At 65.1% G+C, this 98,921-nt stretch carries 95 protein-coding genes, 2 tRNA genes and 3 pseudogenes (1 of these 100 running past the window's edge); 40 read left to right on the forward strand and 60 right to left on the reverse strand.

Going from position 1 to position 98,921, the window contains the following annotated elements; all coding sequences use genetic code 11:
• On the reverse strand, positions 1-347 hold the beginning of the coding sequence (locus AB0J47_RS08085; RefSeq protein ID WP_364342053.1) for a DAK2 domain-containing protein. It extends 2,113 nt beyond the left edge of the window; the window shows 347 of its 2,460 coding nt (coding positions 1-347); its start codon is at positions 345-347; the stop codon falls past the left edge of the window.
• 356 nt (positions 348-703) lie between these two features.
• Between AB0J47_RS08085 and rpmB the strand changes: the two genes are divergently transcribed.
• The 3 genes from rpmB to AB0J47_RS08100 all read left to right on the forward strand — a co-directional run bounded on the left by rpmB (position 704) and on the right by AB0J47_RS08100 (position 2,314).
• Positions 704-895 (forward strand): 50S ribosomal protein L28, encoded by a 192-nt coding sequence (gene rpmB, locus AB0J47_RS08090; protein ID WP_011210730.1) that lies wholly within the window; start codon positions 704-706, stop codon positions 893-895.
• A 105-nt stretch (positions 896-1,000) separates the two neighbouring features.
• The gene (locus tag AB0J47_RS08095; RefSeq protein WP_364341821.1) at positions 1,001-1,492 is read left to right on the forward strand and encodes a GNAT family N-acetyltransferase; all 492 of its coding nucleotides are present in this window, start codon (positions 1,001-1,003) and stop codon (positions 1,490-1,492) included.
• Positions 1,493-1,531: 39 nt separating this feature from the next.
• Complete coding sequence (locus AB0J47_RS08100) at positions 1,532-2,314, forward strand: enoyl-CoA hydratase-related protein (RefSeq protein ID WP_364341823.1); 783 nt, start codon at positions 1,532-1,534, stop codon at positions 2,312-2,314.
• Here the strand turns inward: AB0J47_RS08100 and AB0J47_RS08105 are convergent, their stop codons facing one another.
• From AB0J47_RS08105 to thiL, 4 genes are read right to left on the reverse strand one after another with little or no spacing between them, the layout of a single operon-like run.
• The gene (locus tag AB0J47_RS08105; RefSeq protein ID WP_364341825.1) at positions 2,315-3,178 is read right to left on the reverse strand and encodes an alpha/beta hydrolase; all 864 of its coding nucleotides are present in this window, start codon (positions 3,176-3,178) and stop codon (positions 2,315-2,317) included. It abuts the gene before it with no gap.
• Positions 3,179-3,235: 57 nt separating this feature from the next.
• Positions 3,236-3,502 (reverse strand): hypothetical protein, encoded by a 267-nt coding sequence (locus AB0J47_RS08110; protein ID WP_364341827.1) that lies wholly within the window; start codon positions 3,500-3,502, stop codon positions 3,236-3,238.
• Between the two features lie 44 nt (positions 3,503-3,546).
• Complete coding sequence (locus AB0J47_RS08115) at positions 3,547-4,230, reverse strand: uracil-DNA glycosylase (protein ID WP_364341828.1); 684 nt, start codon at positions 4,228-4,230, stop codon at positions 3,547-3,549.
• 11 nt (positions 4,231-4,241) lie between these two features.
• Positions 4,242-5,372, reverse strand: a complete 1,131-nt coding sequence (gene thiL, locus AB0J47_RS08120; protein WP_364341830.1) for a thiamine-phosphate kinase — start codon at positions 5,370-5,372, stop codon at positions 4,242-4,244.
• 158 nt (positions 5,373-5,530) lie between these two features.
• Between thiL and AB0J47_RS08125 the strand changes: the two genes are divergently transcribed.
• Complete coding sequence (locus tag AB0J47_RS08125) at positions 5,531-6,169, forward strand: DUF3515 domain-containing protein (RefSeq protein WP_364341832.1); 639 nt, start codon at positions 5,531-5,533, stop codon at positions 6,167-6,169.
• Between the two features lie 149 nt (positions 6,170-6,318).
• On the opposite strand, the gene AB0J47_RS08130 is transcribed toward AB0J47_RS08125, so the two are convergent.
• Both AB0J47_RS08130 and AB0J47_RS08135 read right to left on the reverse strand, forming a co-directional pair.
• Positions 6,319-7,416, reverse strand: coding sequence for a D-alanine--D-alanine ligase family protein (locus AB0J47_RS08130; RefSeq protein WP_364341834.1), 1,098 nt, complete (start codon positions 7,414-7,416; stop codon positions 6,319-6,321).
• A gap of 55 nt (positions 7,417-7,471) precedes the next feature.
• Positions 7,472-8,467 (reverse strand): NAD(P)H-dependent glycerol-3-phosphate dehydrogenase, encoded by a 996-nt coding sequence (locus AB0J47_RS08135; RefSeq protein WP_364341836.1) that lies wholly within the window; start codon positions 8,465-8,467, stop codon positions 7,472-7,474.
• A 43-nt stretch (positions 8,468-8,510) separates the two neighbouring features.
• Between AB0J47_RS08135 and cofC the strand changes: the two genes are divergently transcribed.
• From cofC to AB0J47_RS08150, 3 genes are all read left to right on the forward strand, one after another.
• Positions 8,511-9,203, forward strand: a complete 693-nt coding sequence (gene cofC, locus AB0J47_RS08140; RefSeq protein WP_364341838.1) for a 2-phospho-L-lactate guanylyltransferase — start codon at positions 8,511-8,513, stop codon at positions 9,201-9,203.
• A gap of 161 nt (positions 9,204-9,364) precedes the next feature.
• Positions 9,365-11,524: an RNA degradosome polyphosphate kinase gene (locus AB0J47_RS08145; protein WP_364341840.1), complete on the forward strand. Its 2,160-nt coding sequence runs from the start codon at positions 9,365-9,367 to the stop codon at positions 11,522-11,524.
• Positions 11,525-11,526: 2 nt separating this feature from the next.
• Positions 11,527-12,486, forward strand: coding sequence for a bifunctional NUDIX hydrolase/histidine phosphatase family protein (locus AB0J47_RS08150; protein ID WP_364341842.1), 960 nt, complete (start codon positions 11,527-11,529; stop codon positions 12,484-12,486).
• 170 nt (positions 12,487-12,656) lie between these two features.
• Here AB0J47_RS08150 and AB0J47_RS08155 read toward each other — a convergent pair whose 3' ends face one another.
• The 3 genes from AB0J47_RS08155 to leuC form a co-directional block, all read right to left on the reverse strand.
• The gene (locus AB0J47_RS08155; protein WP_364341844.1) at positions 12,657-13,307 is read right to left on the reverse strand and encodes an HU family DNA-binding protein; all 651 of its coding nucleotides are present in this window, start codon (positions 13,305-13,307) and stop codon (positions 12,657-12,659) included.
• Between the two features lie 156 nt (positions 13,308-13,463).
• Positions 13,464-14,072, reverse strand: coding sequence for a 3-isopropylmalate dehydratase small subunit (leuD, locus tag AB0J47_RS08160; protein WP_364341846.1), 609 nt, complete (start codon positions 14,070-14,072; stop codon positions 13,464-13,466).
• A 153-nt stretch (positions 14,073-14,225) separates the two neighbouring features.
• Complete coding sequence (leuC, locus tag AB0J47_RS08165) at positions 14,226-15,647, reverse strand: 3-isopropylmalate dehydratase large subunit (protein ID WP_364341848.1); 1,422 nt, start codon at positions 15,645-15,647, stop codon at positions 14,226-14,228.
• Between the two features lie 152 nt (positions 15,648-15,799).
• On the opposite strand from leuC, the gene AB0J47_RS08170 reads away from it, so the two are divergent.
• The 3 genes from AB0J47_RS08170 to AB0J47_RS08180 all read left to right on the forward strand — a co-directional run bounded on the left by AB0J47_RS08170 (position 15,800) and on the right by AB0J47_RS08180 (position 17,364).
• Entirely contained in the window at positions 15,800-16,501 is a 702-nt protein-coding gene (locus AB0J47_RS08170) for an IclR family transcriptional regulator (RefSeq protein ID WP_364341850.1), read from the forward strand.
• A gap of 35 nt (positions 16,502-16,536) precedes the next feature.
• Entirely contained in the window at positions 16,537-17,037 is a 501-nt protein-coding gene (locus AB0J47_RS08175) for a PPOX class F420-dependent oxidoreductase (RefSeq protein WP_364341852.1), read from the forward strand.
• Between the two features lie 132 nt (positions 17,038-17,169).
• Positions 17,170-17,364, forward strand: a complete 195-nt coding sequence (locus AB0J47_RS08180) for a DUF5302 domain-containing protein (RefSeq protein WP_364341854.1) — start codon at positions 17,170-17,172, stop codon at positions 17,362-17,364.
• 557 nt (positions 17,365-17,921) lie between these two features.
• Here the strand turns inward: AB0J47_RS08180 and AB0J47_RS08185 are convergent.
• The 4 genes from AB0J47_RS08185 to AB0J47_RS08200 form a co-directional block, all read right to left on the reverse strand.
• Positions 17,922-17,994, reverse strand: a tRNA-Glu gene (locus AB0J47_RS08185).
• A gap of 154 nt (positions 17,995-18,148) precedes the next feature.
• A tRNA-Gln gene (locus tag AB0J47_RS08190) sits at positions 18,149-18,220 on the reverse strand.
• Between the two features lie 134 nt (positions 18,221-18,354).
• The gene (gene gltX / locus AB0J47_RS08195; RefSeq protein ID WP_364341856.1) at positions 18,355-19,827 is read right to left on the reverse strand and encodes a glutamate--tRNA ligase; all 1,473 of its coding nucleotides are present in this window, start codon (positions 19,825-19,827) and stop codon (positions 18,355-18,357) included.
• A 13-nt stretch (positions 19,828-19,840) separates the two neighbouring features.
• Positions 19,841-20,614 carry a fumarylacetoacetate hydrolase family protein gene (locus AB0J47_RS08200; RefSeq protein ID WP_364341858.1) on the reverse strand — a complete coding sequence of 258 codons (774 nt, stop codon included), beginning with the start codon at positions 20,612-20,614 and terminating at the stop codon, positions 19,841-19,843.
• 210 nt (positions 20,615-20,824) lie between these two features.
• On the opposite strand from AB0J47_RS08200, the gene AB0J47_RS08205 reads away from it, so the two are divergent.
• Positions 20,825-22,006, forward strand: coding sequence for an MFS transporter (locus AB0J47_RS08205; protein WP_364341860.1), 1,182 nt, complete (start codon positions 20,825-20,827; stop codon positions 22,004-22,006).
• Between the two features lie 355 nt (positions 22,007-22,361).
• On the opposite strand, the gene AB0J47_RS08210 is transcribed toward AB0J47_RS08205, so the two are convergent.
• The 5 genes from AB0J47_RS08210 to AB0J47_RS08230 form a co-directional block, all read right to left on the reverse strand.
• Positions 22,362-22,943, reverse strand: a complete 582-nt coding sequence (locus AB0J47_RS08210; protein WP_364341862.1) for a Uma2 family endonuclease — start codon at positions 22,941-22,943, stop codon at positions 22,362-22,364.
• A 78-nt stretch (positions 22,944-23,021) separates the two neighbouring features.
• A complete protein-coding gene (locus tag AB0J47_RS08215; protein WP_364341864.1) occupies positions 23,022-24,029 on the reverse strand; it encodes a 3-isopropylmalate dehydrogenase in 1,008 nt (335 codons plus the stop codon).
• 198 nt (positions 24,030-24,227) lie between these two features.
• Positions 24,228-25,826 (reverse strand): phosphoglycerate dehydrogenase, encoded by a 1,599-nt coding sequence (gene serA / locus AB0J47_RS08220; protein WP_364341866.1) that lies wholly within the window; start codon positions 25,824-25,826, stop codon positions 24,228-24,230.
• A gap of 670 nt (positions 25,827-26,496) precedes the next feature.
• The gene (locus AB0J47_RS08225) at positions 26,497-26,679 is read right to left on the reverse strand and encodes a hypothetical protein (RefSeq protein ID WP_364341868.1); all 183 of its coding nucleotides are present in this window, start codon (positions 26,677-26,679) and stop codon (positions 26,497-26,499) included.
• A 699-nt stretch (positions 26,680-27,378) separates the two neighbouring features.
• Complete coding sequence (locus AB0J47_RS08230) at positions 27,379-27,873, reverse strand: helix-turn-helix domain-containing protein (protein ID WP_364341870.1); 495 nt, start codon at positions 27,871-27,873, stop codon at positions 27,379-27,381.
• A gap of 106 nt (positions 27,874-27,979) precedes the next feature.
• Here AB0J47_RS08230 and AB0J47_RS08235 point away from each other — a divergent pair, with 106 nt between their 5' ends.
• Positions 27,980-28,624, forward strand: a complete 645-nt coding sequence (locus tag AB0J47_RS08235; protein WP_364341872.1) for a dihydrofolate reductase family protein — start codon at positions 27,980-27,982, stop codon at positions 28,622-28,624.
• A gap of 66 nt (positions 28,625-28,690) precedes the next feature.
• Here the strand turns inward: AB0J47_RS08235 and AB0J47_RS08240 are convergent, their stop codons facing one another.
• The 6 genes from AB0J47_RS08240 to AB0J47_RS08265 all read right to left on the reverse strand — a co-directional run bounded on the left by AB0J47_RS08240 (position 28,691) and on the right by AB0J47_RS08265 (position 34,995).
• Complete coding sequence (locus tag AB0J47_RS08240) at positions 28,691-28,894, reverse strand: cold-shock protein (RefSeq protein ID WP_040693519.1); 204 nt, start codon at positions 28,892-28,894, stop codon at positions 28,691-28,693.
• A 437-nt stretch (positions 28,895-29,331) separates the two neighbouring features.
• Positions 29,332-31,188, reverse strand: coding sequence for a 3D-(3,5/4)-trihydroxycyclohexane-1,2-dione acylhydrolase (decyclizing) (gene iolD, locus AB0J47_RS08245; RefSeq protein ID WP_364341875.1), 1,857 nt, complete (start codon positions 31,186-31,188; stop codon positions 29,332-29,334).
• A complete protein-coding gene (locus tag AB0J47_RS08250; protein ID WP_364341877.1) occupies positions 31,185-32,012 on the reverse strand; it encodes an ATP-binding cassette domain-containing protein in 828 nt (275 codons plus the stop codon). Before AB0J47_RS08250 ends, iolD begins: the two co-directional genes overlap by 4 nt.
• On the reverse strand, positions 32,009-33,061 hold the full coding sequence (locus tag AB0J47_RS08255; protein WP_364341879.1) for an ABC transporter permease: 1,053 nt from the start codon (positions 33,059-33,061) through the stop codon (positions 32,009-32,011). The genes AB0J47_RS08250 and AB0J47_RS08255 overlap by 4 nt, the downstream gene beginning before the upstream one ends.
• Positions 33,062-33,074: 13 nt before the next feature.
• On the reverse strand, positions 33,075-34,082 hold the full coding sequence (locus AB0J47_RS08260) for a sugar ABC transporter substrate-binding protein (RefSeq protein WP_364341881.1): 1,008 nt from the start codon (positions 34,080-34,082) through the stop codon (positions 33,075-33,077).
• Between the two features lie 10 nt (positions 34,083-34,092).
• Positions 34,093-34,995 carry a TIM barrel protein gene (locus AB0J47_RS08265; protein WP_364341883.1) on the reverse strand — a complete coding sequence of 301 codons (903 nt, stop codon included), beginning with the start codon at positions 34,993-34,995 and terminating at the stop codon, positions 34,093-34,095.
• A 254-nt stretch (positions 34,996-35,249) separates the two neighbouring features.
• On the opposite strand from AB0J47_RS08265, the gene AB0J47_RS08270 reads away from it, so the two are divergent.
• Together AB0J47_RS08270 and AB0J47_RS08275 are read left to right on the forward strand one after the other, a co-directional pair.
• Positions 35,250-36,254: a LacI family DNA-binding transcriptional regulator gene (locus AB0J47_RS08270; RefSeq protein ID WP_364341885.1), complete on the forward strand. Its 1,005-nt coding sequence runs from the start codon at positions 35,250-35,252 to the stop codon at positions 36,252-36,254.
• 48 nt (positions 36,255-36,302) lie between these two features.
• Positions 36,303-37,322 carry a Gfo/Idh/MocA family oxidoreductase gene (locus AB0J47_RS08275; RefSeq protein WP_364341886.1) on the forward strand — a complete coding sequence of 340 codons (1,020 nt, stop codon included), beginning with the start codon at positions 36,303-36,305 and terminating at the stop codon, positions 37,320-37,322.
• Between the two features lie 43 nt (positions 37,323-37,365).
• Here AB0J47_RS08275 and AB0J47_RS08280 read toward each other — a convergent pair whose 3' ends face one another.
• Positions 37,366-37,785 carry a hypothetical protein gene (locus AB0J47_RS08280; protein WP_364341888.1) on the reverse strand — a complete coding sequence of 140 codons (420 nt, stop codon included), beginning with the start codon at positions 37,783-37,785 and terminating at the stop codon, positions 37,366-37,368.
• A 102-nt stretch (positions 37,786-37,887) separates the two neighbouring features.
• On the opposite strand from AB0J47_RS08280, the gene AB0J47_RS08285 reads away from it, so the two are divergent.
• Positions 37,888-38,178 (forward strand): hypothetical protein, encoded by a 291-nt coding sequence (locus tag AB0J47_RS08285; protein ID WP_364341890.1) that lies wholly within the window; start codon positions 37,888-37,890, stop codon positions 38,176-38,178.
• Positions 38,179-38,611: 433 nt separating this feature from the next.
• On the opposite strand, the gene AB0J47_RS08290 is transcribed toward AB0J47_RS08285, so the two are convergent.
• Together AB0J47_RS08290 and AB0J47_RS08295 are read right to left on the reverse strand one after the other, a co-directional pair.
• A complete protein-coding gene (locus tag AB0J47_RS08290; RefSeq protein ID WP_364341892.1) occupies positions 38,612-39,079 on the reverse strand; it encodes an NUDIX domain-containing protein in 468 nt (155 codons plus the stop codon).
• Positions 39,066-39,827 carry a DUF5919 domain-containing protein gene (locus AB0J47_RS08295; protein ID WP_364341894.1) on the reverse strand — a complete coding sequence of 254 codons (762 nt, stop codon included), beginning with the start codon at positions 39,825-39,827 and terminating at the stop codon, positions 39,066-39,068. The genes AB0J47_RS08290 and AB0J47_RS08295 overlap by 14 nt, the downstream gene beginning before the upstream one ends.
• 395 nt (positions 39,828-40,222) lie before the next feature.
• Here AB0J47_RS08295 and AB0J47_RS08300 point away from each other — a divergent pair, with 395 nt between their 5' ends.
• The gene (locus tag AB0J47_RS08300) at positions 40,223-40,537 is read left to right on the forward strand and encodes a hypothetical protein (protein WP_364341896.1); all 315 of its coding nucleotides are present in this window, start codon (positions 40,223-40,225) and stop codon (positions 40,535-40,537) included.
• A gap of 295 nt (positions 40,538-40,832) precedes the next feature.
• Positions 40,833-41,165 (forward strand): hypothetical protein, encoded by a 333-nt coding sequence (locus AB0J47_RS08305; protein ID WP_364341898.1) that lies wholly within the window; start codon positions 40,833-40,835, stop codon positions 41,163-41,165.
• Between the two features lie 146 nt (positions 41,166-41,311).
• Here AB0J47_RS08305 and AB0J47_RS08310 read toward each other — a convergent pair whose 3' ends face one another.
• The 3 genes from AB0J47_RS08310 to AB0J47_RS08320 form a co-directional block, all read right to left on the reverse strand.
• Positions 41,312-42,490 (reverse strand): restriction endonuclease, encoded by a 1,179-nt coding sequence (locus tag AB0J47_RS08310; protein ID WP_364341900.1) that lies wholly within the window; start codon positions 42,488-42,490, stop codon positions 41,312-41,314.
• Positions 42,487-43,677 (reverse strand): AAA family ATPase, encoded by a 1,191-nt coding sequence (locus AB0J47_RS08315; RefSeq protein WP_364341902.1) that lies wholly within the window; start codon positions 43,675-43,677, stop codon positions 42,487-42,489. Before AB0J47_RS08315 ends, AB0J47_RS08310 begins: the two co-directional genes overlap by 4 nt.
• 412 nt (positions 43,678-44,089) lie before the next feature.
• The gene (locus tag AB0J47_RS08320; protein ID WP_364341904.1) at positions 44,090-44,551 is read right to left on the reverse strand and encodes a nitroreductase/quinone reductase family protein; all 462 of its coding nucleotides are present in this window, start codon (positions 44,549-44,551) and stop codon (positions 44,090-44,092) included.
• Between the two features lie 103 nt (positions 44,552-44,654).
• On the opposite strand from AB0J47_RS08320, the gene AB0J47_RS08325 reads away from it, so the two are divergent.
• Positions 44,655-45,275 (forward strand): TetR/AcrR family transcriptional regulator, encoded by a 621-nt coding sequence (locus AB0J47_RS08325; protein WP_364341906.1) that lies wholly within the window; start codon positions 44,655-44,657, stop codon positions 45,273-45,275.
• Between the two features lie 143 nt (positions 45,276-45,418).
• Here AB0J47_RS08325 and AB0J47_RS08330 read toward each other — a convergent pair whose 3' ends face one another.
• Both AB0J47_RS08330 and AB0J47_RS08335 read right to left on the reverse strand, forming a co-directional pair.
• Positions 45,419-46,822, reverse strand: coding sequence for a VWA domain-containing protein (locus tag AB0J47_RS08330; protein WP_364341908.1), 1,404 nt, complete (start codon positions 46,820-46,822; stop codon positions 45,419-45,421).
• A gap of 364 nt (positions 46,823-47,186) precedes the next feature.
• Positions 47,187-48,077: a MoxR family ATPase gene (locus AB0J47_RS08335; RefSeq protein WP_364341910.1), complete on the reverse strand. Its 891-nt coding sequence runs from the start codon at positions 48,075-48,077 to the stop codon at positions 47,187-47,189.
• Between the two features lie 224 nt (positions 48,078-48,301).
• Between AB0J47_RS08335 and AB0J47_RS08340 the strand changes: the two genes are divergently transcribed.
• Together AB0J47_RS08340 and AB0J47_RS08345 are read left to right on the forward strand one after the other, a co-directional pair.
• Positions 48,302-48,601 carry a hypothetical protein gene (locus tag AB0J47_RS08340; RefSeq protein WP_364341912.1) on the forward strand — a complete coding sequence of 100 codons (300 nt, stop codon included), beginning with the start codon at positions 48,302-48,304 and terminating at the stop codon, positions 48,599-48,601.
• A 196-nt stretch (positions 48,602-48,797) separates the two neighbouring features.
• A complete protein-coding gene (locus tag AB0J47_RS08345; protein ID WP_364341914.1) occupies positions 48,798-49,229 on the forward strand; it encodes a hypothetical protein in 432 nt (143 codons plus the stop codon).
• Positions 49,230-49,352: 123 nt separating this feature from the next.
• Here AB0J47_RS08345 and AB0J47_RS08350 read toward each other — a convergent pair whose 3' ends face one another.
• The 6 genes from AB0J47_RS08350 to AB0J47_RS08375 form a co-directional block, all read right to left on the reverse strand.
• Complete coding sequence (locus tag AB0J47_RS08350) at positions 49,353-50,399, reverse strand: hotdog domain-containing protein (protein WP_364341916.1); 1,047 nt, start codon at positions 50,397-50,399, stop codon at positions 49,353-49,355.
• 67 nt (positions 50,400-50,466) lie between these two features.
• On the reverse strand, positions 50,467-51,672 hold the full coding sequence (locus tag AB0J47_RS08355) for an alkane 1-monooxygenase (RefSeq protein WP_364341918.1): 1,206 nt from the start codon (positions 51,670-51,672) through the stop codon (positions 50,467-50,469).
• Positions 51,673-51,939: 267 nt separating this feature from the next.
• Positions 51,940-53,265 (reverse strand): lipase family protein, encoded by a 1,326-nt coding sequence (locus AB0J47_RS08360; RefSeq protein WP_364341920.1) that lies wholly within the window; start codon positions 53,263-53,265, stop codon positions 51,940-51,942.
• A 309-nt stretch (positions 53,266-53,574) separates the two neighbouring features.
• The gene (gene ilvC / locus AB0J47_RS08365; RefSeq protein WP_174566238.1) at positions 53,575-54,576 is read right to left on the reverse strand and encodes a ketol-acid reductoisomerase; all 1,002 of its coding nucleotides are present in this window, start codon (positions 54,574-54,576) and stop codon (positions 53,575-53,577) included.
• 183 nt (positions 54,577-54,759) lie between these two features.
• A complete protein-coding gene (gene ilvN, locus AB0J47_RS08370; RefSeq protein WP_062984804.1) occupies positions 54,760-55,263 on the reverse strand; it encodes an acetolactate synthase small subunit in 504 nt (167 codons plus the stop codon).
• Positions 55,260-57,188 carry an acetolactate synthase large subunit gene (locus AB0J47_RS08375; protein WP_364341923.1) on the reverse strand — a complete coding sequence of 643 codons (1,929 nt, stop codon included), beginning with the start codon at positions 57,186-57,188 and terminating at the stop codon, positions 55,260-55,262. The genes ilvN and AB0J47_RS08375 overlap by 4 nt, the downstream gene beginning before the upstream one ends.
• Before the next feature lie 331 nt (positions 57,189-57,519).
• Here AB0J47_RS08375 and AB0J47_RS08380 point away from each other — a divergent pair, with 331 nt between their 5' ends.
• The gene (locus AB0J47_RS08380) at positions 57,520-58,206 is read left to right on the forward strand and encodes a PH domain-containing protein (protein WP_364341925.1); all 687 of its coding nucleotides are present in this window, start codon (positions 57,520-57,522) and stop codon (positions 58,204-58,206) included.
• A gap of 334 nt (positions 58,207-58,540) precedes the next feature.
• Positions 58,541-60,382: a dihydroxy-acid dehydratase gene (gene ilvD / locus AB0J47_RS08385; RefSeq protein WP_364341927.1), complete on the forward strand. Its 1,842-nt coding sequence runs from the start codon at positions 58,541-58,543 to the stop codon at positions 60,380-60,382.
• 211 nt (positions 60,383-60,593) lie between these two features.
• Here ilvD and AB0J47_RS08390 read toward each other — a convergent pair whose 3' ends face one another.
• Positions 60,594-61,481, reverse strand: a complete 888-nt coding sequence (locus tag AB0J47_RS08390) for a DoxX family protein (protein WP_364341929.1) — start codon at positions 61,479-61,481, stop codon at positions 60,594-60,596.
• Positions 61,482-61,592: 111 nt separating this feature from the next.
• Here AB0J47_RS08390 and AB0J47_RS08395 point away from each other — a divergent pair, with 111 nt between their 5' ends.
• A complete protein-coding gene (locus AB0J47_RS08395; protein WP_364341931.1) occupies positions 61,593-62,699 on the forward strand; it encodes a PQQ-dependent sugar dehydrogenase in 1,107 nt (368 codons plus the stop codon).
• A gap of 83 nt (positions 62,700-62,782) precedes the next feature.
• Here the strand turns inward: AB0J47_RS08395 and gatB are convergent, their stop codons facing one another.
• The 6 genes from gatB to AB0J47_RS08425 all read right to left on the reverse strand — a co-directional run bounded on the left by gatB (position 62,783) and on the right by AB0J47_RS08425 (position 70,886).
• Entirely contained in the window at positions 62,783-64,288 is a 1,506-nt protein-coding gene (gatB, locus tag AB0J47_RS08400; protein ID WP_364341933.1) for an Asp-tRNA(Asn)/Glu-tRNA(Gln) amidotransferase subunit GatB, read from the reverse strand.
• Positions 64,289-64,471: 183 nt separating this feature from the next.
• Positions 64,472-65,851, reverse strand: a complete 1,380-nt coding sequence (locus AB0J47_RS08405; RefSeq protein WP_364341935.1) for an alpha/beta fold hydrolase — start codon at positions 65,849-65,851, stop codon at positions 64,472-64,474.
• A gap of 326 nt (positions 65,852-66,177) precedes the next feature.
• The gene (locus AB0J47_RS08410; RefSeq protein ID WP_364341937.1) at positions 66,178-66,621 is read right to left on the reverse strand and encodes a hypothetical protein; all 444 of its coding nucleotides are present in this window, start codon (positions 66,619-66,621) and stop codon (positions 66,178-66,180) included.
• 64 nt (positions 66,622-66,685) lie between these two features.
• Positions 66,686-67,720, reverse strand: a complete 1,035-nt coding sequence (locus AB0J47_RS08415; RefSeq protein ID WP_364341939.1) for an ATP-dependent 6-phosphofructokinase — start codon at positions 67,718-67,720, stop codon at positions 66,686-66,688.
• Positions 67,721-67,791: 71 nt separating this feature from the next.
• Positions 67,792-69,855 carry a protein kinase gene (locus tag AB0J47_RS08420; RefSeq protein WP_364341940.1) on the reverse strand — a complete coding sequence of 688 codons (2,064 nt, stop codon included), beginning with the start codon at positions 69,853-69,855 and terminating at the stop codon, positions 67,792-67,794.
• 149 nt (positions 69,856-70,004) lie between these two features.
• Positions 70,005-70,886, reverse strand: a complete 882-nt coding sequence (locus tag AB0J47_RS08425) for a hypothetical protein (RefSeq protein WP_364341942.1) — start codon at positions 70,884-70,886, stop codon at positions 70,005-70,007.
• A 367-nt stretch (positions 70,887-71,253) separates the two neighbouring features.
• On the opposite strand from AB0J47_RS08425, the gene AB0J47_RS08430 reads away from it, so the two are divergent.
• Positions 71,254-71,736 carry an adenosine-specific kinase gene (locus AB0J47_RS08430; protein ID WP_364341944.1) on the forward strand — a complete coding sequence of 161 codons (483 nt, stop codon included), beginning with the start codon at positions 71,254-71,256 and terminating at the stop codon, positions 71,734-71,736.
• Positions 71,737-71,852: 116 nt separating this feature from the next.
• Here the strand turns inward: AB0J47_RS08430 and AB0J47_RS08435 are convergent, their stop codons facing one another.
• The 3 genes from AB0J47_RS08435 to hrpB all read right to left on the reverse strand — a co-directional run bounded on the left by AB0J47_RS08435 (position 71,853) and on the right by hrpB (position 76,167).
• On the reverse strand, positions 71,853-73,013 hold the full coding sequence (locus AB0J47_RS08435; protein ID WP_364341946.1) for an NADH:flavin oxidoreductase: 1,161 nt from the start codon (positions 73,011-73,013) through the stop codon (positions 71,853-71,855).
• The gene (locus AB0J47_RS08440; protein WP_364341948.1) at positions 73,010-73,585 is read right to left on the reverse strand and encodes a TetR family transcriptional regulator; all 576 of its coding nucleotides are present in this window, start codon (positions 73,583-73,585) and stop codon (positions 73,010-73,012) included. Before AB0J47_RS08440 ends, AB0J47_RS08435 begins: the two co-directional genes overlap by 4 nt.
• 164 nt (positions 73,586-73,749) lie before the next feature.
• Entirely contained in the window at positions 73,750-76,167 is a 2,418-nt protein-coding gene (gene hrpB, locus AB0J47_RS08445) for an ATP-dependent helicase HrpB (protein WP_364341950.1), read from the reverse strand.
• A gap of 357 nt (positions 76,168-76,524) precedes the next feature.
• Between hrpB and AB0J47_RS08450 the strand changes: the two genes are divergently transcribed.
• On the forward strand, positions 76,525-77,679 hold the full coding sequence (locus AB0J47_RS08450; RefSeq protein ID WP_364341952.1) for an FIST N-terminal domain-containing protein: 1,155 nt from the start codon (positions 76,525-76,527) through the stop codon (positions 77,677-77,679).
• Positions 77,676-78,422: a Mut7-C RNAse domain-containing protein gene (locus AB0J47_RS08455; RefSeq protein ID WP_364341955.1), complete on the forward strand. Its 747-nt coding sequence runs from the start codon at positions 77,676-77,678 to the stop codon at positions 78,420-78,422. The genes AB0J47_RS08450 and AB0J47_RS08455 overlap by 4 nt, the downstream gene beginning before the upstream one ends.
• A 237-nt stretch (positions 78,423-78,659) precedes the next feature.
• Here the strand turns inward: AB0J47_RS08455 and AB0J47_RS08460 are convergent, their stop codons facing one another.
• Together AB0J47_RS08460 and AB0J47_RS08465 are read right to left on the reverse strand one after the other, a co-directional pair.
• Entirely contained in the window at positions 78,660-79,685 is a 1,026-nt protein-coding gene (locus AB0J47_RS08460) for a MerR family transcriptional regulator (protein ID WP_364341957.1), read from the reverse strand.
• On the reverse strand, positions 79,679-80,326 hold the full coding sequence (locus tag AB0J47_RS08465; protein WP_364341959.1) for a HEAT repeat domain-containing protein: 648 nt from the start codon (positions 80,324-80,326) through the stop codon (positions 79,679-79,681). The genes AB0J47_RS08460 and AB0J47_RS08465 overlap by 7 nt, the downstream gene beginning before the upstream one ends.
• A gap of 300 nt (positions 80,327-80,626) precedes the next feature.
• On the opposite strand from AB0J47_RS08465, the gene AB0J47_RS08470 reads away from it, so the two are divergent.
• A complete protein-coding gene (locus AB0J47_RS08470) occupies positions 80,627-81,196 on the forward strand; it encodes a hemerythrin domain-containing protein (RefSeq protein ID WP_364341961.1) in 570 nt (189 codons plus the stop codon).
• Between the two features lie 138 nt (positions 81,197-81,334).
• Here AB0J47_RS08470 and AB0J47_RS08475 read toward each other — a convergent pair.
• A pseudogene (locus AB0J47_RS08475) lies at positions 81,335-81,673 on the reverse strand (transglycosylase family protein); the annotation flags it as partial.
• A gap of 689 nt (positions 81,674-82,362) precedes the next feature.
• Between AB0J47_RS08475 and AB0J47_RS08480 the strand changes: the two are divergent.
• Positions 82,363-82,578 (forward strand): MFS transporter, encoded by a 216-nt coding sequence (locus AB0J47_RS08480; protein WP_364341963.1) that lies wholly within the window; start codon positions 82,363-82,365, stop codon positions 82,576-82,578.
• 158 nt (positions 82,579-82,736) lie between these two features.
• Here AB0J47_RS08480 and sigJ read toward each other — a convergent pair whose 3' ends face one another.
• Complete coding sequence (gene sigJ / locus AB0J47_RS08485; RefSeq protein WP_364341965.1) at positions 82,737-83,627, reverse strand: RNA polymerase sigma factor SigJ; 891 nt, start codon at positions 83,625-83,627, stop codon at positions 82,737-82,739.
• A gap of 138 nt (positions 83,628-83,765) precedes the next feature.
• Here sigJ and AB0J47_RS08490 point away from each other — a divergent pair, with 138 nt between their 5' ends.
• Both AB0J47_RS08490 and AB0J47_RS08495 read left to right on the forward strand, forming a co-directional pair.
• The gene (locus AB0J47_RS08490) at positions 83,766-84,401 is read left to right on the forward strand and encodes an NAD(P)H-dependent oxidoreductase (protein WP_364341967.1); all 636 of its coding nucleotides are present in this window, start codon (positions 83,766-83,768) and stop codon (positions 84,399-84,401) included.
• Positions 84,367-84,858: a nuclear transport factor 2 family protein gene (locus AB0J47_RS08495; protein ID WP_364341969.1), complete on the forward strand. Its 492-nt coding sequence runs from the start codon at positions 84,367-84,369 to the stop codon at positions 84,856-84,858. Before AB0J47_RS08490 ends, AB0J47_RS08495 begins: the two co-directional genes overlap by 35 nt.
• A gap of 130 nt (positions 84,859-84,988) precedes the next feature.
• Here AB0J47_RS08495 and sigI read toward each other — a convergent pair whose 3' ends face one another.
• Entirely contained in the window at positions 84,989-85,858 is an 870-nt protein-coding gene (gene sigI, locus AB0J47_RS08500) for an RNA polymerase sigma factor SigI (RefSeq protein ID WP_364341970.1), read from the reverse strand.
• A 147-nt stretch (positions 85,859-86,005) separates the two neighbouring features.
• Here sigI and AB0J47_RS08505 point away from each other — a divergent pair, with 147 nt between their 5' ends.
• The 3 genes from AB0J47_RS08505 to AB0J47_RS08515 all read left to right on the forward strand — a co-directional run bounded on the left by AB0J47_RS08505 (position 86,006) and on the right by AB0J47_RS08515 (position 88,932).
• Positions 86,006-86,875 (forward strand): hypothetical protein, encoded by an 870-nt coding sequence (locus AB0J47_RS08505; protein WP_364341972.1) that lies wholly within the window; start codon positions 86,006-86,008, stop codon positions 86,873-86,875.
• Between the two features lie 177 nt (positions 86,876-87,052).
• Positions 87,053-88,480, forward strand: coding sequence for a rifampin monooxygenase (gene rox / locus AB0J47_RS08510; protein ID WP_364341974.1), 1,428 nt, complete (start codon positions 87,053-87,055; stop codon positions 88,478-88,480).
• A gap of 197 nt (positions 88,481-88,677) precedes the next feature.
• The gene (locus tag AB0J47_RS08515; protein WP_364341976.1) at positions 88,678-88,932 is read left to right on the forward strand and encodes a hypothetical protein; all 255 of its coding nucleotides are present in this window, start codon (positions 88,678-88,680) and stop codon (positions 88,930-88,932) included.
• A gap of 128 nt (positions 88,933-89,060) precedes the next feature.
• Here the strand turns inward: AB0J47_RS08515 and AB0J47_RS08520 are convergent.
• Positions 89,061-89,153 (reverse strand): annotated as a pseudogene (locus AB0J47_RS08520) (VOC family protein); the annotation flags it as partial.
• An 83-nt stretch (positions 89,154-89,236) separates the two neighbouring features.
• The gene (locus AB0J47_RS08525) at positions 89,237-89,893 is read right to left on the reverse strand and encodes a hypothetical protein (protein WP_364341978.1); all 657 of its coding nucleotides are present in this window, start codon (positions 89,891-89,893) and stop codon (positions 89,237-89,239) included.
• A gap of 530 nt (positions 89,894-90,423) precedes the next feature.
• Between AB0J47_RS08525 and AB0J47_RS08530 the strand changes: the two genes are divergently transcribed.
• A complete protein-coding gene (locus AB0J47_RS08530) occupies positions 90,424-91,329 on the forward strand; it encodes an aromatic prenyltransferase (protein ID WP_364341980.1) in 906 nt (301 codons plus the stop codon).
• A gap of 69 nt (positions 91,330-91,398) precedes the next feature.
• Here AB0J47_RS08530 and AB0J47_RS08535 read toward each other — a convergent pair whose 3' ends face one another.
• Positions 91,399-92,343: an aldo/keto reductase gene (locus AB0J47_RS08535; protein WP_364341982.1), complete on the reverse strand. Its 945-nt coding sequence runs from the start codon at positions 92,341-92,343 to the stop codon at positions 91,399-91,401.
• A 75-nt stretch (positions 92,344-92,418) separates the two neighbouring features.
• Between AB0J47_RS08535 and AB0J47_RS08540 the strand changes: the two genes are divergently transcribed.
• Positions 92,419-93,078 (forward strand): TetR/AcrR family transcriptional regulator, encoded by a 660-nt coding sequence (locus AB0J47_RS08540; RefSeq protein ID WP_364341984.1) that lies wholly within the window; start codon positions 92,419-92,421, stop codon positions 93,076-93,078.
• Positions 93,050-93,974: pseudogene (locus AB0J47_RS08545) on the forward strand (NADP-dependent oxidoreductase). Before AB0J47_RS08540 ends, AB0J47_RS08545 begins: the two are co-directional and overlap by 29 nt.
• 182 nt (positions 93,975-94,156) lie before the next feature.
• Here AB0J47_RS08545 and AB0J47_RS08550 read toward each other — a convergent pair.
• Complete coding sequence (locus AB0J47_RS08550; protein WP_364341986.1) at positions 94,157-94,642, reverse strand: DUF488 domain-containing protein; 486 nt, start codon at positions 94,640-94,642, stop codon at positions 94,157-94,159.
• A gap of 130 nt (positions 94,643-94,772) precedes the next feature.
• Entirely contained in the window at positions 94,773-95,126 is a 354-nt protein-coding gene (locus AB0J47_RS08555; RefSeq protein ID WP_364341988.1) for a nuclear transport factor 2 family protein, read from the reverse strand.
• A gap of 63 nt (positions 95,127-95,189) precedes the next feature.
• Between AB0J47_RS08555 and AB0J47_RS08560 the strand changes: the two genes are divergently transcribed.
• The 3 genes from AB0J47_RS08560 to AB0J47_RS08570 all read left to right on the forward strand — a co-directional run bounded on the left by AB0J47_RS08560 (position 95,190) and on the right by AB0J47_RS08570 (position 97,173).
• A complete protein-coding gene (locus AB0J47_RS08560; protein ID WP_364341990.1) occupies positions 95,190-96,164 on the forward strand; it encodes a WYL domain-containing protein in 975 nt (324 codons plus the stop codon).
• Positions 96,165-96,371: 207 nt separating this feature from the next.
• Positions 96,372-96,776 (forward strand): VOC family protein, encoded by a 405-nt coding sequence (locus tag AB0J47_RS08565; protein WP_364341992.1) that lies wholly within the window; start codon positions 96,372-96,374, stop codon positions 96,774-96,776.
• A 148-nt stretch (positions 96,777-96,924) separates the two neighbouring features.
• On the forward strand, positions 96,925-97,173 hold the full coding sequence (locus AB0J47_RS08570) for a DUF6400 family protein (RefSeq protein WP_364342056.1): 249 nt from the start codon (positions 96,925-96,927) through the stop codon (positions 97,171-97,173).
• Between the two features lie 231 nt (positions 97,174-97,404).
• Here the strand turns inward: AB0J47_RS08570 and AB0J47_RS08575 are convergent, their stop codons facing one another.
• Entirely contained in the window at positions 97,405-97,809 is a 405-nt protein-coding gene (locus AB0J47_RS08575) for a hypothetical protein (protein WP_364341994.1), read from the reverse strand.
• A 534-nt stretch (positions 97,810-98,343) separates the two neighbouring features.
• Here AB0J47_RS08575 and AB0J47_RS08580 point away from each other — a divergent pair.
• Positions 98,344-98,921, forward strand: a 578-nt coding sequence (locus tag AB0J47_RS08580) for an ADP-ribosylglycohydrolase family protein (RefSeq protein ID WP_364341996.1), incomplete at its 3' end; no start/stop codon positions are given.

Below are 98,921 nucleotides of genomic sequence, written 5' to 3' on the forward strand. Positions count from 1 at the left end.
CCGGCAACCGCCGCAAAACCACTGACCGCCCGGGCGTCCGACACCGCAGTACCGGCGACCGCGTCGCCGTCCGCAGCAACACCCTCGGTCGCGGCGCCATCCGATCGTTCGGACCCGCGCGCCGAGATCACGGCGGCATCCGCGGCCTGCATTGCCGCTCGCATGGTGGCGAGCATGTTGGTACCGGTGTCGGCGTCGGCGATGGGGAAGACGTTGAGGGCGTTGATCTCCTCGCGCCGCTGCTGCAGGCCTTCGAGGCAGATTCGGCCCCAGCGCAGTAGACCCGTGCCGTTCAGCTCATTCGGCCCGGCAACGGCAGGCAGTCCCGCGTCGGGGCCATCACCCATCATGTCCCGCACTCCGGGCACCGCCACCTCTCTCCGCGATCGTTCACACCGCCACCCGCACCCAAGCGACTGCTGGCAGATCGCTCGAAAGGTTCTGCCACCGTTGGCCAGGTTAGCTGGCGATACCGACAGTCGATCGGCGACACCGATCCACTACCATCGGGTGTGCCCACGGGTCGTCATTCCATGACCCGGTTTGGTGGATCCGGGCGCCGCCAGCTACCCTTGCAGGGTTGCCTAGCGCGGCCGAGAGGGTTTGCGCTGGCCGACGTCAGTCGGCAGGGCATTAAGACATTGTTTCCGGACATGCTGCCGACGTGCGGCGGTCCCCACATGACATGAAGGAGTTCGCGACTATGGCTGCCGTCTGCGACGTCTGCGCCAAGGGCCCCGGCTTCGGGAAGTCGGTCTCGCACTCGCACCGGCGTACCAACCGTCGTTGGAACCCGAACATCCAGACCGTGCGCGCCCAGGTCGCGCCGGGCAATACCCGCCGCATGAACGTGTGCACCTCCTGCCTGAAGGCGGGCAAGGTCGTTCGCGGCTGATTCACCCAGAGACCGACATACGCCCCGAAACACCATCAGGTGCTCGGGGCGTTGTCATCTGCGGCCCCTGGTCATCGACGACCTCACTCGACAACGATGGTCTGCATGACCCAGCCCGCCTGGCGCATAGCCCCACTCCCCGCCGAATACGTCCACGGCCTCGCCGAATGCCATATCGCCTGCTGGCGCGAGGCCTATCGCGGCCTGGTCCCCGACCACATATTGGATGCGTTCGAGGTAGAACGCCGCGCGGAGCAATGGGAACGCGTCCGGGTCCGCTATCCGGGCAGCACCTATGTCGCGCTCGTCGAGGATGAGGTGATCGGTTTCGCGAGCGTGGGCGCGGCACGCGACGAATCACCGGTCACCCCAACCGAACTCAACGCCCTCTATGTCCGCGCCACTTGGTACGGCACCGGCGTCGCCCACGATCTCATCCGCGCCGCCGTCCCACCCGACATCCCGTGCTCGCTCTGGGTCTTCGAGAAGAACCCACGCGCCCAGGCCTTTTACCGCAAACACCACTTCGAACTCGACGGCACCAGCCGCATCGAGGCCTTCACCCCCGCCGTCGAAGTCCGCATGGTGCGCCGCTGACCGGAAGTCGGCTCGAGGCGGGGAGCTAATGTGCTGGCCATGACTTCCACGCACACCGAGTACGTCACCGTTGTCGACGGCGTACTACAAATCACCATCTCGACCGCCGCGAACGGCACTTCGCTGGACTTCGCGGGTATCAACGCGGGCACCGAGGCACTGCGGGCCGCGGGCCGCGAGATCGGTGCCGTGCTGTTGACGGGCGCCGGACCGAATTTCTCCGCGGGTGGCAATGTGCGCGGCTTCGCGGCGGCCGAGGACCGGGCCGGTCATATCTACGGCCTCGCGACGGATCTGCACGATTTCGTGCGCGCGCTCGACGAGACCATAGTGCCCGTCGTCGCCGGGGTGCAGGGTTGGGCGGCCGGAGCCGGGATGAGCCTGGTGTGCGCGACGGATATCGCGATCGGCGGTCCGAGCACCAAGCTGCGCCCGGCGTATCCGGGCATTGCGTTGAGCCCGGACGGCGGCATGTCCTGGACGCTGCCGCGGATCGTCGGCGCTGGACGCGCCCGCGAAATCCTGCTCACCGATGCGATTCTCGACGCCGAAACGGCGGTGCGCCTCGGCATCCTGAGTCGGCTCGTCGCTGACGAGCAGGTGCGGGCCGAGGCACTGAATGTGGCCCGAACCCTCGCCGCCGGACCGCGATCGGCCTACGCGAGCATCAAATCGCTACTGGCACGGTCGAATTCGTCGACGCTGAGCGATCAGCTCGACTACGAGCGCGACGCCATCAGCGCCGCGGCGAACAGCCCGGCCGGGCGCGAGGGTGTGGATGCCTTCGTCGAGAAGCGCAAGCCCGACTACCAGAACCGGTAGCTAACCGCGCACCTGGAGCACGAATTTCGCGACCGCGTCGGTGAACGAATCATTGTCGTCACCGGCCGCGGTATGCGCCGCGCCGCCGATCTCGACCAGCTGCGCATGCGGCACCAATGCCTGGAATTCCGCGGCGCCTTCCGGCGTCACCACATCGGATTGCATGCCGCGTACCAGCAGCACCGGAATGGTGAGGGCGCGCGCGGCGGCCTCCAGCTGCGGGACCATTTCGCTCGCATCCTCGACGCGGTCGCCGAGCATATCCGGATCCCAATGCCAGTACCATCGGCCGTCGCGCTGGCGCAGATTGCGCAGCAGGCCGTCGGTGTTCTTGGGCCGTGGCCGATGCGGCATGTATTCCGCGACCGCGTCGGCTGCCTGCTCGAGGTTGTCGAAGCCGTCGCGATGTTTGCCGAGGAAGTCGATCACCCGCGCGACACCGGCGGGTTCGGGTCGGGTGACGATGTCGACGAGCACCAGTGCGGTGATCGGCGCGCCGCCCGGATCCGCGGTGGTGAGCAGGCCGGTGATCCCGCCCATGCTCGCACCGACCACGACCGCGGGGGCAGCCAGCTGTTCGAGGACCGCCACCAGGTCCGCGACCATCGTGTGACGCCGGTAATCAGCGGTCGACGACCAAGCGCTGTCGCCGTGGCCGCGCGCGTCCAGCGTGACGACCCGCATCCCGGCGGCGGCCAGCTTCGCACCGGTCTGCTTCCACGAGTGTCTGGTCTGACCACCACCGTGCAGGAACAGGACGAGCGGGCCGTCCGCCGGGCCGAACTGGTCGGCGGCCAGCTCGATCCCATCCGAACCGCGCAGTCGCAGCCGGATCGGATCGAGAAGGTTGTTCGCATTACTCACGATCCTACGATCGCACAGCTACCGCGGGGACTCATGCGAGCCCCGATAAATGGGACCTCAGCAGTCCCACTTGCCCTGCGCGCTGATGGTGTTCTGCAGCAGGCACGCGACCTTGGCATTCACCGAGGACGAGATGGTCGAGGAGCCATTGGAGGTGAATTCCTCGCCGACCGGAGCGGCGGTATTCGGCGCGGAGGTCTCCGTGGCGGGCTCGAGCGGCAACCCGGCCGCATTCGCCGCCGCACTGCCGCCGGCCAGGGCCGCGCACAGGGCCAGCGTGGCGGTGGTGCCGCGCAGTGCGCCGCGAACGGTCTTGTTCTGCATGAAATTATGCTCCTCTACTGTGTTTTAACCTCGACGCCCGAGATCTAGGGCAGGCGCCAGTCAACAGGTTCAGCACCCAATTCGTCGAGTAGTTCATTCACTCGTGAGAAGGGTCGCGAACCAAAAAAGCCGCGCGAGGCCGACAGGGGCGACGGGTGCACGGATTCGATATAGGGCACCTCGGCCGCGGTGAGCTGCGGTTTCAGTGTTTGCGCGTCACGACCCCACAGGATCGCGACCAGCGGCTCGTCCCGGGCCACCAGCGCGCGAATCGCCTGGTCGGTCACCGCTTCCCAGCCCTTGCCGCGGTGTGAGGCGGGTTGCCCCGGCGAAACCGTCAGAACTCGGTTCAGCAGCAGCACGCCCTGATCCGACCACGGGCTCAGGTCGCCATTGGATGGCGTCTGGTAGCCGAGGTCCTTACTGTATTCGGCGAAGATATTGGCCAGGCTGCGCGGAACCGGCGAAACATCCGGGGCGACAGAGAAACTCAGGCCCATCGGATGTCCCGGCGTCGGATACGGATCCTGGCCGACGATCAACACGCGCACCGCATCGAACGGACGCTGGAAGGCCCGCAGCACATTGTCACCGGCCGGTAGATAACCGCGGCCCGCCGCATTCTCCGCGCGCAGGAATTCGCCCATCGCCGAGATCTGTGCCGCAACCGGTTCGAGAGCCTTCGCCCAGCCCGGATCCATGATTTCCGTCAGTGGTTTCGCGCCCATGACCGCACAACCTATCGTGGCTCGGGCTCGGATGCCGAGTCCACCCCGCTGAACGATTCCCAGCCCCCATTGCCCGGATGCCGCACCCCGTCTACGGTGACGCCGTGACCTGCCAGCACCCGTCCGATCGGCAACCAGCCGGGCGGTAGCTCCCGGTGCGCGGGCCAGGTTCCGACGAAGGCGTGATCCTCACCGCCGGTCAGAATCCATTGCGTCGCATCGGCATCCAGACGCCGCGCGATATTCGCCAAAGCGGGATCGCGCAATGATTTCGAGTCGACGTCGATGGCGACAGCGGATGCCTCGGCGATGTGCCCCAGATCCGCGAGCAATCCGTCCGAGATATCGGTGAGCGCGGTGGGTATCGGCGGCCATTCGGTGGGAGATCCGATAATGCCTTCGGATCCGAACTCCGTCGCGTTCGACTGATCCGACACCCCGATGTGCTCCGAGCCGAGCAGTCCATCCGCCAAGGCGGCACCCGAGTTGCCGACTCCAGCAACGGAATCGGCGACCACGGCCAGCACCGCCGAATAGGGCGGCCGCGGGGCCCGATGGGCCGCGAGCACTTCGGCGAAGAGTTCGTCTGCCGGATCGAATCCGCCGGTCAACACCGCCAACCCAGCAGCAGACCAGCCGAGACGGCCAACCACCGCGACCGTATCCCCCACGCGCGCACCGGCTCTGGTGATCGGCGCGCGGCCGTCCAGATCGCCGAACGCGGTGACCGAGATGACCAACTGAGGGCTGCGCACCACATCGCCGCCCGCGATGGAGCCGCCCGCGCGCCGCGCCTCGGCCCACATTCCGTCGGTGAGTCCGTCCACCAGCTCGAGTGGCGTATCGGCCGGACAGCCGAACGCCACCACGAATGCGGTCGGGACAGCTCCCATCGCGACCACATCGGCGGCATTCTGCGCGATCGCCTTACGCCCGATATCGCGCGGATCGGACCAGTCGAGCCGGAAATGTCGATCCTGGATCAGCATGTCGGTGGTGACCACGAACCGGCCGTCCGGCGCGGCCACCACGGCGGCGTCGTCACCGGGGCCGAGCAGCACGCCGGGCGCCTGCACCCGTCCCGTGTTGATCCGCTCGATCAGTGCGAACTCCCCCAGCTCACGCACTGTCTTCGGCCGCATGCTGTCGCTGATGACCTGGCCCCTTCCCGGCGTCGTGCTGGCTGAAATCGCCCCGAGGGTACCCTTTCCAGGGCAATCGAGTACTACCAGGCCGGTGCGCGGCACCCATCCCGCAGGTGACCGGACCCCACCAGCGCGAGCAGGAAGGATCGGTGAGCATGGCGGCGGAGTCGTCGAACCGAGATTCGTCGGAGACGGAGTCGTCGAAGGCCGAGCTGTCGAAAGACGCCGAGGCCGTGAGCTCCGAATCCGCGGACGAATCCAGCGGCTACCCGCCCGCCCTGATCGCGACCGCAGTCGCACTCCCGGTGGTGCTGGTAGTCGCCGTTCTGGTCGCCGCAGTGCTGGCCCACCGCGCGCCGACCGAACGCGAACCCCTGGTCCTCGGTCCGGTACCGGCACCCGCCGCGGACGGGCCCGCGTGCACCGGCCTGCTGCCCGCACTGCCCGTCGATCTCGGCGACTACTCGAAATCCACGCTGGTGGAACCGGCTCCTCCCGCGACCCGCGCCTGGCAGCGCAAGGACGGCGGCGACCCCATCGTGCTGCGCTGCGGTCTGGAACGTCCGCTGGAGTTCAACCGCGCATCGCCGTTGCAGATCGTCAATGGGGTCCAGTGGTTCGAGGTCCGCGATGCGGCCGCCAAGGCAAGCACCTGGTTCGCCGTCGACCGCGAAACCTATATAGCGCTGACCGTCCCCGACGGCTCCGGTCCCACTCCGCTGCAAGGAGTTTCGGACACGATCACCGCCAAACTATCGGCCCAGCCGATCGATCCCGGGCCGCTGCCGAACTGACGTGCACACCCCGCATGGCCGCTCCACATCCGTATACGGGGTGTGTACTTACGACACCGAGTGTGCGAGTCGAGGACACATCCGCCGATTGCGAGCGGACACGCGACCGCGCCCATTCCCTGAGCCGGCTCCAAAAGATAGAGTGTCGCTCACCGCAACCCGGTACCCCGTGCGAGCGCGGTCTCGATCAGCGTGGAAACCAGTGCCCGGTAGTCGATTCCGGTCGCCTCCCACATCCGCGGATACATGGAAATCGAGGTGAACCCGGGCATCGTATTGATCTCATTGATCACCGGCCCCTCCGGCGTGACGAAGAAGTCCACCCGCGCCAACCCTTGGCAGTCAAGCGCTTTGAACGCCCGCACCGCGAGTTCCCTGACGCTGTCGGAAACTTCGTCGTCCAGCTTCGCCGGAACATCGAATTCGCAGACGTCGTCGAGGTATTTGGTGTCGAAGTCGTAGAACTCCGGTGCCGCGGCATCGGCCTCGGGCATCCGGATCTCGGCGACCACACTGGCTGCCACCCGTCCGTCCGGGAATTCCAGCACGCCGCATTCGACTTCGCGTCCGACGATGCCCGCCTCCACGATCACCTTCGGATCGTGTTCGCGCGCCGTCGCGATCGCCGCGTCCAACTCGCTCCAGTCGGTGACCTTGGTGATGCCGATCGAGGAACCACCGCGCGCCGGTTTGACGAACACCGGCAGGCCCAGCATCGCCCGATCGTCCGCGTGGATGGTGTCGGTCCCGCGCCGCAAGACCACCTGCCGCCCGATCGGCAGCCCCTCCGCGGCTAGCAGCTTCTTGGTGAATTCCTTATCCATGCCCGCCGCACTGGCCAGCACGCCCGGCCCGACATACGGCACCCCGGCCAATTCGAGCATGCCCTGCAGCGTGCCGTCCTCACCGAACGGACCGTGCAGGATCGGGAACACCACGTCCACCGACCCGAGCGCCGGTCGCGGGTCGTCGAGCGCGACCAACGAGCCGGACCGGCTCGGATCGGCAGCGAGTGTCAACGCCGTGCCGCTGCTGTCGACGGCGGGCAGCGCATTGTCCTTGAACCCGAGCACCGCGATCTCGGAGCCACCGAGCACCCAGGCGCCGTCGCGGGTGATACCGATGGGCACTGCCTCGTACTTCTCCGGATCGAGGTTGCGCAGCACGCTGCCGGCCGACACACACGAGACGGCGTGCTCGTTACTGCGCCCGCCGAACACCACAGCAACCCTGATCCGGTTCGTCATGCACCGAACCGTACCCGTTATGGATGCCGAACCAACCTAGCGCCCGCATTCGCCCCTATTCCGGTTTGATCCGCCGACCCAGCAGATTGTCGACCGCCTCGCGCACCGAAAGGCCCTCATGGCATACCTGGTGCACCGACGTAGTGAGCGGCATCTCGACATCGTGCGCCGCGGCGAGCGCCCGAACCGATGTGCACGACTTCACACCCTCGGCGACCTGACCATGGGTGGCCTCCTGAGCCGCCTCCATGGACCCGCCCGCCCCGAGCACATGCCCGAACGACCGGTTGCGCGACAGCGGCGAAGTACAGGTGGCGACCAGATCGCCGACCCCGGCCAGTCCCGCCAACGTGACCGGCTCCGCGCCGAGCGCGACCCCGAGCCGGATGATCTCGGCCAGCCCGCGGGTGATCAGGCTGGCAATCGAGTTGTCGCCCAACCCCATCCCCGAGGCGATTCCGCAGGCCAGCGCGATAACGTTCTTGCAGGCGCCGCCGATCTCGCAGCCGATCACATCGGTATTGGTGTAGGGCCGGAAGTAGCCGTTGGCGCAGGCCTGCTGCAGCGCGACCGCCCGCGCGGCGTCACTGCACGCGATCACGGTGGCCGCGGGTTGCTCGGCCGCGATCTCCTTGGCCAGATTCGGGCCGGACAGCACCGCGATGCGGCTCTCATCGGCACCGGTGACCGCACCGATGACCTGGCTCATCCGCAGCAGCGTTCCGGTCTCGATGCCCTTGGCCAGGCTCAGCAGCGCGGCATCCGGTCCGATCGAGTCCCGCCACGTTTCGAGGTTCGCGCGCAGGGATTGGGACGGGACCGCGAGCACGACGATATCGGCGCCGTCGAGCGCCTCGGCGTGATCGTGAGTAGCCGCCACGCTGGGTAGTTGCACATCGGGCAGATAGAACGGATTGCGATGTTCGGTGGCCAGGGCCTTGGCCACCTCGGGCCGCCTGGCCCAGATCGTGACGTCGGTTCCCGCGTCCGCCAACACCTTCGCGAACGCCGTCCCCCATGATCCCGCGCCCAGCACTGCCGCCCTCGTCATCTGCCCAATATGCCACGGAACCACTCATGGAAGGATCAACACCATGCATGCGTTGCACGCCGTGATCGCGGTGAAGAGCCTCGATAAGGCCAAGAGCCGCCTGGCCGATCGGCTGCGCCCGGAAAATCGGGCCCGGTTGGTGCTCGCGATGCTCGCCGACACCGTCGCCGCCGCCGTCGCGGTTCCGCGGATCGCGTCGGTCACCGTGGTGACCCCGGATCCGGTCGTCACCGAGCTGGCGCGCACGCTCGGCGCGGTGGTCCATCCCGAACCTCGCCGCGAGGTGATCGATGCGACAGATCCAGACGGCCTGAATACCGCACTCACCGACGCTGCCACCGCATTGCGGCACCGGCACGGTCCGATCGAACTGCTGGCCCTGCAAGCGGATCTGCCCGCGTTGCGCCCCGACGAACTCTCGGCCATGCTCACCGCCGCGCCGGTGGGCGTCCGGTCGGTCGTTGTCGACCACACGGGCAGCGGCACGGCCGCGCTTTTGCTCCGCGATACCGTCGCCCCGCTGGATCCGCGTTTCGGTCCCGACTCGGCGCGTCGGCATATCGCCGCGGGCGCGGTCGACCTTCCCGGTGACTGGCCCGGATTGCGGCTCGACGTCGATACCGCCGACGATCTGGACCGTGCCGTCGAACTCGGCGCGGGCGATTCGACAAGTGCTGTCCTGCACGACATCGGTTGGCCGATTCGCATTCACGAGCGGGTACGCCGGGTGTGCTAGCCGGTCGCCACATCCGGGGTGATACGCACGGCAAAGATGCTGTCGGGCTGCACATGGCCCGCTTCGTAGGGGATGATCGTTGTCGTGAGTGAGCGAAGCAAGCGATTCCGGAACCAGCGTGCGTCGCGCATGTCGGTGCCGCGTGCCAGCGAGGCGCGGGCATGAGCGATATCGAAACCGTCAAACAACAAGTGCTGCCGGCCGCACTGCCCGCCGCGACACCGCCGGCCGAGGATGCCGGCGCGCAACGGTTGCCACGTGATCGCTACCTGAACCGCGAACTCAGTTGGCTCGACTTCAACACCCGAGTGCTCGCGCTTGCCGAGGACGCGTCGCTGCCATTGTTGGAGCGCGCGAAGTTCCTGGCGATCTTCGCCTCCAATCTGGACGAGTTCTATATGGTCCGCGTCGCCGGCCTCAAACGCCGTGCGGAGACCGGGCTTTCGGTGCGTTCGGCCGACGGCCGCTCGCCCACCGAACAATTGGAGCTGATCACGGCGCGCGCCCAGGAGATCGCCGACCGGCATGCTCGCGTCTTCCTCGACTCGGTACTGCCCGCGCTGACCGCGGAGGGCATCGCGGTCATCGTCTGGTCCGATCTGGATGACGATGAGCGCCAACGCCTCTCGGCCTACTTTCAGGATCAGGTCTTTCCGGTACTCACCCCGCTCGCGGTGGATCCGGCGCACCCGTTCCCCTACATCAGCGGCCTGAGTCTCAACCTCGCGGTGACGGTGAAGGATGCCTCCACCGGCGGCGAGCATTTCGCCCGCGTCAAGGTGCCCGACAACGTCGACCGCTTCATTCGGGTGCGGCGCACCGACTCCGGCTCCCCGGTCGCGGCCTTCCTGCCGATGGAAGAACTGATTGCCGCGCACCTCGATCTGCTGTTCCCGGGTATGAAGGTGGTCGAACACCACTCGTTCCGAATCACCCGCAATGCCGATTTCGAGGTCGACGAGGATCGCGACGAGGATCTGCTGCAGGCGCTCGAGCGCGAACTCGCCCGTCGACGCTTCGGTTCGCCGGTTCGACTAGAGGTCTCCGACGATATGACCGAGCACATGCTCGATCTGCTGTTGCGCGAGCTCGAGGTCGATCCCGGCGATGTGATCCAGGTGCCCGGGCTGCTCGACCTGTCCTGCCTGTGGCAGGTGTGCGGCGTGGACCGGCCCAATCTCAAGGACGCACCGTATGTGCCCGCGACGCCGCCCGCGTTCGGCGAGCGCGAAACACCGCGCAATGTCTTCCAGGCACTGCGCGAGGGCGATGTGCTGGTGCACCACCCCTACGACTCCTTTTCCACCAGCGTGCAGCGCTTCATCGAACAGGCCGCCGCCGACCCGCAGGTGCTGGCGATCAAGCAGACCCTGTACCGCACTTCCGGTGACTCCCCGATTGTGAACGCGCTCATCGACGCGGCCGAGGCCGGTAAACAGGTCGTCGCGCTGGTCGAGATCAAGGCCCGCTTCGACGAACAGGCCAATATCAAATGGGCCCGCGCGCTGGAGCAGGCGGGCGTGCATGTGGTCTACGGCCTCATCGGACTCAAGACGCACTGCAAGACCTGCTTGGTGGTGCGCCGCGAGGGTTCGACCATCCGCCGCTACTGCCACATCGGCACCGGCAACTACAACCCGAAGACCGCGCGTCTCTACGAGGACGTCGGGTTACTCACCGCCGCACCCGAAATCGGTGCCGACCTGACCGATCTGTTCAATTCGCTGACCGGTTACTCGCGAAAGGCCAACTACCGCAACCTGCTTGTCGCACCGCAGGGTGTGCGCGCCGGAATCATCGAACGGATCCAGCGCGAGATCGAGCTGGCGCAGCAGGGCATCCCGGCCCGAATCCGGATGAAGGCCAATGCAATTGTCGACGAGCAAGTCATCGACGCGCTCTACCGAGCTTCTCAGGCCGGTGTACCGGTGCAGATCGTGGTGCGCGGCATCTGCGGTCTGCGACCCGGTGTCGAGGGAATGAGCGAGAACATCGAGGTGCGCTCGATTCTCGGACGCTTCCTGGAACATTCGCGGATCATGCACTTCCAGGCCCAAGACCAATACTGGATCGGCAGCGCCGACATGATGCACCGGAATCTGGACCGGCGCGTGGAAGTCATGGCGCAGGTGAAGGATCCGAAGCTGTGCGAGCAGTTGGGCTCGGTATTCGACTCGGCGCTGTATCCGACGACCCGCTGCTGGGTACTCCAAGCCGACGGCAGCTGGCATGCCTCGCCCGACGGCGCCGAACGCGACGGCGTCGAGGTGCGAGACCACCAGCAATTCATGATGCGAGTGCGGAGACCGGATCAGCAGTGAGTATGACGGGATACGAAATGGACGGGGGACCGTTCTGGGATCCCCGGGTAACAGCCAACATTCACGCCGCGGGTGCGGTGCTGTGGCGCAGAGCGGCCACTGACTCCGGTGGCATCGAGATCGCCGTGGTGCACCGTCCCAAGTACCAGGATTGGTCGCTGCCGAAAGGCAAACTCGATCCGGGCGAGACGCCGGTGCTCGCCGCTGTGCGTGAGGTCCGTGAGGAAACCGGCCTCGACTGCCGGCTCGGTCGCTACCTCGGGCACGTCACCTATCCGATTCCGGGGCATCGGAAACTCAAGCGGGTCGACTATTGGGCCGCCGAGGTTTGCGGCGGTGAATTCAGTGCCAATTCCGAGGTCGATGTGCTGTCCTGGCACACCTTGGACCGGGTGATGGACCAATTGTCGTATCCGATGGACCGACAGGTGATGCGCGCCTTCACCCGCCTGCCCGCCGCCACCAGCACGCTGCTTGTAGTGCGGCATGCCAAAGCGGGCAGCAGGGACCGATTCGACGGTCCGGACGAGCAGCGCCCGCTGGAGCGGGCCGGTCGGGCCCAAGCCGACGCGTTGGTCCCGAATCTACTGGCATTCGGTGCATCTGAGATCTATTCGGCCGATCCGGAGCGCTGCGTCCAGACGGTGCAACCGCTGGCCGAGAAACTCGGCGCACTCATCAACATCGAACCGGATTTTTCCGAAACCGCTTATGCCGCAGCGCCGGACAAGGCTCGACAGCGCGCCGTTGCTCTTGTGTCCGATCGTGCGGTGCGCGTTCTGTGCAGTCAGGGCAAGGTGATTCCCGATCTGCTGCGCTGGTGGGCCGATCGGGATGGCATCACGCTGCCGTCCGCGCGCAACCGCAAGGGCAGTGTGTGGGTGCTGTCGTTCGGCTCGGGTCGACTGGTCGCCGCCGACCACCTCGACCGGTCACTCTCGGACGCCATCGTCAAGTCCTGACGCCCGCAGGGACCACAACCGTCATACGGTCGCTTCTGCGGACCAAATCCAGACGTGGACAGCCGAAACGGCCCCGGGGCGAACCTCGGGGCCGTTTCGAGTCGGTTATGCCGGTGATTCCGCCTAGCGGAGCCGAATCACTCGGCGGCACTGCACCTTCAGCGTCAGCGTCAGCGCGCGCGGCGAGCCGGAGCCTTCTTGGCCGCAGACTTCTTCGCGGGTGCCTTCTTCGCGACCGTCTTCTTGGCGGCGGTGGTGGTGGTCTTCTTGGCCGCCGTAGTCGACTTCTTGGCCGCTGTCGCCTTCTTGGCGACGGTCTTCTTGGCGGGTGCCTTCTTCGCGGCAGTCTTGGTGGCAGTTGCCTTGCGCGCCGTCGTCTTTGCCGGGGCCTTCTTGGCCGCCGTCTTCTTCGCGGGCGCCTTGGTGGCGGTCGTCTTCTTGGCGGCGGCCTTCTTCGCCGCCGTCTTCTTTGCGGCCGCCTTCTTGGCTGCCACCGGTGCATTCGCGCCGCGCTTTACCGCAGGGCCGCTCGCGGTCAGCTTCTGCTTACCCGCAATTACGGCTTTGAACTGCGCGCCCGGACGGAACGCTGGCACCGAAGTGGGCTTCACCTTCACGGTTTCACCGGTACGCGGGTTCCGCGCGACGCGAGCCGCACGCTTACGCTGTTCGAACACACCGAATCCGGTGATTGTGACGCTCTGACCCTTGTGCACCGCGCGCACGATGGTGTCGACCACGTGCTCGACTGCCGCGGTGGCCGTGCGCCTGTCCGTACCCAACTTTTCGGTCAGAACGTCGATCAGTTCCGCCTTGTTCATTGAATCCTCCGCAGACTAATGGCCCGTCGTCGGACCGACTAGGTACCACGGTAAACCCACTTTGAGCAAGAGTCTATGTGCCACGCCAAAATTCATGTGGTTTAGCACACGTCCAGCTACCACCCCAAGGCTAACTCAGCTATCGCTACCGGGCGATTACACCTGCGAAATATGCGCCGGAAGGGTTGTGGGTTTCCAACTTGGCCTTGCCTTTTCGAACTCGCCGATGACGTCACTACGCCGTAGTGTCAGCCCGATGTCGTCCAATCCTTCGAGCAGACGCCACCGCGTGTAGTCATCAATATCGAACGGCAACACGACGGTTCCGGCCGTCACCGTGCGCGCCTCGAGGTCTACTACCAATTCGAGACCGGGCTGTTCCTCGAGCAACTTCCAGAGCATTTCGACATCGTTCTGTGACATCTGCGCGGCCAACAGTCCACCCTTACCCGCATTGCCGCGGAAGATGTCAGCGAAGCGCGCGGAGATGACGACTCGAAAGCCGTAGTCCGACAGCGCCCATACAGCGTGCTCGCGGGAGGATCCGGTACCGAAGTCCGGGCCGGCCACCAGCACACTGCCACGGTTATACGGTTCGGTGTTCAGAATGAAGTCCGGATCCGATCGCCATGCTGCGAACAGTCCGTCCTCGAATCCCGTTCGCGTCACCCGCTTCAGGTACACGGCCGGAATGATCTGATCGGTGTCGACATTGGATCGGCGCAGCGGCACTCCGATCCCCTTGTGCACAGTGAAGGCTTCCATTTGCTGATTCTCCTGGGTCATTAGACGATTTGGGCTGGCTGTTTCGAGTGACTTGCAAGCAGTCACTAGCGGCGCTGTTTCGAGTGACCTGCAAGCAGTCGCTGGCCGCCAGCAGAACGAATCGGCGCGGACACAACGGCGTCCGCGCGCCGATCAGTCCAGATCCGTAGGCGAGGACAGGGTGCCGCGGACTGCCGTAGCGGCCGCTACGAGCGGGGAAACCAGGTGTGTACGGCCACCTTTGCCCTGCCGACCCTCGAAGTTACGGTTCGAAGTCGAAGCACAACGCTGACCCGGCGCGAGCTGATCGGGATTCATTCCCAAGCACATCGAGCAGCCCGCCTGACGCCATTCGGCGCCCGCCGCGGTGAAAATCTCGCCCAATCCTTCTTTTTCCGCCTGAGCGCGCACCCGCATAGATCCCGGTACAACCAACATTCGCACCCCGTCGGCGACGCGGCGTCCCTTCAAAATCCCGGCGACCGCACGCAAATCCTCGATGCGTCCGTTGGTGCACGAACCGACGAATACGGCGTCGACCGATACATCACGAAGCGGAGTACCCGGCTCCAAATCCATGTATCGCAACGCTTTCTCCGCGGACTCGCGCGCCGTCTCGTCGGTAATCTGCGCGGGATCGGGTACCTGCGCACCCAGTGGCGCACCCTGCCCCGGGTTGGTACCCCAGGTTACGAACGGGGTCAGCGAGGCGGCGTCGATGTGCACCTCAGCGTCGAAAACCGCCCCCTCATCGGTCGCGAGCGCATCCCAGGCGGCCACTGCGGCATCCCAGTCGGCTCCCTGCGGCGCGTGCGGGCGGCCTTTGAGGAATTCGTAGGTGGTTTCGTCAGCAGCGATCATGCCGGCCCGCGCGCCCGCCTCGATCGACATGTTGCAGATCGTCATTCGCGCCTCCATGGACATGGCGCGAATGGCCTCGCCGCGATACTCGAGCACATAGCCCTGACCACCGCCGGTACCGATCTGGGCGATGACCGCCAGAATCAGGTCCTTGCTCGTCACACCGGGCGGCAATTGGCCGTCCACGGTGATCGCCATGGTCTTGAACGGGCGCAGCGAGAGTGTCTGCGTGGCAAGGACGTGCTCGACCTCGCTGGTACCGATGCCCATGGCCAGCGCGCCGAACGCGCCGTGCGTGGAGGTGTGGCTATCGCCGCACACCACCGTCATTCCGGGCTGGGTCAAACCCAATTGCGGCCCGACGACGTGCACGATGCCCTGATCCAGATCCCCCATCGGGTGCAGTCGCACACCGAATTCCGCGCAATTGCGGCGCAGCGTCTCGACCTGGGTGCGCGAAATAGGGTCCGCGATCGGCTTATCGATATCGATCGTCGGGACGTTGTGGTCCTCGGTCGCGATGGTGAGATCGGGACGGCGCACCGGACGCCCCGCGGCGCGAAGTCCGTCGAAGGCCTGCGGGCTGGTCACCTCGTGTACGAGGTGCAGATCGATGTAGATCAGATCGGGCTCCCGCGAGGCGCCCTCGCCCTGTCCGCGGGCGACGACATGCTGCTCCCACACCTTCTCGGCCAGTGTGCGACGCTCGGCCATTCTCGATCACCTTTCCGACGAGCAACCGGGGGTACGCGATCCGGGCTGAGACGCGCTCACGGCTGCACAAGTTTTCGACTGTTTCCGACGCGTCCGGAGCGAGCAGTCCACTAAAATGGCTTTCTCAGTATCCGAGACGCTAATATCGTTCTATGAGACAGCATAGCGGTATCGGCGTCCTCGATAAAGCGGTGTCAGTGTTATATGCCGTCGCCGAGCACCCATGCGGTCTCAACGAACTGTGCACCCGCACCGGCCTGCCCCGGGCCACCGCCCATCGCCTAGCCGTCGGGCTCGAGGTGCACCGGCTGCTGTCCCGCGACAACAACGGCCTGTGGCGGCCCGGACCCGCCCTGGCCGAACTCGCTGCCGGGGCCACCGATCCACTGCACGAGGCGGCTACGGCCATTCTCCCCCGCCTGCGCGAGATCACCGGCGAGAGCGTTCAGATCTACTGCCGGGACGGCAATGCGCGGGTCTGCATCGCGGCCCTCGAACCGCCAGTCGGCCTGCGCGACACCGTGCCGATCGGGGCGCGACTGCCGCTCACCGCGGGTTCGGCGGCCAAGGTGCTGGTCGCCTGGGCAGATCCGGAACTGCAGCGCATCATCCTGGCCGACGCGGTATTCGGCGAGCGGGCACTGGCCGAGGTCCGCAAGCGCGGCTGGGCCCAGAGCGCCGCCGAGCGGGCCAGCGGTGTGGCCAGCGTCTCCGCACCAGTGCGCGACGCTGCGGGCCACGTCATCGCGGCCGTCTCGGTATCCGGACCGATCGATCGCATGGGCCGCAGGCCGGGCGCGCGCTGGGCGGCCGACCTGGTCGCCGCCGCTGACGCACTTCACAAGCGACTGTAACGCGTTCTAGTTTCGGCCCTCTAAAGTTGGTGCGCATGGGAGTAAACCAACGGGCACAGATCGTCATGTCCGACGCCGAGATTTCCGAATTCCTGGAGCGCAGCCGCATCGCGACGCTGGCCACCATCGGCCCGAACGGTGCACCGCATCTGACCGCGATGTGGTACGCCCTGATCGACGGCGAGATCTGGTTCGAGACCAAAGCCAAATCGCAAAAAGCGGTGAACCTACGCCGCGACCCCCGCGTAACCTGCATGGTCGAGGCGGGCCAGACCTACGACCAGCTGCGCGGCGTCTCGATCGAAGGCCACGCCGAGATCATCGATGATGCGGACAAGCTCTTCGCCGTCGGCGTGAGCGTTTGGGAGCGCTACACCGGCCCCTACAGCGAAGAGGTCCGCCCGCTCGTCGAGCAGATGCTCAACAAGCGCATAGCGGTCCGCGTTATCCCAGATCGCCTGCGCAGCTGGGACCACCGCAAACTCGGCCTCCCCCAACTCCCGGTAGGCGGCACCACCGCCCAACCCCTCGACTGATCGCGCCACGCGGACAAAATCCGCCTGACACGCCGGGTGCGGCACAGTAGCGTCAACCCTGTTCGACCCGAATCGGCAGCGCGGCGACGCCCCGTGGCGCGCGCCACCCAGCCGCGACGACGAGGAGCAGACATGGCGGAAGCAGAAAGTTCCAACGGCAAGGCGGCACCAAGCACCGAAGAGGTAAAACGCAAGTTCAAGGAAGCCCTGGAGCGCAAAAACCAGCACCACGCCAAGTCGAACGACCACCTCGACGGCCGCTCCAAGGCCACCTCCGCCCAAGGCAACGCGAGCCATAAGCGGGAATTCCGCCGCAAGAGCGGATAGGAAGCCCAACCGATACGCAAGAGGCCCTCCAGCGGACCGCTGGAGGGCCTCTTGTGTATCGCGGCCCTGTCGAGACCCCAACTCCGGCGGATCACAAGGAACTCGGGTCACCTGCTCAACGGCACAATGCCGGCCCAGCCCCGACCAAGCAGCGCCATCCCGAGCCAGCCGTCCAGGAGGCGCAAGCCCCAAGCGGCAACCAACCGCCTCCCGGATAACGGCACCCTGAGCTGACGTTATCCCGGGCGCACCACCGTCCCGAGTAAGTGCCCTAGGAGCGCAGCCCTCTGGCTAGGGACATCGGCTCCCACTCACAACAACCTGATGATCCCACTCCCCACCACCGCGACAAACGCCCCCAGCAGCAGCGAGGAAACAGACCCCCACCCACCCAAATGACACCCATGACCTGCTGTTCCGGGGCGAAGCCTCCGGCCGAACTCGGGGGTCCGGGGGCAAAGCCCTCCGGGTGGGGGTGTGGGGGTTTCACCCCCACAAGACAATGCGAAGCAGAAAAAGGCCCATGCTCTCCATGAGCATGGGCCTCCCATTCTGCGTAGCCCCGACGGGATTCGAACCCGCGCTACCGCCTTGAGAGGGCGGCGTCCTAGGCCGCTAGACGACGGGGCCAGGACTGGATCTCCCACATTTCAGTGGGTGATCTTTCCGGTTGATCTTTCGATCAGTGGAAGCTCGGTTAGCTTAGCCGACCGGAGCTCGGCGACCAAATCGCCGGATGCTGAACAACTTTCGGTCGCGCGCCGAGAGGAGAACAACATTTCCGCTGGGGTACCAGGACTCGAACCTAGAATGGCTGAACCAGAATCAGCTGTGTTGCCAATTACACCATACCCCAATGACCAGGACGTTCGACCTCGTGTCCGGCTGACCCGAGGCCCTGTTCCGAGCCGAGAAGTAGAGTACCAAACCGCATACGGTTTACTACAAATCGCCTGTTCAACGCCCTGTTTTTTGGTCAGAGACAGATTTTCAGGCCGGTGCCGTCCAGTCCCGCGCCGAGCGCAGTCGAGCCAGGCTCGTCTCGCGGCCGAGCAGCTCCAGCGATTCGTACAGCGGCGGGCTGATATGCGAACCCGTCACTGCCACTCGCACTGGTGCGAACGCCTTGCGCGGTTTGAGCCCCAGATCATCGATGAGCGCCGTTTTGAGCGCATCCTCGATAGCGGGGGTGGTCCAGGCCGGCAGCGGCTCGAGCGCGGCAATGGCGGCATCCAATACCGGCGTCGCTTCGGAACCGAGATTCTTCGACCCCGCCGCAGGATCAATCGCGAACTGTTCCGCGGGCGCCAACAAGAAACGCAGCAGATCCCATGCGTCGGACAACACCACGATCCGGGTCTGCACCAGTTCGGCGGCCGCGGCGAACAACTTGTCGTCGATGTCGGCGCCGATGTGGCCGTGTTCGGTGAGGAACTCCCGCAAGCGGTGCGTGAAATCACCCGGCTCCAGCAATCGGATGTGTTCGGCGTTGAGTGCGTCGGCCTTCTTCTGATCGAAACGGGCCGGATTCGAATTCACCTTCGAGATATCGAAGGCTGCCACCATCTCTGCCAGCGAGAAAACATCGCGATCATCCGCGATGCCCCAGCCGAGTAGCGCCAGGTAATTCAGCAAACCCTCCGGGATGAATCCCCTATCCCGATGGACGAACAGATTCGACTCCGGATCGCGCTTGGACAACTTCTTGTTGCCCTGCCCCATCACGAACGGCAGATGACCGAACTCGGGAGTGAACTCGGCGACGCCGATCCGGCGCATAGCCGCATAGAGCGCGATTTGACGGGGAGTGGACGAGAGAATGTCCTCACCGCGCAACACATGGGTGATCTTCATCAATGCGTCGTCGACCGGGTTAACCAGCGTATAGAGCGGATCGCCATTACCGCGAGTGAGTGCGAAATCGGGCACGGTACCCGCTTTGAAGGTGGTTTCGCCGCGCACGAGATCGTGCCAGGTGATGTCTTCATCGGGCATTCGGAGTCGGATTACCGCCGGGCGTCCGGCGGCACGATGGGCCGCGATCTCCCCGGGGGTGAGATCGCGGTCATAGTTGTCGTAGCCGAGTTTCGGATCCCGGCCCGCGGCGCGATGGCGCTCTTCGACTTCCTCGGCCGTCGAAAAGGATTCGTAGGCTTCACCGGCGGCCAGCAAATTCCGCACGACCTCCATATGCAGCTCGCGTCGCTGCGATTGCCGATAGGGGGCATAGGGCCCGCCGACCTCCGGCCCCTCGTCCCAGGTGAGGCCGAGCCAGCGCAGCGCGTCCAGGATCGCACCGTAGGATTCTTCGGAATCGCGTGCGGCATCGGTATCTTCGATGCGAAAGACGAACTTGCCGCCGGTGTGGCGGGCGTACGCCCAATTGAACAGCGCCGTCCGGACCAGGCCGACATGCGGCGTTCCGGTCGGTGACGGGCAGAAGCGGACCCGTACTTCAGTCATGGCTCTCTTTCGACTAGCGCTTGGCGGCAACAGGATTGGTGAGGGTTCCGATGCCCTCGACGGTGACGGAGACGTTCTGTCCGGCCTGCAGTGGGCCGACGCCCTCCGGGGTGCCGGTGAGCAGCACATCGCCGGGCAGCAGTGTCATCACCGTGGTCACCCACTCGATGAACTTCGGAATATCATGCAGCAGAAGCGAAGTGCGGCTGCGCTGGCGGACCTCGCCGTCGACTTCGGTGACGATCTCCAGATCCGAAGGGTCGAGCGAGGTTTCGATCCACGGGCCGAGCGGGCAGAAGGTGTCGTAGCCCTTGCCCCGGGTCCACTGACTGTCGTGCTTCTGCTGATCGCGCGCGGTCACATCGTTGGCGACGGTGTAGCCGAGCACCACATCGAGCGCGCGGGCGGCGGGCACATCCTTGCACGGACGGCCGATGACGATTGCCAGCTCGCCCTCGTAGTCCACCTGGGATGAGCTGGGCGGCAATACGATCGACGCATTCGGGCCGATGATCGAGGTGCTCGGCTTCATGAAGATCACCGGATCCGCCGGTGCGACCCCACCCATTTCGGCCGCGTGCGCGGCGTAGTTCTTACCGATGCAGACCACCTTGCTGGCCAGAATCGGCGCGAGCAGGCGCACGTCGGCCAGCGGCCAACTCCGCCCGGTGAATGTCGGAGTACCGAACGGATGTTCCGCGATCTCCTTGGCGACGCTCTGGCTCCCCTCCCCTTCGATGCTGACGAAAGCGACTCCATCGGGACTGGCGATTCGACCTAGACGCATGCACCGCAGTCTATCGACCGCCCTCGACCTGCTCGAACGCGCCCGACCGAGCGGTCCGGAACCGTACGGGGTGGCGGGTTCGGCGGCCCGCGATGTGAGCAGTTCGACAGAACCACAGCGGAATCCAGTTGCTCACCGGGTGTACGGTAAGTCTCGATGTTCACACAATGAGAACTCATTCCCATATATTGAGATTTCGAGGTGAGGCCGATGGCTACGACGGTGACGCAGATGCGCGACATCCGACGGTGGTCCATGCTCGGTCTCGGCGTGTTCGCGCAGGCCTCCAGTGCCGTCTTCATCCACGGCGTGCCATTTCTACTGCCCGCGCTGACCGCCGACGGCATGCCGCTGGCTACCGCGGGCCTGCTCGTGGCCATGCCGACCGTCGGGTTGGTGTGCACGCTGATCGCCTGGGGATATGTCGTGGACCGGATCGGCGAGCACAAGGTGCTGGTCAGCGGACCGCTGCTGATGTTCGGTGCCGGCGTCGCGGCGGCTACCGTCTCCGATTACGTGCTGCTCGGCGCATTGCTGTTCCTTGGCGGCGTCGGCGCGGCGAGTACGAATGGCGCCAGCGGCCGGGTGATCGTCGGATGGTTCCCGCCGCAGCGACGCGGACTGGCAATGGGAATTCGACAGACCGCACAGCCGATCGGCGTCGGTATCGGCGCGCTCAGCATTCCGGCCGTTGCGGCCGCGCACGGTGTCTCGGCGGCCATTCTGGTGCCCGCGGTGATGGCGGGGGTCGCCGCGCTCGGCTGCCTGATCGGGATCGTCGATCCGCCACGGCCCGCGGGCCGCGCAGCGGATCGGGTCAACCCGTATCGCGGCGATTCCACCCTGTGGCGCATCCATGCGGTGTCGGTACTGCTGTGCATTCCCCAAGGGACCGTATGGACTTTCGCATTATTGTGGTTGCACAATGACGTTGGCTGGTCGCTGCCCGTAGCGGGTGCTCTGGTGACCGGAACCCAATTCCTCGGCGCCCTAGGACGAATCGGCGCCGGCGCCTGGTCCGACCGCGTCGGCAGCCGACTGGGGCCGCTGCGCACCGTCGCCATCGCCGCCGTAATCTCCATGGGCGCCTTGGCTTTGGCCGCGTGGACGCATACATGGTCGGCCGCGATTCCGTTGCTGATCGCCGCGTCGATCATCACGGTCTCCGATAACGGTTTGGCTTTCACGGCGGTCGCCGAGATCGCCGGACCGTTCTGGAGTGGACGCGGACTGGGTATCCAGAACACCGGCCAGAACCTCGCAATGGCCGCTATACCACCGGTTTTCGGCGCGCTGATCACCGCAAGCGGATTCCCTGCCGCCTACCTGCTGGCCGCCGTGTTGGCAATGGCGGCGGTTCCACTGGTCCCTGTTCACCGCCGATCCGATTAACGGCCCCTTAGGAATTCGCGCCCGTTCCGGTTCGCCGGTGCGAGCGCGATGGATGTGCGTCGGCCGGCCAACCCCGACGACGCAATCGGGCCGCCATCATGACCGCACATGCAGGGCCCACCGCGGAACAATTGGCCGACCTCGCAAGCTCGGACCAGTCGTCACCGAATCCGTCAGTGCGGCAGCCACGGTCGTCGAACAGCAGTCCAGCGGTCGCCCGCTGCGATGTTGGCGGCCATCGGGCCGATCGCCGAGCCTACGGCGCGGGTCCACGATGCTATCGCGGGTGTCATCCATGAGTCGATTCGATGCATTGCCGCGCGGATCGGCGCCGCACTGACCGAGCGCGAATAGTTCAGATCTCGATCAAAACAGCTGGATCGAAACTCACCCGGAACGGTGGCTCGGCGCGGATCGACGCGGTGAATACGGTTCCTGCCGGCACCACTGGATGGGCGCTAAAGGCACCGTCCGCGAGCAGCATTCGGTGGATCCGGACCTCCGGATGATGTTCGACTATCCAGTACTGCGGAATGTCGATGGCCGCGTACTCGCGAACCTTCCCGACCCGATCGGTGCGTTCGCTGCCGTCGCCCGGCGTGACGACCTCCACGGCGAGCAGCACCTCCGCACCGGCAACCAGTCTGGGCGTTTCGGCGATAATCGCAGCCCGTGCCACATCTCTCGGGATCACCACGATATCGGGCTTGCGAATGCCGCTGGGCGTGTTGACTTCCCAACCACCGCCGATAAATACATGCACCGCGGCCCCACCGGCCGCGACATCGATGAGCCGCCCGACCCGCTGCACCACGAAATCGTGACGCGCACCGCCCACGATCTCGATCAACCATCCGTCCTCGAGCTCGAAACCCTTACCGCCGTTCGGCAAACGGCGCAGATCGACATCGGTAAACGGTCCCCGACGCTCGGTCATTGGATTCCCTCGTGTTCCTGCGGAGCGGAAAGGCCCGCACTCGAAACTCGCTCGAGCGCGGGCCTCAGACAGAACACGTCAGACCGCCGCGGCGATCCGATCTCCGATCTCGACGGTCGAAGCCCCACCGGTGCGCGACGCGAGATCCTTGGCGACCGCCGCTTCGATGCGGGCGGCGCCTTCGGTATTTCCGAGATGGTTGAGCAGCAACGCCACCGACAGAATCGCGGCGGTCGGATCGGCCTTGGACTGACCCGCGATATCGGGGGCGCTGCCGTGGACCGGCTCGAACATGCTCGGGTTGGTGCCGGAGGCATCGATATTGCCGCTGGCCGCCAGGCCGATACCACCGCTGACCGCGGCCGCGAGGTCGGTGATGATGTCGCCGAAGAGGTTGTCGGTGACGATCACATCGTAGCGGCCCGGATCGTTCACCATATGGATGGTGGCGGCGTCGATGTGCTGGTAGGCGGTCTGCACCTCGGGGAACTCCGCCGCGACCTCATTCACCGTGCGCTGCCACAGCGAACCGGCGAAGGTCAGCACATTGTTCTTGTGCACCAGGGTGAGGTGCTTGCGCCGGGCCTGCGCCTTGGCGAAGGCGTAGCGCACGACCCGCTCGATGCCGAAGCGGGTGTTGGTGCTCACCTCGGTGGCCACCTCGTGCGGCGTCTCCACCCGGATCGCGCCGCCGGTGCCGGTGTAGGGGCCCTCGGTGCCCTCGCGCACGACCACGAAGTCGATATCCGGATTGCCCGCGAGCGGACTGGTCACACCCGGGTACAGCTTCGACGGACGCAGGTTCACATGATGATCGAGCGCGAACCGGGTGCGCAGCAGCAGTCCACGCTCGAGCACACCGCTGGGCACCGACGGATCGCCGATCGCGCCGAGCAGGATCGCATCGTGCTGCTTCAGCTCGGGCAGTACCGAATCCGGCAGGATCTCGCCGGTCGCGTGGTAGCGCCGCGCGCCAAGGTCGTATTCGGTCTTCTCGACCCCCGGCTGCACCACGTCGAGCACCTTGAGCGCCTCGGCGATGACCTCGGGCCCGATCCCATCACCAGCGATAACAGCAAGCTTCATAACACCAATGCTCCGTTCAGTAATGCCGACCGCCACCGTACTTCGCCCCGCACCGCTCACCGCTGCCGGGCATCGCAGCGCAGGTTTCCGCACGCCGCGCACTGTTTCGTCCGGCAATCACGTGCGCGGCGCGACACTTCGTGCGCGGCACATGTGACGACGCCGCGCACGGGTAGGTGTGCGCGGCGGCGGTGGCGGTCAGAAGAGGTCGACGACGACGATCTTGGCGGCGCCGACGGATTCGGCGATCGCGGCCTGGACGTCGGCGGGGACTTCGCGGGCCACACGTAGAACCACGGTCGCGCCCTCCTTATCGACATCCTGGCTCAGCTGCGCGGCGAGGATGTCGATCTCGGCCTCACCGAGCTTGGTGCCGATCTTGCCCAGGGCGCCCGGCTTGTCCTCGTAGTTCAGCACGGCCAGATTCAGACCTTCGGCGCGCATGTCGTAGTTGCGACCGTTGATGTTGACGATCTTCTGCACCTGCTGCGGCTCGGTCAGCGTGCCCGCCACATTCAGGGTGCTGCCGTCGCCGAAGACCGCGCGCAGGTCGACGACGCTGCGGTGGCTCGGGCTCTCCGAAACCTTGGTGACCTCGGTGGTAATGCCGCGGTCCTTGGCCAAGGCGGGAGCGTTGACGAAGGTGACCTGGTCCTCGACCAGCGCGGAGAAGATGCCGCGCAGCGCCGAAAGCTCCAGCACCGCAACATCTTGTGCGGCCAGCTCGCCACGCACCTGCACCTCGACGCTGACCGGCAGCTCGTTGGACACCGCACCGAGCAGATGCCCCTGCTTGCGCACGATCTCCAGCCACGGCGCGACCTCGTCGCCGACGGCGCCACCGGTGACATTCACCGCACCCGGCACGAACTCACCGGCCAGGGCCAGCAGTACGGACTTGGCGACATCGGTGCCCGCGCGGTCCTGTGCCTCGGCGGTGGATGCACCCAGGTGCGGGGTCACCACGACCTGCGGCAGGTCGAACAGCGGACTGTCGGTGCACGGCTCGGTGTCGAATACATCCAGACCGGCGGCACGCACGTGACCCGACTTGATGGCGTCGGCGAGCGCCTGCTCATCGACCAGCCCACCGCGTGCGGCATTGACGATGATGACGCCCGGCTTGGTCTTGGCGATGGCTTCCTTGCCGATGATGCCCTTGGTCTCCGGGGTCTTCGGCAGGTGCACCGAGATCAGGTCGGCGCGCTCGAGCAGCTCGTCCAGGCTCAGCAGTTCGATGCCGAGCTGGGCGGCGCGGGCCGGGGAGACGTAGGGGTCGTACGCGATCACCTTGGTCTCGAAGGCGGCCAGACGCGCGGCGAACAGCTGGCCGATGCGGCCGAGGCCGACCACACCGACGGTCTTGTCGAAGATCTCGACGCCGTTGAACTTGCTGCGCTGCCAGGTCCGCTCGCGCAGAGTGGAATCGGCGGCCGGGATCTGGCGGGCCGCGGCCAGTAGCAGCGTGACGGCGTGCTCGGCGGCGGTGTGGATGTTGGAGGTGGGCGCGTTGACCACCATGACGCCGCGCTCGGTGGCCGCGGGCACATCGACATTGTCGAGGCCGACGCCGGCGCGGGCGACGATCTTCAGGTTCTTCCCGGCCTCGAGCACCTCGGCGTCGACGGTGGTCGCCGAGCGGACGAGTAGGGCATCCGCCTCGGGCACCGCGGCCAGCAGCGCCGGACGGTCGGGGCCGTCGACCCAGCGGACCTCGACACCGTCACCGAGCGCGTCGACGGTCGACTGGGCGAGCTTGTCGGCGATCAGAACAACAGGACGGCCTGCTTGGCTCACTGTGGGGTACTCCTGGGAGGAAAGGGGTCGGCAATTACCGCGCACAAGCTTAGTTGGCCGGAATCCGCCGCGGCCTACTCCCCCGGTAGGCGGGTGCCTCAACATGGAGGAAGGCCCCGCACCAACGGTGCGAGGCCTTCCCTCGTCGCACGCCGTCACGGCGGCGTCGGCTCGATCGATTCGATCGACCGAGACAGCGCTATCAGCCGCCGAAAGAACCCGTCCACAGGGTGTTGAGAATACCGTGCAGAGCAGCGCTACCGGTGGAGAACAGGCCGTTCAGGGCGGCGGAACCGGTGTCGATGATAACGGGGATCATGAAATTCCTCTTCGTCGAAAACTAATCCAGTCGAACTGGCTGACACATGACACATCGGAGCGTGAACAAATCCGGTTACGAAATTCTGGCGAATTGTGACGCAGACTACATATCGCTTTTCATTGTGATCTGGACAACCGACCAACACTCTACTGATCAGGCGATATATGCATGAACGCAGGTCGGAAGCGCTTTTTCGCGCGGTAATTAGATCAGCAAAAGAAGTTTTCTAAGAGATCTCTGAGAGAATGTTCGACAGCGCCTGAGATCTGTCCGAGATAGGACGCGGTGCAACCCCGGCAACCCTCGTACATAACAGACTGCATTGCCGCCTCATCGCGAGTCAGCGTATTAATCGGCGCGATACGTCAGATACGGCCGCGCCAAGATCAACGCGACAGCAAGCATGGCGCTACTTGAATACACGGGCAGCAGAGGAATGAACGCGGTGGAGCGGATGGAGAAGGGGATCACCAGTGCGCTGGCCGAGCCCGCGGCAGCCGTGCCGCGCAGTATCCACCCACGCCTCGCCACTGTCGCCAACCCCACAGCCCGAGGCGACGATCGCCACCGCCGTAGCCATCAGCGCGCCACCGAATCCGGCGATGAGGACGCCGACCCCGGTCGCGACCAGCAGGTGGCCTCCGAGCGCGCGGCGCTCGGGACATTCCGACGGCGCCGTCCAATGCGGCGTGGTCGGCTTGCGTCACACCGCGAGCAGGAACGTAGGAAACAGCATGACCGCCGCCGTGACGTGCAGTGGTTCGTCGAAGCCGATCACCAGGAAGTAGAACAGCGCCGGAAACTCGATCAGCCCGGAGAGCAGATACGCGGGGCGCAGACCCGGCGGCCGTATGCCGCCTCAGGCCACGCCGGCGTACAGCACGTCGATGGCGATCATGACAGTGCCGGACCCAAAGACTGCCGCCGAGCCGATGCCGGCGAGGATCATGCCGATGCCGACGAGCGGACCTCAGCACCAGGCGGGACAAGGTCGTGGGTCCAGCGGAACGCCACGAAGGGTCGGCGGTGGTGGTGCGGTCGGTTGTGCGGCCTCGATGGCAGTGGAACGAGCCGGGGCCGGCGGCGATCAGCACCGCGGGTGTCGCCGGCACGATGGCGGCAGTGTCGGCCGACGCCGTCATCGCGGCGGCGGTATCGGATTCGGTCAGGCAGTGCCGCTCAGCGGGTTCGCCGATGATAGATGTCATCGAGGCGCCACTGGTCCGCCGGTCACACCTCGGCGACCGCAGCCGCGTAAGCGCGGGCCAAACGGTCGGTGGCGGTCGGCGCGTCCGGATCGGGACGCGGAATCCCGAGGTGCGACTCACGCAGTTCGTTCATGAACTCGGCCCACAGCTGCGGTCCACCCTCCTCGAGGAGTTCCGCTCGCACGCGCAGGCGCTTCGTCGTCGGGCGATGCCGCAGCCCCCATGCGCCCAATTGCGCCATAATCGGCACCAACTGGATCGCGGGCTCGGTGAGCCGGTACTCGGCCTTCTGGCCGGGACGAGTGTCCTCTCGACTGAGCAGTCCGGCCGCGACCAGGCGCTTGAGCCGGTCGGACAGAATATTGGACGCGATCCCCTCCTCCGATCCGGCCAGCAGCTCGCGGAAGTGGCGGCGATTGCCGAACATCACGTCACGCAGCACCAGCAGCGTCCATCGATCGCCGATCACCTCGATGGTCGCGTTGATCGGGCAGCCCGAACGTCCATCGTCGCGCATGTGGCGCTCCTTCCCTCGACATTTCTGCTTGCATTCTACAACCAGTTGCGCATAGGCTGCCCACAAGCGATTGCAAAATGCAATCAGATCAGAGAAGAGACACATCATGGCAAAGTTGCGCGTGCACAACATCGCGATCTCGCTCGACGGCTACATCGCCGGACCGAATCAGGGACCCGAGAACCCGCTCGGCGAGGGCGGATTGCGGCTGCACGATTGGGTGTGGGCCACGCGCTACGCGCACCAGATGGACGGCGCGGACACCGGCGAGACCGGCGTGGACAACGATTTCATGGTCGCGGGCGATGCCGGCATCGGCGCAACCATCATGGGGCGCAACATGTTCGGCCCGATCCGCGGTCCGTGGACCGATCACGAATGGAAGGGTTGGTGGGGCGCCAACCCGCCCTACCACCACGACACCTTCGTGATGACCCACCACGCGCGGCCGTCGCTGCCGATGGAGGGTGGCACAACGTTCCATTTCGTGAACCAAACGCCGGAAGCCGTTCTGCGCCAAGCATTCAAGGCCGCGGACGGTCAGGATGTGCGGCTCGCGGGCGGCTCATCGGCGATTCGGCAGTTTCTGCGCGCCGGTCTGGTGGACGAGATGCATCTCGCGGTGGTCCCGATCCTGCTCGGCGCGGGCGAGCGGCTCTACGACGATCTCGCCACCCTGCCGGGCTACGAGATCAGTTCGGTGGTTCACTCCCCCGCGGTCACCCATGTCACCTTCGGCAAGAGCGCCTGAATGTCCCCGAAAACGACGAGAGGCCCGCACCCCCTGCCGGGTGCGAGCCTCCTAAGTCACGCTTGATCAGATAGCGCGGACGTCCTGGGCCTGCGGGCCCTTCTGGCCCTGGCCGATCTCGAACTCCACGCGCTGGCCCTCTTCGAGGGACCGGAAACCCGAGCCGGAAACGGCCGAGTAATGCACGAAGACGTCAGGGCCGCCTCCGTCTTGAGCGATAAAGCCGAAGCCCTTCTCGCTGTTGAACCACTTCACACTGCCTTGAGCCATGTTCTTTACTTCTTACTTCCTGTTGATGAGCCGAGCAGATCACTTCGATAAGCCCGATCTCGTGATCAACAATGCCATCATCGGACGAATTCGGCCACTTCCAGCAGTGGCAACTGTGAGCAAGCCGACGTTGGAGCAACGGTGTGGCCGCGGACGCAACATCGGTTGCGAAGGGCTGGCTACCCTGATCATCGACCGGTAGCGGAGCATAGATCGCCAGGTCAGCGCGCAGTTTCGGCTACCGATGCGGACTCGGCCGAAATCCCAGCAACCACGCTCGACATAGACCTCGCACCGGAACTGAGAATTCGCAAAGAAAATACGACAGTTCGGGCTCAGATGTGCACTAAGTGGTCGGTTTTCAGTTATGCAGCCGTGACCAAGTGAGCCATGCGATCGTCATATTGATGGAATTTCCGGCCGCAGGCCACGACCGGCTAGTCCGCTGATTCGGCTCTGTTCAGGTAACGCAGCTGCGCCGTCTTGGCCTGGTCGTAGGCCGCGCGGCCCGCCAGGTGCTCTGGCACACCGACCTCCCACCAGGCACCCGCATCGGTCCAGGCGGACGGCTGGGTGCGCACGACCACAACGGCCGGCCGGGACTCGCTCAGTGCCGCTGCCCTGGCCCGCGCATACGCGCCGCGGAACTCGGTCAGATCGGTCGCGGTGAAGACCGCGCAGCCCAATGATCTTGCGTGGCTTGCGAAGTCGGCGCGCGGCGGTCGCACGTGGTTGGTGCGGCAGTCGGCATAGAAGTTGTTGAAGGGGTCGCCGCCCTGACCTTCTTGGAGCCGGGCGATCACCGCGTAGCCGTCGTTGTCGCAGACGACCGCGACGAATCGGTGGCCCGCGAAGGCCGCGGAGAACAGCTCCGAGTTGAGCATCAAATAGGAGCCGTCGCCCAGCATGGTGGTGACCAGACCGTGCACATGCGCCATCGCCGCACCCCAGGCACCCGCGAGTTCGTAACCCATGCAGGAGAACCCGTACTCGACGTCCATGGTCGGCACGGTGCCGGTGGCCCGCCAGCCGCCGATCAGCTCGCCGGGCATACCGCCCGAGGCGGTCATCACATAGTCGTCGGGTGCACTCAATTCGTTGACGACGCCGACGATTTGGGCGTAGCTCGGAACGCCCGGTGTCGGTGCGCGCAGCTTGTCGATATGGGCGTCCCAGGTGGTGCGGAGTCCTTCCGCGCGCTCGGACCATTCGGTATCGACTTGCCAATTCGCCAGGAGCGCAGCCAATTCCCGCACCGTCGCGTCGGCATCACCCACGACCGCGAGCGCACCGTGCTTCACCGCGTCGAAACGGGCCGTGTTGACGGTGATCAGCCGGACGTCGGGCGCGAAGACGGTCCAGGAGGCGGTGGTGAAGTCCTGAAGTCGGGTGCCGATGGCCAACACCAGATCCGCCTGTGCTGCAGCGGCATTGGCCGACGCCGAGCCGGTAATGCCCAGCGGACCGGCATACAACTCGTGGTCGTGCGGTACGAGAGTGCGCCCAGCCGTCGTTTCGGTTATCGGAATTCCGTGCCGCTCAGCGAATTCGAGTACCAGCCGGCCCGCACCCGAATAGCGCACACCGCCGCCGAGGACCAACAGTGGACGTCGCGCCGATCGCAGTGCCCGCGCTGTCTCGGCCAGCACCCGAGAGTCTGGGCGCGAACGTGTGATTCGGTGTACGACCGGCTCGAAAAGCGCCTCGGGAAAGTCGTAGGTCTCGGCTTGGACGTCCTGTGGCAATGCCAATGTCACAGGGCCCACATCAGCCGCATCGGTCAGCACCCGCGCCGCCTGGGGCAAGGTGGCAATCAGTTGTTCCGGTCGGGTGATGCGGTCGAAGTAGCGGCTGACCGCGCGGAAGGCATCGTTGACGGTAATGGTCGGGTCGCCGAAGTGTTCGACCTGTTGCAGCACCGGATCCGGTGCGCGGTTGGTGAAGGTATCCCCCGGAAGCAGCAGCAGCGGAAGACGATTCGCATGTGCCACTCCGGCGGCCGTCACCATATTCAGCGCGCCGGGACCGATCGAGGACGTCGCGATTCCGACCTGACGTCGGTGGGTCGCCTTCGCCAGGCCGACGGCTGCCAGCGCCATTCCCTGCTCGGTATGCCCACGCCAGACCGGGATTTCATCGCGACGCTCGGATAGTGCGGTGCCGAGGCCGAGCACATTGCCGTGCCCGAATATCGCGAAAGCCGCCGGGAACAACGGTACTTCGCGGCCGTCGAAGGTCTCCGAATGCTGGGCGACCAGCCAGCCGACCAGTGCCTGCGCCGTTGTCAGCCTCACGGCGTCACCACGCGCTGCAATTCGTGCTGCAGTGCGTCCAATTCGGCACCGCCGGCCATTTGTCTTGTCAACTCCGGCAGGTCGATCTTCGACTTCTCGTACGAGCCGAGCATCGCACCGCGTTTGAGCAGCAGGAAGCGGTCGCCAACCGGATAAGCATGGTGCGGGTTGTGGGTGATGAGGATGACCCCGAGCCCGCGATCCCGGGCCTGCACAACGTACTTCAGTACGACACCGGCCTGTTTCACCCCCAGGGCGGCGGTCGGTTCATCCAGGATGAGCACCTTGGCCCCGTAGTGCACGGCCCTGGCGATCGCGATGCACTGGCGTTGTCCGCCCGACAGCGTGCCGACCGGCTGTTCCATGTCCCGGATCTCGATCCCCATGTCCGCCAACGCCTCTCGCGCGATATCGCGGCCTCTGCGACGGTCGAGCAGTCGCAGCGGACCGTAGCCGATGGTCGGCTCGGAGCCGAGTACGAAGTTGCGCCAGACGCTCATCAGCGGCACCACGGCGAGATCCTGGTAGACGGTCGCGATGCCGTGGTCCAAAGCCTCGCGGGGCGAAGACAACCGGGTCGGCCGGCCATCCAGCTTCAGTTCACCGCGATCGTGCTGATGTACTCCGGCGAGAACCTTGATCAGGGTCGACTTGCCCGCACCGTTATCGCCGAGGATGCAGGTGACCTGTCCGGCATTAACCACGGTGGAGACGTCACGTAGTGCGACGACACCGCCGTAGCTCTTGCCGATATCGATCGCTTCGATCAGGGGTGGCCCACCCGTCACCCGACCACCAGAATCGCTACGCGATGCTGTGTTCATCGGCGTACCCTTTCGGCTCGCTTCTTGAATATGTTGTTGACCAACACCGCGGCCAGCAGCAGCACGCCGAGGAACAGCATGAACCAGTCGCTGTCCCACCCGGCGAAAACGATGCCCTGCCGTGCCATGCCGAAGATCAGCGCGCCGATGGCGGCGCCGATCGCGGAACCGAATCCGCCGGTCAGCAGGCAGCCGCCGACCACGGCCGCGATGATGTAGTGCAGTTCCAGCCCGACGCCCTGATTCGCCTGCACGCTGGAGAACCGGAGGATACTGCAAGATCCGACTACCCAACCGGCGAAGGCGGTGGTCATGAAGAGCAGGATCTTCGTCCGATCGGCGGGGACGCCGACAGCCCGCGCGCTCGGCAGCGCACCGCCCACCGCGAAAATCCAGTTGCCGAACTTGGTGCGCACCAGGACAAGTGCGGCGATCGCGGTGAGGACCACCCACCAGACGACCGACGCTTGCAGGTGCGTATCGCCGATGTCCAATGTCGAGGCGAAGACCCAGCCCGCCGAGTTGTATCCGTCGGCGGCTCGAATGCCCGACACCTGAACGGTTCCGGTAACCAGACGGGTGACGCCGAGGTTGAGACCTTGCAGCGCAAGGAAAGTGCCAAGAGTAACGATGAAACTCGGTAGCCCCGTTCGCATCACGAGCCAGCCGTTGAAGGCACCCACCATAAGCGCGAAGAGCAGCGAAACCAGGAGCGCGAGCCAGACATTCCAACCCGCGTGCACCGCGAGCAATGCGGTGACCAGCGCGGTAGAAGCGGTCATGACACCGGCCGAGAGGTCGAATTCGCCGCCGATCATCAGCAATGCGACCGCGACCGCCATGATGCCGAGCGTGGATGAATCGTCCAGCCAGGTCGCGACACCGAGTGAGCTGAGGAAACGGTCGGTAATGATCGAGAAGAATACGAAGACCAGTGCGGCGCCGAGCAATGCGCCGATCTCCGGACGCACGACCACCCGCTGCAACAGCGACGGCCCGTCGGGCGGGGTGTTGGGCGTGACCTCGGAAGTTTTTGTGGCAATAGTCATTTCATCCACTCCCTCAGCGCATACCCAGTGCCACGCGGGCCGCGACAGCTTCGACATTGTTCTTGTCGACGAAGGCGGGACCCGTCTGCACCGGTGCGCCACCACCCACCGAGTTCAGATTCGTCCGATACAGCTGCAGCAGCACGATCGGCAGATAGCCCTGTTCGTACTGCTGCTGGTCCACGGCGAACAGCAGCTTCCCGGCCCGAATGGCCTCGACCACATCGGTATTCAGATCGAAGGTCGCGACTGTCGCCGTCGACAGCGATTCCTTCACACCGTCCACCGCACGGGCGGCTACCTGTGAATTCAGCGTGAGCACGGCGTCGATGGACCTGTCCGCCTCCAATGCGCCCTTGATGCGGGACTGCGCGTCAGTGGGATTGTTGATATCCACCTGCAGCGTGGTGCCATTACCGAAGGCCTTGGTCGCACCGTCACAGCGCTGGTTGGCACCGATATTGCCCGCCTCGTGGATCACGCACAGCAACTTCTTGCGACCAGCGTCGGCGAGGCGCTTGCCCGCGGCCTGTCCGGCCAGTGTTTCGCTCTGCCCCACATGGCCGATCGCACCGAACTCGGTGCTCTCGCTCTCACCGGAGTTGATGGTCACCACCGGAATGCCCGCGGCAATGGCCTTTTCGATCGAGGATCTCAGAGCTTCAGGATTCGCCATCGATACAACGAGACCGTCCACGCCTTGTGCGACAGCGTTATCGATGAGTTTGGCCTGCTGCCCCGGATCGCCCGAGGAGTTGTACTCGACGCGGACGCCGAGATCCTTGCCCGCCGCCTCCGCGCCATTCTTGACGACGTTCCAGAAGGCGTCGCCTGGGCTGCCGTGGGTCACCACCGCGACGGAGCCCAATTTGCCTTGCGCGACCGGGGATTGGGTCGGGGCGGAAACATCCGCACCCGGACCCGTACACGCGGCGAGGAGGGTGGCCGCAGCCAGCCACGGCAGCACGCGACGGGATCGCCGCCACCATGCCGTGCGTATTTCCAGCGACATCGTTGTCATCACTTCCCATCTAGATTCGGACTGAGCCCAGCGCGGAAGCTATGCCCGCAAGGTGGATCAGACTGCGGGCGGCGTCGCGGCTGGGCAGTTCTGCCGAATCCTTCGGGCGCAATGCCGTGTCCTGTTCGATGACGTACCAGCCGCGGTAGCCTGCGGCGTGTACGCCGCGTACCAGAGCCTCGATGTCGATATCGCCGTCGCCGAGCGGGGCGTAGATGCCGCGGCGGACGGCATCGCTGTATTCCATTGCGCCGCTGCGTACTCGGTCGGCAATGGCGTTGCGCACATCCTTGAGATGGATATGTCCGATGCGATCCGGATGGCGCTGCGCGAGACGCACCGGATCGGTGCCGCCGATCAGCAGATGGCCGGTATCCAGGCAGAGGTCCAGATCGGAATCGGTAAGGAACCTGTCGACTTCGGCGTCGCTCTCGATGTAGGTGCCGACGTGCGGATGCAGGGTGGTGCGCAATCCGAATTCGGCGGCGACATCTCGGATGGCGCCAGCGGTTCGGATCAGGGTCCGCCATTCTTCATCGGAAAGTGTTGGGCGCATGTCGTATCCGTCGAGCCCGGTCGCGGCCGCGAGGACGACCACCTCCGCACCCGTCGCTGCGAAAAGCGCGGCGTTTTCGCGGGCGGTCTCGATTGCCTGTGCCGGGCCGCAGTGCAGCGGGAGGGCGAGGAAGCCCCCGACCGCGGTGATGCCGAAATCATCGAGCAGCGAGCGCAATTCGGCTGGATTCTGCGGTAGGTAGCCGGGTGGGCCCAGTTCCGTCGCGGAGATGCCGAGGGCGGACATCTCGGTAAGGACGGTCCGCGCGTCGAGCACGTGACCCCAACCGGGGACTTCGCAGACGCCCCAGGAGATCGGTGCGGCCGCGATACGTAGCGGATAGCGAGGTTGGGTCATCCGGCTCTCCGACCTTCGGTGTCGATCTGGCGCTGTTGGAGCGCTCCAACTATGTAACGTAGGTCATAGAGTGTCAAGTACTGCATCGGTCGCTGTTTCATCGCTGCTACCTGCGAAAATTCGTATTTGCAGCGAAAATACCCGACGCTGACGGTGAGAAAAATGTCGGATTAGAGCGCTCTATTGATAAGGCCAGGCCAACCTTGTAACGTCCGACACTGCAGGAGCACGGTGGGATGCGGAACGGAGGCGAGATGGCGCGACCGACCATGGAAGACGTCGCCGCCCGCGCCGGGGTGTCCCGCGCGCTGGTCTCCCTCGTCATGCGCAACTCCCCGAAGGTCAGCGAACATCGTCGCCGCGCGGTGCTGGCGGCCGCGAAGGAGCTCGGCTATCAGCCGCACATCATGGCGCGGTCGCTGGCCAGCCGGACCTCCAACATCATCGGCGTCACGGTCTCCGACCTGCGCAACGCGTTCTTCGCCGATGTGGTGGAGGGTATGGACGCGGCCGCGCAGGACGCAGACCTGGAACTGATCCTCAATACCGGACGCCGCAGCGCCGCCCGTGAGCGCACGGCACTGGAAAGCCTGCTGTCCTTCCGCCCCGGCGGAATCATCCTGCTTTCACCCGTACTGCCGGTGGCGGCCATTCGCGACGCCGCCGAGAAATGCCCGATCGTGCTCATTTCGCGCAGCTCTACGATCGCGGACGTCGATACCGTCAATGACGACGGCGAGATCGGCGCCGCGCTGGCCGTGGATCATCTGGTCTCGCTCGGCCACCGCCGGATCGTGCATCTCGACGGCGGCGGGGCCTTCACCGCTGCCGCGCGCCGTCGCGGTTACCGTGCCGCGATGGCACGAAAAGGGCTGGAGCCCATGATCATCGCCAGCGAGGACACCGACTCGGGAGGCATCACGGCGGTCCAGAAACTGCTGAATCTGTTCTCTCGTGAGAACTTCCCCACCGCACTGGTGTGCGGCAACGACTTCAATGCCGTCGGCGCGATGTCGGCACTCGAAGAAGCCGGACTTTCGGTGCCGCACGATGTTTCGGTCATCGGCTACGACAACACCTCTCTTGCCGCCCTGCGCCACGTCTCCCTTACCACCATCGATCAGCCGCGAATTCAGATGGGCCGCTTGGCAATCGAGGCATTGGTCGAGCGCCTGCGCGACGGCCGTACCGACCCAATGCGCCGCCGCCTGGAACCTTCACTGGTCGTTCGCGCGACGACCGCAGCACCACGCAACTGACGCTTTCGTATACCCACCGCCATTCGCATTTCACCAGGAGGAGAGCCGATGACATCAGCACATACCGTCACGCTGGGCCTGGCGGGCACCGGCCGTATCGGCACCTCCCATGCCGAAACACTGAAACACCTACCCGGTGTCGAGACCGTCATCGTCGCGGATGCCGACGCCGAACGCGCCCACGCCGCCGCCACCAAACTCGGCGTTCAAGCCGTCCCCGACATCGACACACTCTTCGCCGCCCCACTCGACGGCCTCATCATCGCCACCGCCACCGACTCCCACCCCGAACTCATCACCCGCGCCGTCGATCAAGGCATCCCGGTCTTCTGCGAAAAACCAGTAGCCACCGACATTCAAGGCACCCGCGCCGTCATCGCCCACCTCGAAAACTCCACCGTTCCAGTCCAAATCGGCTTCCAACGCCGCTTCGACGCCGGCTACCGCGCCGCCCGCGATGCCATCGCCTCCGGTTCACTCGGCTGGCTGCACACCTTGCGCGCCACCACCCTCGACCCCACTCCCCCACCCGCCGAATACATTCCCCACTCCGGTGGCATCTTCCGCGACTGCGGCGTACACGATTTCGACATCATCCGGTGGGTTACGGGGCGCGAAGTAGTGGAGGTCTACGCAACCGGAGCCAACCGCGGCGAGCAATTCTTCGCCGACGCGGGCGATGTGGACACCGCAGCGGTGCTGCTGCGCCTGGACGACGGCGCTCTGGCCACAGTCTCCCTCGGCCGCTACAACGGCGCAGGCTACGACGTCCGTCTAGAAGCCCTCGGCTCCCTCGGAAATGCCGTCGTCGGCCTCGACGACCGGTCACCGTTGACTTCCGTCGAACCCGACTACGCCCCTTCGCCATACCCCGCCTACCCCAGCTTCATGGAACGCTTCCGTCGGGCCTACACCGACGAACTCGCGGCGTTCCTCTCCGTAGTATCTGGCGAACTCGCCAGCCCCTGCACGCCCGCCGACGCACTCGAAGCGTTCTATATCGCTGAAGCATGCGAACTTTCGCGACACGAAAATCGGCCAGTTGCCGTGGCCGGAGTCCGCCGCTGACAGGTCCGCGTCGCACTGGGCTCCCACCTAGCTGGACGGACGATCACCGGGAATCCTTGGCGGCATCCGCTTCGCCCCCGGCACGCTGAACCGCGACCACCTGATTCGAATCCTCGTACAGGATCTCCCCTGGCGCACCGGAATCCAACCGCACCCACCCCACGCCATGTGCGTCAAGGATCGCGAGATACCCCTCCACCCGCCCGATCATCCCCACAGCCGCCGCATTGAACCACGACGCCGCTCCTGGATGAACCGCACGGTCGTAGATCCCAGGATCCACCTCACTCGGATCAACAAGATTCGCGTTGTACCAATCGTTGTTGACCCGCCGAAACCGCTCCTGCTCCCCTGTCAACACCCCCGCCCACGCCAACCCATTGACCAGCCCGAACACACCCGGATGCCGCCCATGCCGGTTCGCTTCCGCAGCTTCGAACCGCACAAACCGACGCTCGCTCACGAATCTGTTGTACCGCAAAAGATGTCACACCCTGCTGCAACACTTCTTGTAGTCAGCACGACCATCCGCTGACCTCTAGAAGCCGAAATCCTCGGGGGTCTGATGCTATTCGCCGCACTCATCACTATCTCGATCCTCTGCATCACCGCCGCAGTCACCGCCTTGACCGCATCCGTAGCCACCGACTCCCTCGCCACTAAAGCCACCCAAGCCGCCAAGTCCTGCTTCATCGGCGACAACCTCCCCACCGACGCTTACTTCACCACCCGCTCCCGCTCCACCCGCCTCTCCCAAATCTCCACCTGCCTGATGACTTCCGGCGTCCTCCTCTTACTACTAGAAGTAGCCTCCCTCGCTCTGGCCGCCTGGATGCATAAACACGCCGGCCGCTGAGCCCTCCCAGTCATGCAGTAGTAGGCACGGTTTCGATCGAGTTCGTCGGCAGCAACCAAGGCCGGTCACCGGGCGGCAGCGTACCGCTTCTGACCCCGAGATCCAATCGCGCACTCGTAGAACTCGTTTTGCCTGCGCCTATCTCGGAATACAGATGGACGTAATCCTCTTTCATGGAACGCTTCCGTCAGGCGTATGCCGACGAGTTCGCCGCGTTCCTCTCCACAGCGGCCGGCAAAGTTCACTCCTGCTCCCAGCCGATGTGCACTGCAGGCGTTCTATGTCGCTGAGGCGTGCAAACTTTCGCTGCATTAGCGCCGAAGTGTGGCGGTCGAATAAGTCCGCCGCTGACCCGGGCGACGATCACCGATCGACCGCCTAGCAGTCCTGCCGATCAACTGAAACACTCTGATCAAGGTCCTGAATTGCGACACTACCTGACGATGGGAGCCTTTCCAGATCGCCAGTCATCAATCCGTCTACGAATACTCGCCACCATAGGGAGCGTGTCGATTTCACATGTATCGAACCAGGCCACTTCCGTAGATTCATCGGACACGCGGATGGTTCCGCTGAGTGGCCGCCCCAGGAGACATATCGAAAACTCTTGTCGCACTTCACCGTTATCGTAGGCAAACACGTGGCCGGGGTTCGTGTAGGTGCCGACGATCCCGGTGATTTCGATATCGATGCCAGTTTCTTCCTTGGTCTCCCGGATACCGCACTCCGCGAGCGATTCGCCGAGTTCCATCTTCCCCCCGGGCAATGCCCACATCTCGTTGTCCACCCGACGCTGCAACAGGATCTGCCCGGTTTCGTCGACTACGACCACCGAAGCCGCCGGAACCAGGCTGTTCGCTTTGGGCGCATTCGGATCGTTCTCGTAATCACGTCGTGCCATGCTCGATCGCCTCCCAAATATTGCGGCCTCGAGACCACAAGTCTTCGACATGATCGGAGAATCGGTCGAACATACCGTCGTCCTGCTCACGTCTGAGATGGAACATCGGCGAGTCATGGCCCACTCGTCTCGCGAGAATCGGTGTCACGATCATGTCGTTGTCGAACCGAAAGACCGACAGGTTGACATGCCCGTTCGTGAAACGGCCCTCGATGCTGTCCACACCGCGCAGCTTGTGCAGTTCGCCGATGGTCACCGCAATACGTGTCGACAATGTAAGTGGGACATCCTCTTCGCGCTCGCGGGCTCGGGTTACGTCATCATTCGGATCGCCGATCAGGAATCGAATGCGGCAACCGTTCGCGGCCTTGCGGCGAAGGATGTCGGCCAGCTTCGCTTGTTCCAGCCACAAGAAGTAATTGGTGTAGCCCGCAAACGTCAGCTCACGGCTGGCTTTGGTGATCAACGATCGCCACAGCGAGGCCGGTGCGGCGGATCGGTAGGGAAAGACTTGAACGACTTCGCGATCCGGCCCGGTCTTCAGGGTTAGGCGCACAGCCGAAGGCCACAAGACTGCCTCCTCAGCTTCTAGAACTTCGCATACCGCCCAACGGTGACGGGCATGCGGTACGCGCGTGGGGTTTGCCAACCACCGATTAACCGTTTTGGCGTCGACTTCACATCTTTCGGCGAGCTGTTGTTCGGTGATCTTGGCCTTCGCCATGGCCTGCCGCAAAGCATGGTTCACGGTACGCCTCCCTCCGCCCTCGGGACAGCAGGGACTTTATCGTGAACCGTCCCAAACGTCCCCGAAACGCAGTAGGAACGCCCCGGCAACTGATCGACGCTGAAGTCACGCCCGAGAGTCGCGCCGACAGCAGTTCCCCTGGCAGTGAGCCAAGACTGCTGTCGTCGCCTCTGCACCACACGACAACAGATGCCAGAAGGGGAGGCTGCGATGAGTAAAGAACTGCCGCAACGCGTTCGGGGTCAATACTGCATACCGCCACGATTGATCGACCTGCCTCCAGTCGAACTCGTCACGCGTGTCGCCGCCGCCGTCGAACGATGGGCGGCCCAATCAGCTCAGTGTCGAGCTGCAGTGAGTTCTGGCACCGAACACCAGGAATGTAAGGCCTGATCATGCAGCGAACCGCGTTGCGTACCTCGCAAACCCGCGACGGACGCAAAGTCGCGATGTGGCAGCTAATCGGGCTTACTACCCGCATCCTGCGGGTGCAGCTGATTCCCGAATCGTTCACAGCACATCGACTGCCATCCAAGACCCCGCTCCCAGCCGTGCAACCAGGAACGATCCTGTTCGATGCCTACCCCGACCTGACCGACGCGCGACAGATGCTTCCAAAACACAGCGATCTGTGGGACGCCCTGCAGCACGACTACTGGGCGGCGCTGCTGAATCCGGCCGACATCGGCCGCGGGACGTCGGGAGCTTAGATCCAATGCCCGAGTTTCCTTGTCCACCAAACGTAATCGCGCCCTCTGTAAAGGCATTGCTTGCCACGTTCCACGAGGACACCGTCGAGAAGCTGCAACAGGCACCCTCGGACAGCCGGCCGGTACTCCATCGGGCGGACGGTTCGCGGTGTGAGGTCGGCGAGGATGGCTGGCCGACCTACAGCGGCGACGCGGACGAAGACAACTAATCGCCATCCTGCCACTCAGAACCACTGCGGGCAGACTTCGTACACCTCGACATCGACGCCCTACGCCCACCTGAAGGACCGATCCAATGATTGCTGCCGCTTTGATGAACTGGTTGCCCCGGCGTCACATGATGCCGCATGTCGAGGTGGTCATTGTCCGAGATCCCGATGGGCCAACCGAAGCACAGGTATTCGTCAATGGAGTCGAGCACGAAGCAACCATATTCAACATCGACGCAGGTGCCGGATGGGATTGGAGCGACTGGAAGGACATCAGAGACTCAAACCTCTCGGCTGCGTCGCCGAGTACTCGAGCGATCTTGCTGACCGCGTACGAAAATCCGCCCGGCGGCCATTACGTCGAGCGCGACAACGATATCGACTGGCTTGACGATCACCCTCCAAATTTCTTGCGATAGGCACTTTCCCGCAGATGAATGCCGACCAATCTTGTGGTGAAATCAGACAGGATCGACAGGAGGTTGCTTGGGCCTAAATGGAGTCGCGGACCAGGGGCGAGCTGGCTCCGGATTGAGCCACACAGGACCAGCGGAATTCCTCGCAACTACTTATGGAGGACTGTGCGTGCCAACGTGTCAATGGTCTTCAGCAGAGCGTTCGGAGGCAGGGAGAGATCGAGTGCGTGGCAATGGATAGTGATGTTGCAGGTCTTGATGGCGTGTTCGACTGCGGGCTCGTTGCCTTTGGCGTAGATCAGGTGGCCCTCTTTCAAACCGAGAACCGAGCAGTAAGCCAGCATCTGGTAGAGATCGGCTTCAGGAAATCCCTTCGGCTTCTCGGCCTTGTACTTCGCGTCCAGGACCGCCAGCGGGTCGCCATCAGCGTTGCACCAGACGAGGTCCGGGATGAACTTGATCCTCGACGCCGCGTCCATGTAATGATCTTTTTGGGTCTTCGGAAATCCTCCGAACTGCTGCATCGCCATGCTGATCGCGCCGGTGACGAAGTCCTCGTAGATCTTCCACATATCGAATACGAAGCCCGAGACAGCGAGAGGCCCGTGCTGCTGGCCGAACGAACTGTTGTCGAGGATCACTTCGGACAGCCGGAGAATATCGTGGTAACGCAGGTTGAGTCGGTTCAATCCGTACGGCGGTCTTCGTTCACGAGGTGAAACGATCGTTATCTCGTCCAGGACCGCTCGTATTCGACTGAGCTGCTGCCGCGCGCCGGTGCCGATATCCGGCATGCTGAGCAGGCGTAACGCGGCAAGCAGGATGACCCGATTCTCCGGAATATCCGCCGTGAAGTCGTCGTACTCGACGGCGATCGGGACCGGCAACCCATAGTTTCTGGTGATCTGCTCCTGGAATCGAACCCGCCCACGTACCACCGACAGAGAATCGGCAGTAGAGCGGTAACCACGCAACAACCCACGCCCAAAAGCATCGGATGCCAGGCGGACAAATGATTCCGCGACCGCTGGAAAGAGTCCGTCAGCCTTAGCGAGTCGGACGAACTCGTCGCGCCAGATCGTAGGGTTCGAACTGTATCCGATGAAGAACAGAATTCGATTCAGCTCGGCGATCTTCGGACGTACGTTGATCTGCACACCGCCCAGCCGAACCGAACCAACCTTTTGTCCGGGTTTGATTCGGTACCTGCCTCGCGAGATAGGACTTATCCCAGCGATTTTGACGCGGTGGAGGGCTTCACACTGATCGTCCGAAAGATCGATCGTTCCTGGCCGACCATGCTCGACAAGATCGACTGTTAGTGTCACAGTTGGGTATCCGGTTCAGCGTCTTGGGAAGCCACACGCTGTTCGATCTTGGCCAAAGCATATTTATCGTGAACGTCGATGTCGGTGTTGAAGTGATACTCCTCCATGAGCGGCAGAACGGTGGTGCGCCACGCAACGTCCATCCCGATCTTGGAAGTGGCGCCTCGGCGCATGAAGTACGAAGGGCCGATCTTGAAGTCTTCATCGGCGATGGATTCGTTCAGCTCATCCACGATGTCGGCAATCACTTCGTTTTCCCCATGGTACTTCAGCCAGTTCCGCAGCACGCTCCTTATCGGTTCCTTCGATGGATGCAAATGCACAAAAGCGAAACGCCGTCTCATCGCCGAATCGACCAGCGCGACAGAGCGATCGGCTCGGTTCATCGTTCCGATGATAAGCACGTTCTTCGGCAGGCTGAACATTTCTACCTTGTCGGAGTAAAGCAGATTTATGCTCTCATCCCGATATTCCAGCAGATAGTAGAGTTCGCCGAAGATCTTCGATAGATTCCCTCGGTTGACCTCGTCGATGATGAGGACGTACAGATTCTCTGGATCTTTCCGCGCAGTAGCAGCCAGTTGGCGCAGCGGACCCCGGTGGATGTCGTACGCGATCTGACCGTTCTCCGTTTCGACCGGACGGAACCCCTCGAAGAAGTCTTCGTACGAATACGAAGGATGGAACTGCACCATCTTGACGTGCTCTGCACCGGCCAGATGCTTCGCGATAGCCTTTGCGAGATAGGTCTTTCCGGTGCCCGGCGGACCATAGAAGATCAGTTGCGATCGGTCCCGCAGTAGGTCGATGCACTCCTGCAGCCACTCTTTCGGCATGTACAACTGCGCGGCGAGCTCGTCGGTGGCATCGAGGAACTCAGGCTCGACGTGGGCCTCGGCATCGATTGCAGGCTGATCCTCCACGACGGCAGCGTGCCTAGGCCGCCAAGCGAACCCGAACGCTGCGCTCAATATGGAGATCAGCTCTGCCGCATTCTGGCGGTTGAGCTGAATCGACTGACTGCTCTTGGGTGCAGACTCGCGCTGTTCGGATCCGAACGTCGACAGGTGGACCAGGGTTGCACCGTCAGGATCCTCGATCACCTTGTACTGACAGCTGACGGCGTCCTCGAGCTTGTGCGCCCGAACGTTCTGGGTACTGGGAACAATCTCGCGAATACGGGCCATCTGTCAGCTCTCCCCTAACTACCTTGCCGAACGCCGATCATTGCCGCGGTCGGAGCAAAGCGTGCGTGCACCAAACCGCTGAATCTCCCGCTCACAAGATCCGCGCAACACACCGGTCAGGTGATGCGGGTAGCACCCGAGTCAGAATAGCGTTCGACTCACACACAATTCCTGGGAAGACGCGGGAAGCGATTCGTGCTGTCGGCCATCGTGGCATCCGACACTCGACTCGGCTGGGGCACGCTCATAGTGGACGGCTGACGTACGTCTCGCCAAAGCTGCGCGGCAGGTCTTCGCGGCCAGTGGATCGGATGCCAGCCTGAGGGCTCGGGCGATCGCGGTCGGCGCGAAGACTATGGATTCGGACTAGTTGGCCGAGCAGTTGTGGGGAGGCGCTGAAGACCATGGCAGGTCACAAGGGGTGGAGGCGGACTATGGCGGTGCCTCGGGATAGGGCTGCGCGGAGGGAGGGGAGGTTTACGGTGCCGTCGGGGTCGAGGTGGATTTTGGCGAAGCGGCCGTGGGTTGGGTTTTGGGTGAGGATTTCGCGGTAGAGAGTGACGGCTCGGGGTTCGTCGGTGATGACTTCGTGGGTCGCTTGGATGTTCGTGCCACGCAGGAGGATTCGGACGGGGGTGTTGGGGATGAGGTTTTGGCGCCAGCTGGCGGCCGTGCCGATGAGGAGGTGGCCTTCGTGTTCGGCGTAGCCGACGGGGTTGGCGTATTCGCGGCCGGTTTTGCGGCCGGAGACGGTGATGATGAGGAGCTTTTTGCTGAGTAGGGGGTGTAGTGGGGAGCGGAGGATGAAGCGGACGACGGCGTCGCCGATGCGTTGGATGCGGGATTGGGTGGTGGGGGTTTTGGTGCTGGTCATGGGGGTGGCTCCGGTGATCGGATAATTACTGAGTTGATACTCAGAAAATACGTCCGTGTGGGGCATACTGCAAGGGATTGATCGGCACGGAGAGGAGGTTGCGGTGGTGGCGGCTGCGGATGGTGCGCGGGGGCGGCGGGGCCGGCCTTCGACGGGGGTGCGGGAGTCGGTTGTGGTCGCGGCGCAGGAGATCTTGGTGGAGGCGGGGGTGGCTCGGTTGTCCACGAAGGAAGTTGCGAAGCGGGCGGGGGTGGCCGAGTCGAGCATCTTCTACCACTTCGGGGATCGAATGGGGTTGTTGCAGGCGGTGATTCAGCGGCATTTGCGGCCGGTGAAGGATGTGCTCGGGGAGGTCGAGCAGCTGCCTGAGTTGCGGGCGGGGCTGGTAGCGCTTGTCGAGGCTTTGGAGGAGTTCTTCCTGGATGCCATTCCGGTGATGGCCGCGGTGCAGTCGGATGTGGAATTGCGCGCGAAGTTCGCGCAGCGCAGCCGGGAGCTGGATATCGGGCCGCATCGTGCGGTCGACGCGGTTGTCGCGCATCTGTCGATGCCGCATGCCGACCAGCTCGTGTCCGCCTCGGTGGATCTACGAGCTGTCGCTGTGCTGTTGGTTGGTGCGGCGCATCAACGAGCGCTGCAACGTCAGCTGAGCCCACCCGACATAGTCGCGGCCCTGCCGACGCCGGAATCCGTCGTCGACACGGTTATGCCGATCTTCCGCTGACACCGTCATCGCGCCAGCTAATGGCGCGGTCGGCTCAGGGATGTTGAGCAGGGCACGGCGCAGTGTGTCCCAGTCCGCTGCATCCGACGCGGCGGGGGGTTACCGGGCGGTGGATCGCGTGGTCCGCTCATCGAACGGACAGGTCAAGCAGGCAGCAACCGACCGATTACCTCGGCGAGCTGTTTCACATTGCGGCATTCGTGCATGGTGATGAGGTCGGCATATATGTGTGCGGCGGAGTCGCCGGTCGACCAGGAGCGGGCGGGCTCGGGGTTGAGCCAGTAGGCGTGTTTGGCTCGGTCCGACATTGTTTGTAGAGCGGGGAGATTCGGGTCGGTGCGATTGGTGCGGGCGTCACCGAGGATGAGGAGGGACGTGCGCGGGCCCAGGGCGTCGAGGTAGTTGTCGACGAAGCTTTGGAATGCCTCGCCGTAGTTGCTGCTGCCGAAGCGAGCGACGTTGGTATGGCGGACGATTCGTGCGGCAAGGTCGGGGGTGGGTGGTTCGCCAGGGATGAAGTGGGCGGTGATTTCGTCGCAGGTGTCGATGAAGCCGAAGCTGCGGACCTTACTGAATTGGTCTTGCAGCGCCTGGACTAGTTGCAGGGTGAATTCGGCGAAACCCGTTACGGAGCCGGATAAGTCGGCGAGCACGACAAGGTCGGGGCGACTATGTTTGCGGGCGCGCAGGACCGGATCGATCGGCACACCCCCCGTGGCCATGGAGCGGCGAAGGGTTCGGCGCATATCGATCTGGCCCCGGACTGCTTTGCGGCGACGGGCGGCGAGGCGGGTGGCGAGCTTGCGCGCCAAAGGGTTCACCAGGCGGCGCATTTCGGCGAGGTCTTGGGCGCGGGCGCCGAGGAAGTCGACCTGGTCGGTGCTGGATTCGACGCCGCGGCGGGCGATGTATTCGGTGCCGCGGAGTTGGGCGGAGCGCAGGCGCGCCTCGGTTTGGACGGCGGTGCGGAATTCGCGGACGCGGCGGTCGGCTTCGATGGTGCGGACGGTGGGGTCGAGATCGCCGCTCATGCGCTCGCCGACGCGATCGATAAGTTCTTCTGGCCGTAGGGATTTCATGGTCAGATAGGAAGACCACCCAGCACCCGATGCGGTGGTGACCGGACTCGACGGCTCGCCCGTCCCGACTCCTCCGTAGCCGCCCAGTGCGGTAAGGGCCTGACGGGCGAGTTCGGCGACGGCGGTGCGGTCATCTCGGGCGAGTGCTTCCACCAAGCGGTCGCGAAGGTCATCGGTGGATTCGAGAGGCGCCGGGGTTGTCGGTTGCTCCGCGGTCAGGAAGTAGAGATCGAAGAGCTGGTCGAAGACGGCGCGCTGACCATTGCGGCGCAGGAGGCAGGCGGCCATGCCGGAGCGCAGGCGGTTCCGGTCGTGTAGGCCGAGCGCGAGTATTGCCTCGGCGGCGTCGATGGTTTCGCTTGGTCCCGCAGAGATTCCGTGGTCGCGAAGCAATCCGACGAACTGGACCAGGCGATCGGTCATCGTGTCGATGCCCTGCTCAGGGCTGCGCCGCCCAGATGACGTCACCACTCGTCACCCCCGCCATCGACGGCTGCGGTCTTTGTTGGCGTTCCACCCTCGTTTTGAGTGGCCTCACGGAGTATCGATCCCGAGAAGCGGTGCGACAGTTGACATACCGCCGCCCCGAATGTTCGATGCGCACAACGCTTCCCCACTGCGACCGCCGAACCAACACTATCGGCGCTCCGAACCGCCTTGCCTACCAGCTGTACCGCTTGCCGGGTTCCGCAAGCGCCGCGGGTTCCCGCCAATGGCTCCGAGAAGTCCTGCGGCAGTTGATGGCCGACGCGTGCCTGTTCGGCGCATCGCATACCCCGTCGGTATCCGCGTGCGGGGCGCGGGGGTTCGATCCGAATTGGAACAGCGGCGGTCATGATGGTCTGCGTTCGCGGGAATCGGGTCCCGGGAGTTCGAGGCGAGCGATGGCGATGCGGTGGTCGGCTTGGTATTTGAGTAGTACGCCGAGGGTGGATTGGACGATGGCGCCGGTGAGGTTTCGGGCGCCCAAGGCTACGAGAGTCCTTGCCCAGTCGACGGTTTCGGCGATCGAGGGAGGTTTGCGGAGGGTGAGTTCGCGCAGGGCGGCGACGGTTCGCACTACCGGCTCACCCAGGGTTTCGTCGAGCTCGGGCACCTTCATGCGGACGATCGCGCGCTCCAACTCCGCTGTCGGATAGTCGATGTGGAGGTAGAGGCAGCGGCGTTTCAACGCTTCGGAGAGGTCGCGGTTGGCGTTCGAGGTGACGATGACGAAGGGCTTGCGCACGGCGGTTACGGTGCCGAGTTCGGGGATGCTGACCTGGTAGTCGCCGAGAACCTCGAGTAGCAGTCCTTCGAGTTCGATATCGGCCTTGTCGAGTTCGTCGATGAGCAGCACGGTCGGATGCGGATTCCGGATCGCGGCCAGTAGCGGACGCTGCAGCAGGAATTCTTCGGTGAAGACGTGGTCGCGGGTGCTGTCCCAGCTCTCGTTGTCCGTGGCGGTGATGCGCAGCAATTGCTTGGCATGGTTCCACTCGTAGAGCGCGCGGGCCTCGTCGATGCCCTCGTGGCACTGCAGGCGCACCAGGTCGGAGGTGGTGGCGGTGGCGATCGCCTTGGCCAACTCGGTCTTGCCGACACCGGCCGGACCCTCGATCAGCAGGGGCTTGCCCAGGTGACCGGCGAGGAACACCGCGGTGGCGATGTCGGTGGAGGGCAGGTATCCGGCGTCGGTGAGCCGCCGCGTCACCTCGTCGACCGAGCCAAAGAACTTACTCATCGGTAACAGTCTAGAACCAGCGGGTTTCCACTCCATCCCTGAGGCCGAAACCCACCGTCTCGGGGACTCGTCATACCAAAGGATGAATCTTCCTGAAATCGTGCTCACACCATTGCCATTCGACCGGGCGCGGCCGAGTGTGAACGTGCAAATCGTTGCGTCGCCGGGCTATCCGACGAGCAACGACGGCGTCTTCGCGGACGCGCAGATAGAAAGGATCCACGGTGTTCTCGAGAACGACTTCCCGCCGATTGACCCGGGTGGCCATGGCCGGCGCCCTCGCGGCAGTCCCGTTGACCGCACTGGCCGTTCCCGCCTCGGCCGACCCTGCCGCCAGCGACCCCGGTGTGACCGAAGTGCGGCACCCGCACAATAACGATTGGGATTGCGACCGCCCCGGCTTCTTCGACGACTGGAACCACAGTCCCGGCCGCTGGGACGACTGCGATCTTCCCGGCCGCTGGAACGACCCGTGGCGATTCCCCCGCCACCTGTTCCCCCGTGGGACCTTCGGCAGCAGCTGATCGAGAGCAACCGGCCCGGCACCACAGGTGCCGGGTCGTTGTCGCCCGGACCCCTGAGAAGCAACCGACTTAGGATCGATTCGACTCGGGGGACACCCCTACGCCAGTCCCATCGCCACTCATACTTTCGACTGAAATTTCCCTGAATCCCACTGTGGCAGGAGATTTTTCGGCGTGCACACGCAAGAGTGAAAGCATGACAATGACGCCTCGCCGGATGCTGGCCCAGGTGGCCGTGGCCGCCGCTCTCATCACTGTTCCCTTGACCACCTCGGCAATTCCGGCGTCGGCCGCACCAGCAACGGGGTCCGCAGGATCAGGGCAGACGGATGACTGCGAAAGCGCCGAGCACCGGGACGAGTGCGAGCAGGCGTGGCGGGACGAGCAGGCCCGGCGGGACAGGGAGGCTCGCGACTGGGCGCACAATCTGAACAATCCGGCCAACCCCATGAGCCCCTTGAACCCGAACAACCCGGCCAACCCCAACAGCCCGGCCAACCCGCAATACCAGTGGGAGCACAGCCTCAATAACCCGGCGAATCCGATGAGCCCGCTGAACCCCAACAATCCGGCCAACCCGAACAGCCCGATGAACCCCCGCAACCAGCACAGACCCGATAACAGCTAGGCCGTGCCGCAGTGGTCCGGCCTGAACCGAGCCGGACCACCGCGGATCCGCGCACCAGGGTGGTCCGACCTCAGCCACACGTGACCACGGCGGATCCGCACACCAGGCAGCCACCACGGAATGTCACGGCATCGGCACCCGGAAATGGTTGGGCTCGGCATCCGCGGGCACATCACTGGCCTGCGTGAACCGCTCCACCTCGGCACGCAATTCGATGAGATGCCGCGCATGCGCATCGAGCGCCTCATCTTCCGCAGAAGCCGGAACCCATTGGCGCACCGGCCGTGCCTTACCGCTCTCATCGACGGCGACGACAACCGCGAGACCGTGCGCGGCGAGCGCCGGTTCATCGGAGTGCGTATCCGTCGACGTCACATGCACGCTGACGTGCATACTCCGCGGCCCGGTGTGAATCAGCCGCGCACTCACCTCGACAATATGTCCGATGACAATCGGCCGGTAGAACCGGATCCCACCGAAATACGACGTAATCACGTGCTGCCCAACCCAATCGGCACCACAGATATACGCCGCCTCGTCGATCCACTGCATAGTGCGGCCGCCGTGCACCTTGCCGCCCCAGTTGATATCCGAAGGCGCGGCCAGGAATCGCAAAATCGACCTCGGCGCTGTGCCCGCCGCCGTGTACTGCTGCGCGGCCATCGCCTCCTCGATTCGCTTGCGAACCGAAACCCGTGCCCGCGCTTGCCGATGCCGCTCCAGTTCCAGAATCGACGTCGGATTCCATTGCGGCACTTCGACAGTCCGCCGATTGTCATCGATCGCGACGAAGATCGTCAGGCACTGCGCCGTCTGCACCGGCTTGCGTCGCGTGGGGTCGGTCGAATAGACGCTGACGAGAATATGCATGCTGGTGCGCCCGGTGTGCACGAGATTCGCATGCAGTTCGACCAGCTCACCGACCGCGATCGGGCGGTCGAGATGAATATTGCCGACGTAGGCGGTGACGCAGTAGCAACCGCTCCACTGAGCCGCCGCCGCATAGGCGACCTTGTCGATCCATTCGAGTAGCTTGCCGCCGTCGACCGAACCGGCGATGCCCGCATCGGCCGGTTTGACGAGAAAGCGGTGGATAGCCTCGGCTCGGCGACCGGCCGCAGCCGGACTCGGAACGGATCCGGGGACAAGGGTGCTGGATGAGATGCTCACGACTCACGATCTGTTCGGTTGACAATTCGACTCCGCTGTCCTCGCCAGACAATAGGCAACCGCGCCGCTACGGGCGAGTAGTCACCCGCTCCGGTGCGGCGGCCCGTGGACGTATCCGGCGGAGCGAGAGGAGATATCGTCTGTTTCGGGGTTTGGTGTTGACGAGGTTGATATCGCCGCCGTAGTGGGCCAGCACACGACGATCCATGACCGCGCGCCAGATAGGTGGGACGATCGCGAACAGGATCATGCTTGCGTAGCCAGCAGGTAGCTGTGGCGCCTGTTCAGAGCTGCGCAGGGTCTGGTAGCGGCGGCCCGGATTCGCGTGGTGGTCGCTGTGCCGTTGTAGATGGAACAGGAAGACGTTCGTGACCAGACGGTCACTGTTCCAGCTGTCACGCGGGGAGCAGCGCACGTAATTGCCATTGCGACCGCGCTGGCGGAGCAGACCGTAGTGCTCGACGTAGTTCACCGTCTCGAGCAGCCCCGCGCCGATCAGCGCCTGCAGTGCCAGAAATGGGATCACCGCAGGCCCGAAGAGCAATATCAGCGAGCCGAACAGCGCGGCACTCATCGACCAGGCCTGCAGCAGATGATTCTCTCGGCTGAACCAGCGCTTTCCCTTACGGGACAGGCGTTCACGCTCCAAAACGATGGCCGAGCGGAAGCCGCCGAACATACTGCGCGGCAGGAACTCCCACAGCGATTCGCCGAATCGGGCACTTGCCGGATCTTCCGGCGTCGCGACGCGCACGTGATGGCCACGGTTGTGCTCGACGAAGAAGTGCCCGTAGCCCGATTGCGCCAGAGCGACTTTCGCAAGCCAGCGTTCGAGGTGCTCGACTCGATGGCCGAGTTCGTGGGCAGCGTTGATGCCGATGCCTGACACGAACCCGAGCGTCACGGCCAAACCCAGCTTGTCCGATACGCTCAGCGCCGGTCTGGCCCAGAGATATCCCGCGATCAACAGGCCGATGAACTGTAGCGGCAGGAAAAGGTAAGTGCACCAACGGTAGTAGCGATCGTTGGACAAGGACTCGTAGTCCTCGTCGCGCGGATTGCTCCCGTCATTCCCTATCGCCCAGTCCAGCAGCGGGATCACCATGAGCACAATGATCGGGCCGATCCACCAGAATATTTCGAGGCCCGTATGGACCACCAGTTGTGAAGGAAGTACCGAGCAAGTCGGAGCGATCAACCCCAGTATCCACAGATACCGCTTGGGGTCGCGTCTTTCCGTATTCTCGAAGATTGACATATCCGCCTCGGGCATCCAACAGAACAACACCGACAGAGGGGTCCGGCCGCGGGAATCCGTTGCCGTAGAACTTGTCGCTACAGAATAGCTGCGTCCGTGCGGGCTGCCGGCAATCTGTCGAAATCGACATTCTGACCTGGCGGCTTTCCGCAGCCGAGTAGCGCATCATCGCCGCGCCCGTGGTTGCCGCGGCCGGAGATCGAACGCGTAATCGGTGCCCGGCGGCGGGTTTCGGCCTCGAAACCGGCCCGCCGCCGCGTATTACGCACGAAAATCACCGTGCTACGGCAGCGCCGCGCAGTTGGATGGGGCGGGCATGCCCGCGAGCCGATCGGTCAACCACTGCTGCGAGGCCGCCAGCGACGGGAAGAAGGCCATCACGTGGGTGCCCGCGAGTCCGGATACGGGAGGAATTTCGGTGTTCGCTTCCAGCTGAACGGGCACGCCGCCACCACACCAACCAGCGGCCATTTCGCGCACCGGCGCAAATGGCGCTCCCTCGTCGTTCAGGGCTGACGCGGCAAGTACCGGAATTGCCGGGGCACGTGTGCCGATACGCTGCTCGGCGAATGCCTGTTGCAACGCCGGAGACCGATCGATAACAGCGGTCAGCGGTTCTCCACTGATGGTCCAATCGGACGTGCGCTGATGTTGCTGGGCCAGTCCGAACGGAACCGCGCATTTGCCAAGGGATTCGTTCAGGATCGCCTTGCCGATATCGTTGAGTTCGGCGTCGAGCACCGGGCGGGTTTCCGGGTAGTCGGCGGCAATGCCGTTGAGTACCCAGGCGAATGCCGGTGCCATAGCGGCGCGACCGTCGTTGTATCCGATGAAGTATTCATCGTCCACGACCGGCCCACCGATGTAGGCGCCGCGCACATTCAGATCGGGGGCGTAGCTCGATTGCAGCTCGGCCGCACCGGCGGAGGCCATACCGCCCTGCGAATACCCGTAGAGAATGACCGGCGTGCCGGGATGGAGGCCGGTGCCGGGTAACTGCAGCGCGGCGCGCGCGGAGTCCAGTACCGCGTGGGCTTGTGATTTCCGGTTGAGAAAGTCGTGCACATCGGGCGTACCGAGACCGTGGTAGTCGGTCACCATTACCGCCATACCGCGGTTGAGCAGTGCTTCGATTGCAACCAGATCGTATTCGAAGATTATGTCCAACGGAGGCTGGAGCTGGACGACCTGCGACATCAACTTCGAGGGCGCGCATTGATCGCCCTGTCCCTTGGTACCGCCCGCGTACGCGATCAGCGGCCGCTCGCCGGGGCCGGTCCATGGCACGTTCGGCTGCAGATACGTACCGACAACCGCCGTAGGCGCATCGTGGGTATCACTGCTGACGTACATGATGCGCGTAGCCGCTGCGGGGACCATTCCCGGCTGTCCGGGCGCCGACATTGCCATCTGCGCCGGTTCGGCGCGAACGATGGTGCCCCGCCCGTCCGGCAGTGATGGCGGTGGAAGATAGAAATCACCGGCCTCCGCGACCGGTTGCTCCCCGGGCGGTTGCGTCCATGCGTGTGGTGCGGTGACCGTCCCACCCCCGACCCCAATGAGGGTTCCCGCTAAAGCTGCTGTCAATCCAAATACTCGGCTGCGCATGATTCGATCCTTCCTGCGATTTTGGAAGTACCCATGGCATCTTGAATCGGATAGTGAGATTATCTGGAGACGGATCGGTTTTACGTGAATCCCGCCGAGAAAGACAGATCCGCGACGGCCTCGAACCCCGCAAACACCGAGGTCAATTAAGCGTTGGTTCGAGACTCCTCGATTTCGGTCTTCGGTCGAGGCCGATATTCCTCAGGTACCGCGGAACCGGCAGTTGCGTGGCCGCGGAATGGCCGAGCCGCCAAAACACAGTGGCCCACCCCGAACGATCGGGATGGGCCACTGTGGCGTCAGCGCGTATTACGCGGTTTCGGTGATCGGGCGGTCGACCCAGCTCATCAGGCCGCGCAGCTTGGCGCCGGTGACCTCGATCGGGTGCTCGGCATTGGCCTTGCGCAGCGCCTCGAGCTCCTTGTTGCCGCCCTCGACGTTGGCGACGAGGCGCTTGACGAAGGTGCCGTCCTGGATGTCGCGCAGGATGTCCTGCATGCGCTTCTTGGTGTCGGCGTCGATGACCCGCGGACCCGACAAGTAGCCACCGAATTCGGCGGTGTCGGAGACCGAGTAGTTCATGCGCGCGATACCGCCCTCGTACATCAGGTCGACGATGAGCTTGAGCTCGTGCAGCACCTCGAAGTACGCCATCTCCGGCGCGTAGCCCGCCTCGACCATGACCTCGAAACCGGTCTTGACCAGCTCTTCGGTACCACCGCAGAGCACGGCCTGCTCACCGAACAGGTCGGTCTCGGTCTCCTCCTTGAAGGTGGTCTTGATGACGCCGGCGCGGGTGCCGCCGATGCCCTTGGCGTAGGACAGCGCCAGCGCCTGGCCCTCGCCCTTCGGGTCCTGCTCGACCGCGATCAGCGCCGGAACGCCCTTGCCGTCGACGAACTGGCGACGCACCAGGTGGCCGGGGCCCTTCGGCGCGACCATACCGATGGTCACGTTGGCCGGGGGCTTGATCAGGCCGAAGTGAATGTTGAGGCCGTGGCCGAAGAACAGCGCGTCGCCATCCTTCAGGTTGGGCTCGATGTCGTTGGTGAAGATCGACGCCTGGGCTGTGTCGGGGGCCAGCACCATGATCACGTCGGCCCACGCGGAAACCTCCGCCGGGGTGCCGACGGTCAGGCCCGCCTCTTCGGCCTTCGGCCGCGACTTCGAACCCTCAGCGAGGCCGACGCGGACCTCGACGCCGGAGTCGCGCAGGCTCAGCGAGTGCGCGTGCCCCTGGCTGCCGTAGCCGATGACAGCGACCTTGCGGCCCTGGATGATCGACAGGTCGGCGTCGTCGTCGTAGAACATCTCGACTGCCACTGTAGGTTCCCTTCGGATCATCCCCGCCTCGGCGGGGAACACCTGTTCGGCACAGGTGATGAGTTTGCAAAATTCGGATCGAATCGGGTCCCCCGCGTGCGCGGGGAGCGCGGCACGCCGACCGTCGATCGCAGCAAGACTAGCTGGTCGTGATGATCGACGGATCAGGCGCTAGCGCGTCGCTGTGATGGATTTCGGCCCACGGCCCACGGCCACCACACCGGACTGCACGATCTCCCGGATGCCATACGGCTCGAGCATCCGCAGCAGCGCGTCGAGCTTGGACCGGGTTCCGGTCGCCTCGACGGTGAGCGCGTCCGGCGAGACGTCGATCACCTTCGCCCGGAAGAGCGTAACCGCCTCGATGACCTGGGTCCGCACGCTGGCGTCCGCACGCACTTTCACCAGGATCAGTTCGCGGGCGACCGAGGTGTCGGCGTCCTGCTCGACGATCTTGATGACGTTGATCAGCTTGTTGAGCTGCTTGGTGACCTGCTCGAGCGGCAGATCCTCGACCGTGACGACAATGGTCATGCGCGAGATCTCCGGGATCTCGGTGCCGCCGACCGCCAACGATTCGATATTGAAGCCGCGGCGGGAGAACAGCGCCGCGACCCGTGCCAGCACGCCCGGCTTATCCTCGACCAACACGCTGAGGGTGTGAGTCGTGCTCACTGTTCGGTCCCCTTGTTCTTGTCGTGCGACATCGCCTCATGGATGACGGCGGGCTCGGCGGCCTGCTCGTCCTCGTCGAAGAGTGGGCGGATGCCGCGCGCGGCCATGATCTCGTCATTGCTGGTGCCCGCGGCGACCATCGGCCACACCTGGGCGTCCTTGCCGACGATGAAGTCGATCACCACGGGACGGTCGTTGATGGACTGCGCCTCGCGGATCGCGGCCTCTACGTCCTCCTCGCGCTCGACCCGGATGCCGTGGCAGCCGAGGGCTTCGGCGAGTTTGACGAAATCGGGGATGCGCAGCGTGTGCGTGCCCAGATCGGTATTGGAGTAGCGCTCCTCGTAGAACAGGGTCTGCCACTGGCGGACCATGCCGAGGTTGCCGTTGTTGATCAGCGCGACCTTGATCGGCACGCCCTCGACGGCGCAGGTGGCCAGCTCCTGATTTGTCATCTGGAAGCAGCCGTCACCGTCGACCGCCCACACCTCTTTCTCGGGCGCGCCCATCTTGGCGCCCATGGCCGCCGGAACGGCGTAGCCCATGGTGCCGAGACCACCGGAATTCAGCCAGGTGCGCGGCTTTTCGTACTTGATGAACTGCGCGGCCCACATCTGATGCTGGCCGACGCCCGCACAGTAGATGGCGTCGGGTCCGGCGAGGCGGCCCAGCGCCTCGATGACGAATTCCGGCGACAGTGAGCCGTCGCTCGGCGTCGTCCAGCCGAGCGGGTAGCTCTTGCGGATGCCGTCGAGGTACTGCCACCAGTCGGTGAGGTTCAGCTTCGGCGCACCGGAGGGGTCGGCCTTCAGCGTTTCGATCAATTCGACGATCACCTCGCGGCAATCGCCGACGATCGGGACGTCGGCGTGCCGGTTCTTACCGATCTCGGCCGGGTCGATATCGGCGTGGATGATCTTGGCGTCGGGCGCGAAGGAGTCCAGCTGACCGGTGACCCGGTCGTCGAAACGCGCGCCGAGGGTGATCAGCAGATCGGACTTCTGCAGGGCGGCGACCGCACCCACGGTGCCGTGCATGCCCGGCATACCCATGTTGAGCTGGTGGCTGTCGGGGAACGCACCCCGCGCCATCAAGGTGGTGACCACCGGAATGCCGGTCAGCTCGGCCAGTTCCAGCAGCTGGGGCGAGGCGTCGGCCTTGATCACGCCGCCACCGACGTAAAGCACAGGCTGCTTGGACTCCAGGATCATCCGCGCGGCCTCGCGCACCTGCTTACCGTGCGGTTTGGTCACCGGGCGGTAGCCGGGCAGCCGCATCTCCGGCGGCCAGCTGAAGGTGGTCTGCGCCTGCAGCACATCCTTCGGGATATCGACGAGCACCGCGCCCGGACGCCCGGACGAGGCCAGGTAGAAGGCCTCCGCGATCATGCGCGGGATGTCGATGCCCTCGGTGATGAGGAAGTTGTGCTTGGTGATCGGCATGGTGATGCCGGAGATATCGGCTTCCTGGAATGCGTCGGTGCCGATCAGGCTGCGCCCGACCTGGCCGGTGATGGCGACGATCGGAACCGAGTCCATCTGCGCGTCGGCGATCGGGGTGACCAGGTTGGTCGCGCCCGGACCCGAGGTTGCCATGCAGACGCCGACCTTGCCGGTGGCCTGCGCATAGCCGGTAGCCGCGTGCCCCGCGCCCTGCTCGTGCCGGACGAGGACGTGACGGACCTTGGTGGAATCGAAGAGCGGGTCGTAGACCGGGAGAATCGCGCCGCCGGGAATGCCGAATACCGTGTCGACGCCGAGCTCCTCGAGGGAGCGGACGACGGACTGCGCGCCGGTGACCCGCTCGGGCGGGACCTGGCGGCGGTTCGCCGCGTTCGCCGGACCGCCAGCGGGCGCGGCCTGCTGATTCGCCGAAGGCGCCGGCCTGCGGGCCGAGGGCCCGGGCCGTGCGGTTGGTGCACTCACCGTCTTCGTTCCTAACTGCTCGTACTAGACCCCGGACAACTGTGCTTGCACGTGGTGCCTTGCGAAGCGGCCACATGCCAGGACTTTTGTCCCGAACACAAAAAAGCCCCCGACAGCCATGGCTGTTCGAGGGTGGCGCGTCGCAACGCGAGCTGACGTATTCGACTCAGGCAGTCAGGCTCAACGCTGGACGCGCCGGCCGATTACGAGCAACTCGTTTCGATTCACGCGCATGACGGTATGTGTGCGCGAGTCGATCAGTCAAACAGGTCTCATTATGTGAGACCGAGCGGGTGCTCGAGTCCGTTCACCATGATGCGAGGATGGTGGTGTGTCATCACCGCATCAGTCCGTGCCACCGGCTAAATCGTCCCACACGCCCGAGGCGGGATCGGAGACGGGTAGTTCGCCGCAACCGTCCGAGCCGAAGCGGGCGGTGCAGGTCATCCGCATTACGCAGATGGCCTACCTCGGTGTGGTCGTACTGCTGTTCTGTGTCTTCTTTGCCTTCGTCGGCTGGCCGATCGGACTGTGGTGGCTACTGCTGCTCCCGGTCGCGGCGGCGGTATGGATCGAACGCACGCGTACCACGGTGGCCGAGGACGGGCTGGATCTGCGCACTGTTTTCGGTTCTCGGCACCTGGACTGGGGGCAGGTCGCTGGGGTCAGTATTCCGAAGCGCGGATTCGTGCGTGCGCATCTCAGCGACGACACCGAGGTGAAGCTGCCCGCGGTGAGCTATGACCGGTTGCGTGATCTGATCCGCGCGTCGAACGGTCGGATTCCGGATCTTTTCGCGGCGGAGGCGGCGGCGCGGGACGCGGAGTACGCGGCGCGCAAGGGCGGGGACGAGGCGCAGGCGACCAAGGCCGGAGCGGAAGCGCCCGAGGCCGAAGCCGAGGCGGAAACGGCCGAGACCGGACCCGAAGCACATGCGCGCAAAGCCGATGCCGGTGCGGAGGGGACCAGCGCCGATGCCGAGGTACCTGCCACCGACACGCGCGACTCCGACTCGTAGCGGTTCACCGGCGCTGGGGATAGCGACCGCCGCCGGTAGGCTCGCCGCCGGATGCGCGATCCGGTGACCGCGTCGGACGGACAATCCCCGCCCGAACGCACCGGACCAGTGGATACCGACGGTGCCGGAACCGACACGACCGATGACACCGTCCGCGCCGACGACCACCCTCGCGGCGACACATCCCGAACCACAGACCGATGGCGATCAGCGCCGTCGACCGCCACGAAAGTCCCGCCCGCACGCAGGAGTAACGTGGTCGGTCGCTGAATTCGCTCATTGAGCGAACTCCGCGCAGTCGCACATCAGCCCCCGCGACCTCCTGAGGATCCACATGCCACCGCTTCGTTCACGCACAACCACCATCGGCCGCAATGCCGCGGGCGCGCGCGCACTCTGGCGCGCCACCGGTATGACCGACACCGACTTCGGTAAGCCGATCGTCGCCATCGCGAACTCCTATACGCAGTTCGTACCTGGCCACGTGCATCTGAAGAATGTCGGTGAAATCGTCGCCGATGCGGTGCGCGCCGCGGGCGGTGTGCCACGGGAATTCCACACCATCGCGGTCGACGACGGCATCGCGATGGGCCACGGTGGCATGCTCTACTCGCTGCCCTCGCGCGAAATCATCGCCGATTCGGTCGAATACATGGCGAACGCGCACACCGCCGACGCGCTGGTGTGCATTTCGAACTGCGACAAGATCACACCCGGCATGCTCAATGCCGCTATGCGCCTGAACATCCCGGCCGTCTTCGTTTCCGGCGGGCCGATGGAGGCCGGTAAGGCCGTGGTCGTCGGCGGTGTGGCACAGGCGCCGACCGATCTGATCACCGCGATCGCGGCCAGCGCCAATATGAATGTCAGCGAGGACGGTCTTGCCGAGGTCGAGCGCAGCGCCTGTCCGACCTGTGGTTCCTGCTCGGGCATGTTCACCGCGAATTCGATGAACTGCCTCACCGAGGCGCTCGGCCTCGCCTTGCCCGGCAACGGATCCACGCTGGCCACCCACGCCGCCCGCCACGCCTTGTTCGAGAGGGCGGGCACGGTGATCGTCGATATCGCGAATCGCTGGTACCGCGAGGACGATGCGTCGGTGCTGCCGCGGAATGTGGCCAATGCCAAGGCCTTCCGCAATGCGATGGCGCTGGACGTCGCGATGGGCGGCTCCACCAATACCGTGCTGCACACCCTGGCCGCCGCGCAGGAGGGTGAGATCGACTTCGAGCTGAGCACCATCGACGAGATTTCTCGCACAGTGCCGTGCCTGTCGAAGGTCTCCCCCAACTCCGACTACCACATGGAGGATGTGCACCGCGCCGGTGGCATTCCGGCGATCCTCGGCGAACTGCGCCGCGCCGGACTGCTCGAGACCGACGTCACCACGGTGCACACCGAGAGCTTCGACGAATGGCTCGACACCTGGGATATCCGCTCAGGCAAGGCATCCGATGAGGCGCTGGAGCTGTTCCACGCCGCGCCCGGTGGCGTGCGCACCACCGAGCCCTTCTCCACGAACAACCGCTGGTCCGAACTCGATACCGACGCCGAGGGCGGCTGCATCCGCGATAAGGCGCATGCCTACACGGTCGAGGGCGGCCTGGTTGTCTTGCGTGGCAACATCGCCCCCGACGGCGCGATCCTGAAGACCGCGGGCATCGATGAGGAGCTGTTCTCCTTCCAGGGCCCGGCCGTCGTGGTCGAATCCCAGGAGGCGGCGGTCTCGGCGATCCTCGGCAAAAAGATCAAGCCGGGCGATGTGATCGTGGTCCGCTACGAGGGCCCCAAGGGCGGGCCAGGTATGCAGGAAATGTTGCACCCCACCGCATTTCTGAAGGGCGCGGGACTCGGTAAGGAGTGCGCGCTGATCACCGACGGCCGCTTCTCCGGCGGCACCTCCGGCCTGTCGATCGGCCACATGTCGCCCGAGGCCGCAGCGGGCGGTGCCGTCGGACTCATCGAAGACGGCGATCAGATCCGCATCGACGTCGGAACCCGAACCCTCGAGGTGCTGGTCGACGACGCGATCCTGGCCGAGCGTCGCGCGAAAATGGATGCCTCCGAACGGCCCTGGCAGCCGCTCGATCGCGTCCGCCCGGTCACCACGGCCCTGCGCGCGTATGCCGCACTGGCCACCTCAGCCGATAAGGGCGCCGTTCGCCAGGTGCCCTAGTCCCGTCATGAACACCAACGGCGTCCCTCGTGACCACATGAGGGACGCCGTTTCCGTTCCACCGCACCTCTGCGCGCCGGTGGATAACTGGCGGACGGTGTGACGGCGCCGGTGCGCCAGACGTGGCATGCCTTGTGCCTCACCAAACTTTGACCCGAAAGACGAACGGCGCCCTCCGATACTGAAGGGCGCCGGTTGTTTTGGGGGCAGGTTAGTTGAAGGGCCCGATACCGGTTAGCGGATTGCCGCCGTGGAGCCAGTACCAGGTGCCGATGGCGGCGGCTATGGCCAGAATGAGGACTACGAAGGAGCCGTAGGCGGGGCGGGTGGCCCAGCCGCGGTTGCGGTCGAAGGACAGGCGGCCGGGGCCGGTCAGGAGCAGGACCACGGCAGTGCCCGCCAGGATGGACTCCAGTTCCACACCGCTCTTGACCGAGGACTTGTACTGGAAACCGGGGATCATGCCCTGCTTCCACAACCACGCGTCGATGATCACCGCGAGCACCGCACCCGCGGCGAGCGGAGTGGCCAGGCCGAGCACCAGCAGCGCGCCGCCACCGACTTCACCGGCGATGACCAGGATGGTCGAGAGGGTCGCGTGGTTCCAGCCGCCCGACGCCATCATGTCGCGCGTGCCGTCCAGCCCCGGTCCCTGAAACCAGCCGGTTAGTTTCTGCAGGCCGTGGTAGATGAAGGTGCCGCCGACGACGAGGCGCAGCACGAACAGGCCGAGATCGAGGGTGCCGCGGCGGGTGTCGCCATTGCGGCGGCGCAGGGGGCGGCTCGGTTCACCGGAAGCGCCCGCGGCAGGCGGGATGCTGGCGTAGGCGTAGGCCGCGGATTCATTCGCCCTGGTCTGTTCACCGACCGAGGGGATCTCCGGATCGAGGCCGAGTTCCTCCTCGGTGCGCGGCACATCCTTGGTTGAATCGGGGCGGCTCGGCGCGGTATCGGAGGACATTCTGGGCAGCACGCCGGTGGGCGAATCATAGGGACTGGTCACGCCACGACCGGTGGACGACGCCGCCGACTGCTCCTCCGTGGGCGTTGCCGTGCCCTCGGTTTTGGGCACGGACGTGTCTTTGGGCTCTTCGGTCACGGTCGATACCCTATGCGGCCGCGCATGCGCGTGTGCGGTCTCGACGCGACGGCGTGTCCGTTAATCGACCCGGAGCAGCACATCGGCCGCGGTTTCCGTAACGTCTGAACCATGAGTTTGGTTGTCGCGGGGCGTATCGCCCTGAGCTTGGCGCTCAGCACCGTCGCGCTGGTCGGCTGCGCTCGGTTCGACGATTCCGCCTCCAGCCCGTTCACACCCGAACCGACCTTCAACCCCGCCGAACCCAAACCGCCGCAGCAGAGCCCCTCGCAGCGCCCGCGCCCGACCGGACCGTGCATCGATCCGGACCCGAATGTGATTACGACCTGCCTGGATTCCACTGCGGGCATCATCTCGCTCGGCGAGGACGCGCTGGTCACCGAGCGACGCACCGGACGCATCTACAAGACGGTCGCGGTGGATCCGAGCGATCCGCAGTCGCCGCCGATACTGGTCGGGCAGGTGGATGTGGACGGCTCCGGTGACGGGGGCATCTCCGACATCGCCCTCTCGCCGACCTATCGCGAGGACGGACTCATCTACGCCTACATCACCACCGGATCCGATAACCGGGTGGTGCGCATCGCGGAGAACGGACCGCCTAAGGCCATTCTGACCGGAATTCCGAAGGGGGCGATCGGCAATCACGGTGCACTGGAATTCATTTCGCCGACCGAGCTGTTGGTGCTGACCGGCGATGCGGGCAATCCCGGCTTGGCCAGTGCGCCCTCGTCACTGGCGGGCAAGGTGCTGCGGATCAATTCACCGTCGCCGGGAGCCAGTCCGGAGGTCGTGGTGTCGGGCCTCGGCACGGCGGGCGATCTGTGTGACGACGGTAAGGACAGCGTCTGGATCACCGATCGCACCCCGACCGAGGATCGTCTGCAGCGCCTGGGCCGGGACGGATCGATCATCACCGCGTGGACCTGGCCGGATCGACCCGGCGTCGGTGGCTGTGCGGCCGGACCCGATGTGGTGGCGATCGCGATGTCGGGGGCGAAGGCGCTGGCGATCGCGAACCCGGATGCGAATACCCATGCGATCACCGCGGCGCCGACGTTCACCGTGCAGGACAAATACGGCAGGCTCGGCGGTGCGGCGGCCGGTGCGGACGGCACCATCTGGGCGACCACCGTCAATAATGACGATAATCACGGGCCATTCGACGATCGGGTGATCAAGATCCCGCCGCCGTCGCAGGGCACCGGGCCGGACTAACCGCGCCGATAACAAAGTGGGCGGGTCCTCAGGGACCCGCCCACTTCAGTTCGGTAGTTGGGCTTCGCCGGTGCGGACCGAACTCAGGCGCAGGCTTCGAGCACGAGTTCGCGCACCCGGGCCGCGTCGGCTTGTCCCCGCGTCGCCTTCATGACATCACCGACGATCTTGCCCGCGGCCTGCACCTTCCCCGAGCGGATCTTCTCGGCGATGTCGGGATTGGCCTCGAGCGCCTTGCGCACCTCCGCCTGCAGCGCGGTCTCGTCGCTGACCATGCCGAGGCCCTTGGTCTCCACGATCTTCGCCGGATCACCCTCACCCGCCAGCACGAAGTCGACGACCTGCTTGGCGACCTTGTTATTGACCGTCTTCGATTCCACGAGCTTGATCACCTCGGCCACCTGGGCGGGCGTGATCGGCAGCTCCTCCAGGGAAGCCTCGCGTTCCTTGGCCTTTTCGGTGAGGTAGGCGACCCACCACGAGCGGGCCTCGTTGGCCGGGGCACCCGCATCGACGGTCGCGATGATCAGGTCCAGTGCGCCCGCGTTCACCAGGTCGCGCATGACCTCGGCGGACAGGCCCCAGTCGGACTGGATGCGCGCGCGGCGCAGCCACGGGTATTCCGGAATGGTGCCGCGCAGCTCCTCAACCCAATCCTCAGCGGGCGCAACGGGTTCCAGGTCCGGCTCGGGGAAGTAGCGGTAGTCCTCGGCGGTCTCCTTGCGGCGACCGGGCGAGGTGGTGCCGTCACTCTCGTGAAAGTGCCTGGTCTCCTGCACGATCGAACCGCCGTCGGCGAGAATAGCGGCCTGGCGGCGCATTTCGAAGCGAACGGCGACCTCGACGCTCTTGAGCGAGTTGACGTTCTTGGTCTCGGTGCGGGTGCCGAATTCCGTTGCGCCGATAGGCATCAGCGAAACGTTGGCATCGCAGCGCAGCGAGCCCTGCTCCATTTTGACGTCGGAGACCTGCAGTGATTTCAGAACCTCACGCAGCGCGGTCACGTAGGCGCGCGCCACCTCCGGCGCCCGCTCCCCCGCGCCGGTGATCGGCTTGGTGACGATCTCGATGAGCGGCACGCCCGCCCGGTTGTAGTCCAGCAGCGAATGACTCGCGCCGTGGATGCGGCCGGTGGAGCCACCGATGTGGGTGGACTTGCCGGTGTCCTCCTCCATATGGGCGCGCTCGATCTCGACGCGGAAGATGCTGCCGTCGTCGAGTACCACGTCGAGGTGGCCGTTGGTGGCGATCGGCTCGTCGTACTGGCTGATCTGGTAGTTCTTCGGCTGGTCCGGGTAGAAGTAGTTCTTGCGCGCGAACCGGCCCCACGGGGTGATCGCGCAATTCAGGGCCAGCCCGATCCGGATCGCCGACTCCACGGCCTGCTCGTTCACCACTGGCAGCGAACCCGGCAGACCGAGGCACACCGGGCACACCTGGGTGTTCGGCTCCGCGCCGAACTCGGTCGGGCAACCGCAGAACATCTTGGTGGCCGTGTTCAGCTCGACGTGAACCTCCATGCCGAGCACCGGCTCGAACCGGTCGATGACATCGGCATAGTCCATCAAGTCGACGGTGGGTGCACTCATAGCGATCAGTCTATTGACCCGCCCGCCGCTCCCGCCAAGCGGTCAGCACCCGCCGTGCCTCTCGCGACCGCATCGGCCTGGTGACTGCTGAGCTGGCGCATAAGCAGTGCGCGCCTCGCAGAAGTTGGAACTTCTGCAAGGCGCGCACTGGATGTGCGGTAGCGCTCTGGACGGACGGTTCGGTCAGCGGGGTTGGGTGTGTTGGGCGAGCCAGGTGGTGGTGTAGGTGAGGACGTCGGGGGCGATGGTGGTTTCGATGCCGGTGTATTCGCTGGGGAGGCCGGAGTCGGCGGGTTGCATGAGGTGGTTGAGGTCAGGGAAGACGTGGACGGTGGCGTCCGGGTCGGCGGCCAGGCGCTCGCGCATCGGTTGTTCGTTCTGGGTGGCGAGGACCTGCTTGTCCTTGGTGCCGAAGAAGGCGAGGACCGGGATACGCAGGGCGGAGAGCGCGGGGGCCGGATCGTAGGTGATGAAGGACGCCATATAGGTGGTGTTGTAGGCGTCGAGGGTTTCCGCGGAGGCGCGCTGGTCCGGAGGGAGCGATTCGTTGTGGCGGTTCGCGAGATCCTTGGCGGCGGCCAGGTCACCGGAGCGGATCAGGTTGGTCCAGTCGGTGATGTAGGTGACCTGATCATCGATTCGGGACTGCGGTGCGCCGGCCGCGCTGAGCAGTGCGCGGTTCTGCTCGATCAGCACCTCCCAACCCGGTACCGAGGGACCAGCCATCAGGATCGCGAAAGCGACGCCGCTGTCGGGACGCGATGCCACCAGGGGCGCGAGGTAGCCGCCCTCGCTGTGGCCGAAAAGTCCGACGCGGGCCGGGTCGATATCCGGGCGGGCGTGTAGGAAGCGCACGCCGGCCGTCGCGTCATCGGCGAGACCGTTGTAGGTGGCGTCGTCGAGTTTGCCACTGGTGCCGCCGACGCCGCGGTCATCGGTGCGCAGTACGGCATAGCCCGCGCGGGTAAAGGTGTCGGCCAGCAGCAGGAAAGGCTTGTGGCCCATGAGTTCTTCGTCGCGGTCCTGCGGGCCGCTGCCGGAGATCATCAGAATCGCCGGGAAGGGACCGTTGCCCTCGGGCAGGGTCAGCGTGCCCGCGATGGTGATATCACCGTTGCGGTAGGTGACGTCTTCGGAGCGATAGGGGTACGGCGGTTTCGGCTCCTGCGGATGTGCGGACGCCCCGATCTTGCCGGGCTCGAGCGACAACGGCAGGCTCTGGCCCGCTTGTCGGAACTCACCGCTGATCCGGTCGGCACCCTTGTCGAACTTGCCCTCGAACACGGGATCGCCCGGAGTGTTCGGAATCGCGAAGGCCACCCTATCCGGTTCGGCGGAAACATCTTTCAGCTGTGCGCCGCTCACACCTTGGGACGGGATGTCGATGGTGGCGCTGCCGTTATCGGCGAAACTCACCCCGACCGCCAACGGCGCACCGGGCACCTCGATGGACCCGTGCCAATCCCCTGTGAGCGAGCGTGTCTCGTCTTTATCCGACGAACACCCCGCAACCAACGCGACGATCAGGACCAGAACCGAGACGAGCCATCGCCCAGTGCGCATGCCGCAACACTACCGATCCGCGCCGACAATTCGGACGAAACTCGGGCGCGCACAACGGTCCGGTCCACACCAGCATTCCCGCCACTTCCCGGCACCACTGTCGCCCCGCCCGCGCAGTCGCCCGTCCGCCGACGGTAGTCATATAGTCGTTCTCTGATCTTGACCACCGACCGTTCGACCACCTCGACCGACAACGGGCAGCCCGCACGGACGGAATGCGGGGCAATGCTGATACCCATCACGCGAGTCGAACCGACGCGACAATCGCTTCCATTCCAGGCAATCGCCGTTTCGGCGGCCCAAAGATTCCAGCGGATCGCTGACGGTCAGGCGCCGCGGGCGTACCGGACTGCGGCGGCGATTGCGTCCATGTCGAGTTCGAGGGTGGGGTCGTCTTCTTGCGCCTCTTGGAATTCCAGCATCGCGTCGGAGATGCCGCCGCGGCGGGCAATGGCGAGGAGTTCACGGCGGACGTAGGCGCCCAGGGGAAGTTCGGCGGCGCGGGCGCGGCGGCCGAACATGCCGAGGGCGTCGGCGGGCAGATCGTAGACCTGGATGAGGGTTACGGCGTCGGAGTCGAATTCCGGGGTCAGATCGCGGCCCTGGGCTTCCAGGAATTCCACGATCGTGTCCACGGAAGTTCGCCTGCGCGCCATCGCGATCAGTTCCTGACGGAGCTGAGCTTCGATCGATATGCCCGCGACGCGAGCACGGCGGCGGAATACGGCAACAGCATCGGTGGGCAGGTCGGATACCTGGAGTTGAGCCACGACGACCAGAGTAGCTGTGCGACAAGTAATTCGGCAGGTCTCGATTGTGCAACAACCGCCGGAATCAACCGAAAAATGCCTCCGCTTCGCGGTAGCGCTCGGCGGGCACCCGCTTGAGCTGCTTGGTGGCCTCGGACAACGGAACCAATTCGATGGAAGTGCCGTGCAGAGCAACCATTTGGCCGAATTGTCCGGCATGTACCGCCTCGGCGGCGTGCAGACCGAAGCGGGTGGCCAGCACCCGGTCGTACGGGGTCGGACTGCCGCCGCGTTGCACGTGGCCGAGCACCGTGGTGCGGACCTCTTTGCCGATGCGTCGCTCGATTTCGGTGCCGAGCTGCTGCGCGACGCCGGTGAACCGTTCGTGGCCGAATTCGTCGATGCCACCCTCGCGCAGTGCGAATCCGGAATCGGGTGCGGGGTGCGCACCCTCGGCGACCACGCAGATGAAGTGCTTATCGCCGCGCTGGAAGCGGCGTTTGATCATCGAGCACACCTCGTCCACATCGAAGGGCACCTCGGGGACCAGTGTGAGGTGCGCGCCCGCCGCCACACCCGAGTTGATTGCGATCCAGCCCGCGTGGCGGCCCATCACCTCGACCAGCATGACGCGCTGGTGCGATTCCGCGGTGGTGTGCAGCCGGTCGATGGCCTCGGAGGCGATGGACAGCGCCGTGTCGTGGCCGAAAGTGACGTCGGTGCAGTCGATGTCGTTATCGATGGTCTTCGGGACACCGACCACCGGGACGCCCTCATCGGACAGCCAGCTCGCGGCGGTGAGCGTGCCCTCGCCGCCGATCGGGATCAGTGCCTCGATCCCGTTGTCGTCGAGGGTGCGTTTGATCTGGTCGAGTCCGGCAAGCAGTTTGTCGGGGTTGGTGCGTGCGGTGCCGAGCATCGTGCCGCCCTTGGTGAGCAGGCGGTCGGTGCGATCGTCGTTCTGAATGGTGATTTTTCGGTCTTCGAGTAGTCCGCGCCAACCGTCCTGGAAGCCGATGATCGCGTCGCCGTAGCGTCCGTTCGCGGTGCGAACGACGGCACGGATGACCGCGTTCAGTCCTGGACAGTCGCCGCCTCCGGTCAACACTCCGATGCGCATGGCGAATATCTTGCCCCGCTTCGCGCGATGACGCGGCCGCACCCCCGTGAACACCGGGTAACGGCTACGACTCAATACACATAGACGATGGCGTTCTCCCCACCGCTACAGGTCGCGAACTGATCACCGGCCGTGCAATTCATCTTGTAATCCCGATTGTTGATCGGGCTGTGCGCCATTACCGATCGGTCGGTAATGGCGCTGTCACCGCCATTGGCATACGCCTTGCGCACCTCCTCGGCGAAGGCGCAACTGGTGACGGTGGTGCCGATCGCGGACGAAGTGAAGCGGCCCAGCGCCGGATACAGCTGGGCACACGGTTTCGCACCGGCTGGCAGGTGCGCGGGCATGGTCGTGGTGGTCGGTTGGCCAGAATGCTCGGCGCTGTTGCGCACCTGCCAGCCGACAACGCCCCCGATCGCCAGAACAACGAGCACCGCGCCGATCCAGACGATGCGCATCGATCGACGCGCAGGCACGGGTGTCGGATCCGACGGATCCGGTGCTTCGGATTGCGGCATCGGCATGCCGACGGTTCTCGACAACGCCTCGGTCGTCGCGTCGTGCGGTGGAATGTCGCGGCGCGTCGGATCCCATGGATACTCGGGCACGAGCGTCGGCTCCAGCCCGGTTGTCTGCTCCGGTCTGCTGGTGGACTGTTGCCCGATATGCGATCGAGACCTGTTCGATAATTGCGAACCGCTCCCTAGCGGCTGGCCACTCGCCTGCTGCTGGCCACCCGCCCACGGACCACCTGCCGACTGCTGCACGCCTGCTCGCTGTGGCCCAGGCGCCGACGCCGCACCGCCCGCCCGCCACGCCACTGACTGCTGCTGGTCACCTAATTGCTGCGAATTTCCCGAAGGCTGCAGACCACCTGCCGACTGCGAACCAGCTAGCTGCCGTGGACCAACCGCCGGTGGCGGGCCACCTGCCTGCTGCGGCCCACCCAACTGTGGCGATCCAGCGGACTGCTGTGCCCCATCTGTCGAAGGCGACGGAACCAACTGCGGCGAACCGCCTGCTTGCTGCAGATCACCTGCTGACGGCGACCTGCTCGACTGCTGCGACCGACCCGACTGCTGCGGAGCACCTGCCTGCAGCGGGCCGCCCGACTGGTGCGATCCACCAGATTGCTGTTGGTCTCCTGCTGACTGTGACCCGCCCGACTGTTGCGGCCAGCTCGGCGATTGGCGCGCGACTGGCGATTCCGGTCCGAAGGTCGGGAAGATGATGGTCGCTGGGGCGGGGGTGTGCTTCGAGATCTGGCTGGTGGGCAAGTCCGAGTTCGGCACGGACGACGTGCCCGAGACTGCGGCTCTGGCTGCTGAGGCAAGTGCACCGGCCGATGGATAGCGATCGGCTGGTTCCTTGGCCATGCCGCGGGAGATGACCTCGTCCAGTGCGCCCGGCAGTCCGGCTCGTTTGGTGGTCGGGCGGGGCGGCGGTGTCGAGAGGTGGGCTCGGATCAGCGAACTCATCCCGTCGACTGGGAAAGGCTGTGTGCCGGTGAGGCATTCGAACAGTACGCAGGCCAGGGAGTAAACATCGGCGGTGCCGCCGATCGGTGCGGTGTCGAATCGTTCCGGCGCGATATAGCTGTAGGAGCCGATGGCTTGGCCGGTCGCGGTGACGCTGGGGTCGCGCTCGGAACGGGCGATGCCGAAGTCCGCGAGGTACGCGAAATCCGAAGGAGTGACCAGGATATTGGCGGGTTTGACGTCGCGATGCACCAAACCCCCGGCATGCGCGGCATCCAATGCGGCCGCGACCTGTTCGATGATGCCGACCGCGCGGGTGGGGCTCAGCGGCCCCTTCTCGCGCAGCACCGAGCGCAGATCGCTGCCACGGACCAGCCGCATGTCGATATAGAGCACACCGTCGAGCTCGCCCCAGTCGTGGATCGGAATGACGTGCGGTTCGGCCAGCCGCGCGGCGACCCGCGACTCGTGCCGAAATCGCTGCTGGAACCGCGGATCGTCGGCCAGCGCCATGGGCAGCAGTTTGACCGCGACCAGGCGGTCCTTTACCGTGTCGTACGCCTCGTAGACCTCCCCCATCCCGCCGCGGCCCAGTAGCGCACGCAATTCGTAGGGTCCGAATCGCGTACCGGCCCGCGACTGCGTTTCGTCCACCCCGTTACCTCCACCTCGCCGAACCGCCCTACGGTCGTGGTCCGGCGATCTCACCCATTAGTCGGGATTCTCGGGTGCCACCGTTACCCGATCAAGTGTGCGCGCCCACTGGGCCGCCGCGCGAACCTGAGGGTGCCGACTCGACGGGATCAGGAACAGCTGCCGCCGGAGAATTCGTCGAGGTGTTGGGAGATCACTGTGGCGAGCCGGTCCAGGATGTTCGTTCCCTCGGAGAAGCTGCCCGAATCGGGTTGGATGGCAATAGCGACCGCGATCTGACCGGCCGGTCCCTGGATCAGACCGAATTGGCGGACCAGATAGGAGCCCGAGGTGTCGGGCCCCCAACCACCTTTGAATTCCGCGCCCTCGAGTTCGCCGAGGCCCCAGCGCTGACTCGAGGTGATCTGTTCCATCAGATCGATCACGTCCGAGCTCTGCGATAGGCATGGCAGCCGGGACGCGAACCGAACCTGTTCGGTGAGCGCCCAATCCGCCTGTCCGAATGCGGAGGCATCGGAGCGTGTCTTGGTGGCGGGCACCGTGGTCTTGGTATCGCCGCCCTCGCGCAGCACTGCCTCGACCGCCTTGGCCGCCTCCTGGCCGGTGCCGAGCGACTGCCAGAGGGTATCGGCCGCGGCGTTATCGGACTGGGTGATCGCCGCCTTCGCCGCGTAGCTCGAGCTCGCCGAACTCTTGCGCTGCGAAGCGATGACCAGCGGCACCTTCATCGTCGACCAGGCGGGTCCGGTGGTCCAGTCGCCGAAGGTCACCATCTTCTCGCCGCCGACCGGCATGATCGCCATGCCCAGCTTGCCGTGCACACTCAACTGCAGTTCCTGGAAACCGGCTGCCAGCGTGCCCGGCACAGTGACGGATAGGTGCTGCTGGTCGGTGTGCGCGGCGGCCGCGGTGATGCTGGGCTCCGCAGAGTGTTTGTCGGTGTCCGTGCCGCATCCGGCCACCATAAGGAGTCCGGCCAGCGCGGTACCGCCGACCGCTTTTCGCAGGCCACGGGATAGCTCAAAATACATACTTCGACACATTCTCGTTTCGAACTCCCCCGCGTTTCGATATCAACACGGCATCCCGACACCGTACTTGGCATCGACACCGACCGCCCACCGCAACCGCGCCCACGCCGCCGAACCCCGAACAGCGACAACGGCTTACAGCGTGGTCAACCGGCATGTACACCGTAATGTGCCCGCTCGGTGCCGCTGGTCGTGCGTGACCGCGCACTGCCGCCCTCATCCGCGAACTCCTTGTGTTCATCGCCTCGCAACGTACTCGACAAATCCGACATAGCCCACTTTTCCTGGTACCAGGGGTACTGCGCGCCTGGAAGGGACGGGCGTGTCGCCCTGGCGCACAGACTCGAATGCGGCGCAGGATAGTTCGATGGAGCTGACTTCGGTACACATCGATAAACCGGACGATCTCAACGTCATCATCGGGCAGGCCCACTTCATCAAGGCGGTCGAGGACCTGCACGAGGCGCTGGTCGGGACCAGTCCGCATCTGCGTTTCGGGTTGGCATTCGCGGAGGCGTCCGGGCCGCGGCTGATCCGGACCTCCGGCAATGACGACGATCTGACCGAGCTCGCCACCAAGAACGCCGTCGCGGTCGGCGCGGGACATTCGTTCATTGTTTTCCTACGTGAGGGTTATCCGGTAAATGTCCTCAATGCGGTACGACAGGTTCCCGAAGTTTGTGGAATCTTCTGTGCCACGGCAAACCCGGTCGAAGTCTTGATTGCCGAGACCGAATTGGGACGCGGAATCATCGGAGTTGTCGACGGCGGTGCGCCACTCGGCGTCGAAGGCCCCACCGACAAAGAAGCCCGCAAACAACTACTGCGCCAAATCGGCTACAAGCTGTAGCACCGCCACGTTAATTCAGGCCGCGATTCGGTCCTGGAACCTGGACACCCGATCACCATGTATCGGTGGCGGCAAATCTCGACTCGGCCCGCCACCAATACATTCTCGGCCAGTTGTCAGACGAGGGGGCAGTGGGTGCGGGTGTAGATGGTGGGCATGCATTCGTTGCAGTGGATGCAGGCTGATCGGGTGGCTTGATCGGCTCGGATTCGGAGCAGGAGGTCTGGTTCGCGGAGGAGGGCGCGGCCCATGGCTACGAATTCGAAGCCCTCGGCCATTGCCGTGCGCATCGTGTCGAGGTCGGTTATGCCGCCCAATAGGATCAGTGGCATCGATAGTTCGCTGCGGAACTGGCGGGCGCGATCCAGTAGGTAGGCGTCGTGGTACGGGTATTCGCGAAGGAAAACGCGGCCCATCAGGCGAAAGCCCCAGCGTGCCGGTGCGGGAAGGACTTTCGCGAATTCCTTGCGTGGGGCGCTGCCGTGGAACAGGAGCATCGGGTTGAGCAGGGAGCTGCCTGCGGTGAGTTCCAAGGCGTCCAGTGCGCCGTCCGATTCCAGCCAGGCGGCCACCTGCAATGACGCCGGGAGCGAAAGTCCGCCGCGCACACCGTCTTCCATATTCAGCTTCGCGGTTACGGCCAGGCGGTCGCCGACGGCCTCGCGCACGGCAAGTGCGACCTCACGAGCGAGGCGGGCGCGGTTGACCGGGGATCCGCCGTATCGATCCTTGCGCCGATTCAGCAGCGGACTCAGGAACGAACTCACCAAATAGTTGTGGCCGAAATGGATTTCGACCGCATCGAAGCCTGCCTGCTCGGCCAGTCGCGCGGCATTCGCGTAGTCGGCTATGACCGTGGCGATTTCGGATAAGTCCGGAACATGCATGGGACGCATACCGAGTGGGCTGAACATTCGGCTCGGCGCCAGCGCGGGTGCACGATTGGATGCGGCATTGGCCACCGGCCCCGCATGGCCGATCTGGGCGCTGGCGGCGGCACCTTCGGCGTGTACGGCATCAGTGAGCTTGCGCAGTCCCGCGACGGCTTCCGGGCGCATCCAGATCTGGTGCCGGTCGGTGCGACCGCCCGGCGATATCGCGCAGTAGGCGACCGTCGTCATACCCACTCCGCCAGCCGCGATTTCCCGATGGAAGTCGATCAGATCGTCGGTGACCAGTGCCTCCGGTGTTCGTCCCTCGAAGGTGGCGGCCTTGATCACCCTGTTGCGCAAGGTGATCGGGCCGAGCGTCGTCGGTGCGAATACGTCGTTCGTCATTTCTCTCCTGCCGCGGTCAGTCCGGCGACCACGAAATCGCGCAATGTGCGCACCGCCTCGTCCGACAGTTCACGCTCCCCAGTGCCGATGCCGCCGAACTGCACGATGATCAGGTCGAATGCCAATCCCCAGCGCCGCCGACTCTCGCGTTCGCTCAGCTGCGGCAACAAACCGACCCAGGTGTCCATGCGGAACCAGTGCCGATGCCACATCGTCGGGTGCCGACCGAGTACGAATTGGGCCAGCAGCCGCAGGTGCAGCCGCCCGACCGGATCGGCCGCCAATCCGATGAACGGCTCGATCACCGCGTCCACCAGCGTCGACACCGAACCGTGTGCGACCGTCACCTCGGTTAGCCGTTCGGCCCACAATGACCCGAGCCGATCCTCCAGCAACGCCGCGACCAGCGCTTCCTTCGAGCCGAAGTGATAGTGCACCGCGGCGGGATTGGCCCCGGCCGCCGCGCAGATCGCCCGCACCGAGACATCGTCGTACCGCTCGGTCAGCAAGAGTCGCTCGGCGGCCAGCAATAGCCGCTCGCGTGTGCCCGCCGTGGCTGCCTGTTCCACCATGACCGTAGTCAACCACGTTCCCATCATCGATTCAATCATTGATTGAATCGATGATCGCCGACTGTGCTGTTGACCGCCACCCGCGACGTCGACCACAGCCAGGCCGCCGTCCTCGCGAGCCGCATTGCGGCAGACGCGAATTCGCCGGACTGATGCGTCGGGACCTAGCCGGCGTTACGGGCGGTGCCGCGGTGAGCGGGCACGCTGGTGGGGTCCTCCGGCCACGCGTGCTTGGGGTAGCGACCGCGCAGGTCGCTGCGGACCTGCGGCCATCCGGTGCGCCAGAACGACGCCAGATCCGCAGTGATCGCGACGGGGCGTTGGGCGGGTGAGAGCAGGTGCAGCACGATCGGGACTCGCCCATCGGCCAGCGACGGTGTCTGCGTCCAGCCGAACACTTCCTGCACCTTGATCGCGAGCACCGGCGGATCGGTCGAGTAATCGAGACGGACGCGACTGCCGGATGGCACTGGCAGGCGTTCCGGCGCGAGTTCGTCCATGCGCGCGGCATCGGGCCACGGCAGCAGGCGACGCAATGCCTGCCCCGCGTCGATGCGTTCGAGGTCGGCGCGGCGGCGTGCGGCGGCGAGTTCGGGGCCGAGCCAGGAGTCGGCATCGGTAAGCAGTGATTCGTCGTCGACCGGCGGCCAGGGCGCATCGAGTGTGCGGTATAGGAAGTCAAGGCGTTGACGGAGGGCGACCGCGTCGGAATCCCAGTGCAGCAGAGCAAGTCCGATCGAGCTCAGCCCGCTTCGCACTGCCGCACTGAGCAGTTGGAGATCTGGATCACGAATTTGTCGCTCCGACAACATGATCGCGCCCAGACGTTCGACCCGGCGGGCAACCACGTCACCGTCGATCCAATCCACCTCGTCCGCGAGCTCCAAAAGATTCGATGCCGCACGGCGCGCGAGCTTTTCGTCGGCCACCGCGGCCGACCGGATCTGCCCGTCGGAACGACCCGGATCGCGTGTCGCCACCGCGACCGCCAGCCACTCCGCGTCACTCAATCCGGAACCCGGAGGCAGGGTCACCGCCGTGCCTCCGGCCATCAGATAGCTCGCCGAGCCAGGACTACGTCGCCGTGCCAGCCGCTCCGGATGTGCCAGTGCGATAACGAAAGCCGGATCGTCGTCACCATCCGTCGCGTCGACCAGCCGGGACAGACGCTCGACCTCCCGCCGCCAGCGCGGTGGCCGCTCACGCCGCAACGCGCGCAGACCGGCCACGAGATCGACGCCGGACACGAGGGTGTCATCGTCGAGGACCGCGACAACTTCCGCCGCCGCCCGGGTGCCGACCTCGGCGGCACCGTCGAGCAGCGCTCGAGCCAATCGGGGATGCAATCCGACTCGTGCCATGTGTCGACCGCGCTCAGTGACCTCCCCCGCTTCGGTCACGGCTCCCAACGCGCGCAACACATCTCGGCCAGCGGCCAATCCGCCCTGCGGCGGTGCGTCCCACCACGCGAGGCCATGGCCATCGGGTGTTCCCCAACACGCGAGCTCCAATGCGAGACGCGTCAGATCCGCCGTGCGAATCTCCGGCTCCGGATAGGCGGACAGGGTGCCGTTCTCGTACTCCGGCCAGCAGCGCCATACCTTCCCCGGAGCCTCGCGTCCCGCGCGCCCAGCCCGTTGCTCGGCGACCGCAGCCGAAACGCGAACTGTCGCAAGGCCGGACAACCCACGTCCCCGATCGATACGCGGCACGCGAGCCAGCCCCGAATCCACCACGGCGCGTACCCCCGGCACCGTCAAACTCGATTCGGCCACCGCGGTAGACAACACGACGCGTCGCCGAGGGCCCGGCCGCAACGCAATATCCTGCCCGGCAGTGGAAAGCCTGCCGTGCAATGGAACCAGATCCACGTCTGCATCAGCCAAAAGATCCATGGTCCGGCGGATTTCGGCTGCTCCGGGTAGGAAGACCAGCACATCCCCGTCGCCCCCGACCAGCGCCGCCCGTGTAGCACGGGCCACCTGCGCTTCGCTGCGCTCCCTCGGCAACGACGGAACATACGCCGTGTCCACCGGATAGGCCCGCCCCTGCACTTCCACCACCGGCGCATCACCCAGTAGCACCGAAAGACGTCCGGCCGCAACAGTTGCCGATGTAGCGAGCACTCGCAGATCCGGCCGCAATCCGGCCCGCGCATCCAGCAGCAGGGCCAAGAGCAGGTCCGCGTCGAGATGCCGCTCATGACATTCGTCGAGGACAACGACATCCGCGCCCGCCAACTCCGGATCGCCCTGCAACCGCCGCACCAGCAACCCGGACGTGACAACCTCGATCCGGGTCCGGGCACTGACCCGCCGATCTCCCCGGACCGAATACCCGACCGTCTCCCCTACCGACTCACCCAACAACGCGGCCATCCGTCCGGCCGCGGCTCGCGCCGCCAAACGGCGAGGCTCGGCCACCACCACCCGCCCGAGAGTCTCCAACGCCAGCGGCACCAATGTCGTCTTCCCGGTTCCGGGCGGCGCGACCAATACGGCGGTGCCACGCTCGGTCAATGTCGCGACAATGCGGTCGAGCGCGGCACGCACGGGCAGATCAGGAAGCTCGGGCAGTTTCATTGCCAACCAGTCTGCAGCCCCGCACGAAGGACCTGAACCTCACCCCGTGATGGCAATCTCCGGCACGCGAGCGGCGCCGCGCTGATATCGGCGCAGGACGCCCCCGGTCGAGAACCGGGAATTCTCAGCGTGAGCACCTGCGCTAACCAGGACCCGCCGACCAAGTACGCGCCTACAGCGTGTTGTGCCGGGATTACGGCGCCCTCAGCATCCAGACGACCACACATGAGGCCGAGCTGGATCCCCTACCGATGCCCATACCCGACGCTCCGACGGCGTGTTTTGGTCCGATTCCGCTGAAATACCTTGTGCAGCAACACTACCCGCACACCCGGCCCGGGTGGCTACGATGGAGATGTGCGGATAGGAGTAGGGCTCTCCACCGCCCCGGGAGCGTGGCAGGCAGGAGCGGAAGCCGCAGCGCACGCACGCGATCAGATCGCGGGCGAGACGCCGTCGCTTGCTGTGCTGCTGGCATCACGAGCACATACCGACGATGCCGCGGCCGTACTCGCCGCAGTCCACCAGACGGTGCGGGTGCCCGCACTCGTCGGATGTGTGGCACAGGCGATCGTGGCCGGCCGCCGCGAGATCGAGAACGAGCCCGCGGTGGTGGTATGGCTGGCATCCGGATTGCCCGCCGTCGAGACATTCGAGCTCGACTTCGTCCGCACGGCGACCGGAGGGCTACTCGCGGGCTACCGCTTCGACCAGGCCGCACGCGACTTCCATCTGCTGCTACCGGACCCGTTCTCCTTCCCCGCCGACATTCTGCTCGAGCACCTGAACACCGATCTACCCGGCACCACCGTGATGGGCGGGCTGGTGAGCGGCGCGCAGGGGCCGGGCGGCTGCAGGCTTTTCCACGACCGCGATGTGCTGACCTCCGGCGCGGTCGGCGTGCGAATTCCCGGACTGCACGGTGTTCCCATCGTGTCGCAGGGCTGCCGACCGATCGGCTATCCGTATATCATCACCGGCGCGCGTGGCGCGCTGATCACCGAGTTGGGCGGCCGATCGCCGATCCAGCGGTTACGTGAGATCGTCGAGGTGATGCCGCCCGACCAGCAGGAGCTGGTGACGCAGGGCTTGCAGATCGGCATCGTGGTCGACGAGCATCTGGCAGTACCCGGGCAGGGCGATTTCCTGATCCGCGGCCTCCTCGGTGCCGACCCATCGAGCGGCGCGATCGAGATCGGCGAACTCATCGAGGTCGGCACGACCGTGCAGTTCCAGGTCCGCGACGCGGTCGGGGCAGATGAAGATCTGCGTGCTGCCCTCGTCCGAGTGGGTTCGGACCTGCCAGGACGCCCCGCGGGGGCGTTGCTGTTCACCTGCAACGGGCGGGGTCGCCGGATGTTCGGGGTCGCCAACCACGACGCCGCCGCGATCGAGGACCTGCTCGACGGCATACCACTGGCGGGTATCTTCGCGGCGGGCGAGATCGGCCCCATCGCCGGCCGAAATGCCTTGCACGGATTCACTGCATCGATGGCGGTCTTCGTCGAATGAGCGTCGACCTGCGGGTCTACGCCGAGCTGAACGATTTCCTACGGCCCGACGAGCGGTACACAGTACTGCGTCGACCTTTCCGTCCGCATCAGACCGTGAAGGACGTCATCGAGGCGGCCGGCATCCCGCACACCGAGGTCGACCTGGTGCTGGTCAACGGGCAACCGGTGACCTTTGCCCAGCACCCACGCAACGACGATCGGATCACCGCCTATCCGGTATTCGAGACTCTCGACATCGGCCGGGTCACCAGGGTGCGCCCACACCCACTGCGCGAGCCGCGCTTCATCGCCGATGTCAATCTCGGCGGCCTCGCCAAGCTGATGCGGCTGATAGGCCTGGACGTGCACTGTCGGTGGGACGTAAACGATGCCGCACTCGCCGAGCTGTCGGCGGCCGAGCACCGTATCCTGCTCACCCGCGACCGTGGACTGCTGAAGCGGCGCAATGTAACTCACGGCGTATACATCCGGTCGGACCAGCCGATCGATCAGATCGTCGAGCTGATCCGACGGTTGGACCTCGTCGAGCGCTTAGCGCCGTTCACCCGCTGCCTGCGCTGCGGTGGCGCCATCGTCGCGGTCGCCAAAGCCGAGGTCGAAGATCGGCTGCAGCCGCTCACCCGCCGCCATTACGACACGTTTCGCCAGTGCCGCGGCTGCGGGCGGATCTACTGGCAGGGCTCGCACCAGATCCGGCTCAACGCCACGGTGGACGCGATCCGCACCAGCCTGCAGTCCTGACCCCACCTCGACCCGACGCGAGCACGGCCCCGAATAGCCCGGATACCTGGCCGGTTCTCACGACGCGCGGGCGTTGTCCCTGTTACGCGGCAAGCGCGAGCTCGACTACTGACTACCCGCCGTCACCCGCCGTGTCAGGAGGCCAGGTCGGCCTCGGGAGCGAGCTCGGATCGGCGGAAGGAGCGCTCACCGGCCGGCTGGCAAAGAACGCACGGAAATGCTGATGAGCGAACGTCTCTAGGGCTGCCCGAGCTCGTCGTCCCGCTTTTCGAGCGTTTCCACCAGAGCCGAGGCGATGAGGGCCACGGCTCGATCATCGTCGTGGGCTAGTTGCTGCAGGGTTTCCAGCGCGATCGTTCCCGGCATCTCGGCGAGAGCCTGGGTCAGCCGTATCCGCACCGCCGAGTCCGCTGTGTGGGCGGTGAACTCGTCGACCAGCGCTCTCATGATCCGGCCTGCCCACTCCGCGTCCCGCGCCAACGTTCCCAAGAGCTCGGCCGCCTCGACGTCGCTCGGACCCTCGACCACCGTGCCGACAAGTTCCGGCACGGCCCGGGTCACGCCCCGCGCACCCAATGCGAGAGCAGCATGTCTACGGACCGTCGCGTCCGCGTCCCCGAGCGCGTCCGTGAGCACTGCGGTCGCCTCACCGCCCGGTAGCTCGGCGAGCGCCAGGACCGCGCGCCGCCGGACGTCCACATCCTCCGAGACCATGCCGGTTGCCACGCTCGCCACACCGTCACCGCCGGCCCGTGTGAGGGCCCACCGCAGGGCCCCGGCAACGTTCGGATCCGATTCGGTGAGAACCGCCTCGGCCAGCAGCTCGGCGGGCACCGACACATCCTCGGCCGAGGCCAGGACGGCTTGCTGCCGCCGGGTGGCACTTTGCGAACCGAGTCCGTGCAGGAGCTCGACGAGGCGCAAGACGTCCTGCCAGTCGGAGGGCTCGGCTGCATCGACCGTACGCAGCCGCTCGAGGAGTTCTCGCTCCCGGTTCAGTCGTTCTTCGGCTGTTCGGATGAGGTCGCCGACCAGTCCGGACGGAGTGAATCCGGGACCGTCGAGCGCGCGTCCGATCTGGCTCAGTGACAGTCCCAGGGACCGCAGCCCCTCCACATGGAAGATGCGCCGGAGGTCTTCGAGAGAGTATTCCCGGTAGCCACCCACGGTGCGCCCGGTCGGCCGTACCAGCCCGAGGGAGTCGTAGTGCCTGAGCATCCGGGCGCTCACTCCCGAGCGGCGCGCCACCTCGCCGATCAGCACGCAGTTGTCTCCTCCCGTTCTGGACCGAGCGCGACCACCCGTCTCGCCTCACCGACGGCGAGATCGAATCCGGCATCCGGGTCACGCAGAAGCCGCTCCGTAGCGCTCGCGTGCGCACGCACCGTCGGGTCGTGACTTGCCATCGCCTTCCGGAGGACCGGCTCGACCGCGTCGCCGAGTGCGACGAGGGCACGGCTCAGACTCAGTCGTACCTCCCGGTCACCGCGGCCGAATTGCGTGGCCAGCTCCGCGGCCAGCGCTTGCTTCTCCTCGTCGGGCACGAGAACGACAGCAGCGCGCCACGCACTCCGCGCGACCTCGTCGTCGGCGTCGTGCAGCAATGACCGCGTGATCGCAGGCCATGTGTCCCTGTCCCCGATCTTGGACAGCGTGTGCAGCGCTTGGCTGCGGGCTTGTGCGCGTTCGGAACGGAGTTCCGCGCGGAGTTTCGGAACCGTGATCTCCGACGGGAGACGGGTCAGCGCCCACGTGAGCATGTCGCGCACAAAGAAGTCCGGCTCGATCGCGCACCGTCCTACCAGCGCGTCTACGAAACCGGGCTCGGGATGCGTGCCGATCGCCAGAGCCGCCTCGAGTCGCGTCGACGAGTTCCCAGCCGCCAATGCGTCGAGCAGTCGCATGTCCTGTGGATTCGTGTGTGTCGAATTAATGGGTACCACCTCCGACAGCCAGTGAAGGCCTTCACACAGTGACAATGTCAAGCGCACGGGCGACACCACCATCGCATTGGTGGCCGACCCGTCGACTGCACTCGTCTGGCGCTCGATCCCCTGGCCGGTGAAGCGGACGTGGGCGGCTGGTGCGTTGGCAGCGGGGCGTCTCGGGGTTGCGTTATCGTCGGCTCCCTAAGGGATATGCCCGCAGGGGCAGTCTGCCCTGGCGTTCAATGCTGACCTGAAGTGCGGTATCAGGGAGGAATTATGGACATTACCGAGTTGATCCTGGATGACCACCATGAGCAGCGGCGGCTGTTCGCAATCCTGGAACAGATTGATCGTGCGGAGACCGGGGTGCTTTCCGCGATCTGGGACAGGCTGGCCGCCTTCCTCGAGCTGCACGCGCAGGCGGAGGAGGAGATCTTCTACCCCGCGCTGCTGCAGGCGGGCATCACGGCCCGGCGCGCGGGCGGGGTGGAGGACGAGACACTCGACGCCATCCACGACCACAACCAGATCAGGGACGCGATCGCCGAAGTGGCGCGTCATCAGGTCGGCACCGATGGCTGGTATGCGGCCGTCGCGGCAGCGAACTCGGCCAACAGCGATCACATGGCCGAGGAAGAACGCGAGGGCCTCACCGACTTTCGCCGCTTGGCCGGGCTGGCGCGCCGCCATCAGCTGGCCGTCGCGTTCGCCGCTTACGAGGCGCGCAACTACGCCGGCGTCCAGCCCGTGGACAAGGATCCCGTCAGCTACGTCCGCGAGGCAGAGAAGAAGCTGCGGACCGCTGCGAGCGGATCGCTGAGTGTCGGCACCCTGAAGCGGAACTGACCGGCAGACCGGCCGCGGCAGTCAGCACGCAACATCCCCTCGTGCCGCATTCCGCGCCGACCGAACCGGCGAGCGCGGGACGTCCGAAGCGCAACGCGCCGAGGCCATCTCGGGCTGCAGAGCCCTACTGTCTCACCGAAGGCCGAGCGCTGCCGAACATCCTGCCCAAGGGCCCCAGCCCTGAACGGCGAGCACTCGCTCGGCGACGGCGATCTGCTGCTCACGGGTGGCCTTATCGGCAGTCTGCCCATACGCGGCACCGCCATATGCAGCCCATGTGCCCGGCGCGAACTGCAGGCCGCCCTGAAACCCGTTGCCAGTGTTGATACTCCAATTACCGCCGGACTCACACGCGGCGAGGCTGTCCCATTCCTGATCGGTAGCGGCGGAAGCTTGGCCAACATATGCCATGCCGGCCCCGCCGATGATCGCGCTGGTAGCGACGATCTTCTTGAGTGGGGTGCCCAGAACGCTCATATCACAGTTCCTTTCGAGTCAGCAAACCTATACAGGCGCCCAAGCATGAAAGGTGATCACTGGATCTTTGGAGCCGTTCGAGTCTGTGCTGGACGCGGAGAGCTCAAGTGACAGTTCTCGATATCGTGTCCACATCGAAATAAAAACCTGTGTCGCGCGCGAACCTATTGGCAGCCGTTGGTGGATCGAAAAGCTGCGGCGACCGAACAGATGAATGACGGTGCGCACGCTCGGTAATGCCGATTACAGGCCATGAATGGTGGCGTTTGATCACATGAGGCTGCATGAATCCATGCCAATGGCTGCCTTGTTCACGTTTCCAGAGTTCCGCCCGCCCGGTATCGCTGAAGCGCTGCATGTGGTCGATCGACTGCCGAGAACCCTTCTACCAGCTGAAGTATCGAACCCGACGCCGCAGCTCCGGATGTATACCAGCCCAGAAACCGGCTCGCCCCGCAACTCGCGATGTCGGAAACCCGCATAGGCCATAAAATCCCTGCAATGGCAAGTGGTCGAACAACAAGTTCAGGAATTACCGGACACCCACAGCAGGCCATGAAATCCGTTCAGCCGCAATAGGTTGGACAAAAAGTCGGAAACTGAAAGGGGTGTGACGATTGACTACGGTCCAACGGTCAATTCTCACCGACCGCATTCGAAGGTGTTCATTACCACGTCCGCCAACGCTGTTGATCTGGCTGGACAACACCGTCCTGAGTACTAACTTCGAGACACTCGCAGACCCGGTACGTGGACTGGACGCCGGCCCGGCCGAACTTCAGTGGGCCACAGGCTCTTACACGCTGGCCTTCGCCAGCTTGATCTTCACCGCAGGCGCATTGGGTGATCGCTTCGGTCACCGCACAGTGCTCGTAACGGGATTGGTGTTCTTCGCCGGGTCCTAGATATGGGCGGCGTACGCACGCGCAACGTACATTCGGTGGCGGCAACGCGGCGCTCGGATTGCTTGGGCTGGTACAGGAGCCGGACTACGGTCGAGGAGGCAGCCGCTCTATATCTAGCGCCATGATCGCTGTCCTCAGCGTTGGAGCATTCCAGCGGTTCAGCCGACTGTCCAGGACCGCAGTTTCTCCGGATTCCGAATCGCCCAGATGCGAGTGATCCGGCCGTCGACGATGTCGAAGGCGTAGACCGACACGATGGTGTCGGCGAGCTGCGCCACCAGCCCGGGTTGGCCGTTTACCGTGCGCTCGAGCAGCATTACCTCGGGGCCTCGGGCGGCGATTTCGATCCAGGCGCGCGCAATCTGCTCGCCGCCGATGATCGGATGGCGGAAGGCCGGGGCCAGGCCACCGCTGTCGGCGGTCGCGGTCGCGGTCGGATCGAGCAAACCGATCAGGGCCTCGATATCACTCGTCTCCCAGGCCCGTTTGAAGTCCCTGACCACCTCGGAGCGCTGGGGGCTCGCCGAGCCCCGCGAGGTGTCGATGCGGCGGCGGGCGCTGGAGGCGAGCTGGCGGCAGGCCGCGGGAGTGCGCCCAACGACATCGGCGACCTCGGCGAAGGAGTAGCGAAAGACATCGTGCAGGACGAACGCCACCCGCTCGGCCGGTGTCATGGAATCGAGCACGACGAGGAAGGCCATACTGATCGACTCGTCGAGGGTGACGCGGTCGGCCGGATCGGCGGGGGCGGGACCACCGAACCATTCCGAATGGCCGGGAATCGGCTCCGGAATCCATTCGCCCACATACCGTTCCCGCCTGGCTCGCGCCGAGCCGAGCAGATCGAGACAGATCCGGCCGGCGACAGTCGTCAACCAAGCACCGGGCACCGCCACATCGCGGCGCTGCCGCTCCGACAGCGCGTACCAGCGCACATAGGTCTCCTGCACCACATCCTCGGCCTCAGCGAGCGAGCCGAGCAGCCGATAGGCGAGATTGATCAGCTGACGGCGTTCACTGATCACCGAGCTCAGTTGCGGATCGGTCATGGTGTTCGGCTCCTTCGGTCGATGCGTCCCTCACCGAAATCGACGAATCAGCGACCCGATTTGTCAGGCGACCTGACATTCCGGACGGCTGTGTCGTCGGAAGGCCGTGACACTTTCAGCAAAGCAGGAGTTCCGGAAATGACCAAAATCGGCATCATCCTCGGCAGTACCCGACCCAACCGCAACGGCCCGCAGGTCGCCCAGTGGGTTCTGGACACGGCATCGCAGCGCGGCGACGCCGAGTTCGAACTCATCGACCTGCGCGACCACCCGCTACCGCATCTGGACGAGCCCGTGGCGCCCATGTTCGGCCCGTCGGTCCACGAACACACCCGCGCCTGGGCCGAGCGGATCGCCCCGTTCGACGGCTTCGTGATGGTGACCCCGGAGTACAACGGCGGGGTTCCCGGGGTGCTGAAAAACGCCATCGACCACCTGTGCGGGGAATGGACCGACAAGGCCGTCGGATTCGTCTCCTACGGGGTGAGCGGCGGCGCCCGCGCGGTGGCGCAGCTGCGGGTGGTCTGCAGCACGCTGGGCATGGCCGATGTGAGCCGTCCGGTGGAGATCTCGGTGCTCACCGATTTCGAGAACTACACCACCTTCACACCGCGCGAGCGCCACACCACAGCGCTGAACACCTTGCTGGATCAGCTCATCGCCTGGAGCACCGCCCTGGCGCCGCTACGGCGGCCCGCCACCGATACCCCGCACATCAACTCCGAAGGTAGGGCCAATCATGACGACGCCGAACGACTTTCAGTCACACGCTGACCGAATCGAAACGCAACGCGAGTTGGATGAAGCCGAGATTCGCCAGCAAATCGACAAGGTAGTCGAAGGACTGCGAGCCAAGGACCTCGAGGCACTGAAGCAGGTGTACACAACCGACGTCGTGTCCTTCGATGTCGAGCCGCCACTCCAGCATGTCGGGATAACGGCGAAACTCGAGAACTGGGCGAACGTGTTCCTGTTCTTCGAGAATGTGACCTATGAGGTTCGCGACCTGACGTTCACCGTAGGCGACGAGGTGGCATTCGGGCACGCCTTCGTGCGCCTCAGTGGCACATTGAAAAACGGGACGGCGACGAGCGGTATGTGGGTCAGGGTCACCTACGGTCTGCGGAAAATCGACGACACGTGGTTGATCGCGCACGATCAGGTCTCGGTGCCGCTCGACATCCCGAGCGGGAAAGGAGTGGTCGACCTCGAGCCGGTGACGAAAATCTAGGGCCGTCTCCAACGGTTTGACGAAAGCCCCCCGCTGGACGGGGGCTTTCGTGCGGCATAGACCAAGCGCCACAGACTCAATCGCGGCGGCGGCAGGAATATCCGTACTCGCGAGTCCCCGATGTATCGCCTCATCGACGGGTGGTGGGGTTGACCGTCGCTTCGATCTTGCGGACGAGGCCGTCTTCGACGGTGAGTACGAGCAGTGCGAAGAAGCGGTGATCGATGAAGGCGAGGATGGCCGGCTGGTCGAGTACCGAATGGGACACGAGGACTGCCCGGTTGGTGTAGTAGGTCAGTAGATTCTGGCCGACCTCGGTCCGTCCGTGGGAGATCTGGGGACCGATCGAGCCGCCGAGGAATGTGGCGATGCCCCACGCCTCGGGGTGCAGAACGGTGAGCAACGTGGTGAGGTCGCCGTTCGCGCACGCATCGATGAATTTCGCTGTGACTGTTCGGTATTCGGGGGCGAGCGCGGCGGTGTCGGGCCGGGTGCCGGCTAGTTTGAGCCGCGCGCGACGAGCCAGTTGGCGGCAGGTTCCGATCGGTTGCCCGAGCGTCTCGGCGATGGTGTCGAACGGCATGGCGAAGACATCGTGCAGGACGAATGCGACCCGCTCGGCGGGGCGTAACCGCTGCAGCACCACCAGCAGTGCAAATTGGACGTCCTCGTCGAGAGTGATCCGATCGGCCGGATCGGCCGCGGCGGCTCGGTAAGGCGAGTCGAGTGCTTCCATCCGCATCGGGTCGCCTGGCCATTCATGGCGGACTCGCGCCGACCGCAGCATGTCCAGGCATATCCTGCTGGTGACGACGGTGAGCCATCCGCGCACGTCCGCCAGCACGCCGATATCAATGTTACCGAGCCGCGTGAAGGCTTCCTGCACAACGTCTTCCGCGTCACCGATGTCGCCCAGCATCCGGAACGCCAGATCGACCAGGTACGCCCGATTGCCCTGCCAGGCCTGATCGAACGCGGTGCCACGGTCGTGCGGGGTCATTTCCATACCTCGAGGACGAAATGACCTCGATAAAAGTTACGCGCAGGCGCCCTGGAGCTGTTGTAACTTTCCCGATCGCCGCCTCGTCCTATTGCTCGCGTACACGGATCCGCATCAGCGGATCCGATTCGGGAACCAGGAGAGGCAATGACACTCATCACGACACACCGTCCACACGCGTTCACTCGGCTGCTGGCCGCCATGGCGGCAGCCGTCGGTACGGCTTTGGCCCTCTCGCCGGGGGCAGCGACCGCGGATGCGGACAACCACGATGTCGATCAGTATCTCGGCACCTGGAATTACGATCAGCCCGACTTCTCCAGCGGAACCAACATAGCGGTGATGCAGCTGCCGGCCTCGGAATACAAGATCCCACAGATCGGAACGGTCGTCTTCGAACGAGAGCCCGGCGGTGTGGTCGGTCGTAGCGATCAGGGTTGCACCTGGCACTTCGCGCTCGGGTCCGACGGTCTCGACCTGACCTCCAAGGACCAGTACTGCTTCAACAAGGTGATCGGCTCCGGCTACAACGTCGACACCTGGCACGTCACCGTCCGCGGCAGACGGGAAAGGGAAACTGTCCATGCGACAAGCGATTTCAATGGCGGCCAGTATCCGTTCGTACTCGACAACGCCAGTCGTACCAGAGCCGGAATCGAGAAGCCCCACGAAACACTCGAACACTTCATCGGGACGTGGACCTTCGACCCGGCCGATCCTGCGCGGGGGATCAATCTCCTGAACCCGCAGCGAGCCCCGAAAACGGGATCGGTGACCTTCACTCCCGGTGATCGCGGCCAGGTCGAGGCCCGAACCGACGACGGATGTGTGTGGATGTTGGCAGCCGACGGCAACACTGCCGAACTCGCTTCCACGCCACAGCAGTGTGGCTCCCAGACAGTGAATTTCTGGTCGATCGCCAGCGACGGCCATCATGAATTCGCCGTCGTGAACGGCATCGACGCGCAAGGGACCGGCTACCTGCTGAGCATCGGATCGCTCACCAAGACCTCCTGAGGCCACCACTGCCCGCCTCTGGGGGCTCGACAGGTTCTATGCCAGAGGCGGGCAGGCTCGTCCGCCTCCCGCCACTTTCACCATATCGCGTACCCCGGGGCTTGCGGCAAGACCCTGGTGATGCTGCAGACTCGTCCGCTGCGAGCAGGCGCACGCCTTGCCCGGAGGAGGGTTCGGATGAGTGATGTCATCGTTGTCGGCGCCGGCCCAACCGGATTGATGCTGGCCGGTGAGCTCCGGCTACAGGGCGTCGAGGTCGTGGTGCTGGACAAGGACGAGCAGCCGGCTCCGTTCGTTCGTGCCCTCGGCATCCACGTGCGCACGATCGAGATCATGGAGCAGCGCGGCCTGCTGGGCAGATTTCTCGCGCACGGCCGAAAGTATCCGCTCCGCGGATTCTTCGCGGGCATCGCCAAACCCGCACCCCCTTACCTGGACACCGCACACGGTTACGTGCTGGGCATCCCCCAGCCCGACATCGACCGGATTCTCGCCGAACATGCCACCGAAGTCGGCGCGGACATTCGGCGCGGCAAGCGCGTCGTCGCGGTCCATCGAGACGACGACGGCGTCACCGCCGAATTGTCCGACGGCACAACGCTTCACGCACGCTACCTCGTCGGCTGCGACGGCGGGCGCAGCACCGTGCGCAAGCTGATCGATGTCGGCTTCCCCGGCGAGCCGTCGACGGCCGACACGCTGATCGGCGAAATGGAGGTGACCATGCCGGCGGACGAACTCGCCGCCAAAGTCACCGAAATCCGCGAAACGCAGAAGCGATTCGGAATCGGACCATCCGGAAATGGCGCGCACCGCGTCGTGGTGCCCGCAGCCGATGTCGCCGACGGTAGCACCGTCGCGCCCACCCTCGACGACATCAAGCAACAGCTGCGGGTCATCGCCGGCACCGACTTCGGCGTGCACTCACCGCGTTGGCTATCGCGCTTCGGTGACGCCACCCGTTTGGCCGAGCATTACCGTCGCGGCCGGGTGCTGCTCGCCGGCGACGCCGCACACATCCACCCGCCGATGGGAGGGCAGGGTCTCAACCTCGGCGTCCAGGACGCGTTCAACCTCGGCTGGAAGCTCGCCGCCGCGATCAACGGCTGGGCACCGCACAACCTGCTCGACAGCTACGAATCCGAGCGGCGTCCGGTGGCCGCCGACGTGCTGGACAACACGCGTGCACAGGCGGAGTTGATTTCCACCGAAGCGGGGCCGCAAGCGGTGCGGCGCTTGATCTCTGAGCTGATGGACTTCGACGATGTCACCCGCTACCTGATCGAGAAGATCACCGCGATCTCGGTCCGCTACGACTTCGGCGACGGCCATGACCTACTGGGCCGGCGGCTGCGGAACATCACATTGACCCGCGGCAACCTCTACGACCTGATGCACGCCGGCCGCGGAATGCTGCTCGACCAGACCGGACAACTGTCGGTCGATCGATGGAACGATCGCGTCGACCACATCGTCGACACCAGTACCGAATTCGACGCTCCCGCCGTGCTGCTTCGTCCAGACGGCCATGTGGCATGGGTCGGGGACGCGCAGTCGGAGTTGAATACCCATCTGGCTAGGTGGTTCGGCCGCCCGGCAACCTAAGTGCATTCGTACTGGTGCGCTACGGAGTCCCAGCGGGGCGGCCACGCTGGATATTTCGACCGTGGGCGTGCCGGGTCGTCAGCCGAGGGCTGTCAGGGCCGGAGCGAGGTGGACGAGATGGTCGATGCCAGGAGCGAATTCGGTGCCGATCGGGAGCAGCAGGGTGACGTGGTCGGCCCCGGCGGCCAGGTGTGCGCATGCACGCCAGCCGTAAGTACCGCAACGTCGAGGCGGGCAGTCGGGTGTCGTTCGTCGTCGACCAGCAGGTCTCGTTGGAGCCGTACGTTATTCGCGGCATCGAAGTGCGCGGCACGGCCGAGGCGCTCGACGACCAGGAGCCGCCGTTCCCTCCCCAGGAACGCTCGATCATTCGGATCCATCCCGAACGGATCATCTCGTGGGGCATCGACGGCGGCTCCTTCGATTTCACCAGTCGCACGCCCAACAGCTAAGTGATCGCGCCCGTAATTCCCTTGGAGGTCAAGCGGCGCGGGCTCGAGCGGTCGTCTCGCTCGGCTGGTCCTGTTCGAGTTCGTGGCGGTCGAGCCTGGTGAGTAGATCGGCGCCAGGACGCACGTGGTCAGAGGGGCTGGAGCCGGGCGTGCAGGAGGCAGAATTCGTTGCCCTCTGGGCCGGCCAGGACGTGCCAGCTGTAGGTGCCGGCCCGGCCGACCTGGGTACTGTCGGCAGATTCCACGACATGTGCAGCGGCGCAGGCAGACCCGGCGATTCAAAGATGTTGTCCGAGTTGACTGCTCACTCACGGGGTGTCCCGTCCCAACGCCATGTCGCGAGCCGACGGTGCGCGGGTAGTTCCGCGCGTCCGGTGGCCCACAACAGAGTGGTCCACGGATCGGTGGATTCCGGTGCGTCCGGAAACAGTCGGGCAAGCACCCGCGTGCACAAAACCGCGGGTGGGTGCCAGGCGAATCCGAGCCCCTGCGCAAGGTCGTGGGTATGCACCAGGGTCTCTACAACTCCCATCGCCGCGAAGCCCTCGGGATCCGAGATACCGAAGACGTGGTAGGCGCGGGTCTGCGGCGGCGTCGTGCGCACCATAGAAACCAGCAGCGTCCCGCTCGCCTCCAGCACTTGCAGCAGGCCGTTGGGTCCAGCCGCACGATCCGCGTGCACTGCGTTCGCTGGGCCGCCGGGTCGTCGACTCTCCCAGAGAAACGGCACCTCGCTTTCCAAGGGCGGCGTTGCGGGGGCCAGTTGAACGGCGTACGCGAACAGATCGTCGCTGAGATGCTCGACGGTCTCCCAGCAGTCCCATTCGAGCGAACCGGCCTTACCGTCCCACGCCGCTGCAGGCGCCTCGCGAAGCGCCGCCACGGCCAACTGAACGGCAAGGTGGAGGTCCTCGGCAGTGACCCGGGGCCGGGGAGCGCCACTCTCAGCTGATCGGGACATCACCGAACCATACCCACAATCGAAGGGGCACATCGCAGTTCGCGTCACACGCGGTGCCTGCGCCCGCGTAGCCGGACCGGCCGACTGCTCGGGTCTCTTGGCGGGCATATTCGCGCCTGCCGCTTACGGCGCGGTGAGCGTGCGAGATGCGCTGTAGCACAGAATATTCGCTCACGTAATTCCGGCGCGCTCGGCGGAATGCGATGCCCCGTATCCCCACCGGCCGAGAGCAAACAGTCCATGAGGTGGCATCTTCGTGCTTCGGGAGCAATAGAAACGGGTGCTACCGGAACGCCGGGTTGGCATTCCAGACACGCTGAGGCAGCCGCCCGATCGGCGCGATCTATCGGCACGACATGGAGATTCGACTCCCACGCTGCAAGACCGTCGACTGAAAGCCAACGACTACGTCGCAGCGTAAAGTGTTGTCTGCGTACCCCATTCGCTCAGCCGGACATGACTTGCTGTCTGGTCGACCGGGATTGGCGAGACCGCGATGTTGTTCGTAGCACCCCTCTCTGGAAGGACGCATGTTCACCACAACCGAATCCGAGCTGGACGATCTCTATGCGGCCATTGAGAAATCCGCGCGGCTAGTGAACGTCCCCTGCGCGCGAGACACTGTCTGGCCCACCCTGACCGCATACGGCACGATGCTCACGCAGTCCGTGATCTCTTTCAGAGTGGTCACCGACGCCCGCCGCTCGGGAGACCTCGACTACCGTTTCTTGACGTTGCCGAGAGACGTCGACCCTTACAACATCGCCCTTTCCAACAAACTGCTTCCCGAGACCGAGCATCCGATTGGCGCTCTGCTGGACCAGGTCCAGAAACAGTGCCCCATCGACAGCTACGGAATCGATATCGGCGTAGCCGGCGGCTTCAAAAAAATCTGGCCGTTCTTTCCTGCCGATGGCGTGCAAAAGGTATCGGAGCTTGCCGCGCTTCCCTCCATGCCGCCCAGTCTCGCCGACCACGCCCGCATGTTCGCACGTCACGGCTTGGAGGACAGAGTCGGCTTGCTCGGCATCGACTACCACGACAAGACGATGAACGTGTATTTCCCCGGACTGCCGGCCGACTACTTCGGACCCCGCGCGATCGTGGCGCTGCACCGAGAAGCCGGACTTCCGGATCCGAGCGATCAATTCCTCGCACTCACCGAGAAAGCATTCGATATATACGCAACCATCAGCTGGGAATCTCCTCGGATCGAGCGCCTCTGTTTCCCTGTGATAACCCCGGACCCGACAACGCTCCCAGTCCCGATCGACCCGCACTTCGAGCAACTCGTCGACAAAGTTCCGTTCAGCACGACCGACCGTCGATTCACCTATGCCGCGACCTCGTCGCCCCGTGGAGAGTCCTACAAATTCAGTTGGTTTTACCAATGGCAACCCCGAATACTGGACAAGATGAAGACGTCCGATTCATAGAACTGTCAATAGGGCGTTCTCCGTAGAAGTACCTGTGCGGCCGGGCCGGTTACATCCCAACAGGTGTGCTCAACCGAGCGGAATATCGGCGGAGGTCGACGGGATCGCGTCGAGTGCGGCCATGACGGTGTCTTGCAGGGCGATCGTCGCGGCGGCGATATTGGCTTCGAGATGGCGGATGCGGGCGGTGCCGGGGATAAGCATGATGTTCGGTGCGTGGTGCAGCAGCCACGCGAGGCCGACCTGGGCGGGGGTGCAGTCGAGGGATTGCGCCGCGGCGGCGACGACCGGATCGTCGGTGACCTTCGGCATGGTCGGGAAGGCGCTGCCGAGCGGGAAGAACGGGACCCAGGCGATCTGTTCGGCCGCGCAGAGTTCCAACATGCCCTCGTCGGCGCGGGAGACGAGACTGTAGGCGTTCTGGACGCACGCGATCCTTGCGGGAAGGGCCCGGCGCAGGCCGTCGAGGGTGATGCCGCTGAGCCCGATCGCGCCGATCTTGCCCTCCTCGCGCAGCGTGATCAGGGTCGCGAGTTGATCGTCGAGTTCGACGATTTGGTCGCCGGAGGCCCGCAGGCCCGGCCCGGCGTCGAGGCGGCGCAGGTTCACCACCGGGATCCGATCGAGGCCGAGGGAGGCGAGATTGTCCTCGACGCTGGCCCGCAGTTGCTCGGGTCGCTGAGCCGGCCGCAGCGGGATGTCGGCACCCGGCGCGGGGTCGGCGCCGACCTTACTGACGACCACGACGCCGTCCTCGGGGCCGAATGCGTCCCGGATGAGCCCGTTGACGAAGCCGTCACCGTAGAACTGGGCGGTATCGACGTGGTCGACCCCGAGTTCCCACGCCCGGCGCAGCAGCGCGATCGCGGCGGCGCGGTCGGCATGCAGGCGTTCGAGTTGCATCGCGCCGTATCCGATGCGCGACACCGTGTGGTCGCCCAGCGTCCCGGCCCCGCCGGGGCGCGGCACGCCCGAGGGAGCGAGCTTGGTGAGGGACGTGATCTTCGCGGTCATGGGTTCTCCCACATGAGACGATAGGTGAAGCGGAGGATGCTCCGCTTCACCAACTATACCGGAGGTGCCTCCGAATTGAGTGCTGTCGATCCGACGTCCCCCGAGAACAAGCCCCGCGGTGCTCGCGCCCCCCGTGCCGACGCACAGCGCAATCGCAACAAACTCGTCGAGGTCGCCAGAGCCGCGTTCGCCGATGCCGGCGACACCGCGACATTGGAGGGCATCGCTGCCGACGCCGGTGTCGGCATCGGCACCCTGTATCGCCATTTCCCGACCCGTGAAGCTCTGGCCGAAGCCGTGTACGCCGCGGAACTCGACGATGTCACCGACAGCGTCGCGGTCCTGCTGCAGCAGCACCCCCCGGATGCGGCGCTGCGTGCGTGGATGGGGAAATACGCCGCCTTCGTCGCGACCAAGCGCGGCATGGCCGACACGCTTCGTGCCGGTTGGGCCTCGGGCCGCATCGCGGTACCGGCAACCCGGGAACGCATCACCGCTGCCATAGCCACAATGCTGGCCCACGGAGCCGAAACCGGCTCACTGCGTGGCGATGTCGAACCGGAGGACATCACGGTGATGCTCCTCGGAATTCTTCTCACCACAACAGGCGGTTCCTCCCAGCAAACGGAGCGACTACTCGACCTCATGCTCGATGCCCTACGGCTGAAAACAACCAGCGGCAATGCACGACAACGAAGGAGCAAGCATGCAAGCCATCATCGTTGGGAATCGTGACGCCGGCGTCGCCGGGATGACCCTGACGCACGACCTGCCTTACCCCCACGCCGCCGAGAACGACGTGATCGTGAAAGTACACGCCGCGGGGTTCACCACCGGCGAGCTGGACTGGCCAAGCACCTGGACCGACCGCGCCGGCCGGGACCGGACCCCGAGCGTGCCTGGCCACGAGTTGTCGGGAGTGATCGTCGAGCTGGGGTACGGCACCACGGGTCTGACCGTCGGCCAGCGGGTCTTCGGTCTGACCGACTGGACCCGCAACGGCACACTCGCCGAATACACCGCGGTGGAAGCCCGCAATCTCGCTCCCCTGCCCGCGGATATAGACCACATCGTGGCCGCCGCGCTGCCGATCTCGGGATTGACCGCCTGGCCAGGGTCTATTCGACCACGCCCGCGTCACCAGCGGTCAGACCGTCCTGATCCACGGCGCCGCCGGCGGTGTCGGCTCGATCGCGGTGCAACTCGCCCGCGAGGCCGGGGCCCGAGTCATCGGCACCGGCCGAGCCCGCGACCGCGACCGCGCGCTCACCTTCGGCGTGCACACCTTCCTGGCCCTGGACACCGAGCCGCTGGAACAGGTGGGCGAAGTCGATGTGGTATTCGACGTGATCGGCGGAGACATCCTGGATCGCTCGACCAGCCTGGTACGCGCCGGCGGAACACTTGTCACCATCGCCACGCCACCTACGATCCAGCCCGACAACGGACGCGCCGTCTTCTTCGTCGTCGAACCCGACCGGACCCAACTCACCGAGCTCGCCACGCGCCTGCGCGACGGCCGCATCAAGCCGGCCGTCGGTGCCGTCCACCCTCTCGCCGAAGCACCCCACGCCTTCAATCCCGGGAGGCACAGCCCCGGCAAGACGATCATCCGCGTCAGCGACGAATGAACACACACCGCCGTTCCCCCTGACTGCGGTCGGTCGCCGAGTCGGACGCCTGGGCTCGAATCCCACCGACCGCAAAAAACACGGCGTTGAACCACAACACCACTCCGTTTCCCTCCAGAGGCCTCCTCGCCTCTTGCGCGACCATTAGCCACTCCACGAACACCGCCGGTGATAGGCATGGCTCAGCACGGGCGGAGGTGGATGACTGGCAGGCCGTGCTCGGTGCGCACGCGCTCGGCCACGAGTGAGCGGTGGCATGCCTCCGGATCGCGCTCGACGCAGAAAAGGGCGGTCGCCGAGTCGCTCGGAAGGTCGGCCACGAGCGCGCCGAGGTCGAACGGGTCGAGGATCTCACGGGTGTAGCGCTCGGCGTACTCGGGCGCAAGCGTGATGCGGTTGCGCTTGCCCACGCCCTGCCGGTCGTCCTCACGGTACTGGAGCTGGCGCAGCTCGGTCGTCGGCGCCAGCTCCTTCAGGTGCCGGTAGCCGATGTCCGCCGCGGCGAGCGCGAGCTGCAGCCGCGCCGAGTTCGCCCAGGAGTAGTCGGGGCCTCGAACGCCACGGCGCTGGCGAAGATCGAGGAGCAACCCCACGCCCGCGCCGGTGAGCTGCTCGATGAAGGCACCGGCCGTGAAGCCGTACACGCCGATCGTCACGATGCGCCTCATCGCAGCACCTGGCCAACTCGGTGACACGACGGGACGCCAAGCCCGAGTCTTCGGCACTCGCTGAAAGCGGCGCGGCACGCGCGCCCCTGTGCGGCGGTGGACACGGTCACGACGGCCCACCGCCGCCCCGCTACGGCACGAGTGCCGGCTGGTCCACGGCCCATAACCACGACCCATCCGGCTGGCGACGGGCGATCTCGACGGTCACTTCGCCGGTGGTCAGCGTGGACGCTGTGAGTGCCAGGTCTTCGCTCACCAGCGCTGGATGCTGCCTGCCCGGCGCGAGCACCGGCGCGGCCGCGACAAACTGCTCGTACACCTTGCGGATCTCCGCATGTCCGGTCGCGAGGTTGCCCGGCGGAAACGCCAGCACGGCGTTCGGCTCGTACAACGCCACCAGCCCGTCGACGTCGCCCGCGTTGGCGCGCTCGATGAAGTACCTGCCCAGGTCGTTCGGCTCAGTGGCCACTTTCTTATTGGTCATACTGATAAGGCTCCCAACGAATCACGACATCCTGTGTCGTGTATTTCTGCAAAGGTTTTCGTTATGCGCGCCGACCGGTTGGTCTCGCTGGTGCTGCTGCTGCGCCAGCACGGTCGGCTGTCCGCGACCGCGCTGTCCCGCGAGCTGGAGGTATCCACCCGCACCGTGCTGCGCGACATCGAGGCGCTGTCCGCAGCCGGCGTCCCGGTCTACGCCGAACGCGGCCGGCACGGCGGTTTCGCGTTGTTGCCCGGTTTCCATACCGAGCTCACCGGACTGAACCACGACGAGGCACTTGCCCTGCTGGTCGCCGGATCACGGCGCGGCGCACAGGGATTCGGCCTCGGCTCGGCGCTCACTTCGGCCATGCGCAAGGTGGTCGACGCGCTACCCGAAAGCCATCGGGCCACCGCGGCCGGCGCGGCCCAGCGACTGCTCATCGACCCGGATACCGACCTCCTCTCACGCCGACTGGTCGCTGAAGAGGCGCCCGACACCGTAGTGACCGAGGTCCGGCGCGCGGTGTTCGCCGGACACAAGCTGCGCATCCATTACGCGGCTGTGGACCAGACCCCGAAGTGGCGCACCGTGGACCCGATCGGCCTGGTCACCGTCCGCGACCAGGTCTACTTACTGGCCACGAGGTCCGGCGCGGACCGCACCTACCGGCTGTCCCGGGTGTTGGCCGCCGAGGAACTTCCCGAATCCGCCCAGCGATCTGACCGGGTCGATCTGGACCGCGCCTGGCTGGAACGCAGCACGCGGTTTCGAACCGGCGGCGACCTAGTCACCGTGCTGGTACGGGTGAACCCGGCACAGCGGGAGGAACTGGTGGAGACCGCGCTGACCGTCCGTGCCGAAGAAGCCGACACAGACGGCTGGCTGCGACTGGAGGTGACCTTCCAAGATCCGAGACACGCCGAATGGGCACTGTGGCAACTCGCCACGAACGCGGAAGCCCTTGCCCCGCAATGGTTGCGCACCGCCCTGCGCAACCGCGCCGCCGCGATCGCCACCTGCTACGAAGTGTCATCCTGAGAGTTGCCGCCTTCGGCGGGCCGACGCGGAAGCTGACAAGCGCCGGCTCGCTCGCACAAACCTCGACCGCCGCCCCGACTACATCCTCGCCGACTACATGGCCTCAGGCACATAGCAAGTCAACGCACCCACACGCCGATGAGCGCGCACTCAGAGGGCTAGGAAAACCGCCGTTCGGAACAGTCCCGCACGCGTAGAGTCGCGCGCATGTCTTGCAGGATCACCGAATTGGTCATCGACTGCGCCGACCCGCAACGGCTGGCAGACTTCTGGTGCGAAGTCCTCGGCTACGTCGAACTCGGCTGGGAGGGCGACGACCACCTGGAGATCGGCCCGCCCGGAACCGGCTTCGGCGGGCCGCAGCCCACATTGTTGTTCGGTCGCAGCACCGAGCCGAAGCGCGGCAAACTGCGGCTACACCTCGACGTGAACCCCACCGACCGCGATCAGGAAGCGGAACTGGAACGGCTGCTCGCGGCAGGTGCGCGGAAGGTCGATATAGGCCAGCCCGGCGCCGCAACGTGGCACGTACTGGCCGACCCGGAGGGGAACGAATTCTGCCTGCTCCGGCGCCGAGTCGAGGCAGTGGAGAGCGACCCGAACGCACGGTAGCCGCGAAGCGCGTCGTGCTGTGCGCGGATGCTGGTCCAGTCCGCGCACGCCCATCAAATGTGACGAAGTCCAACCGTGGAAGGTGATGCAGGTCATTGCCAGCGCAGGCGTGGTTAGGCATCGTCGTCAATTCGTTTTTGGAAAGAACCTGGTTGGAGATGCCCAAATGGCCGACCACAATTTTGCTTACGACCTCACACTGGACGAGGCACGACGGCGCAGCGCCGTGGTCGCGGCGCTCGGTGACGACTGGGATCCGGCCGCGGTGCTCGCCGAGGAAGATCTGGCATACGACATGCTGTACTCGAATCTCGACGATGAGCAGCAGCGGATCTACGAGGAACTCGTCCTGGCCGGGATCCTGCCGGATCGGGCGACGCGCTATATCGCCGACTGATCTCACCGCCGAGCACGAACCATGACTGGTGTTCGGCGTATTGCCTCCGGCGAGTAGTGACCTAGCTGCTGCGGCTCGCGGCTGAGTTTCGTGGGCAGTGGCTGCGCAGTGATGCCGTCTAAGTCGCTTTCCAACGGTCACGCGGCCGCACCCCAGGTTCGACGGTCAGTGGCCGAGTTGCGGGGTCCGCAGAGGACCCCGCGACCGGCTGTACTGCGCCGCCCGCACCCCTCAGGCGGCGTCGAGGGCCGCAGTGATCTTGCGGGCCATCGCAGCCACAGCGGGACTGGACTCACCCTTGCGGGGCCCGACGGCGGCTTCGACGGCGACCAGGACGGTACCTCGGAAATTGTCGACCTCGCCCGGATGCTGCTCGCCGAGCAGGCGCATGGCCTCGGTCAGGGCCGGCAGCACCTGGTCGGCGAGTTCGGCGACAGACTTACCTCGCAGGTGAATGTCTTTGGACTTGGCGGCGAGCACATGCCCGACCAGCCCGGTCGCCGAGGTCAGGGCGATCGAGCCGTGCGAGATGCCCTTGTGCGGCGCACCGGAGGCGGCCATCAGCGACACCGCACCATAGGCGGCGGTACGCAGGGTGCTCTTGTCCTGGTCGGTCAGAGTGATGGTGACAGACATGTCGTGTACTCCTCGAAATCGGTTGTGGCACCGTGCCGGTGCCGGTCGTTTTGTTCGATGTACACACTGTCGCCGGGCCGACTGACACCGACCTGACACACACCTGACACCCCCACTGACACCGCGAACGACCATCAACGCACCAGCTAACCCGCTGACGACCACACCGCCCGAGACCGCTGTGGCTCAGAACGTCCTATGCCGCGACCACGCGTTCGATCAGGCACAAACGTTAGCCAGCAGTCGATCTCGCGAGCTTCTGCATCTGCCGCGGCGGCCCGGCCAGATCTAGCTCCAGAACATAACCTTGCGCACCCGCCGAAGCAGGTGGTTGCGCTGTGTCGCAGGCAATTCCCCGCGCACATCGCTGGACCCGAGGCCGAAATCCGAAACGGTGCCGACGGAGCGCTCAGGGATTTCGCTTCTCGCACAACGCCGCCCAAGTTGCGTGGTAATCGACTGTCCAAACGGTTGCCTCGATCACACATTCGCCATGCGCGTAGATCGTCTTCCCCTTGGCTATCATCAGACGCAATGCATGTCGAGTTGATGCTTGATTCTTTGGATGGACTGTCCGTGGGGGACGCTTTGGGGCAGCAGTTCCCGATCATGCGCCGATCCATCGCAGATCTTCGGGCAGACAATCTTCCTGCCGGACCGTGGGGGTGGACCGACGACACCGAAATGGCCTGCTCCGTGGTTACCGAGCTGTCCAGTCGCGGCGAGATCGACCAAGATCGGCTTGCCACCGCTTTCGCGCGACGCTTCGACCCGAGCCGTGACTACGGCTTCGCCACGGTCGGCACCTTGCGTCGAGTCCGCGATGGCGTGCATTGGCGCAAGGCGGCCGCAGCCGCGTTCGGTGACGAGGGTTCCTGTGGCAACGGTGCGGCCATGCGGGTTGCCCCCTTGGGTGCCTTTTACGCCGGCGATCCGGAAAAGGTTGTCGCCGAAGCGGTCCGGTCGGCGCAGGTGACCCATCTACATCCCGAAGGGATCACCGGTGCCGTCGCGGTTGCACTCGCCGCAGCCCACGCCGCGCATGCCCGCCTCAACGGGACACGGCCCACACCAACCGAATTCATCACCAGCATCCTGGACCGCCTCGACCA

Origin of the sequence: Nocardia sp. NPDC049737 (assembly GCF_040674755.1) — a bacterium.
GTDB lineage: Bacteria > Actinomycetota > Actinomycetes > Mycobacteriales > Mycobacteriaceae > Nocardia.

What these genes read in the sequence shown, in the direction of transcription:
- AB0J47_RS08110 (WP_364341827.1), bottom strand. Translation starts at nt 3,502, where the DNA reads ATGCAGAACAAGACCGTTCGCGGCGCACTGCGCGGCACCACCGCCACG.
- AB0J47_RS08145 (WP_364341840.1), top strand. Translation starts at nt 9,365, where the DNA reads ATGAGCGATATCGAAACCGTCAAACAACAAGTGCTGCCGGCCGCACTG.
- AB0J47_RS08230 (WP_364341870.1), bottom strand. Translation starts at nt 27,873, where the DNA reads ATGCGCGACGATGGACGTTCGGGCTGCCCGATCAACGCGACCATCGAG.
- AB0J47_RS08435 (WP_364341946.1), bottom strand. Translation starts at nt 73,013, where the DNA reads ATGACGAACGACGTATTCGCACCGACGACGCTCGGCCCGATCACCTTG.
- leuD (WP_364341846.1), bottom strand. Translation starts at nt 14,072, where the DNA reads ATGGAAGCCTTCACTGTGCACAAGGGGATCGGAGTGCCGCTGCGCCGA.
- AB0J47_RS08095 (WP_364341821.1), top strand. Translation starts at nt 1,001, where the DNA reads ATGACCCAGCCCGCCTGGCGCATAGCCCCACTCCCCGCCGAATACGTC.
- AB0J47_RS08250 (WP_364341877.1), bottom strand. Translation starts at nt 32,012, where the DNA reads ATGAACACAGCATCGCGTAGCGATTCTGGTGGTCGGGTGACGGGTGGG.
- AB0J47_RS08255 (WP_364341879.1), bottom strand. Translation starts at nt 33,061, where the DNA reads ATGACTATTGCCACAAAAACTTCCGAGGTCACGCCCAACACCCCGCCC.
- AB0J47_RS08205 (WP_364341860.1), top strand. Translation starts at nt 20,825, where the DNA reads ATGGCTACGACGGTGACGCAGATGCGCGACATCCGACGGTGGTCCATG.
- AB0J47_RS08455 (WP_364341955.1), top strand. Translation starts at nt 77,676, where the DNA reads ATGAGCGTCGACCTGCGGGTCTACGCCGAGCTGAACGATTTCCTACGG.
- AB0J47_RS08565 (WP_364341992.1), top strand. Translation starts at nt 96,372, where the DNA reads ATGTCTTGCAGGATCACCGAATTGGTCATCGACTGCGCCGACCCGCAA.
- AB0J47_RS08290 (WP_364341892.1), bottom strand. Translation starts at nt 39,079, where the DNA reads ATGGCACGACGTGATTACGAGAACGATCCGAATGCGCCCAAAGCGAAC.
- sigI (WP_364341970.1), bottom strand. Translation starts at nt 85,858, where the DNA reads ATGACCCCGCACGACCGTGGCACCGCGTTCGATCAGGCCTGGCAGGGC.
- ilvD (WP_364341927.1), top strand. Translation starts at nt 58,541, where the DNA reads ATGCCACCGCTTCGTTCACGCACAACCACCATCGGCCGCAATGCCGCG.
- thiL (WP_364341830.1), bottom strand. Translation starts at nt 5,372, where the DNA reads ATGCGGCCGAAGACAGTGCGTGAGCTGGGGGAGTTCGCACTGATCGAG.
- AB0J47_RS08395 (WP_364341931.1), top strand. Translation starts at nt 61,593, where the DNA reads ATGAGTTTGGTTGTCGCGGGGCGTATCGCCCTGAGCTTGGCGCTCAGC.
- rox (WP_364341974.1), top strand. Translation starts at nt 87,053, where the DNA reads ATGAGTGATGTCATCGTTGTCGGCGCCGGCCCAACCGGATTGATGCTG.
- AB0J47_RS08115 (WP_364341828.1), bottom strand. Translation starts at nt 4,230, where the DNA reads ATGGGCGCGAAACCACTGACGGAAATCATGGATCCGGGCTGGGCGAAG.
- AB0J47_RS08125 (WP_364341832.1), top strand. Translation starts at nt 5,531, where the DNA reads ATGGCGGCGGAGTCGTCGAACCGAGATTCGTCGGAGACGGAGTCGTCG.
- AB0J47_RS08320 (WP_364341904.1), bottom strand. Translation starts at nt 44,551, where the DNA reads ATGACCAGCACCAAAACCCCCACCACCCAATCCCGCATCCAACGCATC.
- AB0J47_RS08260 (WP_364341881.1), bottom strand. Translation starts at nt 34,082, where the DNA reads ATGACAACGATGTCGCTGGAAATACGCACGGCATGGTGGCGGCGATCC.
- AB0J47_RS08335 (WP_364341910.1), bottom strand. Translation starts at nt 48,077, where the DNA reads ATGAGTAAGTTCTTTGGCTCGGTCGACGAGGTGACGCGGCGGCTCACC.
- AB0J47_RS08530 (WP_364341980.1), top strand. Translation starts at nt 90,424, where the DNA reads ATGTTCACCACAACCGAATCCGAGCTGGACGATCTCTATGCGGCCATT.
- AB0J47_RS08265 (WP_364341883.1), bottom strand. Translation starts at nt 34,995, where the DNA reads ATGACCCAACCTCGCTATCCGCTACGTATCGCGGCCGCACCGATCTCC.
- hrpB (WP_364341950.1), bottom strand. Translation starts at nt 76,167, where the DNA reads ATGAAACTGCCCGAGCTTCCTGATCTGCCCGTGCGTGCCGCGCTCGAC.
- AB0J47_RS08170 (WP_364341850.1), top strand. Translation starts at nt 15,800, where the DNA reads ATGAGACAGCATAGCGGTATCGGCGTCCTCGATAAAGCGGTGTCAGTG.
- AB0J47_RS08200 (WP_364341858.1), bottom strand. Translation starts at nt 20,614, where the DNA reads ATGCGTCTAGGTCGAATCGCCAGTCCCGATGGAGTCGCTTTCGTCAGC.
- AB0J47_RS08270 (WP_364341885.1), top strand. Translation starts at nt 35,250, where the DNA reads ATGGCGCGACCGACCATGGAAGACGTCGCCGCCCGCGCCGGGGTGTCC.
- AB0J47_RS08275 (WP_364341886.1), top strand. Translation starts at nt 36,303, where the DNA reads ATGACATCAGCACATACCGTCACGCTGGGCCTGGCGGGCACCGGCCGT.
- AB0J47_RS08285 (WP_364341890.1), top strand. Translation starts at nt 37,888, where the DNA reads ATGCTATTCGCCGCACTCATCACTATCTCGATCCTCTGCATCACCGCC.
- AB0J47_RS08130 (WP_364341834.1), bottom strand. Translation starts at nt 7,416, where the DNA reads ATGACGAACCGGATCAGGGTTGCTGTGGTGTTCGGCGGGCGCAGTAAC.
- AB0J47_RS08555 (WP_364341988.1), bottom strand. Translation starts at nt 95,126, where the DNA reads ATGACCAATAAGAAAGTGGCCACTGAGCCGAACGACCTGGGCAGGTAC.
- AB0J47_RS08150 (WP_364341842.1), top strand. Translation starts at nt 11,527, where the DNA reads ATGACGGGATACGAAATGGACGGGGGACCGTTCTGGGATCCCCGGGTA.
- AB0J47_RS08235 (WP_364341872.1), top strand. Translation starts at nt 27,980, where the DNA reads ATGGCAAAGTTGCGCGTGCACAACATCGCGATCTCGCTCGACGGCTAC.
- sigJ (WP_364341965.1), bottom strand. Translation starts at nt 83,627, where the DNA reads ATGACCGATCCGCAACTGAGCTCGGTGATCAGTGAACGCCGTCAGCTG.
- AB0J47_RS08360 (WP_364341920.1), bottom strand. Translation starts at nt 53,265, where the DNA reads ATGCGCAGCCGAGTATTTGGATTGACAGCAGCTTTAGCGGGAACCCTC.
- AB0J47_RS08470 (WP_364341961.1), top strand. Translation starts at nt 80,627, where the DNA reads ATGGACATTACCGAGTTGATCCTGGATGACCACCATGAGCAGCGGCGG.
- gltX (WP_364341856.1), bottom strand. Translation starts at nt 19,827, where the DNA reads ATGACTGAAGTACGGGTCCGCTTCTGCCCGTCACCGACCGGAACGCCG.
- AB0J47_RS08315 (WP_364341902.1), bottom strand. Translation starts at nt 43,677, where the DNA reads ATGGCCCGTATTCGCGAGATTGTTCCCAGTACCCAGAACGTTCGGGCG.
- AB0J47_RS08430 (WP_364341944.1), top strand. Translation starts at nt 71,254, where the DNA reads ATGGAGCTGACTTCGGTACACATCGATAAACCGGACGATCTCAACGTC.
- ilvC (WP_174566238.1), bottom strand. Translation starts at nt 54,576, where the DNA reads ATGTTCTACGACGACGACGCCGACCTGTCGATCATCCAGGGCCGCAAG.
- AB0J47_RS08560 (WP_364341990.1), top strand. Translation starts at nt 95,190, where the DNA reads ATGCGCGCCGACCGGTTGGTCTCGCTGGTGCTGCTGCTGCGCCAGCAC.
- AB0J47_RS08100 (WP_364341823.1), top strand. Translation starts at nt 1,532, where the DNA reads ATGACTTCCACGCACACCGAGTACGTCACCGTTGTCGACGGCGTACTA.
- AB0J47_RS08425 (WP_364341942.1), bottom strand. Translation starts at nt 70,886, where the DNA reads ATGTATTTTGAGCTATCCCGTGGCCTGCGAAAAGCGGTCGGCGGTACC.
- AB0J47_RS08440 (WP_364341948.1), bottom strand. Translation starts at nt 73,585, where the DNA reads ATGGTGGAACAGGCAGCCACGGCGGGCACACGCGAGCGGCTATTGCTG.
- cofC (WP_364341838.1), top strand. Translation starts at nt 8,511, where the DNA reads ATGCATGCGTTGCACGCCGTGATCGCGGTGAAGAGCCTCGATAAGGCC.
- AB0J47_RS08210 (WP_364341862.1), bottom strand. Translation starts at nt 22,943, where the DNA reads ATGACCGAGCGTCGGGGACCGTTTACCGATGTCGATCTGCGCCGTTTG.
- AB0J47_RS08155 (WP_364341844.1), bottom strand. Translation starts at nt 13,307, where the DNA reads ATGAACAAGGCGGAACTGATCGACGTTCTGACCGAAAAGTTGGGTACG.
- AB0J47_RS08300 (WP_364341896.1), top strand. Translation starts at nt 40,223, where the DNA reads ATGCAGCGAACCGCGTTGCGTACCTCGCAAACCCGCGACGGACGCAAA.
- AB0J47_RS08550 (WP_364341986.1), bottom strand. Translation starts at nt 94,642, where the DNA reads ATGAGGCGCATCGTGACGATCGGCGTGTACGGCTTCACGGCCGGTGCC.
- AB0J47_RS08175 (WP_364341852.1), top strand. Translation starts at nt 16,537, where the DNA reads ATGGGAGTAAACCAACGGGCACAGATCGTCATGTCCGACGCCGAGATT.
- AB0J47_RS08355 (WP_364341918.1), bottom strand. Translation starts at nt 51,672, where the DNA reads ATGCCCGAGGCGGATATGTCAATCTTCGAGAATACGGAAAGACGCGAC.
- AB0J47_RS08180 (WP_364341854.1), top strand. Translation starts at nt 17,170, where the DNA reads ATGGCGGAAGCAGAAAGTTCCAACGGCAAGGCGGCACCAAGCACCGAA.
- AB0J47_RS08525 (WP_364341978.1), bottom strand. Translation starts at nt 89,893, where the DNA reads ATGTCCCGATCAGCTGAGAGTGGCGCTCCCCGGCCCCGGGTCACTGCC.
- AB0J47_RS08135 (WP_364341836.1), bottom strand. Translation starts at nt 8,467, where the DNA reads ATGACGAGGGCGGCAGTGCTGGGCGCGGGATCATGGGGGACGGCGTTC.
- AB0J47_RS08345 (WP_364341914.1), top strand. Translation starts at nt 48,798, where the DNA reads ATGACAATGACGCCTCGCCGGATGCTGGCCCAGGTGGCCGTGGCCGCC.
- AB0J47_RS08575 (WP_364341994.1), bottom strand. Translation starts at nt 97,809, where the DNA reads ATGTCTGTCACCATCACTCTGACCGACCAGGACAAGAGCACCCTGCGT.
- AB0J47_RS08215 (WP_364341864.1), bottom strand. Translation starts at nt 24,029, where the DNA reads ATGAAGCTTGCTGTTATCGCTGGTGATGGGATCGGGCCCGAGGTCATC.
- AB0J47_RS08415 (WP_364341939.1), bottom strand. Translation starts at nt 67,720, where the DNA reads ATGCGCATCGGAGTGTTGACCGGAGGCGGCGACTGTCCAGGACTGAAC.
- AB0J47_RS08305 (WP_364341898.1), top strand. Translation starts at nt 40,833, where the DNA reads ATGATTGCTGCCGCTTTGATGAACTGGTTGCCCCGGCGTCACATGATG.
- rpmB (WP_011210730.1), top strand. Translation starts at nt 704, where the DNA reads ATGGCTGCCGTCTGCGACGTCTGCGCCAAGGGCCCCGGCTTCGGGAAG.
- gatB (WP_364341933.1), bottom strand. Translation starts at nt 64,288, where the DNA reads ATGAGTGCACCCACCGTCGACTTGATGGACTATGCCGATGTCATCGAC.
- AB0J47_RS08240 (WP_040693519.1), bottom strand. Translation starts at nt 28,894, where the DNA reads ATGGCTCAAGGCAGTGTGAAGTGGTTCAACAGCGAGAAGGGCTTCGGC.
- AB0J47_RS08495 (WP_364341969.1), top strand. Translation starts at nt 84,367, where the DNA reads ATGACGACGCCGAACGACTTTCAGTCACACGCTGACCGAATCGAAACG.
- AB0J47_RS08515 (WP_364341976.1), top strand. Translation starts at nt 88,678, where the DNA reads ATGCACGCCAGCCGTAAGTACCGCAACGTCGAGGCGGGCAGTCGGGTG.
- AB0J47_RS08405 (WP_364341935.1), bottom strand. Translation starts at nt 65,851, where the DNA reads ATGCGCACTGGGCGATGGCTCGTCTCGGTTCTGGTCCTGATCGTCGCG.
- AB0J47_RS08465 (WP_364341959.1), bottom strand. Translation starts at nt 80,326, where the DNA reads ATGCGACTGCTCGACGCATTGGCGGCTGGGAACTCGTCGACGCGACTC.
- AB0J47_RS08505 (WP_364341972.1), top strand. Translation starts at nt 86,006, where the DNA reads ATGACACTCATCACGACACACCGTCCACACGCGTTCACTCGGCTGCTG.
- AB0J47_RS08535 (WP_364341982.1), bottom strand. Translation starts at nt 92,343, where the DNA reads ATGACCGCGAAGATCACGTCCCTCACCAAGCTCGCTCCCTCGGGCGTG.
- leuC (WP_364341848.1), bottom strand. Translation starts at nt 15,647, where the DNA reads ATGGCCGAGCGTCGCACACTGGCCGAGAAGGTGTGGGAGCAGCATGTC.
- AB0J47_RS08490 (WP_364341967.1), top strand. Translation starts at nt 83,766, where the DNA reads ATGACCAAAATCGGCATCATCCTCGGCAGTACCCGACCCAACCGCAAC.